Genomic DNA, 115,343 nt, shown 5'->3' on the forward strand with positions numbered 1-115,343 from the left:
GCAAATGACAAAAAATATTGCCGATAAAATCATAAATACAGGAGTGATATAGTGGAAGAGGACAACTTTAATTCCCGCCCTTATGCACTTACTGAGATTCTCTATAGGCAGTACCTGATAAAATAACAGGCTTTCCTTATTGTCAGACTGGCTTATAATCTTATAAATAACCGACGATGTCAGTCCGACCGAATAAAGAAGAGCAATAGTCCATCTGCCCTCTCTTATGGTTGTTATAAGCCCCTCAAAGTTGCCAACCCTCGGAAGCTGTGACAGCAATATTATCACAGGTAATATAATCATATTGGTAAGCTGCGGATAGATCTTTAGCTTTATATCTCTGTTTCTTGAAATCTGTATGAGTACGAGCTTCATAAAAGCATTTTCCTGTTTATCCTTTGACAGTACCTTACATATAAACGTAGAAAAAGCGGAGAGGGATTTATTCTCTTTTGCCGTCTCTGTCAGCTTGTCAAGTTCACCTTCAAACTCAGGCATTACTTTTTTATTGTATACAACTTCAAGCAGAATTATAGCTCCTACAGCCATTCCTGCAAGTATATAGTAGTATCCTGCCGATGTGGCTGCAAAAAACACAGCTAATATGGCAGCAAACCAGGCAGGTGGCAGAATAACAAAGAAAGGAGAGAAGGTCAGCTCTGCCTTTGCAAACTCAGCAAAGTTTATCACTCTTGGAACAATCTGATACGCAAGCACCATAGCTATCGTCATAAATATCTGAAAGCCGCTGAGTATATCTTTAAGCTTCTCTCCCGAAAATACCTTTAGCAACAAAAAATAGATGGTTCCTGCCAAATGGAGACAAAATACAGTAATAACCACGGACATTACCACAAATGACAAACCATATAAGGGTCCATGAAAAACAAAGGCTGCAATCATAGAAGGCAACATCATAGAAAATGCAATAGTTCCTATATAGTAGGCTATATGTATATTTTTGGCCGTGTTTATTTCATTATGCCCTATCGGGAGTGCTCCGTAAAATGATTTTTCTGTCGTATCCAAAAGTACCGCAGAATATTCGCTTATATATGCTGAAAACAACATAAAAATAAGCATAGAAAATCCCAGCATATTTGCTCCGAATATATTTGGCATAGACTGCATCGCCGCTATGAAAGCACCTATAAACATATAAACAAGGCAGGTTAAGAGCATTGACCTTCTGGGCTCTTTTTTTAATTTCTCTGCATTTTTCTGTGTGCCTATCGGTATCCTTCTGCTGTCCATGATAAGCTTTAATTTGAGCATTTCCCTGATTTGATTGTAGTTTAAGTCTTTACTTAAAAACGGCTTTACACATTTATCAACAATCTTTAATACAAGCGGTTCGCTATTTTTCACTTTCAATAGTCTCACCTCCAGTAAGGGTATCTACAAACTTGGCTGCTAGGTCATGACCTGAAGTAAAACCTGTAAGATTGTTGAAAATATCCTCCATGCTACTGCCGTTACTGTTATTTTTAAGCTCCTCAACTGTCGAATCTGCAATTACAGCCCCGTCTTTAAGGAGGATTACCCTGCTGCTCATCTGTTCAACCACTTCCATAATATGGGAGGAATAAAATATAGTCTTGCCCTGTCTTGTAAGAGTTTTAAGAACCTCCTTAAATACAGCCACACTGTTTGTATCCATTCCGTTTAGCGGCTCATCCAAAAATAAAACATCCGGATTATGTATCAAGCTTCCTATAATGGCAATCTTTTGCTTCATACCCTTGGAATAACCTGAAATACGGGTTGTAAGGGCTTCATTTATCTGAAATATCTCGGCTAACTCCTGCATCCTGTCACGCCAGTTACCAAGCTCATATACGGAAGAGAGGAAGGAAATATATTCTTCTCCGGTAAGGCTTTCATAAAGGGAAAGAACCTCCGGAACATAGCCTATCTTACGCTTGTAGCTTACAAGGTCTTCTTCGATATTCTTCCCAAATACTTCTATTGTACCCGAATAATTTCCCAAAATTCCAAGCATAAGTTTTACAGTGGTAGACTTACCGCTTCCGTTTGGACCGATGTAGCCAATAAGTTCGCCCCTGCCCGCTTCAAAACTTACATCATGAAGGACATGATGCTCTCCAAAACTCTTGTTTACATTTGTAAGTCTGAGTACTGTATCCATGTGTTTTCTCCCTCTGTGATTGTTTTTAGTATGTTAATATTTGTATGTGTAAAAAACTGTAGCAGCTATTGTAAAATATTTCCAAGAATAGAACTATTTTATCACATAACAATTTAATTATTAAGTAATAATTCATGAAATTTTCTTTACATTTTTTTCAGACCGGCATTATATGTATTGTTTTTTATTAATATAAATGATATACTATATATCACCAGCCGGATTGATACATATTATACAAAGCAAAAAAGTTGGAAGTATTGCGAAAGTTACTTAAATATCAATTCTTAAACAAGCCGGTTTAATATAACCATTATAATATAAGTTACAAGGAGGTTTTATCATGTTGTCAAGTTATCCTGCATGTTTTATTAAAGAAGAAAATGGGTATTCCATTATTTTTCCTGATTTAAACTATCTCGCTACCTATGGAGATACTTTAGATGAAGCTATTGTTATGGCCATTGATTGTCTTGCAAGCTACTTATACTGGTTGCAGATAGATAATGAGCCTGCTCCTACACCTTCACCTATAGACAAAATTGTTTTAGCAGATTTCTTTAAAGAATTAGAAATTGTAGACTGTTCTCTTACTGAAAGTTTTGTAAACTATGTAACTGTAGATGTTATGGAATATGCTAAAAAACATTTTGAGAAATCAGTTAAAAAAACTATCATTATTCCTAAATGGCTCAATGATAAGGCTGTTAGCATGGGTATAAGTTTTTCAAAAACCCTTCAGGAAGCATTAATGCAGAAAATTAATGCATAGTCTTTTCCAAAATTTTTCTCATACAAGCCTCAACTGAAGTTGTGTCCGCTTCTACGACTACATCTGCGTACTTTTCATAGAGCGGACAACGTTCTTCATAGAGGTCTTTTAAGGTTTGACCGTCTTTTAGGGCTACACCTCTGTCCTTTAGATTGCCAAGCCTTTTTTCTACCCTTTCATAAGGCAGCTTGAGATAAACTACAGTTGAGATTTCTTTTAAATGTGCCATAGCATTTTTGCAGTACACTGCACTGCCGCCGGTTGCTATAACCGATTTCTCACAGTCAAGCCCTGCATTTATTTCATCTTCCACCTGAAGGAAACCCTCTGTACCTTTTTCTGCTATAATTTCCGAAAGAAGTTTCCCTGTTTTCTCCTGTATCACAAGGTCACTGTCCACAAATCTGTAACCCATTACCTTTGCAAGTACTACTCCTACGGTGCTTTTCCCTGCTCCCGGCATACCTATTAATGTTATATTATTTTTCATATTTAACCGCAACTCCTAATTATTTTCTTTTAAGCACTTGTATATAGTCTCTATTTTATGCCTGTTATACGTTTGCCTGTGTTGGATTTCTTACTGTTATTCGGCTGTTTTTCCGCCAATTTATTCTTCTTCACACTTTGTCCGGCAGCCTTCTTTATCCTTACTTCTTTAGCGGTATTTTGCATTTTATTGTCGGTTTTGCCTTCTTTTCTGATTGAATACCCGAAACTCCCCAGTTCTTTTCCGAGTTCATAATATTTTCCATGTGAATAGGCTATAAGCTCAGACTTGGCAAGGTTGAACCTTCCTTTTTCATCCAAGAGCCTTCCATCCACCCTTATATTTACAACATCAGCTATAAAGAGACTGTGGCTTCCAAGCTCCATTATCTCCCTTACCTTACACTCTATATTTACAGGGCTTTCCGCAATGGCTACTGCCTTTATTTTCTCCGAATCCAGTTTTGTAAGCTTCATTTCCTTAAACTTATCCACATCTCTGCCCGACTTAACACCACAGTAGTCTGTCGCATAAGTAAGTTCCTTAGTAGTAATGTTTACCACAAATTCACCGGTTTCTTTTATAATATCATAAGAATAGCGTTCAGGTCTTATAGACACAGAAAGCATGGGCGGATTGGTACATATAGTACCCGCCCATGCAAGAGTTATAATATTGCTGTTTCCGGTTTTATCGGTAAGGCTTACCATAACCGCAGGCAGAGGGTAGAGCATATTTCCTGCCTTCCAGGATATTTTATCTGCTTTGTTTTTCTTATCTGAATTTATTTTTTTCTTTTTAACAGCCTGTTTCTTTTTTTCAACCATAAGTTTCCTTTTTAATACCTATTTCTGCAAATCATTTTTTATCTGGGTGGTAGATATTTCCGGTGTTCTCGGAAGGTAGACCACTTCACAATATTCTTTCAGGAAATCAAATTTTCCCTTCCAGTCATCACCCATAACAAAGGTATCTACCTTGTACAGTTTCACATCCTCTATCTTCTGCTCCCAGCTTTCCTCAGGAATAACAAGGTCTACATAGCGGATTGACTCTACAAGCTGCTTTCTCTGCTCATAAGAAAAATAGCATTTTTTCTGTTTCTCATTCCAGTTAAATTCGTCTGTAGAGATGGCAACTATGAGATAATCTCCATATTCCTTTGCTCTTCTTAAGATATTGACATGCCCATAGTGAAGCAAATCAAAAGTTCCGTATGTGATTACCCTCTTCATTTTCCTTCTCCTTCCGTAAGCTTTCTTACTGCCTCATAAAGCCTCTTGCCTGACTGGCGGTCACTTTGCACAAAGAAACTTTCATATCTGCCTTTATATTCCTCTTTAAGCCTGCAATCATTTTCTATATAACCGCAAAGTACATCTATAAGCTCATCAGCCGACTTGCATATCTCTCCGAAGCCTATGTTTTCATAGTCAAAATTGGTTATTCGCCAATAAGGAAGTACAGTATCCTGATAATATACCACAGGCTTTCTCATATAGGCAAAGTCATACTGCACACTGCTAAAATCAGTTACCATGAGATTGCTCTGTTTCATTATGGTTACATAGTCCATGTCTTCTGTCGGACTGAGCGCCTCTACTACATCTGTAGTCTCAAAATCCACAGTCTGAGCCTCAAATTTAGGATGGAAGAAGAGTTTTATCTTATAACCCTTCCTTCTTGCGACACTCAGCAGCTTTTCATCAGTCAGAACCTTATTGTAAAGCCGGTAAAAACTGCTTTCCTTAAACTTAGGATTGTATTCGGTTTTCCCGTTTGGTGCAGTCTTCCCGACCAGAGCCGGTCTCCAGGTAGGTGCAATCAGTATCTGATTTTTGCTGTCATCTACAAGGTCATCATATCTTGGATTGCCTGAAGGTATAATCTGCTCGTCCTTAAAGCAGTTATCCTCATTTGTATAAAGCTCTCTTTCATAATTAGAAGCCACCACTACTGCAGCCGCATTACTTCCCATCTGAGCATAAGAGGAACTTCTTGTTATAGGATAACCATGATACATTCTTATTATCTTAGGACTCAATAAATCCCTGAAGTATATCAACTTATCCTTTTTGAATCCCAGCTTTAAAAACGGCGGTATATGTGTCATAAATATTACTTCGGCAAACAAAGCATAGAATGCCCCTTCATCACTGCCCGGTTCCACTACCTTGTAGCCTTCTTTTATAAGACGCTCTCCATCTTTGGAATATTTTTCGATAAAATATACCTTCTCAATTCCGTCATCCTGAGTAACCGCATATTTTATCGCATATTCTCCGTTATCTCCCGCCTTATAACTCTTGTCATAATATACCCAGATACGCCTGTTTTTCATTTCCGGCAAGGCTTTCATATATGCCTTTCTCCATTTAAGCACAAGAGAAAGTTCTTCTTTATCCTTTGAGTCAGAAGGTGTTGCTTCAAATTTATCCTCTATATACTTAATATAAGCATCTTCTGCCCTTCCCCTTGCTTCATCATCTGCCTTGGTTATAAGGATGGCATTCTCCTTAAGTCTTGCAATATGTCCGGCAAAATACCAGTATTTAATCTCATTTTCATCCTCTAACTTGCTCTGCCAGTTATCTTCAAAGAAAAGCTTAGTCTCATAATCATCTCCAAAGATTGACAGATGCAGTGAAATTTCCTGTGCTTCTGCATTATTTAGCGGAATAAAACATTCATAAGCATCTCTTCTGAATATTTCTTTGTCAAAAAATGTAGTTATAGCTGCAAGTTCGGTAGTTTTTTCTGCCTTATGCTCTGAAATCTCCCCGTTATAATTATTTACAAATCTAAATTTACATTCATCCCAAGGTAAATAATCCGGCAGACTGAACTTTATAAACAGCCCCTGTTTACCCTGTTCTTTTCTATACTCCAAAGTATTAATCAGCGGACGTAACCCGCTTATTTCATTTACTATGCCGTATTTTGAATCTTTAAGCCTTATTACACCCTTACTGCCGAGCCTTGTGTACTCAAGTTCCAACTCTTTATCTGGATTTCTTAGCATAGCAAAATATCTTCTCAAATTTCTGTCCAATTTAAGTGCATTGGAACGCATAAAGAGAATCTCATCACTGACCAGCTCCATTCCTTTTCCGACTTCAGAAAGATACTCTTCCCTTTCTTCATCACTGTCAAATACAAGCTTTACATGTTCATTTTTATTTGAAAGAAATCTTGTACAGCTAAGGTATAAGAAGCCAAACTGTGCTATTTTGGATAACTTGCCATCATTTATAAGATTAGCCAGATATCCCTTTGTAGTTGAAAAATACCAGTCTTTGTTATGGCTCTGACCCATTTTAGGTGAACTTTCATCAAGTCCTCTGCCCGTAGTATATCTCATATTACTTACAACAAGACCCTTAGATGACTTCTCCAGGTATTTTGTTGCAAAGAGCTCAGCCTTACAATAGGCGAGCTCTTCATTAAAGCTAAGTAAATTGTTTTTAATTATATGTGTGCGGCACAATGTTCCGACTAAAATCGGAGCACTTTCCACTTCCTTTGATACATCATACTTATAAATGTCATCTTTAATCTTTTCAAAGTGAGCGAGCGGTTTCCCATTACGTGCAATTATTCTTCCCGAAGCATAACCTATACCGGGATTTTTTTTAAGCTCATCTCTTAATTTTACAAAATACTCATCTTCAAAGACAGCATTTGTATCATAAAAAGCTATAAACTCTGCTTTGGTTTTTTTTAACTCTCTATTTATCAGCTGAGGTTTCAAGTTGAGGTCAATCATCAGGATTTTAGAGTTTTCAAGCAGTTTTTTTGTTATTTCTTTTTTCTTTTTTCTATAAATGCTTTTCGAATAAGGTATGATTCCACCTTTTTTAATGGCAGTCAATACCTCTTTAATCTTCATTACAGAATCTCCTCCAATCTGCATTTACAAAGCTCAGGATCGTACCTCTTTCCACTCTCCGACCTTATTAATGCAATTATTTCGTCATTGGTAAGTACACCCACAATTTCCCTATGTCTTTTCAGAAAGTAAATATCATAAATCAGCTTAAATATCCTGATTGCAAGCGGTATCTCCTCACCTGCAGCACCATACTTTTTGCCTGTTCCATCCCAGTTTTCATTAATTAAATATAACTCTTCCGATGAAATTATATTATCTTCTGTTTTGCTTATAATATTTAAGATTACGGCAGTATTTTCAAGAAGTTTACCTGAAAATCTGAGAGTATGCATGTTTTTGCCTTTCATATCCCAGTCAATTCTTGGGGTTATAAGCTTTCCTATATTTATATACGAGATAAGCTTATCTAATTTCTTTTCTACATTAGTTTCCACAGCATATATTCCCTTAAATTTTTCCAGTAAAATTTTAAGGTTACTGCTCGTTACCTCTTCTTCGGGACACATTTCATATAACTTATCAACCATATTATCAAGGAAGATTTTTCTGTTTTTCTCTCTTGAAGCAGATTTATTCTCATACATCATTTCATCTGCTTTCTTAATTATTTCATCAAATCCGACTTTATCAAACAGAGTTTCCTTTACGGCATATCCTATAGAAGCCGATGGCTTTACGGAATCATATGTTTCAGCATCAAGTTTTCTGTTAATTCTATCCACTAAACTTTCTGCCGTCTTTTCATCTGTATTGGTTAAGAAAATTGCAAACTCATCTCCGCCTATTCTTGCCACTATATCATTGCTTCTGCAACAGCTCTTAAGTACTGATGAAATTTTAATAATAAGTTCATCACCTTTGGCATGTCCGAAAACATCATTTGCAAGTTTAAGACCGTTTACATCCGCCATAAGGTAACATACCGGGTAATTTTCAGGATTTGACAGCCGCTTCTTGATAACCTCATTAAAGTATTTCCTGTTTGCTACATTGGTAATCTCATCATATCTTGCTTTGTGAAGTATTTCCTTTTCACGTGTCTTTCTTAAACTTATATCTCTGGCAGACAGGTAGATATATTCATCAGTGGGAGTTTTGAGCTTTATCATAAAGGCTTCTATAAGTAAAGTCGCAAACTTTCTGGTAGCTATCTTTATTTCCGTGCTTATAGTTTCTCCCTTTTCAACTCTTGCAAAAAGCGTCTCTATCTGTACTCTTCCCTTATTCTCAAAAGGTCTTATCTCCACAACATGGGATGAAAATTTCATGCCGATTATTTCTTTCTTCCTACGATAACCAAGCATTTCCATACCCGCTTCATTAATATCAACTATCTTATTATTTTTAATAAGAAAAATAGCTTCGCTTGAATAATAAAACATTGTTTTAAAGTGTATTTCATTCTCTCTTAATTCTTCTAATCTTCTGCCAAGCTCAGCATTCATTTTATTGAACTTTTCTTCACTTTTATAGAGTTCGGTAACAAGTCTGTTACTGTTTCTTATTGATTCTATTATCTTGTAGGCTGATATTGCAAGTATCGGATATACAAACACCAATATAACCATTGGCAGTAAATATTTCTCCCATTTTTCTCCTACCATTATGAGAATACAGGCACTACCTCCTAAACCTGTCGCAAAAGCTATAAGAGAAAAACTTTTCGTGTTCATATTTCTTTTTCTTATTTTTAAATAACATAGAACCAACATTTCGAGGATAAAGGCCAATATTATCCCTATAACCGGGATTTCCGCGTTTCCCATCGGGTTTATAGACCTTATAACAACAGTTGCAAAAGCTGTAATAGTAACTGTCAGAGGTCCATATATAACCGAAAGATTTAATACTATCTCTCTTGAATCATATACAATTCCGTACTCTTTAAGCCCTATAGGCTCTGTATTGCTGTCCATATATATAAATAAACTAAATAGCAGACCTTGTACAAGCTGAATAATAAGGCTTTTCATAATTCTTTCATTTTTTGTTTCTTGTATAGCATCATCCGGCATAGATGTGCCCTTGGGTTTTGTGGCAGATATAAAATATTCCTCAAAAACTACCGAAACAAGCAAAAGTACTATAACAACCGCTAGTTTAGATATAAGTTTTACGACTTGTTCCATATAATATTCTTCTCCATATAAAAGGATAACATAACCTTTTATATATTTTCTACTTTAATCAGGTTTGTACTTCCCGAAACTCCGTTGGCAATTCCTCCTGTTATCACAAGTTTATCTCCCTTTTGAAGCTCAAGCGTATCCTGAGCTACCTTTTTTGCCGAATAGAACAGTACATCAGTTGATTCAAATCTTTCACACATCTTAGGAGTCACACCCCAGGAAAGTGCAAGCTTTCTCCAGGTCTTCTCATCTGTGGTAAGTCCGATTATATCCACAGGTCCTCTGAATCTTGATACAAGGCGGGCTGTAATACCCGAAATAGTGCAGACTACAATTGCCTTTGCATCTATATCTATAGCCATACCGCAGGTCGCATGTGAAATGGCATCAGGCTCATTTTTAATATAGAAATCACTGTTATAAAATCTCTTTTTATAATTAATGTTTTCTTCTGTATTTTCAGCAATTTTAGCCATGGTAGCTACTGCCTGTATAGGATAATGTCCTGCTGCCGTTTCTCCTGAAAGCATAATCGCAGAGGTTCCGTCATAAACCGCATTAGCTACATCGGAAGCTTCTGCCCTGGTAGGACGCGGATTATTTATCATTGACTCAAGCATCTCAGTTGCTGTAATTACCCTTCTTCCGAGAAGTCTGCACTTGGTTATGAGGTCTTTTTGGATAGCAGGAAGTCTTTCAAAAGGTATCTCCACTCCCATGTCTCCTCTTGCAACCATAATTCCGCTGCAAAGTTCACATATCTCCTCTATGTTATCATAACCTGACTGATTTTCAATTTTAGCAATAAGGCTGATGTCACTGCCACCGTTTGCATCCAGAAATTCGTGTACTGCCTCAAGATCCTCTTTTACAGATACAAATGAGCAGGCAATAAAGTCCAAATCATTTTCTATTGCAAAGAGCAAATCTTCTTTATCCTTGTCAGAAAGGTATTTCTGATGTATATGTTTTCCCGGAAAAGCCATACTCTTTCTGTCCGAAATAATACCGCCTATAATTACTTCACATTCTATCTCTTCTGCTGTGGTATTTACCACCCTTAACTCAATAAGCCCGTTATTTACGAGAACGGTATCGCCTATATTAAGCTCTTTTGCAAGGTTCTTATAGCTTACCGAAACCTTTGTGTTATCTCCTATTATCTCATTGGTGGTAAAGGTAAATTTATCACCTTCATGAAGCTCTGCTTTGCCGTTTTCAAATACACCTATTCTGTACTCAGGTCCCTTGGTGTCAAGCATGATTGCTATAGGAAGGTCTAACTCAGTACGTATCTTCTTAATTTTCTCAACTCTGGCTTTATGCTCCTCATGGCTGCCATGCGAAAAATTAAGTCTGGCTACATTCATTCCTGCCTTACAAAGTTCCCTAATCATATCTTCACTTTCACTTGCAGGTCCTATAGTACAAATTATCTTAGTCTTACGCATACCCTTCCTCTCTTTCTTTTATACACTAATATGAAGTACTGCAACCGCAATCGTAAAGTACACAATCAAAGATACTGCATCTACAATGGTTGTAATCAACGGGCTTGCCATAACCGCAGGGTCAAATCCTATCCTTTCAGCTATCAAAGGAAGCACACAACCGATAAATTTGGAAAATACTACAACTGCTATAAGAGTTACACAGATTACAAAAGCTACCGGAAGGGCAAGTTTGTCCACCAGAAGCAATTTTACAAAATTAGCAGATGAAAGGGTTATTCCACAAAGAGCCGCAACCCTTAGTTCTTTCCATATTACCTTAAATATCTCTTTAAACTCTATTTCTCCAAGCGAAAGTCCACGTATGACTGAAACACTTGACTGTGAACCTGCATTTCCGCCTGTATCCATAAGCATAGGGATGTAGGCTGTGAGAATTACATAGGAGGCAAGTGCCTCCTCATAGCTTGTTATAATTGCACCTGTAAATGTTGCAGATATCATAAGTAGAAGAAGCCAAGGCATCCTCTTCTTATAGGTCTCAAAGGTAGTCATCTTGAAATATGGCTTATCAGTAGGCAAAATCGCCGCCATCTTTTCAATATCCTCTGTAGCCTCTTCCTGCAAGATATCCACTACGTCATCCACAGTAATGATTCCAACCATTCTGTTTTCATTATCTACTACAGGCATCGCTGTAAATCCGTATTTCTGAATGGTAAGAGCGGCTTCTTCCTGGTCTGTCTGTGTATTTATGCTGATTACCTTGGTGTTCATAATGTCACCGATCAGCTCGTCTGGCTCCCTTAAAAGCAAATATCTGAGAGCTACTGTACCTTTTAAGATACGCTGATTGTCTACCACATAACAGATATTTACCGTTTCGGAGTCAAGTCCTCTGCGTCTTATCCTGACAATAGCATCCTCAACAGTCATCTGTTCTCTAAGATCTACAAACTCGACCGTCATTATACTTCCGGCACTGTCCTCAGGATAGCGAAGAAGGTGATTTATGTCTGCTCTTGTTTCAGGACTTGCATTTGCAAGCAGCTTTTTTACCACGTTGGCAGGCATTTCTTCCAAGAGGTCAACAGCATCATCCGCCATAAGATTTTCTATAATATGTGAAGCCTCAGTATCTGACAGGGATGAAATTATGTATTGCTGGTCATCGATTTCAAGATTGGCAAATACATCCGCTGCCATATCTTTCGGTAAAATTCTGAAAAGCTTTAACGATTCTTCATCCTCCATCTCATCCATTACAAAGGCGATGTCAACCACGTTCATGTCTTCCATCTTTTTTCTAAGGGCTCTGTATTCTTTATTTAGAAGCAGTTTTTCAAGTTCTTCCCTATAGTTTTCTTCTAAAATATCATCCACAACTTATGCCTCCTTCCGGTTATTCATATTGTTGGCGCATAATATAAATCTTTATACGGCAACATCTTGTATAAAGATTTATCCTTGCTGCTCCTGTGTCATTAGATGATGATTCCCTCAAGGTGGTCACATTCATGCTCAATTATCTCTGCAATATATCCACTGTAAAGTTTGATGTGTTTCTTAAAATCCTCATCAAAATATTCGAGAGTAATATTTCTGTGTCTGACAGCCTTTCTCTCTCCTTCAAGGCACATACAACCTTCCTCAGTCTCATAAGCCCCGCTCTTTTTAATTATCTTAGGATTAAGCATAACTGTCATTACATCGCTATTTTCAGGCTGTATGGCTATAACCGCCTTATTTATACCTATCATATTGGCTGACATACCTACACACTCATCTGCATATGCCTTTAAGGTGTCTTTTAAATCCTCTACTACAGCCATGTCATCTTTCGTAACAGGCTCCGACTTAAGTCTTAAAAAAAACTGATCTTTAACTAATTCCCTTACCATAAGTTCTCTGTCCTTTTTATTTTATTTAATACAGCATTAACAATTTTTTAATTCTTACTTAATTACTTCTTTTACAGCCTTAACAACATTTTCTACCGTAAATCCAAATTCCTTAAACAGCACATCGGCAGGTGCGGATGCCCCAAATCTGTCAAGGCAGACTGTCTTACCGTCAAGTCCCACATACTTGCCCCAGCCAAATTCTGAAAGTGCCTCAACTGCAACTCTTGCTCTTACAGTCTTTGGAAGTACCTTTTCTTTATATTCATCAGACTGTTTCTCAAATATATCCATACAAGGCATGGATACCACTCTTACATCCACTCCTTCTTTAGCCAGCATTTCCTTAGCCTCTATGGAAAGGCTTACCTCTGAACCGCTTGCAATAAGGATTGCATCCGGTGTCTCTTTAGAAGAATCAGCTATTACATAGCCACCTTTAAGCGCTTTTTTAGAAGAACCTGCAAGCTGAGGAAGATTCTGTCTTGTAAGCACAAGGGCAGTAGGTGTTTCCTCGGATGTAACCGCACTGTACCAGGCTGCAATAGTCTCTGTGGCATCAGCAGGGCGGAATACATTGAAGTTAGGCATAGCCCTAAACTCTGCAAGCTGTTCTATAGGTTCATGTGTAGGTCCGTCCTCTCCTACTCCGATAGAATCATGCGTAAGTACAAAAGTAAGAGGTATCTCCATAAGTGAAGCCAGTCTTGCCATAGGCTTTACATAATCGCTGAATACAAAGAAGGTAGATACATAGGCTTTAAGTCCATGTAGTACAAGACCGTTACCAATACCTGTCATTGCAAGCTCTCTTACGCCAAAATGTACATTTCTTCCTGCATAATTTTCTGCTGAATAATCTCCGGCTCCGTTTACATAGCTCTTGTTAGACGGAGCAAGGTCAGCAGAACCTCCGAAAAGTGTAGGTAGTTTTGCTGAAAGCTTATTTAATACCTTACCTGAAAGGTTTCTGGTTGCATCAGCCTTATCCTCATAGCTCCAGAAGTCCTCATCATCCAGTAAATTTAATGCCTTATTTTCATCCTTAAATTCATCCCAAAGTACCTTCATCTCAGGGAATTTCTCACAATATTCCTTAAAAAGACACTTCCACTCTTCTTCTTTCTTCGCAAGACTCTCTGCCTTTGCCTTATAGTTCTCATATACTTCTTCAGGCACAAAGAAAGGCTCTTCACTTGGCCAGCCGAGCTTTTTCTTCATAGCTATTATGTTATCTGCACCGAGAGGAGCACCATGTACATCTGCCGAGCCCTCCTTAGGCGAACTAAAGCCAATCTTGGTATTAATCTTAATAAATGAAGGCTGTTCTTTATTTGCCTTTGCTTCTTCTATTGCTTTACCTATTTCGGCAAGGTCATTACCGTCTTTAACCTCAAGCACCTGGAATCCCATAGCCTTAAATCTCGCCGGAACATCCTCTGTAAAGGCAATATCCGTATTTCCTTCTATGGAAATTTTATTTGAATCATAAAGCACAATGAGTTTATTTAATTTAAGTGTGCCTGCAAGAGAAAAGGCCTCATAATTGATACCTTCCATCATACAGCCGTCTCCGCCAAGTACATAGGTATAGTGGTCAACTATAGGGTATCCTTCCTTGTTAAACTTAGCCGCAAGATGCGTCTCAGCCATAGCCATACCCACTGCCATAGCCATACCCGCTCCGAGAGGGCCGGTTGAAGCTTCTACACCTGTAGTAACACCATACTCAGGATGTCCGGGAGTCTTAGAACCCCACTGGCGAAAATTCTTCATATCCTCAAGAGTAAGTCCGTATCCGAAAAGATGAAGCAATGAGTAAAGAAGGGTTGAGCCATGTCCGCCCGAAAGAATAAATCTGTCTCTGTTGTCCCAATAAGGATTCTTTGGGTTATGGTTCATGTGATTAGCCCAAAGCTCATAACCGATGGCCGCCGCTCCGAGCGGAAGTCCGGGATGTCCCGAATTTGCCTTCTGTACCGCATCTGCGGCCAATACTCTGATTGCGTTTACTGACATATTTTCAATATTATTACTCATTGTTTCCCTCCTAAAATATTATTGTTAAAGAGCTTTAGTTATCTTGTATCTTAATTTTATCTGTTGATAATTATATCCTCTGCATAAGGAAGTGTCTTAATCCAATCACAAAGTGTATGCCATTCTTGAAGCTTATGAGCCTTTCTCGCATAATAAATATTGGACAAGGTCTCATAGTTTAATGTACAGGTTCTGAGCTGGTTATAACTTGACGGAAGCATCTGTATAAGGTCATACCAGCAGGCCTTATCCTTAGTCTCCACAAATTTCTTTCTGACTTCTTCCATATAAGCTACAAAGTCAAGAAAATGTTTCTTTGTCTCCTCTGTCATATGGTCGGTTGAGAAATCTTCCTCTTCAAAAGCCTTGCTGTGTATCTTATGCATTGTGCTTGTAGAATTTGCTACAGTTGCTACCTTGTAGGTATCATACTCCTTCCACCAGTAAAGTGGTGCAGTTATATCAACCGATACAAATATCTGCCTGATAAACTTTCTATGGTCAGGTCCCGCCTTGGCAAGTCTCTTTGCAAGGTCAAGATCATTCGGTCCTAATACATAATTTCTGTCTTCATCATAATAACTGTCTGTCCTTGCCCATGAATTCATAGGGTTCCTTGCACCCCTCATAGCGTTTTCAAGGTTAAGTACAGAAGTTCTCTCTAATTTTATCATATTTATGCCGCCTTTATGCTTTCTATTTTAAGTTTTCACATGAAGCTAGTTTACCACATTCTCAGCATACTTATCAATAGTTAAACCATCTCTCAGCAAAAAACCTTGCTATAACCTGTTTTTTGCCTTATAATATAAAAAAATAATTGTTTCAAATTTATAGTTATATAAAAATCCCGCAAAAGAGGTATGAAATGAAAAAAAATAAAATAATTCCATTTTCACTACTTTTTATCACTCTTACTTTTTTAGAGCTTTTCTGCATAATAAAATATTCTGATGTTTTTTATTTTCCTTTGACAGTAGGTGCGACACTGCTCGGTTCTTCCTATTTATTATTGACTGAGATTACAAATACCGTAAAATCTTTTATAAAAGAAAGGGATGAAAAAGCAAACGAAATAAATGCAAACGAAGCTGCTTTGGCGGAAAAGGAAGAAGCTGTCAAACTTGCAAAGGCAACCTATGTGCTTGAAAAAAGAATTCTCAATCTTTTAGAAGAACGTATACTGATGCCGGAGGAGAACGTGGAGAATTTAAGCAGTCTTCAGGCTGAAGTAATTCGTGCGATTAAAACCTCTATAAAATATGATATAAAAAATATAAACCATATAGCTGATGTTATTACAGATAATTCGATGGCACAGGCTGACCTAGCTCAGATACTTTCCAAATTCGATGCTCTTGCACTTGAATTAAAGAGCAATCAGCTGACTATGAATGCTGTAAAAGAACAGCTTCAGACTATTACAGACATAGCAAGACAGATATCTAATAACAGAATACAGTACGCAAGCCCTGTTACACAGGTTTCAGATAGTATGGCAGCAAATAACGTATCTGTTTCTGAGAATACTGCCGGAGAATATACAAAACCTGTAAGTAAAGCAGTACCAAGTGAGACCGTAGCAGACATTGCTTCTTCCGGCACAGAAGCCGTATACAGTGAGGAAATAACTGTCGAACCTGCTCTTCGGGAAGATATACCAATAGTCGAAGATTCAGTTCCTGAAACCGAGGAAATTGTTCCTGAAACCACAGAAGCAGTCACAACTGCTGAATCTGATGAGGTTGCGGGGAGCACACCTGAATTTGTGGACACTATGACAAAAGATGAACCTGTTTCCGAAGAATCTGCTTCCGCTCCGGCTAACGACGATCCGAACAAACAGATGAGTCCTGAAGAAATTGCCGCTCTTTTTGCAGCTTCTTCTCCTGAGCCTGAACCTGTTGTACAAGAACCGGCTCCCGCTAATGACGATCCGAACAAGAAAATGAGCCCTGAAGACATTGCTGCTTTGTTTGCTTCTGCCAGCCTTGCACTCGAGCCCGAGCCAAGTACTCCGGTACCTAAAACCGCCATAGAAGCACTTTCAAAGCCTGCACCGGCAGTCACTCCGGTCTCAGACGATCCTAATAAAAAAATGAGCCCTGAAGATATTGCCGCCCTATTTGCTTCAGCAGGGCAGTAAAATAATCCGGAGATAAAATGAGATATATAGTTTTTGACCTTGAATGGAATCAAGGATATCCTTCAAAGGAAGAGTCTGAGAAGTCTCTTCCTTTTGAGATTATTGAAATTGGAGCAGTAAAGCTTGATGAACATTTTAAGATTATCGATTCTTTTCACAGAATAATAAAACCTGTTGTATATCCTGAATTATTCAAATATACAAAAGAGCTTATTCCGCTTACCGAAAAAGACCTGTCTAAGGGAACCGACTTTGTGACTGCCTGCAAGGAGTTCTTAAAATGGTGCCGCAAAGGAGACCGAAATTATTCATTTGCAACTTGGGGCACTCTTGACCTGCTTGAGCTCCAAAGAAATATGGCTTTTTTTGAAGTATATAACTGTTTTTCAAGACCACTGTACTACTACAATGTTCAATATTTGTTTAATATTTTTATGGAAAAATATGATGAAACAGTATTTTCACTTGAAAATGCGATTAAATATCTGGAGTTAGATGAAGATAAAGCCTTTCACAGCGCCATTTCAGATGCTGAGTATACCGCCGAAATTCTCCGGCATATAAGTGATATTAATATAAGACTGTATCCTTCGGTAGATACTTACAAATTTCCTCTCAACAAAAATCAGGAGGTAAGTATAATCTATCCGGATCACAAACTAAGCATCACGAGAGCTTACAGTTCTAAAGAAGCTCTGAGAAAAGCCTCTGAAAGTGAAGCCTTTTGCTGCCATATCTGCGGTAAAAAACTCCACCGGATAGTGCCTTGGTATACCTCTAATTCAAAGAATTACTATATAGTCGGAGAGTGTAAGATGCATGGTTACATCAAGGGAAAAAGACTTATTAAAAATCCCGATGACAGACATTATTTTGCCATCTCCACCCTGCGTTCTCTCTCAAAAGATCAGGCTATGACAATGCTTAAGAATTATAACAGTAGGAAGCAGAATCCATAACGAAAAGAATGATACATATTTCACACACAACGTTATAAGGCAAAATTAAAACCGGCTTACCATTTAAGCCGGTTTCTTTTATTTATCCCTCTTCTATGCTTTCTATATCTCCTGCGTGCCACCTGTGATGGCTTCCTGTATACAAATATATACCAAAGCAGTGCCAATATCATAAACACAGAAGCCGCAATCATGCCTATTGCCACAAAATTTATCCCTTTTTCCGCCTCTTCTACAGGCTCTGTTTCAGGTGTAGGTTGCGGTTTATTAAAAGGATAAGACTTTGAGCTTGTATATATAAGTTCCACATTTCCTATGCATTCACCCCCGTATTGATATTCAACATTTCCAATACAGTTAGCCCCCGCCTCTACAGCGGTAAGTTCATTTTCTGTAATCTTGGCAGTAACTCCGTTTATATCACATTTTTTGGGTACTGCAAGTGTCGCCGTTCCGGATACCGTAAACTCTGCCGATGGATCATTTTCCAAAATATGGGCATAAGTACCTCCGGCATTCTCACTTAAATTAAGGGGGATCTTATCTGCCTGTAACATTCTGAATCTCTTAAATGTATAGTCCGTAAGCTTTTTAGTGTTGGTATACTGTACATCTCTGCTTTCAGCATTCATTATTACGCAGACTACATCCATGGCTCCTTTTTTTACATAGGAAACCAGATTAAATTTAGCTTCTCTGGTGTAACCTGTTTTGCCGGCATAGCAATATTCATAAGCGTGTTCAGGACACTGCATCGGATTAAAAAGCTGATGGGTATTGGATAACGGACGTTTCTCCTTCATCAGGTTGGTTTTCGGTAGCACATATTTTCTGGTACTTGCGATTTCTTTAAAAGCATCTATCTTTATAGCTGCTCTTGCGATTTTTGCAAGGTCTGCCGGTGTGGTATAGTGATCATCTTCATAAAGCCCGCTCGGATTTCTGAAATGGGTATTGGTACAGCCAAGCTCGGCCGCCTTTTCATTCATCATATCGGCAAAGGCATCTATACTCCCTGCCGTGTGTATAGCAAGTGCATTGGCTACTTCATTGGCAGACGCAAGCATCAGCCCATACAGACACTCTCTCAATGTGAGTTTTTCACCCGGTGTAATCCCTATACTTGAGCTTCCTCTGTCTGCTGCATCAATAGCTTCTTTAGTAAATTCTACTTCTTCATCAAGCGACTTTGCATGCTCTATAGCAAGCATAGCTGTCATTATCTTAGTCGTACTCGCGGGGTACCACTTCTTGTTTCCGTTTTTTGAAACCAGAATCGTACCTGTTGCAAGATCCATAACCACAGCTTCTTTAGCTTTTATAGATGGGCATTCCGGCCAAAGTGCAGAATCGGCCGCAAAAACTGTATTTATTTTAAGAACTGAAAATAAAACCATTATCATCAAAAAAAATGCAAAACTTCTTTTTATATATAATTTTTTCATAATCTTCTCCCAAATTATCGTACAGAACATTCCCTTACATTTAACCATAGATATAAAGCTATTTCAAGGGCTAATAAAATAAGAAATTTTTCTTCCTTGACTTTCCCGCATATTTGTTGTAAAAACTCTTTAGCAATAAGCAAATAAAATAAGTTTATGTGAGGTCTGTATGAGATTAAGAAATGTACCCGGTTCCAGAGAAGATATAGCTAACAGTGAGTTTGTTATACAGGAGGCTGAAAAGCATAAAGGTGAGATTTCCTCATTTTTCCCTGTTAAACAGCCACTTTTTATAGAAATAGGCATGGGAAAGGGGCAGTTTATAACCACACTTGCAAAACTTCATCCCGAAATAAATTATATAGGAATTGAAAAATATTCAAGTGTACTTGTAAGAGCTATTGAGAAGCAGACAGAGCTGGTGCTTCCCAATCTCAAATTTATCCGCATGGATGCAGAAAATATAAATGAAGTTTTTGGTGAAAATGAGGTAGACGGAATTTATCTCAACTTTTCGGATCCCTGGCCAAAGGACAGACATGCGAAGAGAAGACTGACTTCAAGACAGTTTTTTGTAAGATATGAAAAACTGCTTAACCCTGAGGGTAAAATTCAATTTAAGACAGATAACTCAAACCTCTTTGACTTCTCTTTGGAAGAGGTTGAAGCCACAAATTTTAAGGCCACGGAAGTTTCCTATGACCTTCATAACAGCGAATGGAATGAGGGCAATATAATGACAGAGTACGAGGAAAGATTTTCTGCTAAGGGTAATCCTATAAAAAGGGTTGTGTTTATAAGGAGGTAAAAACTCTGATAGCAGTAAAACTCCGCTACAGCTTCAAACTGTAGCGGAGTTTTTGGAGAGATTTAGGTTTATTTCTGTGGATAAAATCCAGACGGAGCATCACTTAAATTAATAAAAATGTTCTTCTGCTGTGTATAAGCATCTAAAATACTTAAATCTGTCTCTCGTCCTATTCCTGATTTCTTGTAGCCTCCGAACGGAGCACCTGCAGGTATCTGATTGTAGGTATTTACCCACATACGGCCTGTCTCTACTCGTCTTGCCACATTAATTGCCTTAGTTATGTCCTTGGTAAAGATTCCGCCTCCGAGTCCATACTCTGAATCGTTTGCCATCTTAATTACATCTTCTGCATCTTTGAACTTGATAATTACAGCTACAGGTCCGAATATTTCTTCCCTGGCCACCCTCATATCATTGGTTACATCGGTGATAAGTGTAGGCTTAAAGAAGCATCCGTTTGCACAAGCACCTTCGGTATTCCTTTCACCTCCGATTGCAATTGTAGCACCTTCCGACTTAGCAATGTCAATATATGAACTTACCTTTTTAACCTGGTTTTCATTTATAGAAGCACCTATCTGAGTATTCAGACTCAGGGTATCTCCCTGTTCTACAGCTCCAAAAGCCTTCTTTGCGGCTTCTACAAATTTATCATAAATACCTTCCTGTACAAACACTCTCGAACCTGCACAGCAAACCTGACCCTGATTAAACAGAATACCGACCTGAAGACCGTCTATTGCCTGTTCCAGGTCACAGTCATCAAAGAATATATTTGCGGACTTACCGCCAAGTTCAAGCGTTGCAGGGATGAGTTTCTCTGCTGCCGCCTTCGCTACATTAAGCCCTACCTCTGTAGAACCTGTAAATGCAAGTTTTCTGAAGCCCGGATGGTCGAGGATATACTGACCGGACTTAGAACCCTTACCTGTAATAACATTTATTACTCCTGCAGGAACTACATCTCCGATAAGCTCCATAAGCACATTAACGCTGAGAGGAGTTTCAGATGAAGTTTTAAGCACTGTACAATCACCTGCAGCCAGTACCGGTGCAAGTTTCCATGCAGCCATAAGGAATGGGAAATTCCAAGGAACTATCTGTCCTACTACACCTATGGGCTCGCGAAGTACGAGGCTCAATGTCTCGCCCGGAAAATTCGGTGTATTTAAAACCCTTGCCGAATCACTATGAGTAAGTACAGCTCCCGCAAAGTAGCGGAAATGCTCTACTGCCCAAGGCACATCTATGTATGTAGTCTCTCTTATAGGTTTTCCGTTGTCAAGAGTTTCAACTTCCGCAAGCAGTGCTGAATTAGCCTCAATAATGTCTGCTATTTTATATAATATAGCCGCTCTTTCCTGAGGAGATACCTCTCTCCAAGCCGGAAATGCCGTCCATGCCGCATTAACTGCATCATCTACATCTTCTTTGGTAGCCTCTGCGCAGTACGCAAGATGCTCTCCCGTAGCCGGATTCTTTGTAGCAAAAGTTGCCCCATCCGAAGCATCTCTCCACTGTCCGTTGATATAAAGCCCATACTTTTCTTTGAGTTTAACATTCATGACCTTCACCGTTTACCTTTCTGTAAATTAAGTATTTAACTTTTATTTAATTTGTATTATACTGGACTCTGAATATTTTAAAATATCCAAAATTATAATATTTAAAGATACCAGTTTTATAGAAAGGCAAAACCATGTATAGATATAAACTTGTGGGGCAAAACGATAAACCTGTGTATGAACTGCTGTATGAATATATTAGAAATGATATATTAACCGGAAAGTTAGTATCCGGAGACAGGCTTCCATCAAAGAGAAATATGGCCTCTGATAACGGTATCAGCGTTACCACCGTAGTCAATGCATATAATCAGCTCCTTATGGAAGGCTATATTAAAAGCTTTGAAAAAAAGGGATATTTCGTCTCTGATATCTCCGCCCTTCCCAAAGTGAAAAAGAAAAATCTCTATGAAAATCCTTTATATGTTGAAGACAACTGGTTTGCTGACTTTGGTTCAAACAATATTCTGTTTAAAAACTTCCCTCATTTTACCTGGAAAAAGGTGGTAAGAGAAGTACTTTCAACTTATGAGACAGAGCTTATTATGCGCGGACACCCATTCGGAAATGAAGAACTTAAGTCCGAAATAGCTGATTATCTTTATAGAAATCGCGGAATTACCGTCTCACCGGAACTTATTGTAATAGGCGCAGGCATTGAATTTCTCTACAACCGCCTGATTAATGTTTTACCGTCCTCATCAACCTATGCCGTTGAAAACCCGGGATATAAGAAGATTCCGAAACTTTATAACTCTTTCTCTCTTAATTGGAAAAGTATAGATATGGATGATGAAGGCATAAATATGAGAGATTTAGAAACAGTCAATCCCAATATCGTACATGTATCCCCCGAACACCATTATCCTTTGGGAACATTTATGCCTTTGAAACGCAGGCAGGAGCTCTTAGCCTGGGGATGTGGGGCAGCTAACAGATATATAATTGAAGATGATTTTGACTGTGAATTCCGCTATGGTTCAAAACCTATGCCGGCTCTTAAAAGTCTTGATGTATGTGAAAAAGTTATATATATGAATACCTTTAGCAAAACCCTGTCTCCTGCAATAAGAATCAGCTACATGGTGCTTCCTGAAAAGCTTATGAGAAAATATATAGAAAGTACTTATTTTTTTACAAACTCAGCCTCTACTTTGGAGCAGCTTGCACTTGCTCTTTTTATAAAAAAAGGATATTTTGAAAGACATATACGAAGAATTAAGAAACTCTACAGGCAGGAAGGTGAGACACTCAGAGAAATATTGCTTACGAATAAAGATATTCCGATTATCTCACTTTCCGAAACCCAGAACGGTACACATATACTTGTAAAATTGCGGACAGAACTTTCTGATGATGAGGTCAGAGAAAAAACAGCCAAAAAAGGTGTGCAGGTAAATTTCTTATCAGATTTCTGTACTAAACTTGAAGCAAAATACGAGCACACCCTCATATTAAATTTTTCTGACCTTGACGAGGATACTCAGAAAGAAGCCATATCAAGGTTAGGCTCTGTTTTTACCGTGACTACTTAAATGTAACCACAGTAGCTCCGGTCCCGCCTTCATTGTACTCGCCTTCCCTGAAGCTCTTGACATATTTACATTTTTTAAGATAATCATGTACCATGCCTCTGAGTGCTCCGGTACCGCGTCCATGTATTATTCTGACCTGTGGAAGGTGGGCAAGGTAGGCATCATCTATGTACTTAGCAAGTTCCGCCCTTGCATCATCATAACGAAGTCCCACAATGTTTTTCTCGACACGCACATTCAGACTTTTACTCATCCCTATGCTGCCCCTGCCTGATGAAGACTTGTCTTTAACTATTTTTACAGAATTATCCTCCTCAACAAAGGCAAGGTCTTTTACATTTACATTTGACTTCATTATGCCCATTGTAACTGTAAGATTACCCTTTGAATCAGGAAGGGTGCTTACAGTACCCTTAATACCCATAGTAAGTACAAGCACCATATCTCCTATATGAAGCGGTTTGTTACCAACACGGTTTCTCTGACTTTCTTTGGCTTTGATTCCGCTACTCTTGGTTACGGCATCTATCTTCTCACGAAGCTTGCTTCTCTCTTCTTCCATCTCTCTGGCTGTAGCACCGCCAAGCCCCCATTTATTGTATTTTTTAATGGAAGCATCAGCCATTTCCTTAGCTTCTGAAAGTATCTTAGAAGCCTCACTCTTGGCATCTGCAAGCAGGCTTTCTCTTTTCTCCGCAAGCTTTTCTACATCTGTTTCAAGAGCCTGTTTTTCTTTTTCTATCTCAGCCCTTCTTTTCTTTATCCGCTCTTCCTCTTCTTCTATGAACTGACGGCTGCGGTTAAGCTCCGCTATTACATCTTCAAAACGCTTGTCATTGGTATCTATCCTGTTGGTGGCATCCTCTATTATCTCATCCGAAAGCCCCAGCTTCTTTGATATGGCAAAGGCATTACTCTTACCCGGTATTCCTATGAGGATACGGTAGGTAGGCATAAGTGTCTCAAGACTGAACTCCAGGCTTGCATTCACCACTCCGGGCGTTGTAAGTGCATAAACTTTCAGCTCACTGTAATGAGTGGTTGCCATTACCCTTGCATCCCTGTTTTGCAGATTTGCAAGAATTGCCATAGCAAGGGCCGCACCCTCTGTAGGGTCAGTTCCTGCTCCAAGCTCGTCAAAAAGCACAAGACTTTCTCTGTCAGCCTCTTTTAATATATTTACTATATTTACCATATGAGAGGAAAATGTAGAAAGACTCTGCTCTATACTCTGCTCATCTCCTATATCCGCATAGATTTCTCTAAAAATTCCAAGTTCGGACCTATCAAAAGCCGGTATATGAAGCCCTGCCTGTCCCATCAGAGTAATAAGTCCTACGGTTTTAAGCGAAACTGTCTTACCGCCTGTATTAGGTCCTGTTATCACCAAAAGCTCAAAGTCTTTGCCCAGATTAATATCTATAGGTACAACCTTTTTCTTATCTATCAGCGGATGTCTGCCCTTCTTGATATTTATTCTTCTGTCGAGGTTAAATACAGGCTCTGTTGCACTCATCTCCTTTGCAAGCTCCGCCTTTGCAAAGATAAAATCAAGTTCTGGAAGCACACCTACATCATATCTGAGCTCCTCCAAATGGCCTGCTGCCTCATTTGAAAGTGCCGCCAATACCTTTTCTATTTCTTTAGCTTCCTCGATAACCAGTTCGCTAAGCTCGTTATTGTATTTAACTACTACAGCAGGCTCTACAAACACAGTCGAACCTGTGGATGACTGGTCGTGAATAAGCCCGTTTACCTTGCTTCTGTGCTCATTTTTAACAGGCAGACAATATCTGCCGTTTCTCATAGTTACCTTGTTATTCTGCAACAGCCCCTTTTCGGAAGCCGAATTTACAAGACTGTCAAGCTGTTCCCTGATTTTTGCATTGGTAAACTCTATCTTCCTTCTTACATTTTTAAGTCCCGGGCTCGCATCATCAGCCATTTCCTCCTCAGAAATGATACAACGCTTAATTTCGTTATTATAAGGTGACAGCGGAGCCAGCAGCTCCAGCCTTTCAGAAAGGCTGTCCGGTTCTAACGAACTGTCCCTTTTGGCACCAAAGTTTTTCACACGAAGTGCTACATCAAGAGTTTTGCTTATATTTATAAGCTCTCCCATGCCAAGGGTAGAGCCCACTTCAAGCCTTACTAAAGAATCTCCTATTTCACTAAGTCCCGAAAATGAAATATGCCCTGACTGATATACTCTTGCAAGTGCATCCGCTGTTTCCTTCTGTGCCTTATTTATCTCATCAATATCCGCCATCGGAATAAGCCCGGATATTTTTTCTTTAGCCTTACTTGACGAGGCAAACTCACACAGTCTTTCCGTTATTTTGTCAAATTCCAATGTATGTAATACTTTTTTATTCATATATTTTTCCTTTTTTCTATACTGCCATCCATCTCTTGCTTTCTCTACATAGTAAAAATGTGTGTACTTGCACATACTTCGTGCGCGAGCGGTGCCGTAAGGCAAACTTCCCTGCCGCAAGCTTTGCATCCCTCAAAAAAAGAGCTGCCAATAGGCAGCCCTTTCCTGTTTACATAATCTGTCTAGAACTCGATAAACTTACTTTCTGCCTGTCCATTGATTACATAATAAGCCCTGCGCTCATTTGCATTAATATAAACCTTAACGGACTTAACATCATCAAGGCTGTTCCCTTCTGCAAGGTAGGCCTCTTTGGTCTTTTGAATCATTTCGTCTGAATTAATCTGTATACCGTTAAATTCAAAATAAGTCTCAAGTTCAATCCCCATAGCTGCTTCTTTCTTTGCATCTTTGTTTACAATCATACACCCTCCTTCTGGCAAAACTACAATTACTTTATATTGAAAGGCTATTCGCCTAACAACCGATTTAATTGCTCCATTTGAGACGATGTAAATCCCCTTTTAACTTCATTCCTTCAAAGTCCTGCTGTCTTAGTGCCTCATAGAGCATAATTGCAACCGAATTTGATAAGTTAAGCGATCTTATCTCACCTATCATTGGTATCCTAACCGAAGTATCCTCGTATTTTATCAGGATTTCCTCAGGAATCCCCGCACTTTCTTTACCAAACATAATGAAATCATTTTCTTCATATATAACTTCCGTATATGCTTTTTTCGCCTTTGTGGTAGCCATATATATTCTTGCATTCGGGTTTTTACTTACAAAATCATTGAAATCTTCATATACATAAAGTTCAAGATCCTTCCAATAGTCCATTCCCGCCCTTCTTACAGCCTTATCGGATATGTCAAAACCGAGCGGCCTAATCAGATGAAGTGCTGTCCCCGTAGCAACACAGGTTCTGCCTATGTTGCCGGTGTTGGCCGGTATCTCCGGCTCATGCAAAATTATATTCATAATTACTCACCGGTTATAGCTATATTAAAATTAATACATTTTCCATCTTCATATGAAAGCGGAATGCATAAATTCTTAGTAAATGAAGTATTAAAGCTCATTCCTCCCTTTCCTACCGTTGGCGGTGTAATATCTATTCCTATGCCCTGGCTTGAAAACAATGTAGCAGTATTGCCAAGCACCATATTTCCAAGCTCACAAATTGCACTATGTCCAATCTCATTCAGCTCCGGAAGCGGTCCCTGCATCATCATTTTCCCCGCTATGTCACAGGCCACATCATTGGTAAATTCTATAATTACCTGTCCTCTGACGTCACCTGTAATTCCTATCATTATTATCACCGAATCAGGTGAAAAGTTCATATCTTTAAGCCCCGGTCTGCCAATGACAGTATCAATCATACAAGTCTGCTTAAGTATAGTTGTCGCTGCTGCAAGGAAGGGATTGATGTATTCAACACTGAGTCCTGCCATTTTACTACCTCCGATAATATTATTTCGCCTGATACATAATTACTGAGATTATACTTGTATCATTATCTTAAATGTCTTTTTGCAAAATTTTCTATCCTTGACATCGCAATTCTTAAATTATCAATGGAATATGCATAGGAAATCCTGATAAAGCCCTCTCCGCACTCTCCAAAAGCTGTGCCCGGTACAACTGCAAGCTTTTCTTCTTCAAGCAGCTTCGTTGCAAATTCCTCACTTGTCATACCAAATTTTTTAATACAAGGAAAGATATAAAAGGCTCCAAACGGTTCGAAGCAGTCTATTCCTATTCTCTTAAGCTCTGATATCAGAAACCTTCTGCGTTGATTATAAGCCTCACGCATATTTTCAACATCAGTATCTCCGTTTTTAAGTGCTTCTATAGCCGCATACTGACTTGTAGTAGGAGCACACATTATCGCAAACTGATGAATCTTTAACATTTGACTTATAACTCTCTTAGGGCCTGCTGCATAGCCCATACGCCAGCCTGTCATTGCAAATGCCTTTGAAAAACCATTGATATAAACAGTTCTTTCCTTCATTCCCGGAAAAGCCGCTATGGAAACATGCTTTCCTTTGTAGGTAAGTTCGGCATATATCTCATCAGTAATTACAAAAATATCCTTTTCTGTAACAAAATCCACTATTGGCGCAAGCTCTTCCTCTGTCATAATTGCACCTGTCGGATTGTTCGGAAATGGCATTATTAAAATCTTGGTCTTATCCGTATAATATTCTTCAAGTTCAGCTCTTGTTAACTTAAACTCATTTTCTGCCTTAAGCGGTATGGATACAGGCTTTCCTCCCGCAAGATGGGTACAGGGAACATAAGATACATAACAAGGCTCAGGAATCAGTACCTCATCCCCTTCATCAAGCATTGCTCTGAGTGCTATATCTATCGCCTCACTGCCTCCGACAGTAATTATAACTTCACCGCCTGCATCATAATCCAGATTATATTTCCTTTTTACATATTCCGAAACATTTTCCTTAAGCTCTTTAAGTCCGGTATTTGAGGTATAATGTGTCTTACCGCGCTCAAGCGAATATATACCCTCTTCTCTTATATGCCAGGGTGTCTGAAAATCAGGTTCGCCCACACCAAGAGAAATTGCATCCTTCATTTCACTCACTATATCAAAGAACTTTCTTATACCGGACGGCTTTATCTCCTGTACTGCATTATTTAATATTTCCCTCAAGGTGTAATTAACTCCCTTTCATCTTTTTCTTCTTCAACATAACTCATTCCATGCTCTTTATACTTCTTTAGTACAAAATGTGTCTCAGTACTTATAACCGATTCAAGAGGAGAAAGCTTGCTATGTACAAATTTTGCAACCTCTCTCATGCTTTTACCCTCGACTATAACCATAAGGTCATAGTCCGCAGACATAAGATAGACATAGGACACTTCCTCAAACCTGTAAATGCGCTTTGCCATAAAGTCAAAGCCCTCATCTCTCTTAGGCGCAACCTTTACCTCTATAAGTGCGGTCACTGTCTCGGTATCATCTATCTTATCCCAGTCTACAAAGGTCGGATAACCACAGATTATTCTCTCAGCTTCTAATGTCTTAATTTCAGCAGTTATCTGCTCCGGAGAAACACCTAACATAGCCCCCAAATCCTCTGCGGACAACTTACTGTTTTTTTCAATGGCTCTCAGTATTTCAAGTCTTAACTTTTTATTTTCCATAGCAATTTCCTCTTTATAGCAAATATATTACTATAATACTATATTATCAGCTTTTCAACAAGTGCAAAATAGTCCAAATTAATTCAAATTCTTTTGCCAAATATTCAGGCCGGGAGAGTCTTTTGTTAACGGAAAATCAGAACTTATATCCGGGGGATTCTATATATCTTTCCTCATCCTCAAACATCACAACCCTTTTTTTGTTCTTTGTCACTTCCCCTATACAAACAGCATCTATTCCCGCACTTCTGAGAGCAAGTGTCAGCTCCTCACCCCTGTCTGTAGCAAGCAGATAGGCTCCTTCAGAGTTTAACTCAAGGGGATTCAGGTTAAAATGATTGGAGATTTCTATGGTTTCCTGTTCATAATTAATCCTGTCGGCGTATATGACAAGTCCTGCTTCTTCTCTCTCTCCGAGATTCCACAGCCCCGCCGTAAGACCTCCCGGTCCCAGAGGAAGCATAGCACTGACCTTATAAAACGGGGCAGTCTCTGTCTCTGCATACGGCAGCCTGTCAGCAGACTTATTAGACATTTTTTCTATATAGATGTCAGGGTAGATCTGCTTAAGGTCCTGCTTATTTTTATCAAATAATTCTATCATTCCCGATTTCCCTACACTTCCGGTAAGAATAATTCTCTGTCCTTCAAATATTCTTTGCCTCTGCCAGGGTGCATCAGAAGTTTTTTTCAGGCAACCCTTCCCCGATATAAATACAGTTTTTCCCGGTTCTGCACTTTCCCTTAAATAAACAGATACTTTTTTAATCTGAACTTCAATCTTATCCGCTAATTTTTTTAGAGAAGATGAAAACTTCCTAAGCTCAGCTTCTTCAAATCCTCCCGCAAAGACAATATCCGCTCTAAGTTCTGTAAGATTTCCGCCCGCACACATAATTTTTCTCAATATCTCATTAAGAGCCTTCTCCGTCAGCACAGGTTCTCCCTTAAAGCTTAGAACTTCTGATGCTTCTGCGACATATCCTGTTATCTGTTCTTCCCTATTTATAGAGACAGAGTAGGCATTCTTTTGGAACAAATGCCTACTCTCCTCCTTTAAATATAATTGCTTTATTACGCTTCTCTCATAAATATAATCAGGAACTTCTATCATCCTTCTATTTCCTCTTCCAAATCATCATCTATATTCGGATCCTCTGATTCAGCCGGAGCCTTTTTCTTCTTTTCTTCCTCTTTCTTCTTTTTCTCTTCTTCTTTTTTCTTCTTTTCTTCCTCTTTTTTCTTCTTCTCTTCCTCTTTTTTCTTCTTTTCCTCTTCAGCCTTCTTTTTAGCTGCTTCAATTTCATACTCGTGAGGCTTATATGTACTTGTATTTAATAGTATTCTATCTTTAAGTACTCCGTTCTCATAAACAAGTTTATAGAGCTGTGCCTTACTTCCGTTTCCTCTGGAAAGGACAACAGAGCTGAGCTCCACCTTTCTGTGCGCCATATCCCTGGTCTCATGTCCGTACACATTGAAGGTAATCTGTCCTCCGTTTGTTATTCCCTCCACATACACAGGATAAGCTGTAGTATTCTTAAATACGAAATCCTTCCAAGTACCTGCTATAGCCGCATCTCGTGCAAGTTCGACATAGTCTACCGTAAGTGAATGATTAAATCTCTGTACCACACCTAATTCTGAAAATAATACCGCATTGTAGAGAGTCGAAGATACCTGACAGATTCCTCCTCCCATATCCGGCACTACCTTACCGTCTACATAGGCAGTACCCATGCCATAACCATTCTGAACAGTATAAGGTGCCATCTTATTATTGGCAGAAAGAGTTTCTCCCGGCATTACAACAGAGCCGTTTATAAGTCTGCATCCGTTGGCTACATTCTGTCCCCTTCCACCGGATGGGTTATATCTTGTAGTGTAACTTCCAAGCAGGTCTGTTACCTTGCTGAGAGCCTCCTTATCATACTTAGGCTTCTTGGTCTCAAGTGCAAGCTCAACATTGGTTTCATCTTCAATCTTTCCGGGAAGTTCATTTAAATATCCCTCCACAACTGCCTTTGCGGAAGCGAAAGCTTCTTTTTGATTAAGGCTTCTTCCTTCCTTACCTCCGCTTACAATAAATTTACCTGCTTCCCTTCTGAGAGTTGCATTTTCGGGAACTACATCATATTTTTCAGCAATACTCTTTATGAATTGATCTACCTTCTTAGAATCATACTTAAATTCAATATTATACTCAGGTTTATTCTCTTTCGCAGACTTTATTGCCTTATATCTGTCAATTATATTGCCCTTTTCGCCTATCTGTACAATTTCATCCACAATATTATTGCTTTTTACCTTAACTCCCAGATCCTTAAAAGAGATAGATTCAGAGCCTTGCTCCTCACCGTTTTCAGTGACAGAAACTACAAGTTCTTTGCTTTTTACCCGATTTGTATAATCAGATAAAAGCTTCTCGGCCTCTTCTTCTGTCTTGCCCCCCATCTCAATTCCGTTTACGCTTATACCCTCGCAAATTACTCCTTCCTGCTTTGAACTAAGCGCCGAAACTGTGACAGCAAGCCCGGCAGTAGCCACTATTAAAACTACCAATACCGAATATACCGCAATTATTAACTTCTTTTTACGCATTTAATACCACCTCTCAATTATCTCCCCAGCATACTTGCAACCATTGGAATAAGCATTGATAATACTACTATAATTATAATAATTTTTGAGACCAGTTTCTGGTTTTTCCTATTATTAAAGTTCATAAGTCATCTCCCAATCCTATTTTTATACTTTTTATAAGTATTTTGACCGCTTTAGTTTATTATGATATAATAATTAAGTGTCAAAAATATGAAAATCAGAACAAAATTTGCCAATAATTATTATTTTCACAATCGGAGGTCAGTATGCCAATTTTCCTTTTATTTGTAATTCTCTTTGCAATGTGGATAAGATATGAAATCAAAAAAAATTCCCAAATTGAGTCTGATAATAAAACAAGTTTCATAGAAAGAGAACGACAGGCAAACTTTGCAAGAAGAGCAGATATTGCAAACCTTGACTATGTCTCTGTTCCTCTTGCCTCTCTTCCCTTTTCGGACAGCTATGATGAGGTGAAGTCTTCATATAAGCTGTCCTCCGACATAGATGCCGAGATAAAGAGCGAAATCCTGACCTGCGAAAAAAATGTAATAGCTTTAAGCCAAAAAAAGATTCTTAACCTTAACGGTTTAAGCAACACCGATATTAAAATGCAGTATGGGGTTGCAAATCTTCAAATCCTGATACAATATGATGAAAATTTTTCAAAACTCTCAAGAACCCTTGCCAAATGGGGCAAGCTTCTATTTGCTGCCGGAGAACTTACCGCCGCTGAAAAGGTTCTTTCTTATGCTGTTGCCTGCAAATCCGATATAGAAGATGTATTTATCACCCTTGCAAAAATATATCATCAAACCGGCAACGAGCTTGGCATAAGTGATCTGGTTAAGTCCTGTGACTGTTTCGATGAGCTTCGCAGGGAAAACATCATAAACCAAATCACATCTGTCTAATTATTCTATAACAACAACAGCCTACATACAATAGGATTTTTTGCTGAATTTTATATATGTTTTTGATATTTTTTATGTGATAAAATTAATAAAAGTCCGATTATCCCTTACAGGAAGGACAGACATCAGCAAGGAAGCACCTGTCACATTTCGGTGTTCCGGCAACACAAATTTCCCTTCCAAGTGCTATAACATCCAGGTTCCAGATTATCCAGACACTCTCAGGCAGCACTTCCATCAGCTCAAACTCCGCCTTTACCGGATCTTCTGTAGTGGTAATGCCCAGTTTCTTTGATATCCTCTTTACATGGGTGTCTACTACTATACTCGGTATATCAAAAATATTACCCCGCACTACGTTGGCTGTCTTCCTGCCGACACCCGGCAATACTATAAGTTTCTCAAGTTCTTTCGGCACCTCTCCGCCATACTCACTGAGCAGCATCCTTGCACAGGCAATAATGTTCTTTGCTTTATTATGATAAAACCCTGTAGAATATATATCCTTCTCCATTTCTTTAAGGTCTGCACCGGCAAAATCTTCCAGAGTTTTGTATTTCCTAAATAAATCCTTTGTTACTATATTTACTCTTGCATCCGTACATTGGGCACTGAGTATGGTGGCAAAAAGCAGTTGCCAGGCATTATTATGTTCCAGATAAGTACGGCTCTCCCCACCATACCTCTCTATAAGACGGCGGATTATCTCATCTATCCTCTCTCTTTCCTTTTTTGACAGTTTTTTCATATATTCATTCTCCGTTAAATTTAATTTTGCACAATCTAATATAACATAGATAGAATATATAGTCTATAGGGGTTATTGTAGTTTTCCCTTCATCTCCTTAAATTTCCTTTCGACATCACCTTCAAAACCAAGCAAAAATACTTTTCCACCCTTCTCAGTTATCTTTATAAAAGGCTTGTTATCCGGTCTTACGAGCAGTATCATATTCTCTTTTCCGCTCCTAAAGTTACCTTTTAAAATATCCTCAAAGGCTGTACCGTATACTCTTACCAAATCGTTTGGAAGCTCATTTATCAGTTCAATATTTTCAATTTCTGAGAACTTAATATTATATTCTGTAATTCCCTGACTTGCAGTTATTTCCTCTTTGCTTACCTGTATTTTGATAGGTTGTTCATAATAAATATGAAGTGCGGGACCTATAAACGGCAGAGCCAAAGTAAAAATCAGTATAAATCCCATTATTACCTTGCCTGATGTGCGGGCAAGATTCATTGTAGTATTCATTCCTACCCTCTCATTTACAATAAGCTTGCTGTCATTAGGATTGTAATATATCATTCCTCCAATCCATTTATCATCCTCATCTACAATTGCCCCGATTCCGCTTCCTTTTGTAAGCTTCTCCTGCATCTTCCTAATCTTTATTTCAATTGCCACAGCTTCTATGCAAATTGCCGTAGAAAGTCCCAGCACAAGAACCAATGCAAGAACCTGATTATTTATAAAAAGTAGTCCTGAATAGCTTAATACTGCTGTCATCCAGGATGCAATAAACCAGATTTTAGACCAGTTATAATGCCTGATCTGAGTCAGTACTCTCGTCAGATCTTTTTCTTCATTTACCGTTTCTGAGCGGTTTCTATAAAGATAGCGATACATAAACCAAAATATAATTATAGTTAATCCCGAAACAATATACAGCATATAAAAGGTTTTATCCCAAATCAAAGGCAGTAAACTTAAAATACATGGAATTATAAAAAGAAACGGAGAAAGCTGTTTAAACTGGGGAATGGTTGCAGTATCAACAGATATGCTACCTGTTGCATTATATACCCAGCCTTTTTCTCTTTTAATCTTTTTTAAGTCTCTGTTACAAAGATAAAAAGGTATTGCATATAGAAAAATAACAAGGTCTGTCCACACAAGCCAGTAGGTAAGCAATATCCAAAGTTTTGATATAAAAATTCCCGGAATAATTGCGAGCAAGAAGAGTAAAGTCAGGATTTTTACCTGCTTTTTATATTTATTAAGCCTTGAGATTACATCTGCATCACGCTTTCCTTCCTCCATAAATGTTACACCGACTGCTATATTTTTCTTAAACTTTGCATTATTTATAAGTAAATATCCCATAAGAGGAGCAATCCAACATATACTCGCCCACATAAGTATTTTATAAAACATTACAATCCCTCCTTATAGTATTCCTTGCAAAGGGTAAGCACTTCATCTAAGGACAGCTCTGAAAGCTGGAGTTCTGAAATGATTACTCTTAATTCCTTCAATGTTTCTTCTTTAACAGGACTCTCTTTAGCCTTATTACTGATTAGAGTTCCCTTCCTCCTGTCTGTTACTATATAACCTTCATTATTTAACATCTGATATGCCTTGCTCACAGTCATCATATTGATACCGCTTTCATCTGCAAGTGCTCTAATAGTCGGGAGCCTTTCCCCCGGACTAAGCTTCCCCTCCGCTATTCCAACAACAATCTGGTCACGCAGTTGCTGGTAAATAGGGGTTTTACTTTCAAAATCAAAGATTAAACGCATATCTTCCTCCTTTCCAAAGTAAAATTATTTATGAATTATTTATCTTATTTGAATTATAACATATAATGCAAATAAGTCAATCGTATTTTTCATCTTCAATTAAATAATCAGGAGTTTTTATTCTTTGTGGATATAAAATTCTTGGAACCTCTTGACAAAATTACTTCTATATAGTATCATTCCAAAAAAATAAATTTCTATATAGAACTATTTGGAGGATATATGAAAACAGAAGGCGGATATTTAATAGGGCGTATCAAATATTTAAGCGGAAGGCGGTTAAATAAACTTTTTTCGGAGTCAGGATTAAATGAGTTCAATGGAGAACAGGGGAAAATCCTCTATCAGCTTTGGAAAAAAGAAGGTATCAGCAGCAAAGATATAGCCTCAGAAACCGGGCTTGCAATCAATACTCTTACAAATATGCTTGATAAAATGGAAGCTTCCGGGCTTATTTTCCGGATACCCTGCGATAAAGACAAGAGAAAAAAATATATTTTTTTAACTCCAAAAGGAAAAGCTTTAGAGGATAAATCACAGGTTGCAGCCGAAAAAATGAGTGAGATTTTCTATACCGGCTTTAATCCTTATGAAATAGAAATATTTGAAAACTATCTAAGAAGAATAATTGCTAACTTGGAGGAAGAAGAAAATGGTAAATAATCTTGTAACGGAATTTACAGACAACTCTGCATTCTACCTGAAACTACTGTTTGAGCACATAGGAATTACCTTTGTTTCTGCTATAATTGCTATAATAATAGGTCTATCTGTAGGTATATGGATAAGCACGAAACCTAAACTTGCAAACTATGTTATCTCTATAGTAAATGTGGTTTATACCATCCCTTCCATAGCCCTGCTCGGATTTTTAATATCTTTTACGGGAATTGGCAATACTACAGCAATAATTGCCCTTATCATCTACGCCCTGCTTCCTATAGTAAGAAGTACTTATGTAGGAATAACAACCATTGATCCTAAAATCATCGAAGCCGGCAGAGCCATGGGCAGTAAAGAATTTCAAGTGCTATATAAAATTAAGCTCCCCTTGGCATTTCCTGTAATTTTTGTTTCCATAAGAAACATGGTTACCATGACTATAGCTCTAGCCGGTATAGCATCCTTTGTAGGTGCGGGCGGACTCGGAGTAGCCATTTACCGAGGTATTACCACCAATAATAGTGTACTTATTTTTATCGGAAGCCTGTTAATTGCCCTGCTTGCCTTAACAACAGACGGTATTTTGGGAATATTCGGCAAGTTGATTACTACCCACAAATTAAAAAAGTTTCGAGCTAAAACTGTTATAGCCGGAGTTTTGATTGTAGTTGTATTTTTTTCTGTAATAGGAATACGTGAAAGTCACAAAACTGATACTGTCAATATTGCTTCAAAGCCTACCTCTGAGGGCTATATCTTGGCAGAGATTACCGCAGCACTAATAAAAAGTGACACAAATCTAAACGTAAACATAACTCATGGAGTAGGCGGGGGAACTTCAAATATACATCCTGCCATAGTAAAAGGCGATTTCGATATGTATCCCGAATATACAGGTACTTCCTGGCAGATAGTTTTAAAAAGAAACGAGCCGTACACCGATGATGATTTTGATACATTAAATAAAGCTTATCAGGACGAATATAAGCTCACATGGAAAGGAATGTTCGGTTTTAACAACACCTATAGCTTGGGTATAAGAAGAGATTTAGCCGAAAAATATAAAATTAAAACCTTTAGTGATTTAGTAAAATATGCTAAAGACTTTACCTTTGGTGCAGAATATGACTTTTTTGAAAGAGAAGATGGCTTTAATGCTCTGTCAAAGGTCTATAATCTAAATTTCAAGAAAAATTCAGATATGGATAACGGACTTAAGTATCAGGCTTTATTTGATAAAAAGTTAGATGTAATGACTGTATTTACAACCGACGGGCAGCTCAATGACAAAAGGATAGTCGTACTTGAAGATGACCTTAACTTCTATCCTAAATATATGGCAGGTATGGTTGTAAGAGAGGAAGTACTTAATAAGCATCCTGAACTAAATACTGTACTTGACAAGCTGAACAATCTTATAGATGAAGGTACTATGGCAAAGCTAAACAACAGGGTTGAGACAGGAAAAGAAAATCCGAAGGATGTTGCAATCAGCTTCTTAGAAGAAAAGGGCTTTACGGAGGTAAAAAATGACTAAGTTAATTGAATATAAAAATATATGCAAATCCTATTCCGGCACTCCTATCCTTCATGACTTTAATCTTGAGATAAATGAAGGTGATTTCCTATGTGTTGTAGGAACTTCGGGCTCAGGAAAGACCACTATGATGAAAATGATTAACGGCTTATTAACCCCTGATGAAGGTGAGCTTCTTATATCAGGCAAGAATATAAAGGACGAGGATATTATTTCCCTCAGAAGAAAAATAGGCTATGCCATACAGGGAAACGGATTATTTCCGCATATGACTGTTGCCGAAAATATAGGCTATGTGCCAAAGCTTGAAGGTGCTGACGATAAGGCTATAGAGGGCATTGTCGATAAGATGCTCAAACTTGTGGGGCTTTCTGCTGATGTAAAAGGAAAATACCCTGACGAACTCTCAGGCGGACAGCAGCAAAGAGTAGGTCTTGCAAGGGCTTATGCCAATTCACCGCTTATTTTGCTGATGGACGAGCCTTTCGGTGCAGTTGACTCTATCACAAGATATCAGTTGCAAAAGGATTTAAAAGAAATCCATAAGGCTACAAATTGTACCATAGTTTTCATTACGCATGATATTCAGGAAGCTTTTAAGCTTGGAACTCATATTTTGGTAATGGATGAAGGCAAGATACAGCAGTACGGAACAACCGATGAGGTAAGGAATAATCCTGAGGGAGATTTTGTAAAGAAACTGATAGATATGACTAGATGATACAGAAAGTGGGTGCCAAAAACAGCACCCACTTTTATTTATTCTTTTAATCTGCCTATTCTCTTACTTATCAGCTTATTTATAAAAACAAGCAAGACTACCACGATAATAAAACTAAGCCAAATAAATACATGATAATAACTATTGCTAAGATATCCTCTCTCAGCAGCATCCATTTCAGGCGTTATCTTTGCTTTAGCTGCATTTAACAGATACTCCCCCAAAAACTGTCCTATCAATATACCGATTACATTACCGATTGTGATAGCATAGGAATACAAAGTCCCGCCAAACATTGTAAATAAAATTATAGCAACCCAGATATAGGCAAACTTATTATGTGTCAGCCAACCAAAGAAGTAGATATCTTTAAGCCTTATCGATATAAGATATGTTATTCCAAAAATAATTAGCTGGATACTTAGATGCTTTATTCTTTTAAGTATTATTTCTTTCATGTATGATTACTCCTCGTAAATTATTCAACCCATATTTTTATACCTTCAATATTACATGATGTGGGTGTCAAAAGGTAATAAATTCTTTTGCAAGCAAGCTTGCACAGAATTTTTATACTTTTTACACTTGTATCATTACATTAAAATTGTAACAAAAAGAAATTATTCTGTAAAATTTCTAAGTCCGCAAAATTAAATTGTGCTTGATTTTATTTTTGTTATATGCTACTATCTAGTTGTAAAAAATATCACAAATTGAAAGGAGAGTTTTATTATGGAAAAGACAATGAACATTTACTTATCAAATTTAGTACATTTTTATCACAAACTACAGAGCTATCACTGGTATGTACAGGGAAAGACCTTCTTTCAGGCACATGCTAAACTCGAAGAGTATTATAACTTTATTAACGGACAGATAGACGAGCTTGCTGAACTTATGCTTATGGATGGCAAAAAACCTGTTTCTACTATGAAGGGCTTTGCTGAATTGGCAACAATTAAAGATCCTGCAGGTGATTTTGTTCAGGATATGCACGCTGTATTTAGTGATGTACTTGCAGACTTTGAAACACTTCACGCTTGTGCAAGACTTCTTAAAGAAAAGGCTGATGCTGAAAATGATACTCTAGTAAGTGCAAAAATGGATGGTTTCCTTGAGGAATATGCAAAAATTCTTTGGATGCTGAGGAGTACTTTGGCATGATTTATTCCTAATTTGGAATTATTTCAGGTTTAATAAAATGGGCTGTCGCATTAAGTAAAAATACAACAAGATATAGCAAATTTGTCATTAAATTATCACTGTATTTTGTGTATCTAATTCTCAATGCGACCGCCCTTTTTCGCTTTTATCACCTGTCTATTTTATAAAATCAAATATACTCATCTGCTCTACTCTCCATTTTCTTTGGTCTGCCTGATGGATTACATCCCCCTCTAAACTCCTTCCTATCAGAAACGGTGAGTTTTTGTCATGCATGGCCATATTTCTTCTTACCGTATCATCACTGAAATTTGCGTAGCAATATTTACACCCATGTCCACAACTGTTATAGGCTCCTATATCTGCCGTGATAAGGCAGGCACATTCTTTCCTGCCCGGTTTCAGCTTAGGGGCATCAAGCCTTGCACCGAGTGCTGTTTCAAAGGTTTTAAGAGTGGCACAACCGCTGCAGTCTGCTCCGTATTTACTTAATTCATCGCCTTCCGCACAAGGCTTTATAATAAAACCGTATTTTCTTCCTATATCTGTAAAAGCCCTTCCAAGCTTTTCTCGGTCCGCCTTTGTCACAGCTTTAGCTTCGGGGAAATTCTTTTTCACCTTTTCAAATAAGTCTATGAAACTTATTACACAGGTTCCGGTGTAGCCCGAAAGCTCCTTTGCCATGATCTCAAATTCATATATATGTCTGTCTGTACTGTATTCCTCCGAAATGAAAATCGGATCATAACGCCAGCCCATACAATTACTTCCAAGCCTATCAGAAAGCTTCTTAAATCCTTCCATTACCTTCATTTTATCGGGAACTGCAGGCTCTATATCCCTGCCGTAAGGGGTTATGGTCACAAACCAGTACTGCCCGAACGGATTTAATATATCCATTTTATCAAGCATAGGCAGAGGGTTTTTGGTACAAAATGCAATCAAGTCTACTACATCAGGATTTATGTTATATCTGGTAACCGCCTGCGGATTGTAAGGGTTTCTTACAAGCACATAGCCCTCTTTCACCCTGTTTACAAACCACTCACTGTAGAATGCGGGGATATCGGTGCGCTGACCTGTTTGGAGTATCATTTTAGTATATACTCTCCACCATTGCCAAATTCAAAATGTCCGCCGTTTTCAGCACCTGCTTCAAAATTAAACTTGGCGATTCCGAGGTCTACCATATCCTGAATATATTCATCTGTAACCTCCGCCCTTACTTTGCCGTTTTCAAAATAAAAATGTGGTTTCTGAGTATTCTTGGCACTTGGAGCCATTCTTACAGCTTCCATTCCGTTTTTTACCCAGTCAGGCAATTCTACAGTTGTAGTAATTCTATCCTTCACAGACTTTTTCTTGTCATGAAAGCCTATCTTCATCAGTTTTTCCTTAATACCTAGTTTTTCAACTTTGCCAACCACAATTACATCAGGAATTGACACTCCTTCAGGCAGGGTAAACACGCTTCTGTCAAATGTTCCTCCTACCCAACAGGTTCCAAAGCCCATATCCACAAGGTCTAACATTATCCTTTCACCATAATATCCTACCTTTTCTCTAAAATTCTCAGATTCTGTCCGTCCTTTAAGTATGATAACAGACCTTACATTCTTAAAAAATCCATAGGTAAATTTTACATTTGAAAATGCTGACCTTGCATCTTCCACAAGCTCTGCCTCAAGCCCCGAGTCCTCGTTTAATTTCTTTACTAAATCTTCTATATGTGCTATTTCTTCAGGTGTAAATGCTTCTCCTGTAAAGGTTCTTCTTGAAATTCTTTCTTCTACAGCTTTACGCATAGACTTTCCCTCCTGTTTAATTTTGGATTAGTTGTATCACATTTTTACAGCTTATATTTAGTTCCCCTGCCATTTCCCGTTACTGAAATATAATTTTTTCTTATTAAGTTCTTTAGTAAGGTGGTTACCTTTGATTTGCCAAATGGTGTCATATCTGTAATTTCACTGATTGATTTAGGCATTGTTTTACTAAGCACTTCATATACTACCTTTTCATCCTCAGTAAGGTCTGAATTACCAATAACCGGTAATATAACCTTTATTGAATTGTCAAATATCTCAAATACAGGCTTTTTGTCACTATATTTATAAGCTTCCTGTATTCTCACAATTCCGGTTCCTAATATTTCTACAATATGAAGGCGATAAAATACATTGCCTAAAATAGGATTCCTTAATACAAATACATTTCCTTTAAGGTATTCCTCTTCTGAAATGCCGGTAGGTAAGCCTCCCGGAGATGATATTTCAATTCTGTCATCAAACATCATTACTCTAATATGTGCGTTTACATCCCATGTTCTATGTATTAATGCATTAGCAATTGTTTCTCTGAAAGCTTTTTCCGGAATTTTTTCTGCCTTTTTTCTCTCTATTCCCTGAATCTCTTCATACTGATAATAATCCCTATATATACGGACTGCTTTTTCCAACTCTTCCAGTACTGACTCATGTTCAAATGTTACGCGTTTCAATATTATGCTTATGCTCTCGCCAAATCTGGCTATATCAATTCCCGGAAATTCATTTTCATCCGCCAACAATGCTGCTGCCTGTTTATATCCATCTGAATCACTGTATAAATTCAAAGTTTTAAGAACATCCTTATTCAGTGATTTAATACCTATTTCCTGTTTTGCTCTTTTCTCCAATATTTTAAAAGAAAGTTCCTGGTTATCTGCAGGCAATTCCTCATAATTTATATTTTTCCCCTGTAAAATCAGTCTGGTCAGTTCCAATTCATCAACTTCAATAGTAGCTGTGTCATTTCTCCTATATGCCTTAGACTTATATGTATATGGCTTATTCCGGCCTGCTTCTACTGTAAGAATTACAGTTTTATCAGACTCCTGAACCACCAGTTCATACTGTGGTTGTGGGCGAATTGTATCATTAATTTTATTTTCTATATCAAGACAGGACTGTACCGGATTTTTAAGTCCTATCACTTTGCCATCATCAGCTACACCAAATCTAATCTGCCCACCTTCATAATTTGCAAAAGCACTGACTGTTTTTAAAAAAGTATTGGTTATATCTGATTTAAATTCTAATTTCTTTGTTTCTTTCATAACTGACCTCCAATATTTACGATTATATTTTAACTTAATTCAATCGTATTTTCAATCGTAAAAATTTACGACCGAATTTATAGCCGTTATAAATCGTAAATCAGCCAATTACTCCAATCGCTTTTTTATATCATTTACAGATACATCGCCTATTAATACCAGTGAAGCACTATAATCCTCATTACATAAAATTACTTCCTTATCCTTAGGAAAATAAGCCCTAAGCCATATAATAAATTTTGCAAAGTCTTGTAATCTATCACTCGAATTAAAATAATCTATTGCAAATGTACACCTGCTTTTATGCATGCTTAATTCAAACTGATATTTACCCGAATAATTTTCCCATCGAATATCATACAATCCGCCGCGAACTTCAGCAGTAACACCGGGATATCTTTCCTCAATATCTCCGTTAAATTTTACTGTATCAAAGTCATATTTCTCTTCACCATTCATAGAAATAAAATATGTAACAGACATCGATACCTCCTGTTTAATTTTTTACTTACCAAAACCGGAAGTTATATTATTCTTTTAACAATCCGCTTACTATTGTGTAATTGTGCATTTTTTCATTTAATCCGGTTACTTATCCTGAACCGTACTTATATATCCTGCGCCGGATAAACGATCAAATAAAAAACGCTTACTTAACAGCACTGATGCAATTGTAAATATCGCAAACAATATCAAGGCAAAAAAAGTAACTGCTAATAAACATAGGAAGAATAGAGAATCTGCGCCTTTGTTTAACTCATTCATGAGATACAACAGCCCTAAAGGAAGCAAACAAAAGTATTCTGTTAGTAATAATCCTCTTAAAATTGTACGAATCCACCTTGCATTTTCAAATACCAGGCCAAACTTTAGTAAAGCACTGCCTAATGTTTTGCCATTCAATAAAGGTATTAAGCTAAAGTATATGGCTAAAAACAGCGAAAACGGAAGTGATGTTCTTGATATGATATACGGAATATAAACAATCACAGTATCAATAATAAGCGATAGGCAAATACGAATTCCGGAAACCCGGGTACCTGCTTCTAAAGATTTCTCGTCAATTTCCTCTCTGGACGGAAGCAGCCACATTACAATCCTGCCAAGAGCGTATCCGACACAGCCTCCTGTCGTATTTTGAATAATATCGTCTATATCACATAACCGATACGGACCGGGATATATGAAGTAGAGACCTGACAATTGAGTTAACTCAAAGAATAAGCTTAAGAGAGCAGTCAAAAGCATTGTCTTCTTAAAGCTGCATTTAAAATAGTAGCGTAAGTACATTCCAAACGGAATTAACATCAATACATTGAAAGCAGGTACATAAAAGGTAGGATGCTTCAATGCCATAAGCCAAGTTGCAGGCGTAGATATATTTAGCGGATTTTCTTTTATAAAATCCATAACAAATGAAAACGGAACCAAATTCAACATTTCCTCATAGTCGCAGTGGATACTGTCTGCATCCGGCAGCGGTAAAATAACCAATAAATAGATTGTTAGTAAATACAAAATAAATGAATATAAAATCAAGGTACGTAATTTATTTACAGAACCATATTTTCTATAGTTAATAATCATGTATGGCAATGTAATAAGTAATGCCAAAACCGGAAAAAACAGCATTGCAGCTTTGATAGAATTTATATATCCCATTAGTTCTCCTTCATTTCACGAAAATACACCTTCTGTAGCAGAACGGAAGATGCTATTATATATTTTTCACCTTTTCTTGCCTTTGATATATCCACAAATAAAAACAGCAAGAAGAATCACAACAGAAATAGCCTGTACAGCAAGGAATGTTGCTCTTCCAATGTAATTAGGCTGAGATTCAAACAGGTTTGCTAACCAGCCAAACAAATAAATCGGAGTAGCTGCACTATACATCTGTGATAATCCTGCAATAAAAATATCCCTTGTTCCATCTGTTTCAAACAGAAACTGCCAAATATATAAAGCAAGAGAAATAAGCCCCGTTGTACTGCTGATAATTATTGATACCACAAAGCTCCAGTCCGTTTTGGCATATTGTTTGCCAAGCCAAAACCAAAAAATCATCACTCCAAGAGGAAGCACATAAAATAATAACATTCCGATTATAGGAGTCATAATTAAGCGGTTTATCAGCCATCCGATAACTATAGGAACCAAAGTCAGTAAAACTAATTTTGTTTTCTTCATAGTATATCCTCCCAATCCCTCCAACTCACATACGATGTTCCGCCAATATTCATACTTATATCAGATAAATAAAATACCACATTTTTTGCGGTTTCATCATCCAGTAACTCCAGATATTTTTTGGTGTTTGCAGACAGTTTTGGTTCCGGAGAAATTGAACTTTTTATCTCAATCGCAAAGGTGTTGTCCCAATCTGCAATCGTGTCCACCTCAAAACCTCTATTGTCTCTAAAAAATGTTAAATTTGGTTTTTTCGCCTGATTCAAGCGGTGTTTAAGCATTTCTGCAACAGCAAATGTCTCTACCGCAGCTCCCTTGTACCTGCTAAGAAGCAAATCCTCTTTTGAAGCCAACCTCAGAAGATGGCACATAAGCCCCGAATCAACAAAGTATAATTTGGGTGTTTTCACGATACTTTTCCCAAGATTGTTGGTATTTGGTTCAAGAAAATGAATAATAAAAGATGCTTCCAAAATAGAAAGCCAGCTTTTTACTGTTGGTGCAGAAACCCCAACATCTCTTGCAATACCGTCCATAGACAACATCTGTCCACTATGTATTGCACAGATTTGAACAAACTTTCTAAACAAAGCCACATTACCGGTGTTAATCTGATCTCTTACATCCAAATCCAGGTAGGTATCTATATAATTTTCATACCAATCTTCTCTGATAAAATTTCTATCTTCATCATAAAGTGGCGGATATTGCCCCGAAAAAATAACCTCATATGGGTTATCCGGTAGAATCCCTGCAGTCTTTAGCTCATTAATCGAAAATGGAAGTAACTTCAAAAATGCCGCTCTTCCCGCTAAACTGTCAGTTATGTTTTCTTTAAGCCTAAACTGACTTGAGCCTGTCAGTATAAACTTTCCGGGCTCACTCTTTTCCTTATCTACCTGCAATTTTATTGCATCAAAAATCTCAGGTACTTTTTGTGCCTCATCAATAACGGCTCCCTCCGAAAATGCCATAATAAAGTCATTTGGATTTGATTCAGCCATCTTACGCATAGTAATATCATCAAAAGTGACATATTTTTTATTTGAAAAAACAGTTTTCGCCAGAGTTGACTTTCCGCTTTGCCTTGGCCCTGTTATCCCAACAACCGGAAACTGTGATGCCAGTCTGATTAGGGATTTTTCTGCTTTTCTACTAATCATTTTTTCTCCCTTGCTGAAACTAAACAATTATTTTTGTAATAATCTAAAGTTTAGCATGCGTAAAATCTAAAGTCAATATATGTAAAAATCTAAAGTTTCATGTTGTAAAAATCCAAAGTTTAATATTTATCCCAAATTATTGACGAAACATCTTGTGAAATATCGTAATCAAACCACAGGTTTGAAATTACGATATTTTGCAGATGTTTGGTAATACCACCCCATAGTCACAGACCGAAAGCTGTTTATCCTACTATACTATGCAGAAAACTCCGCTAAGTATGTCAACCCTCAGTTGCAAAACTTTTCAAATATGGAAAGCCCTCCCTCCGAAATCATATTAAACCCATTCTTTTTTGCAATATGCTTTGTTATCTCCTGTGCTCCCGCACACTCAATAATCAGCCCGTTTATATTGTTTTCGTTAGCAAAATCAATAAGAGCCTTTGTAACTTCATCCGCTATACCTAAGTGCCAATAAGCTTTATTTATTATCCAGCCTATTTCATAACGCTTATCATCATACTTATGAAATATTATTTGTCCAATCACCCTGCCTGTCTTCTTTTCTTCCAATGCCCATACCAGAGGTTCTTCGCATAAGCCTGCTTCTTTTATAAATTTCTTTGTCTTTTCAAAGGTAAACACAGGCTCTATAAACCTCATTGTCTCTGCATCGGAAAACATAGCAAACAGTGCCTCAGCATCAGACTCTTTCATTTTTCTTATTATAAATCTTTTTGTTTCTATCCTCATATATTTTAAACTCTCTTACATTATTTGCAGTGACAATACATCTTAAAAATCCTTTACCTCGTCAAATATATCAATCATCCTGTTCTTATCAACCCCTAATTCATCCGGAATCAGGTCTAAAATTTCAGACAGGGCGGTGTAAATATCCTCTCTCTCAACTGTCTCAATGAAATATTTGCCTTTATCCATCTTATTAAAGCCCTCTGTATATGCTCTCACCAAGGCTTCGACATTTTTCGTAATTTCAGCCGATGAACTTTCTATAAGCTTTACTACCTCAGCTCTGGTCTTTCTATATAAGGCAGCCGCTTTCTTTGCATTAGCAGCAGAAATGTTTTCCTGCCCGTCCCATGAACGAAACGGATTATCCAGATTCTGTGCCAACCATTCAGGTTTTCTTGGCTTGGTAATCCAAAGGTCAAGGCCTTCTTCTTTACGTTTTTTATAGAGTTTTTTTGTGATTTTCGCTGCATCCTCAGGCAGGCTTGTCATCCAGAACATACGCAGTTCAGGCAGGCTCTCAGGCTTTGGAATATCCTCTGCGGTAAAACCGAATAAATCCATAGTTGTAAAAACTTCTAACTTATTAAACTCCGAGAGCTTATCAAAATTAACAAGATTGCCCGGTTTCCCCCATAATCTTAATTCCCTAAGGTTCGGATATTCGCCTAAAATCTCCCCTAAATCAAGTTCTTCTATATCGGTAAAATGCAATTTCCCTAAATCTTTCAGTCCACATAACTTAGGGAGAGGTTTAGAAGCTTGCAAACGCAGGTTAGTCCCATTCTCTTTAGTCTGTATTTTACAGCCTTCCATTACCTCACCTAATAAAATAAGTTCCTCCAAATCATCATTTAAGACAAGCTCTTTCACCCCTGTCATATCAATGGAAAGTTTATGTAAATGTGTGTCTGAAAAATCCGGTTTCGTTTGTTTATGATTATTAAGTAGCAATGTAGCCAAAAAAGGAGAAGTCCGCAAATATTCATATAAATTTTCATGCCATTTCTTTAAGGTCAGGTCAGATAAACAAGGAAAGACCTTTAATTCCATCGTATCTTCAAAAGGCCTCCATTCATCATTCAAATTATGTCTGGAAACACTGCTTTCCTCTCCTGCAAATATTACCTTTTCCTTGCTTTTATCAGCCGCCTTAAATGCATCTCTTTGTTCTTTAGGTATTTCCTGCCATTTAAGCTGTCTGTAGACTTCATAACCGTTTCCCCATCCCATGGTGTATGAGTTTGTACTTTCATCTGTAAGAGAAGTAACATTTCCTATAAAAATATAATTTGCCGGCACTGTTACATCAACATTATGTAGATGTAAATCCTTATTCCAGTACATAAAATCTTTATAAAGCGGCTTTATTGAAGATAATTTCTCCTCTTTAAGCGGCTGTTCTCCTGTCCAGTCTAACGAAAGAATCACAGCCTTTAGCTTCCCACCATCTTCTTCTATCTTTGTTATCTGACAAGCTGTATATTTTTTCAGATACCTATTATAAACACAGTACACATCTCCTGCTTTTGCTTGCATCATCAGTACTCTCCTATTATATTTGTTATATGATAAATTTTCTTCTGTTATTTTATTATCTCCATTTACACCTTTGTATAATCAAACTCTTCAAAATCAATCAACCGTATACCTTTCTTTTGATATGTAAACATTGGGAGTAACAGTTCTGAAATATGAAAATGCCTTATTACTATAGTATCATCCTGCGTGGATTTCTTCAATATTATATCTTTATATGCAAATTATTTACTATATTTTTCGTTAAGGAAAGCCCCCGGCAAAATACCGGAGGCTTAAACTAATATTTTTTATTTACTTCTTTTGTACATACTTTAAGCAGTCAAGAGTTACCGCTACAAGTATGATGATACCTTCAAATACGAACTGTAAGTTTGTGTCTATACCAAGGATGGTAAGTGAGTAAGTAAGTGCTGTAAAGATAAGTACACCCACAACTACACCTGAAATCTTACCGATACCACCGGTAAAGGAAATACCACCAACCACGCAGGCTGCAATAGCATCCATTTCCCAGCCCTGACCATAAGCCGCTGAGCCTGAACCAACCATTCTTGCACACTCAAGCCAGGCACCGAAACCGTAAAGAATACCTGCAAGTATAAATGCTCCCAAGGTAACTGCAAATACGGAAATACCGGATGCAGAAGCCGCCTCAGGGTTACCGCCTACAGCGTAAAGATTCTTTCCAAACGGAGTCTTGTTCCATATAAACCAAACTACGGCAATCGCTGCAACTGCCCAAAGAATAATGGTTGGGAAGCCGTTAAGCTTAGGAATTATTATGTCAGGAATATTTGACTCAATAGCACCAAATGACACACCCTTTGTAGCATAAGTAGCTAAACCGAAGATAACAAGCATGTTCGCCATTGTAGAAATGAACGGATGCATCTTAAATTTAGCAGTAAAGAAACCTGCTATGGATGTGAAGAAGGTACAAAGTATTATACAAACAACTAAGGCAAGTACAACTCTTGCTACTACAGGAAGCCCTGTAAAGTCGAATGCGTGTCCAAATACCTGACCTGTATTTACACCCTGGTGCATGATTATAGTCGCTACCGTCATACCCATACCTATCATACGACCGATAGAAAGGTCGGTACCTGTAAGAAGAATGAGTCCCGCAACACCGAGGGCAAGGAACATCTTTGGAGATGCCTGTTGTAATACGTTAAGTACGTTGTTGTAAGTAAGCAGGTGTGTCTGTGGTCCCTTTAACATAGGCGTAATTATACTAAGTCCTATGAATATCAGGATAATTGCGATGTACAGACCATTCTGCAAAAGATATTTCTTAATACTGAAACTGTACTTATAATTCTCTACCTTAATCTTATGATTCTGCATAAAGGTAAACTTAGACATTCTAAGTAAATCAATAAGATGGTACTTATGACTGAAAGCCTCCATCTTTCTATCCTTTATATCCTGAATGCGCTTCTCATACTCAAGCTTCGCATCAAAAAGACGATTTTTATATACATAGTTTTCATCTTTTATTTCCTGATGGTCAGTCAGTCCTGTAAGATTTGCCTTGTGTTCTGTTGCCAACTTGCTAAGTTTTGCCCGATATTCATCCTTAGCTTCTTTTTTTGCTTCGTTACAGCTTGCAACTAAAGGCTTGTAGTATTCTTTGTCAAAATGTGCAGCTATATAGCTTTCTGCTTCGCTTATGTATTTTGCAATCTGAGCCTTATTGGCATTCTCAACCATCTCAGCCTGTTTAAGCTCTGCCTGGAGTTCTGCAAGTTCTTTGTTTCTCTCATCCGTAGAAAGAGTTTTGTCTCTTTTTATGCTTTCTATCAAGCCTTGGAGAGAGATAACTTTATCAGTACCGTCAACTCTCAGTGCATCGATTTTTTCCTGAATCTTACCCACGTAATCGTCTATAGGCTTACGTAGCTTATTCTCTTCTTCCACTGTTAATATTTTACTCATAACCTTTTATCTCCCTCACTTATAGGTATTTTGCACTTAATCTAAGAAGCTCTTCCTGATTAGTTTCTTTGGTATTTACTATACCTGATAGTCTTCCGTTACTCATAACTCCGATACGATTAGTAATACCTAAGATTTCCGGCATTTCTGAAGAAACAACTATGACAGTTTTACCCTCTTTAGCCATCTTTATGATAAGCTCATAAATCTCATATTTTGCTCCAACGTCAATACCTCTGGTTGGCTCATCCATCATAAATACCTGTGGCTGACGCTCAAGCCATTTTCCAAAAATAACCTTCTGCTGGTTTCCTCCGGAAAGACTGGAAATAAGGTCTGCCGGTCCCATACACTTGGTACGCATTATCTTAATTTCCTTAGCAGTTGCCTTAACCATCTTCCGGTCTGAAAGAACAGCCCCTGACATATATCGGCTCAGGTTAGCTATGGTCGTATTAAAGGTCAAATCTCCCTTTAGGAACAGTCCGTTTGCCTTTCTTTCCTCAGTAATCATAGCAAAGCCGCTTTCCATAGCCTCTATCGCACTGTTAAAGTTCATCAGCTTATCCTTAAAATAAACCCTTCCCGAAGCTCTGGTTCTTACACCGAAGATAGTTTCAAGAAGCTCTGTTCTGCCGGCTCCAACCAGTCCATAAAGTCCGAATATCTCACCTTTTCTTACATCAAAGCTTATATCCTGAAGCTGAGGCCTAAACTTTGTGGAAAGGTTCTTAATAGAAAGTATAGGTTCTCCCGGCTCATTATCTACAGGCGGAAAACGATTCTCAAGAACTCGTCCTACCATTGCGGTAATAAGCTCATTCATATTAGTTTCTTTTGATGGTTTGGTCATAACGAGGTCACCATCTCTGAGTACAGAAATTTCATCACAGATTTCAAATATTTCATCCATCTTATGAGAAATGTAAATGAGAGCGATACCCTTTTCTTTAAGCATTCTCATCATTTCAAACAATTTATTTACTTCCTGAATATTCAGCGAAGAAGTAGGCTCGTCAAGTACAATTACCTTTGAATTATAAGAGATGGCCTTTGCAATTTCACACATCTGACGCTGTGAAACTGACATTTTACCCATAGGCTGAGTCAGGTTTATAGTCATACCTAATTTACGAAAGAGCTCGGAAGCTTCTTTTCTCATTCTTGCTTCATCTACTATTCCTAACGAATTTACAGGGCATCTGCCTAAAAATAAGTTGTCTACCACACTTCTTTCCAGACATTGGTTAAGTTCCTGATGAACCATTGCTATTCCATTTTCAAGCGCATCCTTAGGTCCTGAAAAATTAACTTCTTTTCCATCTAAAATAACTACTCCATCATCCTTCTGGTAAGTACCGAAGAGGCACTTCATCATTGTAGACTTACCTGCACCGTTTTCGCCCATAAGTCCCATAACAGTGCCGCGTTTTACATCTAAATTAATATGCTGTAAAACCCTGTTTCTACCAAAAGACTTACTCAGGCCACGTATCGATAAGATAGTCTCATTGTTTTTTTCTTCCATATTCATACCCCTGTTATATCTTATTCCAATACTTTTTTCTCATCTTCAAATCTTTCACCTCTTTTGTACCTTAATTAAAAGTACAAAACTGTTATCCCAAAAACAAATTTACTGGGGCTTTCTAAAAACTACCAAAAATCCTAAAGGTATTTCCGGTAATCAGAAAAGGCGGCGGCAAAAGCCGCCACCTGATACTTTCACACTTTAATATCTGTTCTTACAATTATTACTTAAGAAGAGCGGTATAAGAAGCTGCATTATCTGTCTTAACCATGTTGATTGCAAATGCATCATACTCACCAGGGTTACCAAGTCTGTTTGTGATATTTGACTCTGTCTGTCCATCACCTGCGATGTACTCAACATTAAGGTTAAGGAGCTTGTCATACTTCTGAAGAAGTGGCTGATATGTAGCACCTAAGAAGTTATCAGCTGAGTTGTAGATATTGAGCCATACCTTCTTCTCCGGATTCTTAGCTGCATCAAGCTGCTTAGCAACAGGAGCAAAAGGAACTGTAGCATCAAGGAAATCCTTGTAGTTATCAGCAGTTACAGCAAGGTTCAATGCATAGTAAGATCTCTGTTCTGCATTATATACATAGTCCTCACCCTCTTTAAGTACGTTTCCTGCTTCATCAGCAGTAGAAATACCTGTATTTACATCTACACCGTCAAGCGCATTACGAAGTACACGAAGTGTTAAATAAGCCTGAACGTCTGCATGCTGGCTGATAGTTCCGCCGTAGCCATCAGCTATAGCTGCAACCGCATCGCTGTTTGCATCATAACCGAAGGTAGGAACCTTGTTCTCTTTTGACCAGGCATTGAACATTGCCATACCCATACCGTCGTTGTTAGAAGCTACGATATCTATCTGATCACCAAAAGAAGCTGACCAGGTACCAACTGCATTACCTGCTGTAGGAGCATCCCAGGTAGCACCTGCTGCTGTCTTCATTTCCTGAGAAGCAAGCTCACGAACCTTATATTTCTTTCCGCCTACCTCAAGCTCTCCGTCTTTAACTACTGTAGCTTTACCATCTGTATTTGTTCCAACAGGATCACTTACAACAGAACCATCTTTGTCAACTGCTGTTCCAAGTGCGCTACGAACACCTCTTGTACGTGCAATAGAGTCATTGTGACCAACATCACCGATAGCAAGTACATATCCGATTACGCCATCACCGTTACGGTCAATCTTATCTGCATTCTTCTCGATATAATCTTTAATCATCTTACCCTGTAGCTCAGCACCCTGCATAGCGTCGAAACCTACATAATAGGTATTCTCATTGAAATTAAGTGCTGCCATATCAAGCTCACCAGTAGTACTGTTAGATGGCTGACGGTTAAACCATACTAAAGGCTTCTTTGCATTCTCAACTTCTCCTGCAGGCTGTACTGCCGATGATGTCTTTGAAGCGGAAGCTGTTGATGTAGTGCTCTTTGCAGCACTTGAAGTCTTTGTGCTTGAAGCAGGCTTTGAACCGCCGCCGCAAGCTGATAATGAAATTGCTGTAGCAGCAACTAACATAAGTGATAATGCTCTCTTTTTCATAGTAAATATTTCCTCCTTTTTTAATAAACCCTGTCTGAATAATGGTTTAATCATTTACAATGACGAGTATATCAAACTTAAGGAGGTTAATATATAGAATTTTTTTCTGTCTTTATAAGATTTTTTTAGCTATTTTTTACAACGGAATAATATTTTTTTTGTATATTCATATTAATTAAGGCTTATATCTCCTATTCTTCAGCCGGTTAGTGAGTAATTTTTGACAGACTCTCTACCGTCACAATATACTGACTTACATTATAATATTTTCCGTTCACTGCTTTATCTTTGATATCCTTCGGCAGTTCCCTCCCTGTCGCCTTGGCTATCGCAAACTCAATTATAGCTCTTGCGTACTCAGGCTTATCACTGGATACACTTCCAAAAAGCTCTCCTTTTTTTATTGCTTCAAGTGCCGGAGCTGTCGCATCAACACCTACAATTTTAACATTTTTAAGAGATTTTTCATTCTTTATTATATCTATTGCACCAAGCGCCATATCATCATTGTTTGACAATACAAGCTCTATTTCATCTCCGTACTTTTTAACCCAGCCTTCCATAAGGGCTGCTGCCTGATTTCTATCCCAGTTAGCTATGTCTCCGGCAAGTTTTTTTATAGGAACTCCGCCATCTTTCAAAGTTTTAACAGACCACTCGGTTCTCACTATTGAATCCTGGTGGCTGGCTTCACCCTCCAAAAGTATATAGCTTACCTCTCCGTCTCCGTCCAGGTCTAACACCGAGCTATCCTTTTTGTAAGCATCCACCAGAATCTTACCTTCAAGTATAGCGGATTCCTTTGGAGGAGCACCTACATAACAGAATTTATCCGAACGTTTCATATCATCCTCCACCGGCTCCCTGTTAAAAAATACAACAGGAATGTCTGCTGCCAAAGCCTTATCTATAATCACAGAGGCATCTGCACGTTCTACCGGATTAATACAAATCACATCGTAGTTCAAGGAAATGAAACGGTCTACCTGTTTATTCTGCGTAAGCTGGCTTCCTCCCGCATCCACTATTTCCATATTGAGTTTTATTCCGTTTCCCTTTTCATAATACTTTACGTAATTTTCCATTTCCTTTTTAATGCTTGATATGAAGGTATCATTGAAACGGTAAAGGCTTACCCCTATTCTTATGGTTTGTCTGTCTGTCAGCCCTTCTTTGCTTTTGCTAAATATTATGAAGGCAAAAATTGCCGCTATTATTACAATACCTGTTAAAAAGGCAGGAATTATTTTTTTCTTCATCGTTATCTCCTTAGCCGTTTATCGGATAAAGCTTTTTTATATAATCTTCATCTTTTAAATCCCCGGCTGTAATATAAAATACTTCTATTTCATCCTTCTTATAACCACTTTTATCTGTGAGCATTTTTAAAAGCTTTTCTACCATGAAATATCCCATATCATACTCATTCCAAGCTACCATTCCTGATATTTCACCATCTTCAAGCTTGCCAAGCAGATAGTCTGTCGTCCCAACGGCATAGATTTTAGTGTGTAAGTTATTGTCATCATTATATTTAACCAGTCTTACAGTGCTTTCCTTATCCAGGGTAATAAATACAGTTTGTTTTTTGTTAAGGGCCTTAAGCTGTTTTTCCAACTTAGGTCCTTCACCTTCTGCAAGGTTTAACTTATAACCCATAGCTTCCAGCTTTAACTTTAACTCTTTAGCAATACTGTCTTCATTCAAAAAATCTTCTGCAATTATGCATACCTCATTATTCACACTTTCATTAGCCCTTATGTTTTCTGATATAAGTTTAACAATATCGTTGTAATTTAATGAAACACTTGCCTTACCTTTTTCATCCTTCATACTGCCGGCAATGAGTACCGGAATTTCAGGGTGATTTTTTCTAATCTCTTCCGCAATTTCTCTTTTCCATCTATTTCCTATAATTATGGCTTTTGCCCCAGCCTCTATCTCTTCTTTGGCCAGTTCCAGCTTTTCTTCCATAGTTATATTATCCGCAATCGCAGGAAAACTCATATCTACATTATACTCATAAGCAGCCTCATCCATACCTTTTTTCACATTTTCCAGATTTTCTCCCGAAATCCCGTCTATAAGTATTGATATGGAATAAACCTTTGCTTCATTTTCTTTGATTATAAGATCTGTACCTGAGAGAATGTACAGGAAGACAAGGATAGCTGCATATATGAACCAGAAAATTATTGTTTTTTTGTTCATAGGATCTCCTCTCACAAGAGTTTGGGTATAGTATAACATGTAGTTTGCCTGTGAACCACTACTATTTATCTCAACCGTTCATAGTTTTTTCTTACTTACAAGTCTAAAACTTTATATTTTTATATATTTTCTTACTTATAAGTTAGAAACTTGATTTTAGTATTGTTTTATAGTATTCTAAAAGCATAATTCTGATAAGGAGCAGCTTATGAAAAATTTAATTAAAAGACCGTTATACCTTAATGAACTTATAGAAAATAAAGATGTGGATTTGATAAAAATAATTACCGGCATAAGAAGATGCGGAAAATCATCGCTTATGGAACTTTTTTGCCAATACCTTTTAGAGACCGGCATAGATAAAAGCAGAATAATCCACATGAATTTAGAATCTCTGAAATATAACGACCTATCAGACTATCTTTCATTTTACAATTATGTAAGTGATAAAATTGAAAATCCCGGAAAAACCTATTTGCTTTTTGATGAACTTCAAGTTGTATCCGGGTGGGAAAAAGCTATCGAATCTTTTAGGGTAGATTATGATGTTGATATATATATTACCGGCTCCAACGCCTATTTACTGTCTACTGAATTTGCCACACTGCTTTCCGGAAGATATGTTGAAATAAAAATGCTTCCCTTATCTTTTAGTGAATTTTTAGATTTTTATAATTTTGACGATAAAACAGGACTTGAAGAAAAGTTTATTTACTACCTCAAATTTGGCGGTATGCCTGTACTTCGTGAGTATAACTTTAATGAGCTGAGAATCAATCAGGCTCTTGAGGGCATATACTCTACTGTAATCTTAAAAGATATTTTACAAAGGCATAATCAAAGTGACCAACTTTCACTGGATAAAATAGCACATTTTCTTTCCTCAAATATTGGAAGCATAACCTCCCCGAATAAGATCGGAAATATCCTTTCAAGTGAAGGTGACATTGATAAAGGTAAAATCAAAAATATAGCCGGAAAAACTGTTGATAAATATATTTCAATGCTAAATAATGCCTTTATTTTTTATAGAGTAGGACGATATGATATAAAAGGAAAGCAGCTTTTAAAAACATTAGATAAAAACTATATAGTAGATATGGGATTTAGAAACATGTTGTTAGGATACAGAGATGCTGACAGAGGGCATATTTTAGAAAACATCGTATTTCTTGAACTTATAAGAAGACACTATAGAGTATATATAGGGAAAATCGGTGATACCGAGGTAGATTTTCTTGCTGAAAAACCTAACGAAAAACTGTATATTCAGGTTACTGAGAGCCTTGCTTCACCAAAAACAAGAGAAAGAGAGCTTCGCCCTTTGCTAAGTATAAATGACAACTATGAGAAAATTATACTAACCTCCGAGCGAAATTTCATTACTTCCGAAAACGGTATTAAAATAATAAATGTAATTGACTGGTTAACGGGCAATTAACTTTAATATAAAGTTTTAGACTTTTAAGTCTAAAACTTTATATTTTAATAAACTTTCTGAGCTATAAGTCCAAAACTTAATTCTATATATTTTCTTCCTCATACTTCTTTGCAGGTAAATGAATAATAATAGTAGTCCCTACATCAGGCTCGGAGTCTATTTTAAGTCCATAATCCTCACCAAAATAAAGTTTTATCCTCTCATTTACATTCTTAACTCCTATGCCTGAACCTCTGCCGTTGCCTGAATTACTTTTGCCCTCAAGCACCATAGCCACCTTTTCCTCTGTCATACCGAGGCCGTTGTCAGTTACTGACAAATAAAGCTCATCAGCTTCACGCCAGGCTTTAATTTTGATAAGTCCGTCCCCATCCATAAATTCCATGCCATGATAAATTGCATTTTCCACAAGGGGCTGGAGCATCAGTTTCAATGAAGAAAGCTCCAATACATCTTCCGCTATGTCAAACTCATAGTCAAACTTGTTCTTAAAACGCATATGCTGAATCATAAGATAGTTTTTTACATGGTCTATTTCAGCCTTTACCGTAACTATGTTTTTGCCCTTTCCCAGTGAAAGCCTGAAAAATCTCGCAAGGGCAGTAACAGTATGCACCGCTTCGGATTGCTTTTCATTTTCTATCTGCCAGACTATAACATCAAGGGTATTGTAGAGAAAATGAGGATTTATCTGCGCCTGTAGGGAATCAAACTCACTTTTTCTTTTCTCCTCATGCTCGGTGACAATATCCTGCATCAACCCCTTTATCCTGTATTTCATATCCTGTACGGACTTTCCGAGATGCTGGATTTCATAGGAGCCTCCCATGTATATGTCTGCATCCAGATTACCCTCTTCAAGCTTTTTTACAGACTTCTCAAGTTCTCTGATCGGATCTGTAACCCTGAAAGAAATATATGAATTTATAAATACTACTATGAAAACAATGAGAAAAATTACAAATACAATAAACAATCTGGTTTTGATGGTATTTAGTGAAATTCCGGTTCCCTTTATAACTCCGACCAGCTTCCAGCCTGTATATCCTACCGTCTTTATTACTACAGTACGGGCTGTATTATTAAATTCTTCTTCTATACTTCCGTCACTGTATGTTGCCGCAACCAGATTATTTTCCTTAACCCTACCTGAGGCAATAAGCTCAAATTTCGGATGCCAGATTATCTCTCCTGTTGAATCTATAAGGTAGATGTAGCCGCCATTTCCAAGTGAAACCTCGTCAAGTACACTGTCAAGCCCCTGATATACCATATCAATAAGCAAAACTGCCTGTTCTGTACTTCCTCCGTTAGTGATTTCAACGGCTCTTGACATGCTTATTACCCACCTGTATCCATTGTTCCCTTTTTCAAAAAGCTTTTGTACGTGCGGACGGGTAAAATGTATATTTTCAGTTTTATTCAGGGCATTTACAAACCATTCCTCTTCCCCCACATCAAAATTTTTTCTGAATCTTGCCGCAGGTACTACGCTTATAGGCTCGCCTTCCTTAGAAATCAAGGCGATATTTAACACCTGATCCTTGTTATTGTTGTAAAGGAAAGTCATTTCTTCATTGATTGATTCTTCAGAAAGGTTTACATTTTTAACAATTCCATAATATATCGTGTCCGAAAGCTGGGAAGAAAGCCTTGAATAGATTGATATTACTATCAAAAGCACCGCTATAAGCGAGGTTATTGTAAAATAATTCAAACTTAGTTTGGGGGGGGATAGTCAATAAGTACAAAAACACAATAATTTAACCAACATCTATATAATAAACCAAAGGCTCCACCTTTTCAGATGAAGCCTTTAATCATTTTAATCTAACACTATTTTGTTAAAAACCTTTATACTTTTTCTTCTTGCCCGTGACAAGCACATAATCTTCAAGTCCTTTAAGTTTGAACTTAACTGTACCGTTTTTGCTTATTTTTGTCTCAAGTACTGTTCTATATCCGTCTTTGTCTTGTTTTAACAAATAAGCAAATAAGCCTGCATTTTTCCTGCCTATATTCATTTCTAAGGTAGCTGCTATCTTTACATTTTTAGCAAAGCTTAAATTTCCTATGTATTTAAGACCTTTTATTGCTGAAACCTTACCGGCAATATCCTTATTTTTGCCCATTGATACTGTAAAATTAACTTCGCTTCCTTTTACTTTCTTTATGTCTTTGCCGTTTATTATCCACTTAATCTTATTATCCATATTCAGGATAAGACTCTTTTTATTGGTTTTTACAAAATTAAGTATGTCAGCAGGGATAATTCCCGCATTTCCAACTCGGACAGTGAGTGAGGATGCAATTTTAAGATATTTTTTTGCCGCATTCCAATTAAGTTTTCTTGTCTGAGCATTGTCTGTACCGGCAATTCTTCCTGTTTTTTCAGTCTTTTCTTCCTTAGGTTTTTCTTTTTTTACATTTTCTTTTTCAGTTGTTTTAGGAACTCCTTCAAACACAGCAGAACCTGATGAGCCGCCTGCTCCGCCGTTATTTCTTCTTAGGATAGTTCCATCTTTTCTGACTATGTAAAAATTCTCACCCGGCTCTACACTACTGTTATCAGTGATTACACTCACCTGTCCATAAGCATTTTTATTAAACGCCGTACTGTGTATATAGCTTACAGTCGGTGGCGGTGTAACTGTAGTTAACATATTTTCTGCAAATGTAAGCTCTTCTATTCTCTCTAAACCATGTTTTCTTTCCTCAGGCTTTGGCATTATTTTTACTTCTTTAAGTCTGTTATTCATAAATGCAGCCTTGCCTATTTCTTCAATTTCTCCGTAAATAAGAAGTTCCGAGAGTTTATTGCCTGCAAACGCATAATCTCCGATATGTCCTGTATACTTTCCAAGTAAAAGGCTTTCAAGTTCATTATTTTCAAATGCTCTTTTTTGTATTATGTGAGCAAGTTCAGGCAGTTTTACTTCTTTTAGCTTATTATTCCTAAAAGCATATTCTCCTACTGTTCTAAGTGCGGCACGGTTTACATCCTCATTCTTAAAACTGAATCCCTCTAAACCTGTTTCCATAAATGCACCTGAACCTATGGTTTTTATGCTGTCAGGAAGAGTGACCTCCAAAAGCTTAGTTCCATAGAAAGCAAAATCTCCTATTTCTTCAAGCCCTACTCCATTGCCTACAGAGTTCGGTATGGTTACCTTCTCATCTTTTCCTACATACCTGAGAAGTTTTTTACCTTTTGTGATAAACTCTGAACTTCCGCTATATTTTTCCGCCTTTAGCTTTCCTATAAGCATATCATTTATGGATAAAGTTATTTCAGCATTTTCAGTCGGCTCTTTATCTAATGAAAGTCTGAATAATCCGTCCTCATTACTGTCTACCTTATAGGTTTTATCGGATATTTTAATGTTTATCACCGTATTTGGAAGTGAAAAGCCTACTATTTCCTTATCGGTTGTAAGAATCGGCAATCTAAGTCCGGGTTCTTTTTTGTAATAATAAAAACTTAAATTGTTTTCTTTCTCTAAAGTAAGTGTTGCATTATCCTTTGTTATGTACTCAGTTCCGGTTTTATCCTTTATTATAGGAATGTCTATCTTTCTTTGCATACCTATCTTAAAGAATCTGTCTGCCTCTATATTTCTTCTATAAGACTGCGGTTTGTCATCTCCGTAAATCAAGCCTATTTTAAGTACATTTTCCGTATCCTTTGCATCAATCATATTTACCGTTACTTTGGCAGGATTGATAAGATACTCTCCATTTTTTGAGGTAAGGGCGGTATTTAGAGATGTATATACTTTTGCATAATCAAATTCGGCAGGATTTATAGGTGTACCAAATGCCCCATCTGCTATTTTAGTGAGGTTAGGGGCGGTAATTTCTATCTGCTTATTTCCTGCAAAAGCATTTTTCTCAATACTTTCCACATTATCCATTCCTGTTATAACAAGCGGATTTCCTGCACTTTCAAAAACACTTTCAGATATGGTTTTTACCCCTCCGAACATGGTTACTTTAAGACTTGTATTTTCAAGCCCCGACTTATACTGCCCTTTAAAAGCTCCGTTTTCAATAGTTTTAAGACTCTTAGGCAAAAGAACTTCAGTTAAATTATTATTTATAAATGCTTCTTTTCCTATCTGCTCTATTCCCTCTGAAATTGTCAGCTTTCTTATCTTCCTTATTATATCCTTAGAAGTACCGTCAAATGCCCTCTCACCTATTTTTTTAACGGGAATGTTCTTTATAAAAGCCGGTACTTCCACCTGTGTACTTCTGCCTGTATAAGCTGTAATTGTGCCTGTTGCGGCATCAAAGGTAAATACCTCTTCTCCTTCTGTTATTTTTATATCATTTTCATCTTTTGAACTGCCCTCTGTGATATCTGATTCAGGATTAACTTCTGCATTTTCGTCATAAAGCCAGGTTGTTTTCATAGCATAAGCACCCTTTGCAGGCATTACCGTAGTTTTTATGAAGCTTCCGTCATAAATGAAAGACCTTTTGATAGCTTTTTCTGAAGCATTTATATCATAAAAAACTCCCATGCTTTCATCCACATTTTTCTCATATCGGGTAGCTACATATACAGGATCATCAGTTCTTATTGCATATTCTGATACATCAATCTTATTCCATTCATTAGGCTTCGGATCTTTTACCTGCTTAAAAGGAATCAATTCATAAAGTCTGCCATGCTTATTATAGCCAAGCACTGCAACCTGAATGTGGCTGCCGCTATATATCTTGTTATTTACAAGGAAAATCTCTATTTCTTTAAGCATTCCTCCCTTGTAGCCTGACTGAAATCTGACCGCATTTCCTTTCATACTGCCTATGAAATGAGTTGTCTGATAACCTTTTGCAGGATCTGCAAATATCTTAAATCCATAATCTTTCTTTTCTTCTTTTTTTCTGTTTATGGCTATAAGCTTTAAATCTTCTGTTTTATTTTCCTTATCTGCTTCTACAACCGCCTTTATCTCAGAAGAAATATAATTATTCTTAAATGCTCTTAAAGTATATTCTCCTGTGTATATTTCAGGAAACTTAAAACTTCCGTCTGCACCTGTCTGAACAGGAAGTATTTCATCCTCTCCTACTACCCTTACAAAAGCCTCTGCTACAGGAGAGCCGTTTTCATCAACCACTCTTCCGCCCAGTGTAGCTTTTTTAGCCTCTTTAAGCAGAAAATCTTCATTAAAGTTTTTAGTGTTTGAAATATCTATCTTTTTTTCAATAGGCTCATAACCTTTTGCAGTAATTTTCAATGTGTAATGATTACCGGCTGCGTTAACAGAATGCGGAATTTTAAAACTTCCGTCCCTAAGGTCAGCATAAGTGTATTTTCCTGTTTCAAGTATCATAATCTTAGCCAAAACAGGTACTCCTGTTATGTTTACAGGTTCTCCTGAATTAACCCCAAAAAGAGTTGACTTCACATTCATTGTCTGTATGCGGACATTGTCTGTTTTCTTCTTTAACAGGGCTGTTTCTTCAAAATGCTTTCTTTCAGGCTCAACCGATACATTATCTATATACCAGCCAAGTTCATAATCACTGATTATTCCTCCGCCTGTCTTAAAATGAAATCTGATTTTTACTTTTTTACCTTCATATTCTGAAAGACTCTTCTTTAAGGTCTGCCACTCATTCTGTTTCCTTGCATTTTGAATTACATCAGAGCCGAACAAGGTCTGCCATTCATTCTTTTCGGTATCGCTTATTTCTATATCACACTTATTTGGTGAAACAGTATTAAGCGTAGAAAAAGAGTCAATATAAATATAATCTCCGCTTTCTACCGTAAACTCAGGCATATTAAGACAGGTGTCCTGATTTCTACTGAATATTCCCTGAATCTTGGTTCCCCACATACCTGTAAGGACCGCCTTACCTTCCCTGTCCATTCCGTCCCATACACTTCTCATATTAAAACCGCTTGGCATTGGATTCGGACGTTTGGGTATGCCCCATTCCCAATCACTTGGGATATTATTTAAGCTCTCTGTGCTAAATCCGTTAGCATCAGTGTCAAAGCTATATTTATATTTGATTTTATCTGTTCCTATAATCGCAGTAAGTTCTTTTGAGTTTTCTCCTTCATTACCAAATACACTTACAGCTCTGACTCTATAAGTATATGTCTTGCCCGCTTCCACACTGTCATCATAATAATTAACTCTCCAGTGTGTCTTGCCTGTGCCGTTGTTTATAAATTCTCTGATTAATTCATTTTTATTAAGCTCTTTAATCCTTGCAAATTCACCGTTTTCCGTCTTTCTTTCTATTATATAACTTTCTATGTCCGTTTCCTCAAGCATCCTGAAGCTAAGCTTAAAGCCTTTAGCACCGTACTCTCCTTTAAGTTCTGTGACCTTTGGAGGTTTTTTAGCCGTACCGTAATCAAGCTTTATATTATCTAAATACCAGCCACAACCCTGATCTGCGTCATGTCCATGAAAATAAAACCTTATAAGCAAAGGTGCAGACTGACCTTTGTATTTACTTAAATCATAACTGTTATTTTCCCATTTACGCTGATCCAGTGTAATATCCGGACGAAGTTCAACATTATGAATTAAATCCCATTTTTTACCGTCTGTTGAAGCTTCTATCTTAGCAACCGTAATGCCGGTAAATCCCTTATATTCATCAAGCGTAAGTGCTATTTTCTTTTCAGAAACCGTACTTAGGTCTAACGGCGGAAGATAGAGATAACTGCTTATATTCTTCTCAAATACTGAACGCCCTGCATCTATTCCTACATAGGCAGTACTGCCGTTTTGCATAGGTGGTTCTCCTGCAGATGGTTTATTTGTTACCTTCCACCTGTTTTCAAGGATAAAGCCGTCTGCCCCACTCTCAAAATCCCAGCTCCATGGCAGGGTAATACCCCCTTTAACTGCTACCGTTTTTTCCGCTTCTGTTTCATTATCAGCAAAATCTACTGCTTTTATTTTTATATTCAAACCGCCTGCTTTAAGGGATGCACCCGGTATTGCAATTCCGTATACTCCCGACTTTCTGTCACCTGACTCAAGAAGCATATCATTTTCTTTAAACTCGGTTTCATCCGCTGATTTATACAATAATTTTGCACTTTTTACCGCTATGTCATCATCTATTTTAGCACTTACCTTATAGTCTCTGCCTGCATAAGCACTATCCTGTGAAGTTACGGTGATTTCAGCTTTTCTTTCATCCTTGCCCGACTTAAATACATGCCCTGTTATGCTGCCCATTTCCCTGCCCTTCATAACCGCTATAGCATCATAGGCATTTACCAGACCGTTACCATAAGCCATATTTGGAGCCTTGTCAAACTTAATATCGGTAAGAGGCTCGGCTGTTTTTATCATCAGTTCTTCTATTTCCTCTGGTGTTAAACTTTTATCTGCCGACTTTATAAGTGCCGCAACTCCTGCTACATGTGGAGCTGCCATACTCGTGCCGTTCCAAGACACATAGTTTCCGCTTGCATCTACGGAACGCACCTGTACTCCGGGTGCTACTACATCAGGTTTTATTTTATCCTTTATGGATTCAAATGCAGAAGGTCCTTTTTTTGAAAATGTTCCAAGTTTTTTATTTATATCATTTGCACCTACTGCAAATACATTTGGCATATTTCCCGGATTGGCTATAGTTCCAAGTCCCGGCACAGGCTCTCCTGCTGCCTGATTGCCTGCTGCAAATACTGCCAAAATGCCATTGTCTCGCCAAGTCTTTGCAACTTCTAAAAACCACTCGTTATTATCGGCATCACCGCCCCAAGAGTTATTGATAATATCAGGCTTCTTATCAAGCATCCACTGTGCCGCCGCAAGCAAATCCGCTGTAGCGCCGCCTTTATCACCGATAGCCCTCGCACTTATAAACTTAGCGCCCGGTGCAACTCCTATCTGATTAAGATTGTCACCCTCTCTTCCACAGATAGTACCTGCCACATGGCTTCCATGGTCATTTACAGGACTTGCCGCAGGCTCCATAAGTCCATCTACAAAGTCTTTATAATACTGTGTATCAAAGGTATCTGTTTCTTTGTTATATCCTTTATAAGCGTTCTTCAATGCCGGCAATTTGTAGTTTACACCTGTATCTATAATACCTACAGTTATTCCTGCACCTGATACATTAAACTCTTCCCATACCTTATCTGCATGTACCTGGCTGACTCCCCATTCTATCTCTCTTTCATCAGGTACAAATATTACAGATTTTCTGCTCTGTCCTTTTACATTTTTAATGGGTTTAATCTCATAAATCCTGCCATTGTTGGTTATGCTTTTTACAGTTGGAAGCTTTATTATTTCGCGCAGGATTTCATCATCAGTTACAACCGCATGTACTCCGTTTGCAATATAAAAAGATTCTACTTCAAGTACTCTGCCTTCAATTCTTCCCCTGTTAAGTATGGATAAAACTTCTGTCTGAGAGTCTGCTGCAATATCTTTTAACTCCATAGCCACGGTATTTATACCTACAGGCTCACACTTAATAAGGACATCATATTTATCTTTTTTATCCTTTAATAATTCCTCAAGTTTCTGAAACTTATCCGAGTTATATGTTTCTTCCGCTTTTACTTCTTTAGTCATCGGAAATGATAATGACATAACTAATGACAATATCAAAAAATAAGCCAGAAAACTTTTTAACTTTTTAAATTTATTTATTTTTTTCATTTTACTTTCCTTATGGCATTGTTATTATTTTTACTTCACTTGCTCCTAAGCCCTCTATCTCTATGGTAAGATAAAACTTTTTATTAACTTTAATTCCGTTGTAATCTGAAGGAATTCTCAACTCTAAAGAAGGTGAGTTCCATTTTTTCAGAAGCTGTGTTCCATGTTTGTTTACGGAAAATTCTGCACCGTCCGAGCTGTTATTATATCTGCCGGTAATTTTTAATTTATCAAGTACATCATCTCTGTTAAGGACAACACCGTCTTTTCCGGTTAAAAGTATCTTTATATTTTTCCCTTCTGCATATTGGAATATTACAAAACCGTCCTGTGTAGTGCCGTCCTCACTTTCTATCGCTATTGCAGTAAATTTTGCATTTTCCGTATTAGGTTTATTTTTCTTGCCTTTCAGATATTTTATGGTCAGATTTGGCAGTTTATTTGTGCCAACCGTTACAGAAAGTACCAGTTCCGTATCTTGGCTGAATTCATCTCCTGCCACTTCCCCGCTGAACACTTTATCTGTAAAAATAACTATTTTACCTGCATTAAACTCATAAGCAGTTTCATCTAAGCGGGTTTCAACATTATCTTTAATTCTGCTTATTTTTATATCATTATTATGGCTTTGCCAGTTCTCTATTGTTATTTCAGGCTTTTCTTCATAATAGTATTCTGTCTTATTTGTTTTAAGCGACATAGGCAACTGCTTTGGAACTACAGTGATATTGGCATAGAACTTAACCTTTTTACCACTTGTATCTTCTTTTTCTATATCCTCAGGTAAGTCAAATTCCGCTTCACTCTGCCTTGGCACTCCCGGAGTTGTTGCTGTCCTTGTACCTACAAAGCCCCAGCTCTTTATCGCAATATCCCTTATACTATTATCAGAGAGTTCCACCGTAAATGAAGCAGGCAATTTTCCGTCAGTAACTAATTCCTTTACCTTATTTATCCAGCCTGTTCCCACTTCTACAGTTATTTCAGGTATCTGTGTAATTATCTTAACCACCCTTTTTTTAGCCGGATTAAAATTAGGATCAGGTGCATATTGTATGGTTATTGTACCCGGTACTCTTTCTTCGTTTATTGTAACTTTCACATCAAGTTCTATATTTTTATCAAAATTCTTTACCGTACTTTCAAAAATTCCGTCAGTAATAAGTGTTATCTTATCGCCTGCAACCGTATACTGTTTAGGCGAAGAAATTTCTTTTGATGTTTCAAAACCTTTAGCTGCCTCAACCTTTATTGTTTTCACATCTTTTGGCATATTTTTAACTGTAATTACGGGATTATCCTTGTAATAATATGTTTTATTTTCAAATTCAAGTTTTGGTTTTAATACTGCCTGTGGCTTTACATTTACAGCTATAGTACAGGTTGGCATTTCTCCGACAACTCCGTCAGGAAGATTATATATAGCTGTAGTACTTGTCTTACCTGCCTTATATGTATTGCAATAGCTCCATTTTACTCCATTAATGGTAAATTTGGTGTTATCACTAAGTGTAGCTGAAAGTGTCTTTGGAAGTTGATTTTCTTCTATCTTCTTCCAGTCAGCTCCGTATTCAACCGTTATTTCCTTTATATCAGCCTCTACACTTATAATAGTTTTTATCTGCTTTTTCTTTATTTCTACTGTAGTTTTAACTTCTTTTTTAGCTCCCGTTACCCCTGAAGGTAAGTCATATTCTGCTTCAATTTCATATCTTGCAGGTTTGTTAAAGTCAATCTTTTCAAGACCTTTCCAAGACTTTATTGTAATTTTTACCTTTGTTTCATCACTTAGGATTGCTGTAAATAACTTAGGCAGTTTAGCATTTACTTCTTCCTTCTTACTTCCCTCTGTTAGGGATATATCAGGAATTTTCTCCACAGATTTTATCAGCTTTTCTGTTTTCTTAGGCTCATTTGCGCCGCCTGAAGAACCGCCGCCAAATCCGCCTCCTACACCTCCACCAAAACCTGAATTCCCTGAATTTGCAGGTTTTTCCGTATCAGGCTTTTTTTCTTTAATTTCTTCTTTTTTCTTTGCATTATCATTATGGTTGTCTGCAATTTTCTTCTCTGTATTTTCATTAACTGTATTTTCTGCACTGTCAGTTAAATCAAGGTTCATATTGCCTATCTTTTTACAACCCTTGAAGCTGTCGCCCTTTACCTTTGTTTTACTGCTTTTAACAGTTAAATCGGTGAGATTTTTACAATTAGCAAAAGCTTTACTCCCTATGCTCTTCACGCTTTCGGGTATTATTATTTTCTCTAAAGAACTGCAGTTTTCAAAAGCCTTGTTTTCAACTTTTTTAATACCTTTTGGTAACTTAATACCTTGTAAATTCCGGCAATTAGAGAATGCTTCTTTACCTATGGTTTTAACCGTGGAAGGCATGATTACCTTTTCTATACCAATATTGCCATAAAAAGCTTTAGCTCCTATCTTCTTCACGCCTTTAGGTATTCTTACCGTTTTTTCATTTCCGGTGTATTTTATAAGTACAGCCTTTTTTATTATAAAATTATTACCTGCCGCCTTTAATGAGGATGGCGTGAATAACGAAATTAACATTAGTATAATCATCAAAATACTAATGTTTCTCTTTTTATTTGTTAACATAATTCTCTCCTTTTCTTTTGTTAGTAACAACTAACTTTAGTATCTTTTGAAGAATTTGTCAACTGTTTTATTATGTTTTACTTTTACAATATTTTACACTATTTCCCACATTCTATCCAAACATTTATCAAAAAACATCTTATAACTTAAACAAAACCTGTTTTCATATTCTCCTGTTTTCTCATTAAGCACTCTGTTTCTCATACATCCTCCTCTGCATATCTGAATATATGGACAGACTTTGCAGGATTCCGGCAGAGGAATGGAGCGTTCTATAAACTTACTCTTAATTCTGTTCTCATTTATCACATCAAGATTATCTGTGTTAAAATTGCCTAATTTATACTCATCAAGCGCATAAAAATCACAGGGGTAGACACTTCCGTCTGCCTCTACAGTATTTTGTATTCCGCAAACTCCACGCTGTTCACAAGCTTCCGGCATATAGCCCATAAGAATCCCGACATAGTTTTCAAATCTTCTTATATAGGGCTGTCTGCCCTTCTTCCAGTCATCAAACCAAAGGTCAAAGAGTTTAATAAGAAATTCTCCGTAAGCCTCTGCGGTAAGGGCAAATTCTCCTTGTTTATTATCTTTCGTAAATGCTTCAAGACAGGGAATATACTGCTGATATTTAAAACCTTTTTCGGCATAATCCCTGTAAATTTCCTCAATATTCTTTGCAACATCAGCAGTTACCACTGTCAAAATATTGTATTCCACCCCAAACTTATCAAAGAGCTTGGCAGTTTCATAGGTCTTTTCGTATGCTGATTTTCCTGTCAAATGTCTGTATTTGTCATGTATACATTTTGTTCCGTCTATTGAAAGTCCGACAAGGAAATTATTCTCCTTAAAAAATCGGCACCATTCCTCATTAATAAGCGTTCCGTTTGTCTGGAAAGCATTATTTATCCTTACATTGTTTTTATTATATTTCTTTTGAAGCTCTACGGCCTTCTTAAAAAAATCAAGTCCCCTGAGTGACGGCTCACCACCCTGAAACGCATAGCTTGCCATACCGGAAGCCCTGAGTAAAGTCTTTCTTATTAAATTTTTAAGGGTTTCCTCCGTCATAAAACCAAAGGATGCATCTGTGCGGTTTTCCATCTCATCCTTGTAAAAACAATAATCACAATGCATATTGCAAAGTCCTGAAGCGGGTTTTATAAGTACACTGATAGCGGGCATATTATCTCCTATACTACTTCCTCAATTTTTCACAAAGCAGCACAAAATCTTCTGCATCTCTCAAATTGATAGTTCTGTGATACCTCGTGAATATAGTTTAGTCCAAATTATTCACGAAACATCCTGTGGAATATCGTAATCAAGTCTTAGGCTAGAAATTACGATATTTTACAGATGTTTGGTAACATAACCTATAGTCTCAGACCAAAAATATTCTATACTACTTAACTATGAAGAATAATGATTCTGTGACCTATGTCGTATATAATTGGGTTTAACTATTCCCATTATAAGTATTTATATCCATTATTTCAATTATCTTTTGACACACATATCATCTTATAGAGAAAGGACTAATATCCCATATCTTGCCATTTAGAATATTAGTCCTTAAAATCATTCTTTAATTATTATCTTTGCTTTTCCCTCACCAGCTTCTTCTATCTTCTCTATTAGCTTTTCCGCCAGTTTTTTTCTTATTCCCAGAGTAGATTTATCATTTACAAGGTTATTTAACTCATAAGGATCATTTCTTAAATCATAGAAAAATTCTTCCTCATATACATCGCTTCTATCCTCATCCCAGCCGTTACTTTCAGGGGCATATACACTGTAGAGGTAGTCTTTGCTTCTTATACATCTTCCAAGTCTGCTTTCACTGATCTGGGCATATACTACCTTGTTCTCATCTGTTTCTTTGTCTATCAGAGTTTCTAAGTTCTCACCTATCATAGCTTCACCCACATCAACTCCTGCCATAGCCAAGATAGTCTTTGGTATGGAAGATGTAGAAACCACTTCCTCTACAACTTTTCCACCCTTAAATCCTCCTCCTGCTATGATTAAAGGCACCTTAAGCGCAGAACTGTGACAGGTTCTCTTGTAGTCATCCGAGCCCTTTAAGTAAGTTTCCCTGTTTCTGGTTTTAAAATGTGAGCCATGGTCTGATGAATAGATTATTATCGTGTTATCGTATAAACCTTTTTCTTTTAATTTTTCAACCAATTTTCCGAAATTATCATCTATGCTCTTACAGCAGCCCAAATAATCAGGATACATCTGCCTTGCATCTCCGCCCAGAACCTCTAAATCCTTTGGCAGTTTGCAATCCTTAAATCTCTCTTTTGAACCATCAGGTCCCTCATAATCTGCCCTGTCATTCTGGTGGTGCGGCTCAATATGAGATACCGTAAGGAAAAATGGTTTTGCTCCGTCATATTTATCTATAAATTCCAACGCAAAATCATTAATTCTATCAACTCTGTAGCCCTTAAATTCAAGCTTATTCATATTTTCATCAAATACATAACCATCGTAGCCATGTGAGGTAGCCTCAAGTACATCTGACACTCTCCAGAAACCATTATATCCACCACGTCTCTCCAATGGTATGGCACTGGTTTCATAGTCAGGATTGGCAGGTACACTGTAGCTTGCCCTATCACTTGCCAGATGCCATTTACCTACATAGGCATTTTCATATCCTGCTTCTTCCATATAATTAGCCAAAGTTTTGATATCCCTTGGAAGAGACTGTCCATTCCTAAAACAGCCTATATCCGTTGGATACTTTCCGCTCTGAAATATAGCTCTGCAAGGCCCGCATACCGGCTGTGCGGTAAATGCCTCTCTAAACAGCACTCCCTCACCTGCCAACCTGTCTAAGTTCGGACTTATATCAAGCTCCTGTCCGTAAACCCCCATTGTATCAGCTCTCTGCTGATCTGAAAAAAAGAAAATTATGTTTGGCCTCTCCATATTTACCTCCAATTTTAACCCCAAACCGCCATTTATCCGGCAAAATTTTTAATCTTCAATTATTTTCTTGATTTTATCAGATTATTGGCTTTAGATATTTTATGATACAAATATCAAAAGTATAAAAATTCGATGCAAGCTTGCTTGCAAAAGATTTTGTCATCTTTTGACACCCACATCATTTTATGCTTTAGCTACATGGCTGTCAAGATTTCATTATAATTCTTTTTCTCAAACATAAATAAGACCTCACTCTTATGAATGAAGTCTTAATATTCCCACTATACTGTTATCTCAATCTGATTTCCCTCTATACCTAAAATACAGCTCTCATAATAACCATCTCCGGTAGTTCTTGGTCCGCTTAAAACCTCATAACCGTCATTTCTGAGATTTTCCGTAAGTTCATCCACCTTCTCCTTACTTCCTACCGAAAATGCAAGGTGAATATATCCTGTACGGATTATTCCCTTACTAACATCTTCCATCTGAGGTTTATTCATAATTTCAAGCCTTGTACCATCTTCAAAGCTTATAAAATAAGAGCGGAAATCAGTATTTTTGTTATAATAAAACTCGTTCGCCCGACCTCCAAAGTATTTTACAAAAAAAAACTTTGCAGCCTCAAGGTCATTTACATACATTGCCACATGTTCTATTTTCATATCAACTAACCTTTTCTTTCTTTAATAAACGATAAGCCACCTCAAGCATTGAAAAATTTATTAAAGCAAATATAAGTATGTAAACAGGCATAATTTCTATACCGACTTTTTGCTGCAATATTCCAAACACCATAGGCATGAAGGTACTTCCTACATAGGCTGATGCCATTTGCAGACCTATAGCCGCTGCACTGTATTTCTTTCCAAAATTAGCAGGAGCCATGTGTTGGATAGCGGGATATACCGGTCCCATACCCGTACCTATGATAACAAAACCTGCTACCGCAATCCGATAATCTACATCAGGTAAAAACACCATAATTATTCCAAGTAATTCTATAAAAATTCCGATACGAATAAGTTTTCTGTCTCCAAGCTTATTTGAAATAAAGCCTGAAATCAGTCTTCCAAGCATCAGCCCTCCAAAAATCAATGCGCCAAAGGATGCAATGGTATCAGCAGAAAGTCCTTCCTTTGTGCCTGCAAAATAGCTTGGAGTCCATAAAAAACAGGTAGCTTCACCTGCGCAATAGGCATAAAATGAAATCAAGGTGAAAATGATTGCCGGTACCTTAAGTGCTTCCCTTATGCCTGCACTATTACTATGGTCTTCTTCCTCATCTTTGCCGTTTGCCTTCCAAAGAGGGAGTGAAAATATACATACAAGTAAAATTAATATCTGAATATAAGAAGTCCATCTGTAACCTTCATTCCATCTTGCATATTTAAGTGCAAGCGCCATAATATAAGGGCTTATAACCGCACCTACTCCATAAAAACAATGTAAGAAATTCATTACTGAACCTGAATAATTATTTGCAACATAATGGTTTACAGAAGCATCTATGGTTCCGGCTCCGAGTCCGTATGGAACCGCGAACAAAAATAACATCCAGTATTCTCCACAGACAGAAAAACCTAACAGGCCGATTATTGTCAAACCAATCGACACTATGGTAATCCATTTTGTATGAAACCTCTTTATCATTCTCGGACTCAAAAGAGCTGAAATTATTGTCATAAATGATATTGTCATAGATACGTAGCCTGCATAAGATGAAGGCACCGAGAAATTAACCTGCATTTCCGGCCAGCCTGAGCCAAGCAGTGAGTCCGGCAGTCCGAGACTGATGAAAATTAGGTAGATAACCACTAAGAGTAATGAAGCCATTAAATTTCCTCCACATTTATTTAGTTCAAATTATTCACAAAACATATTTGAAATATTTTTGCAAGGATTGCGGGATGTGAAGCAAAAGCAATCCTGTATTATTGGGAGTCAAATAGTTTTGACATCCACATCACTTTATAGTATGTATATAAAAATTCTGTGATTTATATCAGAGTAATTTGACTATAATATTCTTGACCTCTTAGGATTATATCGTATAATACTAATAAACAGATAGCATTTTATCGCCAAAATCTGCAGATATTATAGTATTATTTCGTCAAGAATAAGGAGAAATATTTATGGCATTATCATACTCGGTTGATAAGACAGACAGTAGCGGAAGGGAACTTCTTACCTATGGAACCTCGGACTTTCCCATAGCATTTTTTGATGATGACCTGACAAAGGTCAAGGTTCCCTGGCACTGGCATGATGAACTTGAAATTATAATAATAACAGAAGGTTCTGTCTCTGTACAAATAGCAAACAGCAGTTTTGTATTAAATAAAGGAGAGGGATATTTTTTAAATAGTGGAATTCTTCACTCTGCAAAGCTCTTATCTCCCAAGGGACATCAGCGTGCTCTGATATTTTCCCCTGAAATTGCAGCTCATAACGAGGACATAGTATGGAAAACCTATATAAAACCAATATTTAAAAAACAGGCTTTGCCCTTTATAAAGCTAAGTCCCGGCATTTCATGGCAGAACAGCATTCTACGGCTGTCTAACGATGTCTGGCTTACCGGTGCTTATGAGAAAACCGACTATCCAATCACAGTCCGTCATAACCTGACCAAGGTTTTCAGTCTTATTAAAAGTAATATAGACTTAATTGAAAATGAGACAGAGTTCACCCATAAAACCAAGCAGGATGAACTCCGTATCAAAAAGATATTGTTTTTTATTGAAAATAATTATTCCACAACGATTACGATAGCTGACATTGCAAAGAGCGGAGATATAAGTATAAGTTCCTGTCTTCGTTTGTTTAAACAGATATTAAAAACAACTCCAATACAATATCTGATTAAATACCGTCTTCAAAAAGCAGTTGAGGAATTTGACAGCCTTGAAGGCAGAAGCATAGGCGATATTGCTTATTCCTGCGGTTTTTCCGATGCGACCTATTTTAACAGATGTTTCAAAAAGGAGTTTGGCTGTACCCCTACAGAATATATGGCAAAGAAAAGCGCATAGAAGTTAATGATTCTCCTATGCGCATTATTCCTAATTATTGGGGTTGCTCAATTTATTGCCAAGGATCATCGGATTTTGGTGCGCGTATGTCCACAAGAACAAACTGCTCCCACAGAAACCACTGATTACCCTTTTTACGCAGCTTAATCTGGCGCGGACTGTCTGCTCCTCCTGATTTCAGATGCATTACCGCATAATTTTGATTCTGGTAAGAATAAGGATTGTCACTTATTGTTAATGTAAATGGTTCGTCAGGTGTATAGTCGTTGTCAGGCTTTGCCCCGGCAAAATAAGAGAATGGCACATGGGTTCTTCCTGTTATTCTCTCCTTAAGGAACTGAAGTTCAGCGTTCGACAAAGGCTGTGGTCCCTTGAGCCAGTTCAACATTTCCTTTCCGACTTCCTCATCTTTTGAATAAGCACATAACGCGCATAATGTGAGTGCCGCGGTTTTAAACGGAGTATCAAGAGTGGCTTCGGGAAGCTCTTTAAGTTCATCCAGACTCTCAGGCAAACTCTGAAAAGTAAAAGTTTCACTTTTATTTCCGCTATTGTTTATGTCAGAATTAGTAACGGCTTTCTTTTTGTTTTTTCCTGTTTTGGATTTTCTTTTTTTAGATTTTCTTTTTTTGGATTTTTCTTTTCGACTTGTGTTTACTTTAGCAAGCTCCATACGACCGCCATCCTCAGCTGTATAATTCATAACCGGCGCTTTATAACCGTTTACATCTGTCTCATTCTTCCCCTCTTTCACTGCCCCCAGCACATAATCTCCTGCATCAGACTTATTTCCGCTACCTACAGAAAATGATAAAATCATAATCATAGCTAACATAAAAGCAATTATTTTTTTCATTTTGTAACCCTTCCTTTCTGCTCTGTAATATTTTTAATATTTAGTATAGCAAAAAATCAGCAAAAATCATATGGTCATCGTGAGTATTTTGTGGCTTTAGACATAAAATACTCACAATGATTAGGCAAGCTGCACAATTTACCTGTACTTAAATTGTGCAGTTTGCCTAAGAGTGATTAATCAATTTAATTTCAGTGTGGGATTAATTCATTAAGCAGACCTGTACAGCCCTCCAGCACATCTCTGTAAGTTGCATCAAAATCACCTGTATACCATGGGTCTGCTATATCTCCCGATTTACCTGCAAAAGACAGGAGCTTGTTTATCTTATTTTTAGGATCTCCTTTTAAGATTCTGTCGAGGTCTCTGATGTTATTTGTATCCATGGCTATTATATAGTCAAATTTCCCATAGTCTGCCTTGGTTATCTGGGTAGATGTATGAGGCAGGACAGGAACTCCGACTTTCCTCAGCTTCTTCACCGTACCATAGTGGGTAGATTCTCCGAGCGCATCTGTGCTGGTGGCTTTTGAGTCTATAAAGAAGCTGCCTGTAAGACCTGCTTTGTTAACGAGGTCCTGGAATACGAAATGTGCCATGGTGCTGCGGCAGATGTTGCCATGGCAAATAAAAAGTATTTTTGTCATAAAATTTTCCTCCTAAAATGCAGTAAATCGCCTTGTTTTGCTTGGGTTTATCTTGTACTTTGTCATATTCTTCTTAAAATAAATATGATTTATAAACAGAATGTCATATACGCCGGTATACACACTATTCTATCTTTCATTACAAGATTTCTTGGATGAATAATATAACTCTCACCTATTCTCGATTTATATTTTTCATTAAACCTATCCAGTGAAGCTGTAGTGTATTTTTTCCCTGACTTTACTTCTATCGGATACATTTTATATTTCAGCTTACTATTGTTGGATATAATGAAATCATCAAGCTTGTTCAGGTATTTTATCGCTTTTGTTTCTCTGCAACCATTTTTCCAATCCAATAATTTGTTATAAATTTTTCTTTTTAAATCATCTGGTTCTCCTCATCAGCCACAATATACCTCAATTTGCACACTTTTGATTATACGCGGAATTAATTTATGATATTTCTTTGATTATGCGCATATTATACCAATGTTTTTCGATTATACGCAAGATAATATTATATGATTTTATGATTATACGCAGCTATCTTATGCCATCCACTTGCCACTACCAGGATGGATTAGGGGCTTTCAGTCTTTAGAGACTCGTACCCCAGGAAACACGAAAAACAGGCGGTATTTTGCTTTACCACCTGCCATAAATTCATATGAAAATGCACTTATCTTTGGTTGAAGAATTTGCGAGTTATCAGGCATAATAATATCTAATTCCTTGATTTGCTTAACTTGTTGATAAAGCGATGTTGAGTAGGTTTAGAAACTGGGATTTAAATTATATCTATTTATCGTAAAATAGTTGAGGTTTCATTCCATCCTTCTTGCACAGAAACAATACTTTTTCTGCAATTTTAATTTTTTCATTATTGTTTAAGTTTCTATCTGAATCCATACGTTTTATACTGTCTACATATATAGCATAATCATATTCATCATATTCATCTCCCATACATAATTCCGAATCCACAAAATATTTTATTCCTTTTTTATCATGATATTCAAGACCAGCTCTCCCTAAAAGTACGATATAATCTTGCATATTTCTCTCCCAATAAATTCAAATTTGTTATTATATAATTAGAAAATTAACCGGTCAATAAGATCATAAGTTAACTCTCAACTTTGTCTGGCGCAAAACATCATACTCGTCGTAAGTAAATCTCGAAAACTCTGATTTTGACTTATTTCATTGTTTATTCGTTCTTTCTAACAATAATATCCACTTAGTCTTATTTCATGCAATTTATGATAACTGTAATCATCATTTCCATCTCTTCCGGTTTTGATTCGGCAATCATAATTGTGAGGGCTACAAGTGTATGGTCATCAATTGTTTTCTTACCATCAACAAATAGTACTCCATTCTTATCCAGAAAATACAAAAACATTGTTGCAGCAATTCTTTTATTTCCATCCAAGAAACTATGATTCTTGGTTACAAAATATAATAAATGTGCTGCCTTCTCCTCTAGAGTCGGATATAAATCCTGTCCGGCAAAAGACTGATAAATATTACCGATACTTCCTTCAAAGGAGCCGTCTTTTTCTTTTCCAAAAATGTCTGATTCATCACCAAATCTCATACTTGCAATTATCTCCATACATTCTTCATATGTAAGCACATATGTTGCTGCATTACCTTTTGGTCTGGACATATTCTGGTGATCATAAGCATCCAGCAAATCCAGAGCAGTACTGTATCTTTCAATAACTGAAAGAACTTGCTTACTATCCAATGAATTCTGTGTACGCTTCATAATCTGTATTACCTCACCAAGCTGTGCGATACGATTATTATTCACCGCATATCCCCTCAATATATACTGTCTTAACACAGAGTTTGCCCACTTACGAAATTCCACGCCACGTTTAGATTTAACACGATATCCGACAGAGATAATAACATCAAGGTTGTAAAAATCTGTCATATGTGTTTGCGTTTTGCCCTCAATAGCTCCATGTTTAGTGGTTGTCGCAAATTTTGCGACAACCACTTGATTATCCAATTCTTCACTCAATGCATTTTTGATATGTTTGCCAATAGTCTTTATATCTCGATCAAACAGCTCAGCCATTTGATTTCTACTCAGCCAAACCATCTCTTGATTCACCGGCACTGATAATGTTACTGCCCTGTCTTCTGTTTCAAACAGAATAAGTTCATTGTCTTTATTACTATTGTCTTTCATTCTCATCATCCTCCCCACTTACAATTTTCTCAACTCCCTTTTCTTTCATCAACTCCTGCATGCGAATATAATATTCCAAAAATCTAAATACATACGGCGGAGCATTTCTATGGCCTAACTCCCATTCTGTCACTGTTCTATAAGGAATATCAAATTGTTCACAAAACTCTTTTCTATTAAGCCCTGTGGATTCCCGCAATTCTTTCATCCTATTCTGAAATGTCTTTTCTTCCATAGCTACCTCCTTTACTCATTGAGTAAATTATATCACATTTCATAATTAAATAAAAGGGTATGCAATTATACACACCCTTTTTCATCTTACTGAATCCTGTGATATTTCAAATTCTACTTAGTTACCCACATTCCATCCCTTTTTGAGCCTTTTCTTTCCAATAACCCATGTTCTTGAAGTTTTGAGCATATTTTTTTGACTCCTCCCAAACTTAGGCCGGTAGCATCAGCTACCTCTTGTAAATTACTTACTATATTAGATGACATATATTCATAAACATGTTTCTGATTATCTGTCAGGTTATTTTTCACTTTTTCCTTGTTTACACGGTTTATAATCTCTTCACGCTCAAATTCCAAAGGAATAGTAACCTTAAGCATTCCATCTGCAAATGAAAATGCACTCCGTCCATATTTGTCAAAATTCTCTGACACGTTTTCTACCTTCTACATTATCAATACTCCTAAGGTTTGGATTAAGCTTATCGATTATGTTGTGTATCTTCATATCTGTAAGTCGCACATTTACCTCATAGGTAGCGTAAACTCTAAACGCTAACGGTGTACATTCACTTCTGTTAAGTTGATTTACTCTTTCTCTGACATCATCAGCATATCCTATCTTTACATACTCTGGAAAAGATGGATTTGTTAAGATATAAACGACGCCTTTCTTTTCACTCATAGAACGTACCTCACAATTTACTCAATCTTTTATTTTATTCTCGTTATACCTCAAAAAAAAACATAACCATTATTGCAATGGTATTAATGCATCAATCTAACATAAAATTATATCACGGATACTGTAATTTTACTATTCCCTACTTCGTTTACATAAATCGGGTAAGATGTAAATAATTATTTTATCTACTGACCTCCCACACCATCGTGCATACCGTTTGGTACTCGGCGATTCTTTAGTTTTCACATATTTTCATATCTGAAAATATGTGATGGTGTCGTTTCTTTCAGCAATCTTCTGATGGTCGGACACTTCTGCATACTCTTTTGCGTTCCGCAGATACCATTTGCAGACAGTCCTCGATATGAAGTTGTCTGTCCTTAAATCCATCATTGGTTACATTCATTTACTAACACCTCCTAAAGTTCAGTCCTTCCCATTATGTTTGCAACCGTAATGGTACTATGACTTCTGCTGACTTCTTGCCATTCATTGTTACTATGGCTTCTTACCCTGTTTCCACCACTGACAAAACCTCCCTAGGTACCACACGTTTCTTTCTCTCCACCTATCTACCACATTTACCACAGCTAATTCCGAGTAGTTATTGGACTTCAGTTTGTCAGGCAACCTTATCCTTAGCCATAGCCTGATGTGATTTCTATTTGTCAGACTGGAGATTTGCCATCCGACTTTCTTCAGATTCCACCTCACAATGGACACCCTTGTCCTCGGCGCATCCTTCCCACTACTAGGGCGGATTAGGGACTTTCACCCTTTAGAAACATGCACCTCAAGGCGTACAAAGAAAAGGCAGACGGCATTTCAACTTGCCACCTGCCATACCTTGAAGCGAAAAAATATCAATTTAATTAACTTAGTCCTAAAATACATTTTACTGTATTATACATTTCGATTTCTGACTTTGTTCCATCATTAACGATACAAGTAATACCATTGACTTCACAAGTTGCCTTTACACGATTTGCAAACATAATATCTCTCTGCATCAAATTATCAAACGCTAATGCTTTATCAGTGCGGTCTTTCAAAACATATGGAACCCATTCACGTAGTTTATAATGTGATATTTGAAATTCTGGCGACGGAACTATGCACATGTAGTTGCAATTCTTGTTTTTCATGATATCAGGGGTAAATGCAGCTCCCTCTGCGATGACAACATCAGCATCTACATCATTAATCTTTTGAAATACAGATTCTGATATTTCTTCATAGAATAGAAATTCTTCATCGCATTGCTCTTTTGGAGTTCGCAGCCAATTCTCATCTGCCGTCATATGTCTAACCTTATTGCAAATCGGAAGCCCTTTCTTTACTGCTAAAGAAGTAAAATCATCCAAATAATCATCTGCCTTAAAATAAAAAGCTCCACACTCTTTGGATATTCGTTCTGCAACTGTGCTTTTACCGCTACAAGGAGAACCACCAATAAATAATATCTTTTTATCCATTTTTTTATCTCCCTATTTCCCTTTTTCCCTGCAATCAGAATTAACCTTTGAAAAAGAAATGCTCTTCCTAACTCTTAACATCTGATCAAAAACAATATGTTTTCTCTTCTTTTTTCCCATTTGAAACCTCTATAAAATAACGTTTTAGATTTCAAGCGCTGTCCAAATATCCATAAAAAATCTCCTTTTTTATTTCTTTTATTCACTGAAAAATCGGAATTTACCACGGAGTAACACTCCATCCAATATATCATTTATCATAGCATAACACCCGTGTTTTTTCTACCGAAAAATAACCCCGACAGCAACATTGCCACCGGGGTAAACACCCTTATTTTTTATTAAATCGCCTCGAACATTTTCCTGTCTACCAGCTTTTCTCCGGCTACCTTTTCAACTTCCTTCTTTGCTGCATTAAGTTCTTCAAGCCTTACCATCTCATCCTTTGAATCATCAAAGCTAAGATGGGTATCCTCATTCATCGGATGTTTTCTTATTTTCTAACTGAAGATTAAACATTTCCTTCTGTGTTTCAATCTCAGCTCGTAATTCTTCTTCTGTTGGAAGATATAACTTATATTTCGATGCAAATAATTGCTCGTTTCCATGAAGAATTGAATACTTGGCTATATCTTCATCCGTATCTGCACATAGCACAATACCAAGAGTTGGATTATCTCCTTCCTCACGTTTGAGATCATCATACATTCGAATATACATATCCATCTGCCCTACATCCTGATGCGTAATCTTAGTTGTCTTTAAATCAATCAGAACAAAGCATTTAAGAATATAGTTATAGAAAACAAGATCAATATAATAATCCTCTTTTTCTGTATGAATATGCTGCTGTCTTGCTACAAAAGCGTAGCCTTTTTCAAGTTCCATTAAAAACTTTTGGAGATTATTGATAATACATTGCTCTAGGTCAGACTCCAGATAAGACGTATCCTCTTTCATACCCAGAAATTCAGCAATAACAGGATTCTTAATGAATTCAAGCTTTGTCTGATATTCGGAAGTCAATTCCTTCATCTCAGTTTCTACTGCTGCTTTATCCTGTATTTTAAGTATTCTATAGTAGTATTGCGAAGATATATTCCTTTGTAATGTACGTACACTCCAGACCTGTTCAAATGCTTCTTTTTCATACCATTTCCTTGCTTCAGAATCTTCTACTTGTAGCAATACTCTATAGTGCGTCCATGATAACAATCCAGATTGTGGATTCACTGAGTCCACAATCTTCGGGTACATCTGATAGAATCGTGCAAACTTATACAGAGAACTCTTATCAAATCCTTTTCCATATTCCTTAGTCAATTCTTCAGACAGTGATACAATTATCTCTTTTCCATATCGCTCCGCACGCTTTCCTTCCAGTTCTTCTTCAACAATTCTCTTACCAAGAAGCCAATTTCTGTGAACAAGTGTTAAATTAACCTTAGAGTATGCAACTTTCTGAGCAGTTTCAATAATATTACAAGCATCTTCAAAAACACTACCTGTTTTTACATATTTCAATAATTCGTTTGCCATAAATAACTCCATTTTGTGTCACCACAAGTAACATAAATACAATTATTCAATATATTCCTTATGCACAATCTCATTTCCCCGTATACTCAAAAATTCTGCCTATCTTTTAATCCACTTAATTTAATTATAGTACTTAGTGATTATACTTTCAATCCATTTTGGCTTTAGAAAAAATACTTATCTTTGGTTAAGATTTGCTGGTTATCAAACATCATACTATCCAATTCCTTGCTTTGCTTAAATTTTGGATAAAGCAATAGTGAGAAGGTTTACAATCTGGGATTTGGCTGAGCGATTAAGCCGAAATCTCGCCACTGTTAATCACATGATTCGCCCATTCTCTTATGACTGCGTTCGTGCGATCTGTGATAGCATCATGGTAAAGACGATATCCCTCTGCATCATTTTCTTTTAGATATGCCACCGCTTTTTTGCTACCAAAATAGAACAAATCTCTAAGCAGGAAATAATCTGTTATACTCTCCCATAGAAATGCTAAAGCTCTGTAGTTTCCTTCATCGTCATTCTTCTCAACCCGGTGCATTGTTTTTTTGATCCAACTTATAATGAATTTTTTCTCATCGGAAGAAATAACAGAATGTTCTTCCACATATTTCCTTACTCGTGTCTTTAAATCTGCAGCGATTTCATCTGTGTCCATAACAATATTGCCGTCATAGACTGTAAGAAAAGTATCCGGATCCTCACCGATTGCTTCGTCTTTTGTGAAAATAAAGCAATCCAACAGAATTCCATCAATAACGGTATCGTCATGACTATTGTCTTTTTTGTTAACAATGATCATGCAGTCATAATCACTGTATGAATCATTCATACCACAACTAAACGAACCATAGGTAACAATTGCCAATGGGTTATATTTTTCTTTCAGATAATCAATTATCTTCTTCATTAACTACTCCTTAAATTTGTCAGTTTTCTTTGCTCTTTTTATTATCCCACAGTCTATATACAGCATAGATAACCCAAATAAACCATGACCACGACCATGCATGAAGTGTAAGGCTAATATCCAGATATACGATTGCCACTGCTATTGCAATATACCACTGCTTCATATACAACGCCTCCATAAATTCTAAGCTGTAAACATTAAGGCCTATAAAAATATGGTCCACAATCGTCCTCGTGTGTCTTCATATATATCCATGACCAATCGAATGAAACTACATATATTTCGTCAAACTTATCTATATATTTCGAATCCATTTCTTTTTCAAGAAGTTTAAGAGAAGGATTAGTTTCCCACAAGTCAAAATACTTAGCTCCAGATTTATCAAGTTCATCAAATATTTTTCTTGCGTTATCTCTTGTAAAATACTTATCTGCATCAACAATATTCCAAGAAAAAATATGCCAAAGAAAATTACCTCCTCCTACAACTCTTTTTTTCAAAAGTGATTTTGATATGTTATTTGCAAAATGTAATAGCCATTCTTTTTCAAAATCCATAGTACCTCCCCTAAAATTCAAATTAGTATAGCGAAAACTTTTAAATACCTTTTACCATTTTTATATTGTTATATCGTGTTCCATTCTCCAAAATAAAAGCATTAGGAGTTTCTCCCACTTTGATGAATCCAATTTTCTCATAAAGAATCCTGCCTCTTTCATTGCCTGAGAAATAATCCAGTTCAAGTTGGGAAAGCCCCCATTCCTTAGCATAGTCTTCAAGACATATAAGCAGCTTTTTTCCTATTCCTAAGTTCCAGAATTCTTTCAGCACAGAAACAGCGACATTCCCTCGATGGCACATTTTCTTTTTACTCAGCCTTGTAAGCGTGCCATTTGCAATCAGTCTTCCATCCATTTCGACAACAAGCATAAGAATATTATCAGATTCATTAAAGCCTTTTATTATTTTTTCTTCCTCTTCTGCAGACATGGTTATTTCTTCCGGATAAGAATACAAAAAATCAGATTCTCCCATAACAGTTTTCAAATATTCAACAGTTTCTGCAGCATCCTTTACTTGAATCTCTCGAATTTTGCAAATTCTGCCATCTTTTAGTTCAAAATTTATTGGTGTGTATTTCATATTTATAATCTCACTTCCATCTATTTATTTTAGTATAATGCCAAATCATTTCTGTTTCGATGTGTTTGTATTGTTTTTGTGGTAATTTACCTCATCCCATCATAATGTGTCCACATACGCGCCATCTTCACTATTCCTTCATATACTACATCATCTTCATAAGTCTCCTGAAAATAAACTTCGTAAACTAACCTATGCTGTATATTTATTCTTCTTGAATAGAAACCACTTAGATTACCAACTAGCCTCTCATATGGTGGCGGTTCTTTGAATGGATCATTTGCTATGATATTCAGAAGCTCTTTTGCTTTTCCATCAAGCCTTGCACCCTTTAACAGTTTTTTATCCTTATCTGCCTGTTTACTAAACTTAATTAAATACATCTACCACTCCTCTTCCGGATTATAAGATGTACACTCAGAAACATCTTCTTCTCTGGAGTCCAAAATACTTTGTGCCATACTCGGTATGGAATTAAGATACAAAGTTTCCTGAATCGCCAGCCAATCATCTTCTGATACTAATACTGCATTTTTCCCTCTATTATTTGTTATTGTTATAGGCTCAGAGTATTCATTGACATCTGAAACTGTCTTATATAAGTTAGCTCTTGCCTTTGTTATACTAATTGAAGTCATGACATCATCTCCTTTCGCCTTAAATATAGCGTACTTTTTAGCGTACGTCAAGCTATAGTCAATTACAATGTTCATTTATTAATATACAGTAATTGAATTTTTGCATTCATTTGAATGTTACATTAGAATTTAGCGCATAGAGCAAGCCGCCTGATATATCATTTATCATCACATAACATCTGCATGATTACTATCAAAAATGACCACAACAGCATATTGCTACCGAGGTCATCATCCTTATTTTTTATTAAATTGCCTTGAACATTTACTGACTTACAGGCTTTTCTCCGGTTACCTTTTTAACTTCTTTCCTTGCTGCATTAAGTTCTTCAAGCCTTACCATCTCGTCCTTGGCATCATCAAAGCCAAGGTGAGTGTAAACATTCATTGTGACGGAAATGTCAGAATGCCCCATAAGGTACTAAAGGGTCTTGGGGTTCATCCTTGCCTTTGCCTAAATTCATTCGACAACCTCCCTGCTCTATAATTATAAAGTCTACCTTAAAGTCTACTCAAAGTCTACTTTGCAATTTTAACTTTTGAATTTATTAATTTTGCCATTAATCTCGTACTTTGGCCAATAAAGAAATGAAGCCCGTCTTCGAAGCTTCTCCCCTGGCATAACTTTTCATTTTTATCGTAGACAGTCCAAATGTTATTTATTTAACATTTTCAAAAACAGATGGCATTTTACTTTGCTTAATTTGTTTATACTCTCAACTTTGTCTGGCGCAAAACATCATCCTCGTCGTAAGTAAATCTCGAAAACTCTGATTTTGACTTATTTCATTGTTTATTCGTTCTTTCTAACAATAATATCCACTTAGTCTTATTTCATGCAATTCATGATAACTGTAATCATCATTTCCATCTCATCCGGTTTTGATTCAGCAATCATAATTGTGAGGGCTACAAGTGTATGGTCATCAATTGTTTTCTCACCACCAACAAATAGTACTCCATTTCTATCTAGAAAATACAAAAACATTGTTGCAGCAATTCTTTTATTTCCATCCAAGAAACTATGATTCTTGGTTACAAAATATAATAAATGTGCTGCCTTCTCCTCAAGAGTCGGATATAAATCCTGTCCGGCAAAAGACTGATAAATATTACCGATACTTCCTTCAAAGGAGCCGTCTTTTTCTTTTCCAAAAATGTCTGATTCATCACCAAATCTCATACTTGCAATTATCTCCATACATTCTTCATATGTAAGCACATATGTTGCTGCATTACCTTTTGGTCTGGACATATTCTGGTGATCATAAGCATCCAACAAATCTAGAGCAGTACTGTATCTTTCAATAACTGAAAGAACTTGCTTACTATCCAATGAATTCTGTGTACGCTTCATAATCTGTATTACCTCACCAAGCTGTGCGATACGATTATTATTCACCGCATATCCCCTCAATATATACTGTCTTAACACTGAGTTTGCCCACTTACGAAATTCCACACCACGCTTAGATTTAACACGATATCCGACAGAGATAATAACATCAAGGTTATAATACTCAATAAATCTTTCAACCTCTCTACTCCCCTCATTTTGAACTGTCGCAAATTTTGCGACAGTTGAATTATCCAATTCTTCACTCAATGCATTATTGATATGTTTGCCAATAGTCTTTATATCTCGATCAAACAGCTCAGCCATTTGATTTCTACTCAGCCAAACCATCTCTTGATTCACCGGCACTGATAATGTTACAGCCCTGTCTTCCGTTTCAAATAAAATAAGTTCATTGTCTTTGTTACTATTGTCTTTCATTCTCAGCACCCTCCTCGCTCACAATTTTCTCAACTCCCTTTTCTTTCATCAACTCCTGCATGCGAATATAATATTCCAAAAATCTAAATACATATGGTGGGGCATTTCTATGCCCTAACTCCCATTCTGTCACTGTTCTATAAGGAATATCAAATTGTTCACAAAACTCTTTTCTATTAAGCCCTGTGGATTCCCGCAATTCTTTCATCCTATTCTGAAATGTCTTTTCTTCCATAGCCACCTCCTTTACTCATTGAGTAAATTATATCACATTTCATAATTAAATAAAAGGGTATGCAATTATACACACCCTTTTTCATCTTAAGGAAACCTGTGATTTATCTCATTCCATCCCTTTTGGAGCCTTTTCTTTCCAACGACAACCTCACTGCTCTATAATTATAAAGTCTACCATAAAGTATACTCAAAGTCTACTTTACAATTTTAACTTTTGAATTTATTAACCTTACTATTAATCTCATACTTTGACCAATAAATAAAAGAAGCCCCTATCCGAAGCTTCTCCTCCCCTTCATAACTATTCATTTTTATCATGGACAGTCCAATGGTCAATTAATTAGCAATTTCAAAAACAGGTGTAAAATAGGGGCACAAATCACTCTCTTACACTCTCAAAACCTTGATTTTAAGGCATTTTCAGAGAAAAATACGATTTTGCCGTAGCAGATGAATAGGACTTTTATGGGTGTCATCATTTACCTCCTATTGCTCTAAAACATCCTATTTTATAAGGATTTACAAGATTATTGTGAAATGCTCAGAAATGACGTAACACAGAAAATCAGAGCAATATTTAGCAAGTTATTACTGAAGCTTAGTAGTAAAAATATTAATTGAGTTTCCGCAAACGTCTCCGCAAACTGTATTGAAGTATTTTTGTTATCAAATTTTGCTGCAACCACTTGATTATCCAATTCTTTCATCCCAGTTAAGCCATCACCGATCTCGTGTCGACGACACACTATAATACCCTGAGACACTGTTCTGGAAAGTTAGTCGGATCATTCAAAAGATACTCACTGGCAAAGTTGAATTTAGTGAAATTTAGCGATTCAGCCATTCCTTTATCAGCGTAAACACCTTTTCTTTATCTTTATCAGGTATTGATCGGTTTTTATTTACGGTATAATGATGACCAAACTCGTTATCAATATATGTGTTTCCGTTAAGCATCACCGGTTTATCATATCTTGGCCTAACATGAATATGAAGATGAGGGTTAGGATCTGAATCTTTATAGAAGCTATTCATCAAACAACTCCAATTACTTAAGGTTGCTCCTAAAGCAGTCTTAATACAGGTCTCTACTTTATAAACAAGCTTGTGAAGCTCTTCCCATTCATCATCTGTTAGTTCTGACAATGAACCGCAGTGACGCTTTAAAACCAAAATACATCGTCCGATATAATCCTGTTCATCGGCAAGAAAAATAGACTAAAATGTACTTTCGTACACCAGAAACTGTTTATCTTTCTCAGATAGATTGCACCAACTACAATTTTCCATTTTTCTTACCTCCAAATTCAAATTTGCTATTAAATTTCCATGAACATTTTCTGGCTTATCGGCTTTTCCTCGGCCACCGTTTCAACTTCTTTTCATTTACTCACATTGATAATAGCAATATCGCAAGACATTCGTCCTCTTACAATCTCAAATGTAACATCATCATATCCCATTTCTTCAAAAAATCTCTTATAGGATGCCTCATCAAATCTATTGCTAAAATTTGCCCCTATTTTCTCTAATAACTTAACTGCCAGCTTATTAGTTCTTTTATCGCCTTCTATGTATGTTGGAATTATAAGTTTACCACCATCTTTACATACACGAGTTAATTCCCTTAAGGCAGCTTCCGGTTCCGGCAATAAATGAATTACATTACCCGCTACAACCGCATCAAATGAGCAATCTTTCGCTTTTAATGAGGTAATATCAGCTTTCTTAATAATTACATTATCAAATCGACTAAGCTTCTTTTTTGCCTGCTTTAGCATTCCTGTAGAATAATCTGTTGCATACAGTTTACTGCACTTTGGGGCAATGTATATGCTTATCGCACCTGTTCCGCAAGCACACTCAAGGACTGTATCTTTTTGATTTATATATTTTGCTACACTTATTCCTGTTTCCCTATATACTTTTTTATTATAGATATTTTCAAACAGATCATATAATCCTGCAACTTTATCCCAGAACATAACTCCTCCTTTGCTACAATCTGCAATTCCTTCACAACCTTTTTTCTCACAATCCGAAACATCCTTCATTTGATTTCCATTGTTTTACGTAGAAAGCAATCAAACTCATCCAGAATATCTGTCATCAAGCCTTTATCAATTCGATTTCTGCATTCTTCAATCAAAACTGCAGGTATTCCATAAAAAGCTTCTGCAATACTACCTGTAATAGCTGCCAATGTGTCAGTATCTCCACCAAGTGATACCGCATTACGGATTGCATCTTCAAAATCTTCAGCTTCCAAAAAGGCAATAATTGCCTCCGGTACAGTCCTCTGACAGGTTTCATCCATATGATATTCCGGTCTGATTTCATCAAGGGTTCTATCCAGATTATAATCAAATTCCTTCTCAATATACGATTTGATTTCATCTTTTGAGGAACCATTTCTTGCCATAAAAATAGCACTCGCTGTTGCTTCTGCACCCTTAATCCCTTCCGGATGATTATGTGTAACATTCGCTGTAGCATTTGCTACCTCTCTGGTTCTTTCAATAGACTCATAAAGCCATCCTGCAGCCGATACTCTCATGGCAGAACCATTTCCGTAGCTGTCATATGGTTTTGGATTACTTTCCCTAAGCCAGTAACCGAACCTTCCGCCATATCCTGCATCCGGATACCGTCTCCCCCATTCCTTCATATTAACTGCAACAGCCTCTTCAATATCCTTTACCTTCGCATCAACTCCGACAGCAAGCAATGCCTCTCCCACTGCAATGGTCATAACTGTGTCATCCGTAAATCCGCAGCCTTTGCTAAATAAATCAAATTTCTTTGTTTTATCTCCTCTGTCAAACTCAAACGGACTTCCAATAATATCCCCTAAAATTGCTCCGTACATATATACCTCCAGTCTCATAATTGCACAATCAATATCTCTTTTCTTGTTACCATCACGAGTATAATATATAAGCATCTAAATTTGGTCGCTCATCAGGCGACAATTTTTAAACAACAGAAAATATAAAGACTATTCGATTGGCCAGCTGCCATATATAACTTATAAAAATAGAATTTTACAATGCATTCTTCGGACAATTCTTCTCTAATTATCACCTTGCCCCCTCTCCATCAGTGATAACACTATCTATAGGTTTTGTAAAGTTTTTAGATTAAATTCCAAAAACAATTATTATTTAGCTGTTTTTTTGGTTTCTTTTCCAAAAAATATCTTTCTAAGAATCAAGTTCTAAATATCTTCACATATCCAAGTTAATAATAATAGACCATAACTATTCACGTCATATTTACTAAAGATTTGTTATCTAAAATAAGATATCATATTTCCCTCAGATATAGGTCTCATTCCAAATGACTTGTAGAACTGATTATCTCTTTCATCTTCTATATCTGTATTTACCTGAAACATCCTTACATTAGCGTACTTATCCCAGGCCTTCTTAAACAATATTGTGCCTATTTTTCTACAAATGGAATTATTTTTCTTCCGGATATCTCAATCCCCATTCACTTCGAAATTTTGTCATCAATTCCATAACATCACAGGTATAATTTAAGCACATATGATTACTTTTACCTTTAATTGCATCTTCCATGTCTGCAAATTCATATGCAAGCGCATCTTCATTTTTGCCTGCCTTTATAACTTCCACTTTTCCTGTTTCAGCATCTGTAATAGTAGCTTCCCAAGCTCTGGGGTATTCCATTATTTCGATATAACCCTTTTCACAACTAACCATTCCTCTTTTTGGCTGTTTAGAATGAAGCGACAACATAACAGTAGCCATCTGGTTTTCATCATTTTTTAATAGAAGGCTTGCTGTCTCGTCTACACCGGTTGGTGCCAAATTAACCTGTGACATGATTGTTGTTGGATTTGAGTCCATAAACCACCTTATAAATGATAAGGCATACACACCTATATCAAGCATTGCTCCACCGGCAAGATTTTTACTAAAGAATCTATTATTCATATCATATTCTTTAATACTTCCAAAATTCATTGTTATCAAATTCACTTTCCCAAGTCTTCCGGAAGATAATATTTTCTTAAGCTCCTTATATATTGGCATATGATATATTGTCATTGCCTCACCGATAATAACACCCTTTTGATTTGCCAAAGAAATTGCTTCATTTAATTCATTAATATTTAATGTAATTGACTTTTCTACTAACAAATGCTTGCCATTTTCAATTGCTTTTTTCATGTATTGAATGTGTGTATTATGAGGGGTTGCAATGTAAATAACATCAACTTTAGGATCCTCAAAAACATCCATCATATTGTCATATACTTTTTCTATTCCGTATTTTTTGGCAAAATCCACACCTTTTTCATAAGTTCTGTTAGCAACAGAATAAATCATTTTCCCATTTTTGCTAAGTGCTTGAGCCATTTCATTCGCAATGACTCCGGTACCAAGTACAGCCCATTTAATATCTCTCATCTTTATCATCCTCCTCGTTTTCCCTGCAGATAATGTAAAATGTTAGCCTAAAAAATTGGAATTTAACCGGGAACACTTCACCTGATATATCATTTATCATAACATAATAGCCGTGCTTTTTCTATCAAAAAAACAACCCCGGCAGCAACATTGCCACCGAGGTCATCATTCTTATTTCTTATATATTAGATTTCTTTGAACATCTTTTGAGTAACCGGCTTTCCCCCGGTTATCTTTGCCACTTCTTTATTTGCCGCCTCCTGAAGTTCCAATTAAAATCTCTAATATTCTGTAATTATTTTTATTGATACTGCACAATTGTTTTTGCGAAATATCACAACAAAAATCCATTACCTTTTGTAGTCATAAATTTGTGTTCGAATTTGTCATGTGATAATCCTATTAAAGATTGAAGGAAAAAGTATCAACAGCTTATTGTTTAGCGTTGACATCTTCCGTTTCGTATACCATACTAACATCTTTACGCCTGCCCCAAATCAGGATCCAACTGGCAAGCATGGCGATAGCACCTCCAATTGTAAGACACAGGCGGTAATCAAGTATCTCTCCAAGAAACCCCATAAGTAGGGCAAAAACACCGGATCCGGCAGTAATAAGTACACCTTCGAAAGCATTGATGCGAGACCTTAGCCTTTCAGGAATATAACTTTGTACGGCTGCACTTCGCATAATTGCACTGTTGCTACCCAGAAATCCACAAATTCCCCTGTTAAGCAACATAAGCGGATAGGGAAGCCAGAGCAAACACATATCCATGGTTTCATAAACCTGATAAACAAAAAACGCAAAACCGTACTTCTTCTTGTCAGGAATATTGATTCGATATTGCAGTGCACTACCGATTGTCCGCCCTGCAAATTCTACAACAGAAAATGCTGAATACATGGTAACAGTGAAGCCCGGAAAAGTACGGAAAAAAGCTACAAGAATAGGAGAAAAGCCGCGGGCTACTCCATTGGTAACTGCCATATATTCGTAGATACCGCGAAGGCCGCGTTCTTCCTTCAAATACTGCACTGCCTCCCGTATATCACTGGTCCATTCCCCCACAGAATATGGAGTACGATTATGTCGTTCTGTTTCATCCAATTGGATAAAGCTCTCAGTAAGAGTGGCAACCAATGACAGCCCACTCTGTGCAATCAGAATCCATGCAACTCCGAGTGTGTCCAGGAGAACCGCAGCCAGTGGTGTCATGATGACTTTCAGAACCGGATAAAGCATGGATGACACAGCATAGCCCTTTTGCTTAGCTCCTTCCGGAATCAATTCCGGGTAGATGCTGGTGAAAGCCAACTCATCCACCGCCCCCAGGCAAGCTAACAGCAAAGACACTGCCAGATAACCGATATAGGAAAAATCAAAGAACAGTAACCACAATCCCATTCCGGCTAACGCAAAAGCATTCGCGGCATCGCCCGCTACCAGAAAAGTTTTGCGCGGTAATCTATCCATAAACGGAGCAATTACAACCGGGAGTAATAGGTGTGGAATAAGCTGGATTGCCACAATCAAAGCCGATGCCAATGTACTGCCGGTTTCATCAAATACCAGAAAAGCTAATGCAAAACCGCCTGCGATTGCACCAACTGTACCAATAGTTGATGCAATAATCACTAAGCTAAAATTCCGAGTCCATAGTTTTGTTGTTTTCATATTTATCACCTCTACAAATAGTGTAGCATTTCTATTAGACAAAGATAAGCCCGTATATTTGGGAAAATTATTCCAAATATACGGGCTTAATTCCTCTTTATACTGTCTTTCCGGGAAATTCCTCCATCAATTCACACGCCTTCTTATACTGTCTGGTCGCCTTATACCATTCTAACACCCAGGGCAGGTGAAAGATTGCATAGCCGGAAGGCAGCTCTCTTTGAAGACGATGAAAGCATTCCAAAAGTAGTGAGCCATATTCATCATGAGTAAGATAATCCGGAAAATCCAATCGATAGCGAACAAGGCTAAGTAACTGCAACGCCAGAGAATGATTTATCTCGTCAGCATCCATGGTTTCTGCCTGATTCAATGCGGCTAGAGCTTCCTCCCGCCTCCCGGTTTTTTCACAGCAGATTGCCAATTTGTGCAGTGACATCAGTGTGGGCTTTTCCAACTTAGAAAACCATTTATAAGCTTCCTCATAGCGTCCGATTTCAATCCATGATGATGCTGTGTTATATCCGATAAAGTATAGAGTTCTCTGATCTTGTAAACCCTCTGCCAGTCGTTTCACAACCTGATAATGACGTTCCATATTTGGGATATCCTGCTGGCTACCATAGGCATTGCCAAGGAAAATTTTTGCATCCAGCATAATCTTTACCCTACCTTCTCTGCTTGCCAAATCATAGGCCGTCTGAAGCGCATCCACTGACGATGAATAGTGTCCAACCTTGTAGTCAGCAATTCCTAACTTCAAATAGGTATATGCATTGGGCGTTAGCCGTACTGCCTCGTTCTCTTGTCCCTGTAATATTCGCTGCATAGCCAGTTGACGTGTATCCATACAGGCCTCTATTGCCTTATCTAACGGAGTTTTGGAAGAAAGCAAGGTCAAATCCAGCCAAGCAGGAGTAGCCCTATAGTATTCTATATCCTTTGTCTGCAACAAATCATTTAGCTGATCAAGCCTACCGTCAAGCAAAAATTCCCAACCTTGTTCTGCCAGTTCAGCAGCTTCTTGTTCGATTTCTTTATCACACTTTAGCTCAAGTCTTGCCAGGAGAAGCCTCAAAACTTCCTCTGATGGCTCTGCTTTGCCGGTTTCAATTTTAGACAAATATGATACTGTGCAAATCCCCTTGCACAATCCCGCCTGACTCCAATTTCTCCTAAGCCTTTCACGATAAATGATATACCCTTGATAATTCATGTAATTATATACACCTCACTTTAGCAGACTGATTATTTCGGTCTTCCCATTTCGACTCCAATTTAACGCCGGTACAACGGATTCTGCGCATGCTTCATAAGCTGTATTACCTCGCCAAAATGTGCAATACGATTATTATTTACTGCATATCAATCTGAATATATCTTCCTGAAAATGCTATTCAATTATACTTTTATCTGGTCTTGTTTCCATTATTGGACATCTGCCACACATTACGCTTAGCATTACAGTGCGTCTTTCGGGCAAGCCTTCTTACATTCGAAACAAAGAATACACTCGGTTCCGTTTTTTCGTTTTCTTGAATTATCTGTCATATCAACATCCATCGGGCAAACTCTTTTGCATTTTCCACAAGATATACATTTTTCTTTGTCGCACTTAACTCTGACTATAGAAAAATAACTCATAGGCTTAAGAAAGACAGTAATTGGGCAGATATATTTGCAAAAAGCTCTGTTATCTTTAAAAGCAAAAGCAAGTATTATTCCGGTCAGGTAGTACAAAACATTTCCCACAATAAATGCAAATAACATTATTCTCTCAATATTGCCAACCTTTGCTAAGAACAATGCAGAAACAAATATTAGTGATATCGCAAATGTAATATATCTTATCCAACCAATTTTTCTTCTTGGTTTCTCCGGCACTTTATAAGGCAAAAAATCCAATACCATTGCAGTCCAGCAAGCATAACCACACCATCCTCTGCCAAAGATTAATGGACCAAAGATTTTTGCTACCGCATAATGAATTGTTGCTGCTTCAAATACACTGGCGAAGAGATAATACCAAAACCCTTCAATTTGCATATTTTCATTACTTATCAGTCCTAAATATACCAGCATATAAAGCCCGACCAGAAGTTGAGTAATACATCTTCCGTATTTATTCTTTGCAATCATCAGCGATAATCCTAAAGCTATAGAAAAACCGATATAACTAAAATTGAATAAATAAAATAAATTATCTTTTGATAACCATAATGAAATTGCTACTGTTTCAAAAATGCAAAGCATTATAATCGGAAATAGATACTTTTTCATAATACCAAACCTCTCAACAGACAATAAATTTAGTTTGTCACTGCAAAAGAGTTCCTTAACATCATTTATGTACAACTCAACACCTATTTGATTTCCCTTTTGTATTTGAGTAACTCCCATCTGGCAGGCTGAATGCCGATATAATTCAACCTTGTATGAGTGCAAGATAATTCTTTTCTTTACATATTATGTGGCATAACAGCAAAGTATTTGCTTTGGCTTACATAAAATCGGAAACTACTTACCCGGCAAGTCCTTAATTAAAGGTTGTATGGTTTGATAGATTTGAGACACAATGCTACCATCATAATATATTCTCATCAAATTATTATTGACTTGTTGCCTGCTTCTTCCTGAAAGAATCGCATCCACAATATCTTCTTTGCATTCAGTATATATCTTGCTCTTAAAATATCTGCCCAAAAAAGACCTTACCTGAGCCTCTCTCTTTGAGTCTTGCTTTCTATCTCCGACAAACTCACGAAGAATTTTCTTAACATCCGAATATACCTCTTCATAACAATTAGGGAAGTTAGCTCGAATATCATTGTGTAAACCACTCAGCATACGCTCCTCATTACAATGGGCAATTACATATTTGCAAATTTTATTAGCATCTCTAATGGTATAATCATAATCATCTGTAAGTGCATGCTGAATATACAAATTCAACTTGCTTCTATCGCTTCCGGATAATGTATATGACAATCCTGTACTAATCACACTATTGATTGTTTGCGCCTGCTTTCCGTTGGTAATAGCCGTAGTAGTTGTTGTCATCTTGTTTGTAGTTTTGACCGTTGACGTAATCTTTCCCGGCAACTTTTCTTTACGGGAAATATTAGGGTAACCTTTTTCTTTCCAAAATTTAACGATATTATCGTAATCCTTGTCTTTGCTGACAATCACATAACTGCTTTCCTTTCCATTCACACCCAATAAATAGCCTAAGTAGGAAACCAAATGCATATCCAATGATTGCTTACGGGCAGGAACCAAGTGAGATTTGATGTCCCCATTCAGCCAAAATATGTCCTGTCTAATATTTGTTGCATTCTGTGTAGAGAAAACATGCACATGGTCGTCCTTAGCCAAGTTCTCAATATTAGAAATTCCATCATTATGAACATTTTCAAAATCAATTAAATAATACGTTCCCATCTATTCACATCCTTTTTAAGGCAAATATATTTCGAAATATATTATACATTCTTAGCTTATTTTTTTCCACAAAAATAACGTTACAACTAAAAAACATTTTTTCACTCTTAACTACCTATTCAATCCTAACAGCCAATCTCTCACATTTATTATTTTGATACCTTCAATATCTCTTGATGGGTCATCATCCAATGTAAGTATTACTTTGGGATAATCATCCTGAAGCATTTGAAGCGGTCTTATTTCTCTGGCTAATGTAGTTTCATCTCTTACAGTCAATGCAACCTGATAATAATGATTGCCATCCTGATTCTGTGCAACAAAATCTACTTCAAATGAATCTGCTTTTCCTACATATACATCATAGTCCCTCCGAAGCAGTTCAAGATAAACTATGTTTTCAAGAATATACCCCGCATCCATACCGCGTTTACCAAGAAGCATATATCGAAGTCCGATATCAATCACATAATATTTATCCAATGTCTTGAGATATTGTTTTCCTTTTATATCATACCTTTTTGCCTGATAAATAATATAGGACTCCTTAAGAGCGGTAAGATATTTTTCTATTGTTTTAGAGTCAATCTTTCTGACATCGGAAGACATTGTATCAGCTATTTTTTTTGTAGAAAGCGGATTACCGATGTTGTCAAAGATAAATTTCAAAACACTTTGAAGCATCATTGAATCTGTTACCTGTTTTCGATTCATAATATCTTTAATTACAATCGTGTTATAGATACTTTCCAAATAATCTCTGATTATATTAGGATTGGAATCCAGTTCTAATACATAAGGAAATGAACTTGATGACAAGTAATCAGTGTATTTTGTTATTCTGTCTTCAAAGCCATCCTTGGCAATACAATATTCCTTAAATGACAAGGGAAGCATTTCAATCTGAATATATCTTCCCGATATAAGTGTAGCTATTTCGCTTGAAAGCATATAGGCATTGGAACCGGTCACATACAAATCTACATCAGGATTTAACTGAAGACTATTCAATACTTTGGGAAACTTATATACACTTTGAATTTCATCCAGGAAAACATAGGTCTTAACATTTTTCTTCAAGCGTTCTTTAATATATTTATGGAGGCTTTTATAATCGGTTAAGTCCTCATACTCCAAATCTTCAAAATTAATCAAAATTATCTGAGATTTCTTAACACCGTGTTCTATCAGCCAGTCCCTAAACTGAAGTAATAATGTTGATTTTCCACATCTTCTGATTCCTGTTACAATCTTAATAATATTCTTATTCTTAAGTACCTTTAGTTTATTCAGGTATTCTTCTCTAATTATCATTCTGCACCCCCTTACAACAATGATAACACTACTCATATGTTTTGTAAAGTTTTTGAGTTTTATGCCAAAAACAATTATTTTTTAGTTGTTTTTAGGATTATATTCCAAAAAGTATTTATCATTTTTCCCTCTCTTCTCCCAAGGCTTTTCATCTTCCCCTGCCTTAAAATTATAAACAGGCTTTATAATATCTACTATATCCACCGCCTCGTTAATAACATCCAGAATATCATCAAGGGATTTATACACCATAGGTGCTTCATCAAGGGTGTTCTCATTTACGGAAGTTGTATATATGCCTTCCATGGAAGCCCTGTATTCTTCCAAACTTAAGTTTTCCTTTGCCTTTCCTCTGGACATAATACGTCCTGCCCCATGAGGCGCTGAATAATTCCATTCAGGGTTGCCTTTGCCCACAGCGATTACCGAGCCGTCTCTCATATTTATAGGTATAAGTACCCTCTCGCCTTTATGGGCTGCTATTGCACCTTTACGAAGAATCATCTCATTCGTATCTATGTAGTTATGGATTGTATGAAATCCTTCTTCTTTAGACATACCTGTCCTTTCCAGTATAGTTTCTGCCATTATTTCCCTATTTTTGCAGGCAAATCTCTGGCATATTTCTACATCATGCAAATAGTCTCCAAGAAAAGAACCGTACAACCAGCAAAGGTCTTCAGGAACATCAGGAGTCTTGGCAGTGTATTCTTTAGCCAGTTCCTTTAATGCATCCTGTATCTCTGCCCGTCTGCCCGCTTCTTTATATGTACGGATAATTTCCTCTCTTCTTATAAAATAATCCTCTTTTCCTGCATGAAGATCTATTGCAAGCTGCTGATAAATTTCCGCAACCTGCTTTCCAAGGTTCCTGCTTCCTGAGTGGATTACCAGATAATGTGTACCATCTGCTGCCTTATCTATCTCTATAAAATGGTTTCCTCCCCCAAGCGTACCTAAGGAGCGTGCCAGTCTCTTTGTATCCTTTAGCGCACGATAGCATTTCAGTTCCTGTATATCAAATCTCTCCTTACGCCCATCCCATACGTTCCTGCCGGATGGAATATAGTGGCAGGCCTCATCTATTTTCTCAAAGTCAAGGCTCTTGTCGGCAAGTTTTACGGTATACATCCCGCAACCAATGTCTACGCCCACAATATTAGGGCAGGCCTTATCCGTAACTGTCATTGTAGTTCCTATTGTACAGCCCTTACCTGCGTGTACATCAGGCATTATTCTTACCTTGTTTCCGGCAGTCAGTTCATAGTCACACATCCTTTTAATCTGTTCTATAGCCACATCTTCAACAACCTTTGCATAACAGATTGCAGTATTCATTTTTCCTTTAATCTCTAACATAATCTCAGTCCTTTCTAACCCCCAATTATTCACAGCATAGGTACAGACCTCTTATTCTACATAGTACAGCAGGATAAGCAGTTTTCGGTCTGCGACTATGGGGTGATGTTATCAAACATCTTGTTAATAATCGTAATTTCACGCCTTCTGCTTGATTACTATATTTCACAAGATGCTTTGTGAATCATTTAGGCTAAATAATATTTCAGTGGATATAAGTTATCTTATTTACAATATCATTTTACCTTTTCAAAAATGATTATTCACGGAAAAAAAGTTGCGAACACCTACTGCTCACAACTTTTCTGGCTGATTAGTCTATGTTTTATCAAATTTATAAAATGCTCCGGTGCTGTGGCTTTAACCAAAGGTCCGAATGAAAGAACTCTGATTACTACTTCTGTCTCATCCTCTTTATCATAATGAATCGTAATGGCATATCTGTTTTTATCAATTCTTTCTGCTGTTTTTTTAAAGTGTGCAAAATGAAGAAGTACTCTCTCAAGTACATTTCTGCTATCTGTCAGTTCAAGGACAACTCTGCGAGGCAGAGCCTTATTATGTTTCATACTCTTTATTCCCGGTGGATTGTCACACCTCCTGCAGCTTATTATCCTTCCTAGATTGATTGTCAGACCAAATTTCTCTCCCGCACCAATCAGTCTGAATTTATCATCTTTTTCTGAGTACTCCAGATACTTAGGCAATATAGTCCGATTTGCGGCTTCTCCCCTTCTGTTTTTTACATCTATACTGAGTGGATACTGCTGTTTTATTGCATCAAGAATAAGTCTGAAGTTGGCAATATAATCCTCATCCGAATAATTGTCACCATCATTACAACTGTCAAACACAAATATATCCTCAGGACGAAATAATGGCTCTACATCAGTAAAATCTATATCTATATCGCCAAATAATCTGATTCTTTGATCACAGGCAACTGCCTTTAACCACTGCTTCTGTAAAAGAGACAAGGGCAAAGACGGATTGTTTTTTATCGGTGTCATTCCATCCTTAGTTATTAACTGCCATCTCTCACTTTTTATTGCTTCCGGAATTACTGCTTTACTTTCACCAAAGGCCTGTTTTTCAATGATTTCCCTTATTTCCGCCTCCGAAACAGGATGTCTTACCGCCTTTTTAATCACAGCAGCCACAGTATTATAATATGCACCGTAAACTTCGGAAAAAATCATTTACTCATCACCTCCGATTCCATATAATGCATACATATCATTTATATCTTTCCTGAATTGCTCTTCGAGGATTTTATCTGAAAAATGAATCTCCGTTATTCTTCCTATAAATGTCCTGATCCACGGAATCAATTCCCCGGAATCAAACACTGTCATCGAAAATCTGGCAGTATTACTGTCAATATGCTCTACCGTTCCGAAGCGTTTCTCTCTTTCTAATCGATTAATGATATACTGTTCGTCATCCTTATAATGAATGGTAAAAGAGACCTCTTCCATTCTGGCACCTGATGTGCTTTGAGTACTTACACCCCACATATGGGGAAGCATTCCTGCGAGCTTCTCACGGAGTTCATCAAATCTCTCACTTACATTTTCGGCCTTTACGGAGATGATATTGTCCGTCCTAAAGGAATTAATCCTGTTAAACTTGGACGAATATGCCATCAGATAGCTTCTACCGCTCTGTACGCTTATCAAGAGCTTCAGCGGCACTACCTGGGTTTTAGTAGTTTTATTCTTATTTCTGCTTATCATCTCAAGGCTTACGCTTCGTTTCTCTCTTAAGGCATTAAAAATTAAGTAAATGACCTCACTGTCCATAGCCCCTGTGATATAATGGTGCTTGAATGCAAATCTGCTTTCGTGGGCTTCTGCTTTATCAAGCAGGAAGGAGCCAATCACCCCACAGGGCAACACCTCTGAAAAGAAATCAAGCATATCCGGATTCGGTAAGTCAAAATCATCTGCTCTCCTGTAATACATCGCTCTTCCTTTTCTTTCCGTAATTATTAGGCCTTGCATAGCATATTCTTTCAGTTTCTTTCTGATTGTAGATTCATCAAACATTCTGGGCTTTACAAACTTTGCCAAGTATCTGTCTATCTCCGTTATTATTTCATCTATTGTAAGACTTACTTCAGAGTTACAAAGAATGTCAAAAAGTATGAAATGAAGAGTAATGTCCCCATCCGTAAAGCTTTTTGCCTTCCAAGCCTTAAATAAAGGATTATGGTAAGATTCTCGGCTGTCTATGGAAATGAACACATTTTTACCGGCGGGAGTATGACGAAATCGCATATATTCTCCAAGCCAGCTCTCAAGTCGGCGGCGTTCATCATCGTAAGAGCGGGTGCTTTTTCCGGTAAACTCATCCCTGCTTTTGAATCCGTAAACATAAAATTCCCTCATATAGTCACGTATTTTGTTAAAGTTCTTTAATAGCTCGCTATATGCCATAATCCCTCCTATAAAACCACATAAGTGCTAAGACAGCCTCCGCACTGTAGCCTAGCATATGGCGGTTTGCTATCTATGTCTTAAAAGCCAAAAATGATTTTTATCATCCTCAGACTTCTCAATATTGCAGGTAAAGTTGCTCTCCTTATCAGTATTTCTTGCAATCAATATTCCAAGCAGGGTATTTGCAAAAGCCATAGTAGAAGCCTCTTTGGACTCATTTATACGAAAATACAGGGCATATTCCAGTTTATCTTTAATGTCATTAAATTCATCAAGAAAATCTTTGGCATTGTCCCAGCCATGTTTTTCATAGACAACCTCATAGTCAGGATTATTAAGTAAGTTGAGATACTCTTTCCCTTCTGCTGCCTCTTCCCCTCTTTGAAATTCTTCATAGTCAAACTTACCTGTGTCTGAAACAATGATATTATCAAAAAAATTATTCACACTACCAATGATATCTTCATACTCTAATGCATCAATTCCAAATTCCTCTGATGGATCATAGTCCTGCATTGTCTCTGTAATTCTTTTTCTTGCTTCATTGATTTTTTCCCTAATATTATTCATTTCAGTCTGATATGACCTTTGGATGTCTTTGATTTCCTGCAATCTTTTTTCTTCTTCAGCTATCTTTTTTTCGAAAGCCTGATAGATTACAAGATTATCCTTATCAAGGAGCCCTTTTATCTCATCTATTGTAAATCCTGCTTTTTGCAGATTTTTTATTTTAACAAAAGCAAGAGCCTGTTCCTCCTCATAAAATCTGTATCCTGACCACTTATCAACTTTAACCGGTTTCAGTAGATTTACATGATCATAGTAACGAAGTGTCTGAGGGTTACAGCCACAGAGACAGGCAAATTCCTTAATCGTCATATCATGTACCTCCTTTCTGAAATGGTTATATCATTGCAGTTCGCTGTAAGGTCAATACCTATTTTAACAAATCCGATATTAATCACTTACAATTCCAGACGCATATAAATATAGCTGTCTTCAATGCTGTCCGATAATCCAAATCCCAGCTTTTTCCAGAACTTACATGCAGCCAAATGACGTTCATGTACCGGAACAGATATCCTTTTTGCACCATAGCTTTTACTTAAATAATCAATACAGATTTTTGCAGCTTTTGTACCTATTCCGGCTCCCCGATACATATCATCAATCAAAAAATTAATTATTTGATAATTTTCTTCTCCGATATACATAGAAACAAACCCTATTATGTTACTACCAAGATAGATTGCAAAAGGTTTCATGTCTTTATAATAAAGCCATGCTTCGGCTAGCGAATACTCTACCGTATCGACAAATTGGCTGTCCGGAACACTTGCTTTTAATTGCAAACACTGTTGAAAATTTTCTTCCGTAATTCCCTTTATCAAAATATCACAGGCAGCAGGAGAAAGCTTTATTCCGTTTGAAAGTTCTGATACAGTTTTATCATCTTCACTATTATTAACCATTGATTGATATTTAGATTCTCAATATCTCTTTATTCCTATATTCTCTTCGTTATACTTCATTCCACGTTTTTCCGAGTTTGATTCAAAAAGTTCTTTCATTCCTATTTAATCTCCCCAATAAATCTTCCATACTTTTTTCAATATTAGCAACATCAACAAAAAATAAAGATACTGTTACACCATCACCGCTATCAAACTTGATTGTACCGCAGTCTCTCATTGCATCATTTACCGGATACAATAACCATATCTCTGACGTACCATACTTTTTTGAATACCCATACATCTGATACATATCAGCCTGAGAAATTCCGTAATTGGTTCCTTTATCATTCACCAAACTCTTCCATTTTGTATCAAGAATAATTACACTTTTATTTTCATCATTTTTTGTAACCACGAGATCCGGTCTAAGTGCAAATCTTTTATGATTTTCTCCATTTAATGAATTAAACAAATAATGACCTTTATCCTGAGCAGACACTTCCCATCCTATTCTACTAAATACTTTTTTCATAAATTTTGCTACATAGGCTTCAAATACTTTTTCCATTGGAAACATCAAAGCTCTGGCTGATTCTGTTCCCGAAAATGTAGTAAAACTTTTATTTTTAAGAAATACCTTTGACCACTTAATTAGCATTTCATATTCTTTTGTACTCCTATCAGTAACTATCTTAGAAAAATCCTTGTCATAGTTTATCGAAGATTCAACTAGCTCAAATGCTGTGAGCAGTTGCCTTATTTCCTTTGAATTTTCTACACTGGTAGTTAATTTTTGTAGTTTTAATAGTGTAGATTTGATTAGTTTATTTTCTGCCCGATTCACCTGATACTCATCAAATCCTACATAAAATCGCTCCTTATGAGTCAGATTGTGTTTTATATGTTCATTCACAATGAGCTTTCCTTTATATACCATAAGATTATCTTCTTGCCCTACATATGATGATTTTATTCCGTGCTTTACAAGCTGTCTGACTTCCTGAATATACATATTAATGAATATTTCGTATAGGTTCATGCGATCCATTTTAAGGTTTGCATTTGTAAATACTTTACTGGGAAAATCCTTCATACTACGAAGCATTCTCATAAATACCCGCTTCGTCTCATCTTTTTCGCCCTTAGCAAATTCTATCTTTGGAAGAACCTGTATCTGATAATTATTCTTCACTTGAATAAGCCCAACATAATTTTTGAAAGTTACTGTCTCTCCAATATTTCTCCTGTATCCGATTTTAATAAAATCCAGTATGTCAGACTCTTCTTCACCATAATCAAAGGCATGGATGAACTCAATCAAACCAGAAAAGATGCTTTTATCCATACATCTATATTGATCCTTAAAATCTTTATTGCCGATAATAGTTTCAAATTCTCGCACTTCTAAGAGTTCACCCATGTTCTCACAATCTCCCTTAACCCATAATTTCAATATAACTCATAATGTTATTAAAGGCAAACTCCTGGATTCGATGCGAATAATCCGGAATATCAATATCTGATGTATCACCTCTAAAAATTGCATTTGATTTTGTTTCCGTTGCAAGAATAAATTTATGACTATCATTCTCTTTTCCGTTATCTCCCAAAACGAGCATAATCTTACTATAATCTTCATAGAAATATTCCTGAAGTAAAGGAATAACTGATTTCTTGAAAATATCAGCTAATTTAGCTACTGTGGGTTCAGCTTTGAGTCCTGTAAAGAACGCATGCCCAATAGTGTGTTCTCTATCAAACAAATACTCAATACGTTTATTTATACATTCCAGCATAGATGCCACATCCAGTTCTATGCCTGCTTCATTAACCCTATCTGCACCAATTTTTCTAAGTACATTTGCATCCGGCATTTTTTCAATAAATCGGAAGCGACGACGCAGAGCTGTATCCATAAGCGCAATTGATCTATCAGCAGTATTCATTGTGCCTATAATATAAACATTATCAGGCACTCCAAATGGTTTCTTAGAATATGGTAAAATAGCCTCCATTGCTTCTAAAGCACCCTTCCTCTTCGTAGACTCAATCAAGGTAATCAGCTCGCCAAAAATCTTAGAAATATTACCACGATTTATTTCATCAATAATAAATACATACGGCCTAGTCTCATCTTCAACTTCAGCATCAGAATTTGTCGGGATTTTACTTAATAGTTCACTTACATTGACTCGATTTAATTCATACACAGATTTTCTATCAAGTCTTGTTCCACCATTAAGTTCAATAATATCAATGTCCTTTCCCTTATAAATCCATTTGACTTTACGCTTTCTTGGATAACCTTCTACCGAATTGTCTATTTCTGGTTCCCCATAAACTATTCCTACACCATCAACATCACTAGCTGTTGAGTGAGCAACAACAAGGTCACCTATTTCCATTTCATCTTGAAAATTCAGTAAGATTCGGCGCTCTATATCATTTAGATTTTCAGTTTCTTCTGTTATTTTGTCCGGCCATTTATCCCAGCCAATCCTAATAGTTCCTTCATCAAAACAAATCTGCTTTAAGTTCGGTTTTTCATTGCCACCAAGAATTACACTCCAGATACGAGCACCATCTCTAATTTTTATTCCGGCAGTTTCAACCTTCTTCTGTCCTGCTCGATCACAAAATTCTTTGAATATTCCATCCTTTATTGTATACTCAATATCATTTGAATCACTATCTGTTTTAGGCTTAATGCCTTCTATAAACTCTTCATAACCGTATGACTGATGGAAGGTTGTAAATGCAATTCTTTTTTCTTTGTTTTTTAATTCTCTGTAACGCTCTAACACATTTTCATAAGGCATAGCCTCAACTTCTGCAAGGCTCTTTTCATCGCAAATTGCTACAGCATATATTGCAGTATTATATGTTTTTCCTGTTCCGGGAGGTCCATATAAAATTAAATTTTTATCAAACTCAACTTCATTCATTCCATCATCACCACCTTTATATTTACCCTGAGAAGGTCTGTGTTCCATTTTCTCAATACCTAATACATAATCATAAAATGGAATTAGCTCTTCTATTCCTTCCAACATAGACTGCTCAATTTTATCATTCGTAAGTGTTTCATCAAAATCAACCACTCTACAAAGCTGAACTTTCTTATATGTACCATCTGCAATCTTTGCTTTAATTGTATCCACATCTTCTTCTAACATAACCGGATGTCCAAATTTATTACTTCCTGACATATAAACCAACTTACTCTCAGCTTTCATCGGCAACTCAAGGTATCTATGATAATTTACTACTGCTTCCTCATCTGAACCATCATTCTTAAGTTCTAAACCAAATCGATATCTTGGTCTATTTGTCACATCAGACATATCAACAAACAAGGATATACTTTCCGGTCTGTTTCCATATGAACTGTATTTCATCTGAGCCCATAAATAAGTTCTCGTTCTAGTGTTTGAACCATCGAGCCATGAAATTGGTTCACATTTATTCAACCCATATTTTTCTTTACAAAGCCTAGCCATCTTTTTCATTTCATTTACTGCATTTCGACCTTTTTCCCTTACAGCCAATAATCGTTCTTTCTCTAATTGTGTAATTCCGGGCGCTTCCGGATTTGAATACTGAATTCCACGATTATTTTTCAAATAGTCTAATACACCCAAATAATCTATGTTAGTGTATTCCTTTGATTTTCCAAGATCCAAAAAACCTTTTTTAAATCGATCGGTATACTCGCGGTTCATAAACTCAAATATTCTTGTTGTATCTGCTAGCTTTTGTATTACTTGATATTGTCTACCTTCGTTAATGACGTTGGTTATTGGACACTCTTTAACCCCTGAAAATTCACCCATGTATGAGACTCGGCGCAATCCATTTTCATCAACCAAATAATTAGCTTTTGAATCCTCTGTATTAGCAGTCGCAGATGATAACACAGTTGAAATATCTATCTCCTCTTCCGTAATTTGTTTTGCCAAATCCAATATGGTTGACGCCTCAAAACAAACATCCCGCAAATTAAACTTACTTTTTTTCCTTGAGGTTGCTTTGGTAGCCAATGCGGCTGCTGCAATCCACACCGCATCAATTGCACTAATCGCCATAATGTCGCCTCCTAAAAATTATACTTATCTTATTGAACAATCATTTCACTATGTCATTTATCATAACATAATTCCACTTCTATCCCAACAAATTTCTCCTATCAGGCATAATATCTATTCCTTCCCTACAAAAAAACTCGCTATAATTATCTGTTTCAAATATCTCCATAAGTTCTCTCATATTCCATATCAGATTTGCAGTTGGAATATCCCTTCTGTCAAGCCAAAATACACGCCCTTCATCAGAATTTTTTATCTTTCCGGTGTATTGATTAGTCTTATACAGTAATACTAAATATCTAGTCCCGTCTTTTAATATCCAATCTTTATAACCACAAGGCTGTGGGTTAGAAATTGTAAGACCTGTTTCTTCTTTTACCTCTCTTATTACCGAATCCCTCAAAGATTCACCATCTTCAACATGGCCTCCCGGAAATACCAAGCCTTTCTCATAACCTGTTCCAACCTTTTCCTGTACAAGCACCCTCTCCTCATCATATATAAGGCAAAGGTTCGTAAGTTCTATTTTTACTTTTCTTTCCATAATATCCTGCCTTTCTCTGAACATGATTATATATCATGTTCAGAATTATTTTTCAATACATTAGAACTCCCTGCCAACTTGAATATCGGCAGGGAGTTCTAATGCTATTTAATTATATTATTTTTCTTTTCTAAAGCAAGGGAACCAATCCAAGCAATACTGCTCATCAGCCTGATTTTCCATGCGTTCCTTAGCAGTTCCACAGCTTCCTACGGTTGGCACGATAACATCATCACCCGGGCGCCAGTCAGCAGGTGTTGTACTGTTGTCTGCATCTGCCTTTTGAAGCGCAAATATAATTCTCTTAATCTCATCAAAGTTTCTTCCTGTTGAAAAAGTAAAGGTAACATTGATATTCTCTACTCCCCTATCATCATACTTATAATTTCATCATTAGTCTCTTTCATTCCTTCTTTTCCAAGTCTTCCTACATTCTTAATAGTAGACTCCACATCATCTGTAACAATGCCATCTCCACCCTTAAAACGCTGTCCTTCTTTACTCATATTAAATCCCATAATTCCTGCATCAACTGAGGCAGCTATTTTGGCTGCACAGGAAGCTTTGGCACCATCACATATAATTCCCGATGTTATTGCCAAAGCATTAATAATAGTATCTTCTACCTCTGAAAGTGTGGCTCCTTGCAAATATGCGATTCCCGCCCCGCTACCTACACCTGCACTAACAGCTCCGCAATATGCTGAAAGAGTACCAATAAAGCTCTTCTGATGAATAGCTGTAAGATTTGATAATGCCAAAGCCCTATACAGCTTGTCTTCAGAGCATTTTAATTCATTGGCATAAACGATTACCGGAACAGAAACCGTTATCCCCTGATTGCCACTTCCTGAATTGATTACCACCGGCAGCTCACAACCACTCATTCTCGCATCAGAACCTGCTGCTGCCATAGCTTTTGCTTTCGTTTTAACATCCTCTTCATACATTCTAAGTAGAATCTTGCCTATATTGGCACCGTAATCATGCTCCATTCCTTCTCGTGCTATAGCAAAATTACACTCTGCCTGATTTTTTAGTATAGGCTTGATATCTTCAATATCTACCGTCTGGATAAATTCCCATATATCTTCCATGTTAAGTAACTGCCTATCATCACGATACTTATCACCACTTATTTCTTCTTTTTTAGAAAATAATATTTCCCCATCTTTTTCTATTAATATTACATTAGTATGTGTATTTACAATATGAACCTTTACATACGATTCTTTATTTTCAGCTCTTATAATAATCTCAAAAAGTTCTGAGTCTTTTAAATGCTCTACATTTATTTCTGAATTTTCAGAATATTTTTTAATTTCAGCTTTTTCACTCTCAGAAACTTCTGATATAACTTCCAACTCTTTTTCAGCATCACCTGCTATTATACCTGCTGCCACTGCAGCTTTAATACCCTTCAAACCACCTGTGTTTGGAATAACTACTGACTTTACATTTTTAATTATACTGCCACTTACTTGTACATTCATCCTATCTGGAATTAACCCCAGAAATTTTCTCACAAGTGAGCCTGCGTATGCAAGCGATATAGGCTCTGTGCAGCCCATTGCCGCCTTTAATTCTTCTTTAAGAATATCTGTATATGCCTTATATATCTTGCTATCTTTCTCCATTTTATTACCCAAACTCCTCAAATTTATATTTTTTAATTTTTCTGTAAAGAGTGCTTCTAGAATAACCTAATATCCTGCAAATATCCTTCTTAGACATTCCTTTAACCAATAGCTCTTTTAATCTGTATTTCTCTATCTCCTTGTTAGTAAAACTTATAGCTTCTTCATCTGAATTTTTAATTTTATCTTTCCCATCTTTCACAAAAACTTCAATTAATGTTTCCAGCATTCCTAAATCATACTCTTTTCTTTTATTCCAAAGTTCCTCAAAAAAATCTTCTGTTTTATCTGTATGAGTTTTACCATATATACGATTATAGTATTTTATTCCACTTTCAAAAAATCTTGAAAATAACAGTTTATTATTGTAAACAGTTTCGACATTTTTTAATGTTATCTTACTTATCTGTTCATATAGAGCCCTACTGAATAAGCCCTCTCGTACAAGTTCACTCAGATTTTCAGTTGTACAAAATATACTTCTTACACTTGGTTCGGATTTTTTGTTCAATTTTATCATAGAATATTCATTCTTCAAATATTCCGCTAATTTGTTCTGAATGTGCAGTAGCATTTTTTCCGGCTGTACAATAACAATAGTGCCTTTATCCATACTCCAAAGCAAGCCATGCTCATCAAACAAAAATGAATCCATCAAATCTCTATATACATTTTGCATATATATTACCTTCATATTCTGAAGCCTTCTGTCAGAATAATTTATTATTGCTTTTGCAATCAATTCGTTTATCGCATTGTCATCACTCTCAATTAAAATAGAGGTATTCCCCTGTGATATTTCTTTGGCTTTATCTGTTATTTCTTTTCCTATATATTTTGACAGCCATGAAAAAGTAACAAGAGTTCCGCTTGCAAACAGAACTGAATCACTCTGTATACTTCTGTAAGACCTGAAGCAACATAAAAATTCGTCAGTAATTGATGCATTTGAAAGTATCGGTTCACAAGTTAATGTTCCATAAAAATATACCCTGTTATACTCGATAGAAATTTTTATATTCTCTATTTTCCTACCTTTTCTTATTATTCTTTGTAATTCAGGATAGATATCACACACATTAGTGACATCTCCCTGTTTCTCAAAAATTGTCTGAAAAGCCTTATTTTTATATATTATGTTCCCAAAACGGTCAGTATATGCCAATGCATCCTGCATTATATTTATTATGGTTTCGATTTGATTTACTTTAGCTTTAAGTGACTTTCTAACATTATGCTCATGAATTCTTTTTGCTATAAGGCTTGCCATGTTCTCCATAAATGTGACTGTCGAGTCTATTTTCTCAAACATTTTTTTACATTTACTTTTTTGAAGTATTAGTGCTAATACACCCAGAACTTCTTTGTCATATATAATGGGGATGCCTATAAAGCCTCTCATCTTACATTCTTTGAATGCTTTACATTTTTTACAGCTTGGTACGCCTGCCTTATTACTAATACATACCTTATTGCCACTTGTAAGAACAACAGAGATGAGAGAACCATAATTTATTTTATTATAAAGCGAGAAATAGTTAAATTTTCTCCCTATTATTACCATATGTGTATCAACAATAATGACATCAGTATCTAATACATCTGATATAACCTCAGCAAATTTATCTAAATATAATTTGCTTCCTATGGTTCTCTCCTCCTTTCAACTCTATCGGTTTTTATACTCAGCTGCTGTTTTTCTAATAAATTCAAGTCTTTCAGGTTTAATATCTTCACTTACGGTACAGTCTGCTCCAAGTGCAACTCCTTTTGTCCCTGTCTCATCGAGTATCCTATATATTTCTTTTTTCAATTCATCTTCATTTGCTTCATAAAGAATACTGCCCGGAGCATTATCAAATCCGCCTAACACTGGCTTTCCCTTAAATATTTTTTTCCCCTCTGCAAGTGAAATATTTTCAGAATATATAGCCCAGTTAAAAACTTTCACCGGGTAATCTGCATACCATTCAAGATTATTGGTGTATTTAGCATAACCACAAATATGCAGCATTACATTATCCGTGAATGTATTTATATAATTAAGAACTTCCAAATCAAGCGGTTCAACCAGCTCTTTGTGTACTTCCTTTGTAAAACTCTTATCCTGTACACATTGTACACTATAATATATGCCATCAATAGAGGTTTCTTCAAATAATCTTTTAACAAGCACTTTAATATCTTCTGCAATATTTTTTGCTGCTTGAGTCATAACATCCTTATCTTTTTTAAATAGTCCGGTAAACTTCTTAAAATCTTCGTCATATTCTTCAAAACGAAGCCTTATGTACTGTAAAGGGGAAAATATATTATAATATTTATATACATTATCCCCTGCATAGTCTGCGACTTCTTTAACATACTCAACTTGTCTGTTTATCCAGTTATGATTAGCCCCTACAGACTTTACTTCTCTTAATTCATCTAAAGTTGTAATTACTTTACTGCACACAGAAGGATGCCCAAAAAATCCATCTGACATTATTTTCAGTAAATCCGGCTTTACCTCGTCTATATATTTCTTCTGCTTAGTTAATATTTCGTCATATATTTCCTTTACATCACCGTTATAATGATTATGAAATGAAACAAAATGATGCCAGAAAGCAGTTACAACCCTATCTGATTCTTCGTTATTTAAAAATGCCTCTACCACTTTTTTTCTATCATCCATAAACGCCTCCTATTTTTCATTCAATTCTTTATTTGCTATATCTGAAATCCACCTGATACGTCCATCATCTATTCTATTTGGTATCGAACAGTCAGCCCCCAGAATATAGCCTTTATAACCGCTCTCTCTTATAAGTTTTTTAGCAAAGGCTTCAACTTCCTCTTTTGACCCTGTATCTATCAGAGTATCCGGATTATTGTCAAAACCACCTAATATACACTTTCCCTTAAACAGTTTCCTGCCCTCACTAAGCGATACTCCTTCTGTAAATACTGCCCAGTTATAAGCTTTACTCTTATAATCAATATAAAATTTCAGATCGTTTTTATGATGGGCATATCCACAAATATGAAGTATATTATAATCGCTCAGGCGATTTGCCAGCTCTAGCAGCTCTATTTCTGTAGGTCTGATATACCTGTCATATACTTCCTTTGTATACATAGTACTTTGTATATTCTGTACACAATAATATATACCATCTAAACTTGTTTCTTTGAATAATTTCTTAAGTAAAATCATAAGATCTTTTTGTATTTCCATCCCTGCTTTGTAAAGTTCCTCAGGAAAATTTTCAGCTAGGTATACAAATCTTTCAAAATCTAAATCATAAAACTCAAGTCTTATTCTTATTACCTGCACCGGTGCAAACACATTGTAAAAAGTCATAACCTCTTTCCCAAACAAATCAGTTAGCTTTTTAACATGCTTTACCTGCTCTGTAATCCATGGATGATCCTCTCCAATGCTTTTTATTCTTAAAAGATCTTCTCCTGTTTTTAGCTCATTATCCATAACAGGCGGATAACCCATAAATCCCTCATTCATCAACTTCATCATATCGGGATTTACCGTTTCATAATACTTTTTATGACCCAGAACAGCTCTATCTCTGATATCTTCGTTTTCAAGCCCTTGAAACTGCTCCGTCCCTAAAATGAAGTGATGCCAAAATCCTATTGGTATTCTATCTGTTTCCTGACCGTCAAATGCTGCCTTTAACAACTCTCTTTTTGACTGTAACATTTATTTACCTCAGCCTATATTATTCTCTCTTTCGCGATATTCATCAGCTCTGATATCTGGTATGACATAGTAACTGCTCCGGGATCCAGATGTCCAATCCCTTTATCTGCCTGATATGTAGCTCTTCCTTTTACTGCTTCCATATTCGATGTACTATCAGCTCCATCTTTAGCAGCTTTCTTTACTCTGTCACAAAGTTCCTCATCTGAGACTCCTGTTTCAAGACAATTTTTATATTCTTCAACCGCAGGATACAGACTGTCTATCATTGTTTTAAATCCCGGCTTTGCCTGTCCTCTGGACATTATCGCATCCAACATAGCCTCAAGGATTTCATATAATCCATTATTATCAAGATATTCTTTATCAACACTTACCTTCGCCGCTGCAATATATGCACTTCCATAAAGTACACCTGAAGAACCTCCTATTACAGCCATCATTATTTTCCCTATTTCCTTCAGTTCATCACTTATACTTAGCGATTCAAGTACGGTCTTTACTTCAACGAGCTTTTTAAAACCCATATTTAAGTTAGACCAATGATCTCCGTCACCCGTAGCTAAATCTAAGTCTGTAACATAGTCTCCGTTATCATATATAACTTTATATGCTCTTTCTATATATTCGGCATAATCTTTTGATGTTAATCTGAATGCCATTTTAATCCTTCCCCTTTCAATCTATTTTTAATGCCGGAGTATCACAAGAAGCATCAAGCAGTGATCTCAATTTATCATTCAGCTTCATAAGAGTTAATGAGCAACCGGTCATATCAAGTGAAGTAGTATAGTTTCCTACAAGTGTCTTATGTACCTTTATGCCTTTTTCTTTAAGCAATATTTGTACTTCACGATTTAATATATAAAGCTCCATAAGAGGGGTTCCGCCGAGTCCGTTTACAAGAATAGCTACCTCACTGTTGTCATAATCATAGTCACTCAGAATTTTATCCAAAAGGATTTCCGCCACCTCTTTGGCTGTTTTAATCTTAGTTTTTTCAATTCCGGGTTCTCCATGTATGCCCATACCTATTTCAATCTCGTCATCTTCTAAAACAAATCCCGGTTTCCCGACTGCCGGAAGTATACATGGTGTCATGGCCATACCCATACTCCTTATATTAGAAACAGCTTCTCTTGCCACTCCCGCTACTTCACTTAAAGATGCACCTGTTTCTGCCATAGCTCCTGCTATTTTATGCACAAAGACAGTTCCCGCTATTCCCCTTCTACCTGTAGAATATGTACTGTCTTGTACTGCTACATCATCTTTTACTACCACACTTTCAATCTGTATTCCTTCCAGTTCTGCCATATCTGCTGCAAGTCCAAAGTTCATAATATCACCTGAATAATTTTTTATTACAAATAATATTCCTTTCCCCTTATTAACCCTGTTTACCGCTGCTTCTATTCTGTCAGGACTAGGTGATGAAAATATATTCCCTGATACTGCTGCATCAAGCATCCCTCTCCCTACAAAACCTGCATGTAAAGGTTCATGACCGGCTCCTCCACCCGAAATAACTCCTACCTTGTCTTTTACAGTTTTTCTTACTATTACTTCTTTTTCAGGTATGTAATCTAAGGTATCACAATATGCCATCTGCATACCTTCAAGTGATTCTTTGACCACATCCTCCGGATTATTTATAATTTTTTTCATATATTCTTCTCCTTTCAACTCATACCGAGGTAAGCCTTTTTAACTCTTGGGTCCTTTGATATATCTTTTGCCGGACCACTCATGGTTACCAAACCATTCTCAATAACATAAGCCCTGTCTGATGCCATAAGTGCCATATTGGCGTTCTGTTCAATGAGCAGAATAGTTACGCCTTGTTTGTTTATTTCCTTTATCATCTCAAATATCATTGCTACGTAATTTGGAGCCAAACCAAGCGAAGGTTCATCTAGAAAGAGCAATTCAGGACTTGACATGAGTGCGCGTCCTACAGCCAACATCTGCTGCTCACCTCCGGAAAGAGTCCCCGCCTGCTGTCTTGCCCTCTCTTTTAACCTTGGAAATAAATCATACACTCTCTCATAGTCAGATTTAATTTTAGCTTTTTCTTTTACCGTATAGGCTCCTATTCTCAAATTTTCTTCCACAGTAAGCTCAGGAAAAACCTCTCGCCCTTCAGGAGAAATGCTTGCTTTCATCTTAGTTAAGTTATAAGATGGCATATTAGTTATTTCCTGATCATTTAAAAATACCTGTCCGCTACTTGGTTTCACTACCCCCGTTACAGTATTAAGCAACGTAGTTTTGCCGGCACCGTTACTTCCGATGAGTGATACTATTTCTCCCTTTTCAACTTCCATATCTATACCCTTTAAGGCATGAATGGCACCATAATAGGTATTAAGCTTCTGAACTTTCAGTACCACTGTACTCACCTCCCAAATATGCTTCTATTACCTTTGGATTATTTGCTATTTCTTCCGGAATACCATTAGCAATCGGTTTCCCATGGTCAATTACATATATCCTGTCAGACACATTCATAACCACACTCATATCATGCTCTATCATAAGTATAGTATATCCCATACTCCTTAATTCTTGTATAAATCTCATAAGCTCAGCAGATTCCTTAGGATTCATTCCTGCTGCCGGTTCATCAAGAAGTATAAGCTTTGCTCCGGTAGCAATAGCTCTTGTTATCTCAAGTTTTCTCTGCTCTCCATACGGCAGATTCGAAGCATAGTCATTTCTTCTGTAATCAAGTCCTATCAATTTAAGTAACCTTATTGCCTGAACGACCTTAACATCTTCTTCATTCCTAAACTTTTTTGTTCTGAAAATAGACCCAAAAAATCCATACTTTGTTTTTATATGTGCACCTATCATTACATTTTCTATTACTCTTAAATCACTGAACAGTCGTATATTTTGGAAGGTTCTTGATATTCCTGCATTTACTATATGAAGCGGAGACTTATTTTGTATTTCTTCTCCATTAAATACTATACTTCCCTCATCCACTTCATACACTCCGGTTAACATATTAAAAACTGTAGTTTTCCCGGCACCGTTAGGGCCAATTATACTTATTATCTCACCCCTGTTTATTTCAAGACTTACTCCGTCCACTGCAACAATACCGCCAAATCGCTTTGTTATATTTTTTACCTCAAGTATTTTCGCCTGTGTCCTCATACATTACCTCTTCCATTTTTTTCAATTCAGCTTCAGCGTTCTTTGATATTC

The 115,343-nt window shown here is 36.9% G+C and carries 106 protein-coding genes and 1 pseudogene (2 of these 107 cut by a window edge); 12 read left to right on the forward strand and 95 right to left on the reverse strand.

What is annotated here, in order from left to right; all coding sequences use genetic code 11:
• Both GCWU000282_RS09370 and GCWU000282_RS09375 read right to left on the reverse strand, forming a co-directional pair.
• Positions 1-1,368: the 5' portion of a hypothetical protein gene (locus GCWU000282_RS09370; RefSeq protein WP_023354859.1), read on the reverse strand. 303 nt of this gene lie to the left of the window's left edge; only the first 1,368 of its 1,671 coding nucleotides appear in the window; the start codon lies at positions 1,366-1,368; its stop codon lies off the left edge, out of view.
• The gene (locus GCWU000282_RS09375) at positions 1,358-2,149 is read right to left on the reverse strand and encodes an ABC transporter ATP-binding protein (protein ID WP_023354860.1); all 792 of its coding nucleotides are present in this window, start codon (positions 2,147-2,149) and stop codon (positions 1,358-1,360) included. The genes GCWU000282_RS09370 and GCWU000282_RS09375 overlap by 11 nt, the downstream gene beginning before the upstream one ends.
• A 343-nt stretch (positions 2,150-2,492) precedes the next feature.
• Here GCWU000282_RS09375 and GCWU000282_RS09380 point away from each other — a divergent pair, with 343 nt between their 5' ends.
• Positions 2,493-2,921 (forward strand): type II toxin-antitoxin system HicB family antitoxin, encoded by a 429-nt coding sequence (locus GCWU000282_RS09380; RefSeq protein ID WP_023354861.1) that lies wholly within the window; start codon positions 2,493-2,495, stop codon positions 2,919-2,921.
• Here GCWU000282_RS09380 and GCWU000282_RS09385 read toward each other — a convergent pair.
• From GCWU000282_RS09385 to GCWU000282_RS09430, 10 genes are all read right to left on the reverse strand, one after another.
• A complete protein-coding gene (locus tag GCWU000282_RS09385) occupies positions 2,911-3,411 on the reverse strand; it encodes a shikimate kinase (RefSeq protein ID WP_023354862.1) in 501 nt (166 codons plus the stop codon). The genes GCWU000282_RS09380 and GCWU000282_RS09385 overlap by 11 nt on opposite strands.
• 50 nt (positions 3,412-3,461) lie before the next feature.
• Positions 3,462-4,145: a flavin reductase family protein gene (locus GCWU000282_RS09390; protein WP_051384178.1), complete on the reverse strand. Its 684-nt coding sequence runs from the start codon at positions 4,143-4,145 to the stop codon at positions 3,462-3,464.
• Positions 4,146-4,256: 111 nt separating this feature from the next.
• Positions 4,257-4,646 (reverse strand): glycerol-3-phosphate cytidylyltransferase, encoded by a 390-nt coding sequence (gene tagD / locus GCWU000282_RS09395; RefSeq protein WP_023354864.1) that lies wholly within the window; start codon positions 4,644-4,646, stop codon positions 4,257-4,259.
• Complete coding sequence (locus tag GCWU000282_RS09400; RefSeq protein WP_035040172.1) at positions 4,643-7,300, reverse strand: CDP-glycerol glycerophosphotransferase family protein; 2,658 nt, start codon at positions 7,298-7,300, stop codon at positions 4,643-4,645. Before GCWU000282_RS09400 ends, tagD begins: the two co-directional genes overlap by 4 nt.
• The gene (locus tag GCWU000282_RS09405; RefSeq protein WP_023354866.1) at positions 7,300-9,432 is read right to left on the reverse strand and encodes a diguanylate cyclase domain-containing protein; all 2,133 of its coding nucleotides are present in this window, start codon (positions 9,430-9,432) and stop codon (positions 7,300-7,302) included. The genes GCWU000282_RS09400 and GCWU000282_RS09405 overlap by 1 nt, the downstream gene beginning before the upstream one ends.
• A gap of 38 nt (positions 9,433-9,470) precedes the next feature.
• On the reverse strand, positions 9,471-10,883 hold the full coding sequence (gene pyk / locus GCWU000282_RS09410) for a pyruvate kinase (protein WP_023354867.1): 1,413 nt from the start codon (positions 10,881-10,883) through the stop codon (positions 9,471-9,473).
• A gap of 18 nt (positions 10,884-10,901) precedes the next feature.
• A complete protein-coding gene (mgtE, locus tag GCWU000282_RS09415) occupies positions 10,902-12,266 on the reverse strand; it encodes a magnesium transporter (RefSeq protein ID WP_023354868.1) in 1,365 nt (454 codons plus the stop codon).
• Between the two features lie 101 nt (positions 12,267-12,367).
• A complete protein-coding gene (locus tag GCWU000282_RS09420; protein ID WP_023354869.1) occupies positions 12,368-12,784 on the reverse strand; it encodes a peptide deformylase in 417 nt (138 codons plus the stop codon).
• 54 nt (positions 12,785-12,838) lie between these two features.
• Positions 12,839-14,824, reverse strand: a complete 1,986-nt coding sequence (gene tkt, locus GCWU000282_RS09425) for a transketolase (RefSeq protein ID WP_023354870.1) — start codon at positions 14,822-14,824, stop codon at positions 12,839-12,841.
• A gap of 56 nt (positions 14,825-14,880) precedes the next feature.
• Positions 14,881-15,498, reverse strand: coding sequence for a hypothetical protein (locus GCWU000282_RS09430; protein WP_023354871.1), 618 nt, complete (start codon positions 15,496-15,498; stop codon positions 14,881-14,883).
• 194 nt (positions 15,499-15,692) lie between these two features.
• Here GCWU000282_RS09430 and GCWU000282_RS09435 point away from each other — a divergent pair, with 194 nt between their 5' ends.
• Together GCWU000282_RS09435 and GCWU000282_RS09440 are read left to right on the forward strand one after the other, a co-directional pair.
• Positions 15,693-16,970 carry a hypothetical protein gene (locus GCWU000282_RS09435; RefSeq protein ID WP_023354872.1) on the forward strand — a complete coding sequence of 426 codons (1,278 nt, stop codon included), beginning with the start codon at positions 15,693-15,695 and terminating at the stop codon, positions 16,968-16,970.
• A gap of 17 nt (positions 16,971-16,987) precedes the next feature.
• Complete coding sequence (locus tag GCWU000282_RS09440; RefSeq protein ID WP_023354873.1) at positions 16,988-17,929, forward strand: 3'-5' exonuclease; 942 nt, start codon at positions 16,988-16,990, stop codon at positions 17,927-17,929.
• Positions 17,930-17,985: 56 nt separating this feature from the next.
• Here GCWU000282_RS09440 and GCWU000282_RS09445 read toward each other — a convergent pair whose 3' ends face one another.
• Entirely contained in the window at positions 17,986-19,374 is a 1,389-nt protein-coding gene (locus GCWU000282_RS09445; protein WP_051384167.1) for a D-alanyl-D-alanine carboxypeptidase family protein, read from the reverse strand.
• A 169-nt stretch (positions 19,375-19,543) separates the two neighbouring features.
• On the opposite strand from GCWU000282_RS09445, the gene trmB reads away from it, so the two are divergent.
• Positions 19,544-20,182 (forward strand): tRNA (guanosine(46)-N7)-methyltransferase TrmB, encoded by a 639-nt coding sequence (gene trmB / locus GCWU000282_RS09450; RefSeq protein WP_023354875.1) that lies wholly within the window; start codon positions 19,544-19,546, stop codon positions 20,180-20,182.
• Positions 20,183-20,250: 68 nt separating this feature from the next.
• Here the strand turns inward: trmB and GCWU000282_RS09455 are convergent, their stop codons facing one another.
• Positions 20,251-21,750, reverse strand: a complete 1,500-nt coding sequence (locus GCWU000282_RS09455; RefSeq protein WP_023354876.1) for an aldehyde dehydrogenase family protein — start codon at positions 21,748-21,750, stop codon at positions 20,251-20,253.
• Between the two features lie 134 nt (positions 21,751-21,884).
• Between GCWU000282_RS09455 and pdxR the strand changes: the two genes are divergently transcribed.
• Positions 21,885-23,285: a MocR-like pyridoxine biosynthesis transcription factor PdxR gene (gene pdxR / locus GCWU000282_RS09460; RefSeq protein ID WP_023354877.1), complete on the forward strand. Its 1,401-nt coding sequence runs from the start codon at positions 21,885-21,887 to the stop codon at positions 23,283-23,285.
• Here the strand turns inward: pdxR and GCWU000282_RS09465 are convergent.
• The 8 genes from GCWU000282_RS09465 to GCWU000282_RS09500 all read right to left on the reverse strand — a co-directional run bounded on the left by GCWU000282_RS09465 (position 23,278) and on the right by GCWU000282_RS09500 (position 31,446).
• On the reverse strand, positions 23,278-25,662 hold the full coding sequence (locus GCWU000282_RS09465; RefSeq protein ID WP_035040430.1) for an endonuclease MutS2: 2,385 nt from the start codon (positions 25,660-25,662) through the stop codon (positions 23,278-23,280). The genes pdxR and GCWU000282_RS09465 overlap by 8 nt on opposite strands.
• Before the next feature lie 182 nt (positions 25,663-25,844).
• Positions 25,845-26,087: a DUF6465 family protein gene (locus tag GCWU000282_RS09470; protein ID WP_023354879.1), complete on the reverse strand. Its 243-nt coding sequence runs from the start codon at positions 26,085-26,087 to the stop codon at positions 25,845-25,847.
• A 64-nt stretch (positions 26,088-26,151) separates the two neighbouring features.
• Positions 26,152-26,646, reverse strand: coding sequence for a tRNA (cytidine(34)-2'-O)-methyltransferase (locus tag GCWU000282_RS09475; protein WP_023354880.1), 495 nt, complete (start codon positions 26,644-26,646; stop codon positions 26,152-26,154).
• A 2-nt stretch (positions 26,647-26,648) separates the two neighbouring features.
• A complete protein-coding gene (locus GCWU000282_RS09480) occupies positions 26,649-27,122 on the reverse strand; it encodes a chemotaxis protein CheX (protein WP_023354881.1) in 474 nt (157 codons plus the stop codon).
• A 62-nt stretch (positions 27,123-27,184) separates the two neighbouring features.
• Positions 27,185-28,348 (reverse strand): aminotransferase class I/II-fold pyridoxal phosphate-dependent enzyme, encoded by a 1,164-nt coding sequence (locus GCWU000282_RS09485; protein WP_023354882.1) that lies wholly within the window; start codon positions 28,346-28,348, stop codon positions 27,185-27,187.
• Positions 28,345-28,845: an Lrp/AsnC family transcriptional regulator gene (locus GCWU000282_RS09490; RefSeq protein ID WP_023354883.1), complete on the reverse strand. Its 501-nt coding sequence runs from the start codon at positions 28,843-28,845 to the stop codon at positions 28,345-28,347. Before GCWU000282_RS09490 ends, GCWU000282_RS09485 begins: the two co-directional genes overlap by 4 nt.
• 136 nt (positions 28,846-28,981) lie before the next feature.
• Positions 28,982-29,884, reverse strand: coding sequence for an AIR synthase-related protein (locus GCWU000282_RS09495; protein ID WP_169730268.1), 903 nt, complete (start codon positions 29,882-29,884; stop codon positions 28,982-28,984).
• Positions 29,885-29,955: 71 nt separating this feature from the next.
• Positions 29,956-31,446, reverse strand: a complete 1,491-nt coding sequence (locus GCWU000282_RS09500) for a VanW family protein (RefSeq protein ID WP_023354885.1) — start codon at positions 31,444-31,446, stop codon at positions 29,956-29,958.
• 269 nt (positions 31,447-31,715) lie between these two features.
• On the opposite strand from GCWU000282_RS09500, the gene GCWU000282_RS09505 reads away from it, so the two are divergent.
• The gene (locus GCWU000282_RS09505) at positions 31,716-32,363 is read left to right on the forward strand and encodes a hypothetical protein (RefSeq protein WP_023354886.1); all 648 of its coding nucleotides are present in this window, start codon (positions 31,716-31,718) and stop codon (positions 32,361-32,363) included.
• 100 nt (positions 32,364-32,463) lie between these two features.
• Here the strand turns inward: GCWU000282_RS09505 and nth are convergent, their stop codons facing one another.
• From nth to GCWU000282_RS09520, 3 genes are all read right to left on the reverse strand, one after another.
• Positions 32,464-33,111 (reverse strand): endonuclease III, encoded by a 648-nt coding sequence (gene nth, locus GCWU000282_RS09510; protein WP_023354887.1) that lies wholly within the window; start codon positions 33,109-33,111, stop codon positions 32,464-32,466.
• Between the two features lie 72 nt (positions 33,112-33,183).
• Entirely contained in the window at positions 33,184-34,521 is a 1,338-nt protein-coding gene (locus GCWU000282_RS09515; protein ID WP_023354888.1) for a hypothetical protein, read from the reverse strand.
• A complete protein-coding gene (locus GCWU000282_RS09520; protein WP_023354889.1) occupies positions 34,521-34,889 on the reverse strand; it encodes a GntR family transcriptional regulator in 369 nt (122 codons plus the stop codon). Before GCWU000282_RS09520 ends, GCWU000282_RS09515 begins: the two co-directional genes overlap by 1 nt.
• Positions 34,890-35,111: 222 nt before the next feature.
• On the opposite strand from GCWU000282_RS09520, the gene GCWU000282_RS09525 reads away from it, so the two are divergent.
• From GCWU000282_RS09525 to GCWU000282_RS09535, 3 genes are read left to right on the forward strand one after another with little or no spacing between them, the layout of a single operon-like run.
• On the forward strand, positions 35,112-35,552 hold the full coding sequence (locus GCWU000282_RS09525; protein WP_023354890.1) for a MarR family winged helix-turn-helix transcriptional regulator: 441 nt from the start codon (positions 35,112-35,114) through the stop codon (positions 35,550-35,552).
• Complete coding sequence (locus GCWU000282_RS09530; RefSeq protein WP_023354891.1) at positions 35,542-37,089, forward strand: ABC transporter permease/substrate-binding protein; 1,548 nt, start codon at positions 35,542-35,544, stop codon at positions 37,087-37,089. The genes GCWU000282_RS09525 and GCWU000282_RS09530 overlap by 11 nt, the downstream gene beginning before the upstream one ends.
• Positions 37,082-37,810 carry an ATP-binding cassette domain-containing protein gene (locus GCWU000282_RS09535; RefSeq protein WP_023354892.1) on the forward strand — a complete coding sequence of 243 codons (729 nt, stop codon included), beginning with the start codon at positions 37,082-37,084 and terminating at the stop codon, positions 37,808-37,810. Before GCWU000282_RS09530 ends, GCWU000282_RS09535 begins: the two co-directional genes overlap by 8 nt.
• Positions 37,811-37,848: 38 nt before the next feature.
• Here GCWU000282_RS09535 and GCWU000282_RS09540 read toward each other — a convergent pair whose 3' ends face one another.
• Positions 37,849-38,268, reverse strand: coding sequence for a hypothetical protein (locus tag GCWU000282_RS09540; RefSeq protein ID WP_023354893.1), 420 nt, complete (start codon positions 38,266-38,268; stop codon positions 37,849-37,851).
• Positions 38,269-38,542: 274 nt separating this feature from the next.
• Here GCWU000282_RS09540 and GCWU000282_RS09545 point away from each other — a divergent pair, with 274 nt between their 5' ends.
• On the forward strand, positions 38,543-38,974 hold the full coding sequence (locus tag GCWU000282_RS09545) for a Dps family protein (protein WP_023354894.1): 432 nt from the start codon (positions 38,543-38,545) through the stop codon (positions 38,972-38,974).
• Between the two features lie 156 nt (positions 38,975-39,130).
• Here GCWU000282_RS09545 and GCWU000282_RS09550 read toward each other — a convergent pair whose 3' ends face one another.
• The 14 genes from GCWU000282_RS09550 to GCWU000282_RS09615 all read right to left on the reverse strand — a co-directional run bounded on the left by GCWU000282_RS09550 (position 39,131) and on the right by GCWU000282_RS09615 (position 54,963).
• Positions 39,131-40,069, reverse strand: a complete 939-nt coding sequence (locus GCWU000282_RS09550) for a DUF1848 domain-containing protein (protein ID WP_023354895.1) — start codon at positions 40,067-40,069, stop codon at positions 39,131-39,133.
• Positions 40,066-40,779 (reverse strand): nitroreductase family protein, encoded by a 714-nt coding sequence (locus GCWU000282_RS09555; RefSeq protein WP_023354896.1) that lies wholly within the window; start codon positions 40,777-40,779, stop codon positions 40,066-40,068. The genes GCWU000282_RS09550 and GCWU000282_RS09555 overlap by 4 nt, the downstream gene beginning before the upstream one ends.
• A 44-nt stretch (positions 40,780-40,823) precedes the next feature.
• On the reverse strand, positions 40,824-42,071 hold the full coding sequence (locus GCWU000282_RS09560) for an RNA-binding domain-containing protein (RefSeq protein ID WP_023354897.1): 1,248 nt from the start codon (positions 42,069-42,071) through the stop codon (positions 40,824-40,826).
• Between the two features lie 108 nt (positions 42,072-42,179).
• On the reverse strand, positions 42,180-42,554 hold the full coding sequence (locus GCWU000282_RS09565) for a hypothetical protein (protein WP_035040180.1): 375 nt from the start codon (positions 42,552-42,554) through the stop codon (positions 42,180-42,182).
• Between the two features lie 105 nt (positions 42,555-42,659).
• Positions 42,660-43,733: a VanZ family protein gene (locus GCWU000282_RS09570; RefSeq protein ID WP_023354899.1), complete on the reverse strand. Its 1,074-nt coding sequence runs from the start codon at positions 43,731-43,733 to the stop codon at positions 42,660-42,662.
• Between the two features lie 66 nt (positions 43,734-43,799).
• On the reverse strand, positions 43,800-44,261 hold the full coding sequence (locus GCWU000282_RS09575; protein WP_023354900.1) for a hypothetical protein: 462 nt from the start codon (positions 44,259-44,261) through the stop codon (positions 43,800-43,802).
• Positions 44,258-45,424, reverse strand: a complete 1,167-nt coding sequence (locus GCWU000282_RS09580) for an ATP-binding protein (protein ID WP_023354901.1) — start codon at positions 45,422-45,424, stop codon at positions 44,258-44,260. Before GCWU000282_RS09580 ends, GCWU000282_RS09575 begins: the two co-directional genes overlap by 4 nt.
• A gap of 291 nt (positions 45,425-45,715) precedes the next feature.
• Positions 45,716-46,180, reverse strand: a complete 465-nt coding sequence (locus tag GCWU000282_RS09585; RefSeq protein WP_023354902.1) for a GNAT family N-acetyltransferase — start codon at positions 46,178-46,180, stop codon at positions 45,716-45,718.
• 42 nt (positions 46,181-46,222) lie between these two features.
• Positions 46,223-47,722 carry a hypothetical protein gene (locus tag GCWU000282_RS09590; RefSeq protein WP_023354903.1) on the reverse strand — a complete coding sequence of 500 codons (1,500 nt, stop codon included), beginning with the start codon at positions 47,720-47,722 and terminating at the stop codon, positions 46,223-46,225.
• A 291-nt stretch (positions 47,723-48,013) separates the two neighbouring features.
• On the reverse strand, positions 48,014-49,663 hold the full coding sequence (locus GCWU000282_RS09595; protein WP_023354905.1) for an ABC transporter permease subunit: 1,650 nt from the start codon (positions 49,661-49,663) through the stop codon (positions 48,014-48,016).
• A 19-nt stretch (positions 49,664-49,682) separates the two neighbouring features.
• Positions 49,683-51,191: a sugar ABC transporter ATP-binding protein gene (locus GCWU000282_RS09600; RefSeq protein ID WP_035040183.1), complete on the reverse strand. Its 1,509-nt coding sequence runs from the start codon at positions 51,189-51,191 to the stop codon at positions 49,683-49,685.
• Between the two features lie 226 nt (positions 51,192-51,417).
• On the reverse strand, positions 51,418-52,752 hold the full coding sequence (locus GCWU000282_RS09605) for a substrate-binding domain-containing protein (protein WP_035040186.1): 1,335 nt from the start codon (positions 52,750-52,752) through the stop codon (positions 51,418-51,420).
• Positions 52,753-52,958: 206 nt separating this feature from the next.
• Entirely contained in the window at positions 52,959-54,011 is a 1,053-nt protein-coding gene (locus GCWU000282_RS09610) for a galactose ABC transporter substrate-binding protein (protein WP_023354909.1), read from the reverse strand.
• A 10-nt stretch (positions 54,012-54,021) separates the two neighbouring features.
• Complete coding sequence (locus GCWU000282_RS09615; RefSeq protein WP_035040188.1) at positions 54,022-54,963, reverse strand: type 1 periplasmic-binding domain-containing protein; 942 nt, start codon at positions 54,961-54,963, stop codon at positions 54,022-54,024.
• Between the two features lie 208 nt (positions 54,964-55,171).
• On the opposite strand from GCWU000282_RS09615, the gene GCWU000282_RS09620 reads away from it, so the two are divergent.
• Complete coding sequence (locus tag GCWU000282_RS09620) at positions 55,172-56,404, forward strand: ATP-binding protein (protein ID WP_023354911.1); 1,233 nt, start codon at positions 55,172-55,174, stop codon at positions 56,402-56,404.
• Between the two features lie 82 nt (positions 56,405-56,486).
• Here GCWU000282_RS09620 and GCWU000282_RS09625 read toward each other — a convergent pair whose 3' ends face one another.
• The 7 genes from GCWU000282_RS09625 to GCWU000282_RS09655 all read right to left on the reverse strand — a co-directional run bounded on the left by GCWU000282_RS09625 (position 56,487) and on the right by GCWU000282_RS09655 (position 72,472).
• A complete protein-coding gene (locus GCWU000282_RS09625; RefSeq protein ID WP_051384168.1) occupies positions 56,487-58,121 on the reverse strand; it encodes a sensor histidine kinase in 1,635 nt (544 codons plus the stop codon).
• Positions 58,122-58,248: 127 nt separating this feature from the next.
• Positions 58,249-65,070 carry a S8 family serine peptidase gene (locus GCWU000282_RS09630; RefSeq protein WP_023354913.1) on the reverse strand — a complete coding sequence of 2,274 codons (6,822 nt, stop codon included), beginning with the start codon at positions 65,068-65,070 and terminating at the stop codon, positions 58,249-58,251.
• 10 nt (positions 65,071-65,080) lie between these two features.
• Entirely contained in the window at positions 65,081-67,687 is a 2,607-nt protein-coding gene (locus GCWU000282_RS09635; RefSeq protein ID WP_023354914.1) for a leucine-rich repeat domain-containing protein, read from the reverse strand.
• A 93-nt stretch (positions 67,688-67,780) separates the two neighbouring features.
• Complete coding sequence (locus tag GCWU000282_RS09640; RefSeq protein ID WP_023354915.1) at positions 67,781-68,878, reverse strand: anaerobic sulfatase maturase; 1,098 nt, start codon at positions 68,876-68,878, stop codon at positions 67,781-67,783.
• Between the two features lie 396 nt (positions 68,879-69,274).
• Positions 69,275-70,636: a sulfatase-like hydrolase/transferase gene (locus tag GCWU000282_RS09645; RefSeq protein WP_023354916.1), complete on the reverse strand. Its 1,362-nt coding sequence runs from the start codon at positions 70,634-70,636 to the stop codon at positions 69,275-69,277.
• Positions 70,637-70,917: 281 nt separating this feature from the next.
• A complete protein-coding gene (locus GCWU000282_RS09650) occupies positions 70,918-71,301 on the reverse strand; it encodes a VOC family protein (RefSeq protein ID WP_023354917.1) in 384 nt (127 codons plus the stop codon).
• Between the two features lies 1 nt (position 71,302).
• The gene (locus GCWU000282_RS09655; RefSeq protein ID WP_023354918.1) at positions 71,303-72,472 is read right to left on the reverse strand and encodes an MFS transporter; all 1,170 of its coding nucleotides are present in this window, start codon (positions 72,470-72,472) and stop codon (positions 71,303-71,305) included.
• Between the two features lie 302 nt (positions 72,473-72,774).
• On the opposite strand from GCWU000282_RS09655, the gene GCWU000282_RS09660 reads away from it, so the two are divergent.
• Entirely contained in the window at positions 72,775-73,674 is a 900-nt protein-coding gene (locus GCWU000282_RS09660) for a helix-turn-helix domain-containing protein (protein WP_023354919.1), read from the forward strand.
• A 52-nt stretch (positions 73,675-73,726) separates the two neighbouring features.
• Here GCWU000282_RS09660 and GCWU000282_RS17100 read toward each other — a convergent pair whose 3' ends face one another.
• The 48 genes and pseudogenes from GCWU000282_RS17100 to GCWU000282_RS09880 form a co-directional block, all read right to left on the reverse strand.
• Positions 73,727-74,530, reverse strand: a complete 804-nt coding sequence (locus tag GCWU000282_RS17100) for a DUF6935 domain-containing protein (protein WP_023354920.1) — start codon at positions 74,528-74,530, stop codon at positions 73,727-73,729.
• A 191-nt stretch (positions 74,531-74,721) separates the two neighbouring features.
• The gene (locus GCWU000282_RS09670) at positions 74,722-75,177 is read right to left on the reverse strand and encodes a low molecular weight protein-tyrosine-phosphatase (protein WP_035040191.1); all 456 of its coding nucleotides are present in this window, start codon (positions 75,175-75,177) and stop codon (positions 74,722-74,724) included.
• An 89-nt stretch (positions 75,178-75,266) separates the two neighbouring features.
• Positions 75,267-75,479 (reverse strand): annotated as a pseudogene (locus GCWU000282_RS17635) (ATP-binding protein); the annotation flags it as partial.
• Positions 75,480-75,978: 499 nt separating this feature from the next.
• Positions 75,979-76,236: a hypothetical protein gene (locus GCWU000282_RS09675; protein ID WP_023354923.1), complete on the reverse strand. Its 258-nt coding sequence runs from the start codon at positions 76,234-76,236 to the stop codon at positions 75,979-75,981.
• Between the two features lie 190 nt (positions 76,237-76,426).
• A complete protein-coding gene (gene rhuM / locus GCWU000282_RS09680; protein ID WP_023354924.1) occupies positions 76,427-77,386 on the reverse strand; it encodes a virulence protein RhuM/Fic/DOC family protein in 960 nt (319 codons plus the stop codon).
• Positions 77,373-77,621: a helix-turn-helix domain-containing protein gene (locus GCWU000282_RS09685; RefSeq protein WP_023354925.1), complete on the reverse strand. Its 249-nt coding sequence runs from the start codon at positions 77,619-77,621 to the stop codon at positions 77,373-77,375. The genes rhuM (GCWU000282_RS09680) and GCWU000282_RS09685 overlap by 14 nt, the downstream gene beginning before the upstream one ends.
• A 113-nt stretch (positions 77,622-77,734) precedes the next feature.
• Positions 77,735-78,055, reverse strand: coding sequence for a MarR family transcriptional regulator (locus tag GCWU000282_RS09690; protein ID WP_023354926.1), 321 nt, complete (start codon positions 78,053-78,055; stop codon positions 77,735-77,737).
• Complete coding sequence (locus GCWU000282_RS09695) at positions 78,039-78,305, reverse strand: GIY-YIG nuclease family protein (protein ID WP_023354927.1); 267 nt, start codon at positions 78,303-78,305, stop codon at positions 78,039-78,041. Before GCWU000282_RS09695 ends, GCWU000282_RS09690 begins: the two co-directional genes overlap by 17 nt.
• An 872-nt stretch (positions 78,306-79,177) precedes the next feature.
• Positions 79,178-79,780: a P-loop NTPase family protein gene (locus GCWU000282_RS09700; protein WP_023354929.1), complete on the reverse strand. Its 603-nt coding sequence runs from the start codon at positions 79,778-79,780 to the stop codon at positions 79,178-79,180.
• A gap of 341 nt (positions 79,781-80,121) precedes the next feature.
• Positions 80,122-80,262 carry a hypothetical protein gene (locus GCWU000282_RS16640; RefSeq protein ID WP_023354930.1) on the reverse strand — a complete coding sequence of 47 codons (141 nt, stop codon included), beginning with the start codon at positions 80,260-80,262 and terminating at the stop codon, positions 80,122-80,124.
• Entirely contained in the window at positions 80,255-81,319 is a 1,065-nt protein-coding gene (locus tag GCWU000282_RS09705) for a PDDEXK nuclease domain-containing protein (protein ID WP_035040193.1), read from the reverse strand. The genes GCWU000282_RS16640 and GCWU000282_RS09705 overlap by 8 nt, the downstream gene beginning before the upstream one ends.
• Positions 81,320-81,614: 295 nt before the next feature.
• Entirely contained in the window at positions 81,615-82,232 is a 618-nt protein-coding gene (locus tag GCWU000282_RS09710) for a nucleotidyltransferase domain-containing protein (RefSeq protein ID WP_023354932.1), read from the reverse strand.
• Positions 82,233-82,251: 19 nt separating this feature from the next.
• The gene (locus GCWU000282_RS09715; protein WP_169730266.1) at positions 82,252-82,398 is read right to left on the reverse strand and encodes a WxxxWxxW domain-containing protein; all 147 of its coding nucleotides are present in this window, start codon (positions 82,396-82,398) and stop codon (positions 82,252-82,254) included.
• A gap of 34 nt (positions 82,399-82,432) precedes the next feature.
• Positions 82,433-82,792 (reverse strand): DUF4275 family protein, encoded by a 360-nt coding sequence (locus tag GCWU000282_RS09720; RefSeq protein ID WP_023354934.1) that lies wholly within the window; start codon positions 82,790-82,792, stop codon positions 82,433-82,435.
• 40 nt (positions 82,793-82,832) lie between these two features.
• Positions 82,833-83,378, reverse strand: a complete 546-nt coding sequence (locus GCWU000282_RS09725) for a GNAT family N-acetyltransferase (protein WP_023354935.1) — start codon at positions 83,376-83,378, stop codon at positions 82,833-82,835.
• An 86-nt stretch (positions 83,379-83,464) separates the two neighbouring features.
• Positions 83,465-83,761, reverse strand: coding sequence for a Txe/YoeB family addiction module toxin (locus tag GCWU000282_RS09730; RefSeq protein ID WP_023354936.1), 297 nt, complete (start codon positions 83,759-83,761; stop codon positions 83,465-83,467).
• On the reverse strand, positions 83,762-84,016 hold the full coding sequence (locus GCWU000282_RS09735; protein ID WP_035040196.1) for a type II toxin-antitoxin system Phd/YefM family antitoxin: 255 nt from the start codon (positions 84,014-84,016) through the stop codon (positions 83,762-83,764).
• Positions 84,017-84,281: 265 nt separating this feature from the next.
• Positions 84,282-84,404 carry a hypothetical protein gene (locus GCWU000282_RS17270; protein ID WP_278246413.1) on the reverse strand — a complete coding sequence of 41 codons (123 nt, stop codon included), beginning with the start codon at positions 84,402-84,404 and terminating at the stop codon, positions 84,282-84,284.
• A gap of 441 nt (positions 84,405-84,845) precedes the next feature.
• Positions 84,846-85,793, reverse strand: a complete 948-nt coding sequence (rhuM, locus tag GCWU000282_RS09740; protein ID WP_023354939.1) for a RhuM family protein — start codon at positions 85,791-85,793, stop codon at positions 84,846-84,848.
• Complete coding sequence (locus GCWU000282_RS09745; RefSeq protein WP_023354940.1) at positions 85,780-86,028, reverse strand: helix-turn-helix domain-containing protein; 249 nt, start codon at positions 86,026-86,028, stop codon at positions 85,780-85,782. Before GCWU000282_RS09745 ends, rhuM (GCWU000282_RS09740) begins: the two co-directional genes overlap by 14 nt.
• An 830-nt stretch (positions 86,029-86,858) precedes the next feature.
• Positions 86,859-87,203 (reverse strand): HIT family protein, encoded by a 345-nt coding sequence (locus GCWU000282_RS09750; protein ID WP_242828944.1) that lies wholly within the window; start codon positions 87,201-87,203, stop codon positions 86,859-86,861.
• 209 nt (positions 87,204-87,412) lie between these two features.
• Positions 87,413-88,084 (reverse strand): class I SAM-dependent methyltransferase, encoded by a 672-nt coding sequence (locus tag GCWU000282_RS09755; RefSeq protein WP_023354943.1) that lies wholly within the window; start codon positions 88,082-88,084, stop codon positions 87,413-87,415.
• Positions 88,081-88,899 (reverse strand): ADP-ribosylglycohydrolase family protein, encoded by an 819-nt coding sequence (locus GCWU000282_RS09760; protein ID WP_035040197.1) that lies wholly within the window; start codon positions 88,897-88,899, stop codon positions 88,081-88,083. The genes GCWU000282_RS09755 and GCWU000282_RS09760 overlap by 4 nt, the downstream gene beginning before the upstream one ends.
• Before the next feature lie 420 nt (positions 88,900-89,319).
• Complete coding sequence (locus GCWU000282_RS16645) at positions 89,320-89,466, reverse strand: hypothetical protein (RefSeq protein ID WP_023354945.1); 147 nt, start codon at positions 89,464-89,466, stop codon at positions 89,320-89,322.
• Positions 89,467-89,494: 28 nt separating this feature from the next.
• Positions 89,495-90,469, reverse strand: coding sequence for a Gfo/Idh/MocA family protein (locus GCWU000282_RS09770; RefSeq protein ID WP_035040198.1), 975 nt, complete (start codon positions 90,467-90,469; stop codon positions 89,495-89,497).
• Positions 90,470-90,901: 432 nt separating this feature from the next.
• Positions 90,902-92,146, reverse strand: a complete 1,245-nt coding sequence (locus GCWU000282_RS09775) for an MFS transporter (RefSeq protein WP_023354947.1) — start codon at positions 92,144-92,146, stop codon at positions 90,902-90,904.
• 97 nt (positions 92,147-92,243) lie between these two features.
• Positions 92,244-93,362 carry a helix-turn-helix domain-containing protein gene (locus tag GCWU000282_RS09780; protein WP_023354948.1) on the reverse strand — a complete coding sequence of 373 codons (1,119 nt, stop codon included), beginning with the start codon at positions 93,360-93,362 and terminating at the stop codon, positions 92,244-92,246.
• Between the two features lie 245 nt (positions 93,363-93,607).
• Positions 93,608-94,426, reverse strand: coding sequence for a 4Fe-4S binding protein (locus tag GCWU000282_RS09785; protein WP_035040200.1), 819 nt, complete (start codon positions 94,424-94,426; stop codon positions 93,608-93,610).
• Between the two features lie 237 nt (positions 94,427-94,663).
• Positions 94,664-95,587 carry a PIN domain-containing protein gene (locus GCWU000282_RS15950; RefSeq protein ID WP_023354950.1) on the reverse strand — a complete coding sequence of 308 codons (924 nt, stop codon included), beginning with the start codon at positions 95,585-95,587 and terminating at the stop codon, positions 94,664-94,666.
• A gap of 111 nt (positions 95,588-95,698) precedes the next feature.
• Positions 95,699-96,901, reverse strand: coding sequence for an ATP-binding protein (locus GCWU000282_RS09795; RefSeq protein ID WP_023354951.1), 1,203 nt, complete (start codon positions 96,899-96,901; stop codon positions 95,699-95,701).
• 81 nt (positions 96,902-96,982) lie between these two features.
• Positions 96,983-98,260, reverse strand: a complete 1,278-nt coding sequence (locus GCWU000282_RS09800; protein ID WP_035040448.1) for an RNA-splicing ligase RtcB — start codon at positions 98,258-98,260, stop codon at positions 96,983-96,985.
• A gap of 287 nt (positions 98,261-98,547) precedes the next feature.
• Positions 98,548-99,459 carry a WYL domain-containing protein gene (locus tag GCWU000282_RS09805; protein ID WP_023354953.1) on the reverse strand — a complete coding sequence of 304 codons (912 nt, stop codon included), beginning with the start codon at positions 99,457-99,459 and terminating at the stop codon, positions 98,548-98,550.
• A complete protein-coding gene (locus GCWU000282_RS09810) occupies positions 99,460-100,698 on the reverse strand; it encodes a helix-turn-helix transcriptional regulator (protein ID WP_023354954.1) in 1,239 nt (412 codons plus the stop codon).
• A gap of 69 nt (positions 100,699-100,767) precedes the next feature.
• Positions 100,768-101,580 (reverse strand): MerR family transcriptional regulator, encoded by an 813-nt coding sequence (locus GCWU000282_RS09815; protein WP_023354955.1) that lies wholly within the window; start codon positions 101,578-101,580, stop codon positions 100,768-100,770.
• Between the two features lie 86 nt (positions 101,581-101,666).
• Positions 101,667-102,173, reverse strand: a complete 507-nt coding sequence (locus GCWU000282_RS09820) for a GNAT family N-acetyltransferase (RefSeq protein ID WP_023354956.1) — start codon at positions 102,171-102,173, stop codon at positions 101,667-101,669.
• 82 nt (positions 102,174-102,255) lie between these two features.
• Positions 102,256-103,611 (reverse strand): McrC family protein, encoded by a 1,356-nt coding sequence (locus GCWU000282_RS09825; protein ID WP_023354957.1) that lies wholly within the window; start codon positions 103,609-103,611, stop codon positions 102,256-102,258.
• On the reverse strand, positions 103,595-106,243 hold the full coding sequence (locus GCWU000282_RS17275; protein ID WP_023354958.1) for an AAA family ATPase: 2,649 nt from the start codon (positions 106,241-106,243) through the stop codon (positions 103,595-103,597). Before GCWU000282_RS17275 ends, GCWU000282_RS09825 begins: the two co-directional genes overlap by 17 nt.
• Positions 106,244-106,322: 79 nt before the next feature.
• Positions 106,323-106,787, reverse strand: a complete 465-nt coding sequence (locus tag GCWU000282_RS09835) for an 8-oxo-dGTP diphosphatase (protein ID WP_207637280.1) — start codon at positions 106,785-106,787, stop codon at positions 106,323-106,325.
• A 117-nt stretch (positions 106,788-106,904) separates the two neighbouring features.
• Complete coding sequence (locus tag GCWU000282_RS17525) at positions 106,905-107,141, reverse strand: hypothetical protein (protein WP_334291343.1); 237 nt, start codon at positions 107,139-107,141, stop codon at positions 106,905-106,907.
• 5 nt (positions 107,142-107,146) lie between these two features.
• Complete coding sequence (locus GCWU000282_RS09840; protein WP_023354960.1) at positions 107,147-108,424, reverse strand: L-cysteine desulfidase family protein; 1,278 nt, start codon at positions 108,422-108,424, stop codon at positions 107,147-107,149.
• Positions 108,425-108,428: 4 nt separating this feature from the next.
• Positions 108,429-110,072 (reverse strand): sigma 54-interacting transcriptional regulator, encoded by a 1,644-nt coding sequence (locus GCWU000282_RS09845; protein WP_035040206.1) that lies wholly within the window; start codon positions 110,070-110,072, stop codon positions 108,429-108,431.
• 21 nt (positions 110,073-110,093) lie between these two features.
• The gene (locus tag GCWU000282_RS09850) at positions 110,094-111,101 is read right to left on the reverse strand and encodes a uroporphyrinogen decarboxylase/cobalamine-independent methonine synthase family protein (protein ID WP_023354962.1); all 1,008 of its coding nucleotides are present in this window, start codon (positions 111,099-111,101) and stop codon (positions 110,094-110,096) included.
• Between the two features lie 9 nt (positions 111,102-111,110).
• On the reverse strand, positions 111,111-112,127 hold the full coding sequence (locus GCWU000282_RS09855; protein ID WP_023354963.1) for a uroporphyrinogen decarboxylase family protein: 1,017 nt from the start codon (positions 112,125-112,127) through the stop codon (positions 111,111-111,113).
• A gap of 14 nt (positions 112,128-112,141) precedes the next feature.
• Positions 112,142-112,789, reverse strand: coding sequence for a dihydroxyacetone kinase subunit DhaL (gene dhaL, locus GCWU000282_RS09860; protein WP_023354964.1), 648 nt, complete (start codon positions 112,787-112,789; stop codon positions 112,142-112,144).
• Between the two features lie 16 nt (positions 112,790-112,805).
• Complete coding sequence (gene dhaK, locus GCWU000282_RS09865) at positions 112,806-113,795, reverse strand: dihydroxyacetone kinase subunit DhaK (RefSeq protein ID WP_035040209.1); 990 nt, start codon at positions 113,793-113,795, stop codon at positions 112,806-112,808.
• 14 nt (positions 113,796-113,809) lie between these two features.
• Positions 113,810-114,520, reverse strand: coding sequence for an ABC transporter ATP-binding protein (locus GCWU000282_RS09870; RefSeq protein WP_023354966.1), 711 nt, complete (start codon positions 114,518-114,520; stop codon positions 113,810-113,812).
• Complete coding sequence (locus GCWU000282_RS09875; RefSeq protein WP_023354967.1) at positions 114,495-115,292, reverse strand: ABC transporter ATP-binding protein; 798 nt, start codon at positions 115,290-115,292, stop codon at positions 114,495-114,497. Before GCWU000282_RS09875 ends, GCWU000282_RS09870 begins: the two co-directional genes overlap by 26 nt.
• On the reverse strand, positions 115,267-115,343 hold the 3' portion of the coding sequence (locus tag GCWU000282_RS09880; RefSeq protein ID WP_023354968.1) for a branched-chain amino acid ABC transporter permease. The gene runs 982 nt beyond the window's last position; 77 of the gene's 1,059 nt are visible here — the last part of the coding sequence; the start codon falls outside the window, past its right edge; it ends in the stop codon at positions 115,267-115,269. Before GCWU000282_RS09880 ends, GCWU000282_RS09875 begins: the two co-directional genes overlap by 26 nt.

It is taken from the genome of Catonella morbi ATCC 51271 (assembly GCF_000160035.2).
In the GTDB taxonomy this organism is placed as follows: domain Bacteria; phylum Bacillota; class Clostridia; order Lachnospirales; family Lachnospiraceae; genus Catonella; species Catonella morbi.

Bases quoted from the DNA above. Each gene is read 5' to 3' on its own strand.
- trmB (WP_023354875.1), top strand. From the start codon at position 19,544: ATGAGATTAAGAAATGTACCCGGTTCCAGAGAAGATATAGCTAACAGT.
- GCWU000282_RS09575 (WP_023354900.1), bottom strand. From the start codon at position 44,261: ATGAAGAAAACAAAATTAGTTTTACTGACTTTGGTTCCTATAGTTATC.
- rhuM (WP_023354939.1), bottom strand. From the start codon at position 85,793: ATGAAAGACAATAGTAACAAAGACAATGAACTTATTTTATTTGAAACG.
- GCWU000282_RS09760 (WP_035040197.1), bottom strand. From the start codon at position 88,899: ATGTACGGAGCAATTTTAGGGGATATTATTGGAAGTCCGTTTGAGTTT.
- GCWU000282_RS09420 (WP_023354869.1), bottom strand. From the start codon at position 12,784: ATGGTAAGGGAATTAGTTAAAGATCAGTTTTTTTTAAGACTTAAGTCG.
- GCWU000282_RS09570 (WP_023354899.1), bottom strand. From the start codon at position 43,733: ATGGGATATATAAATTCTATCAAAGCTGCAATGCTGTTTTTTCCGGTT.
- GCWU000282_RS09470 (WP_023354879.1), bottom strand. From the start codon at position 26,087: ATGATTGTAAACAAAGATGCAAAGAAAGAAGCAGCTATGGGGATTGAA.
- pdxR (WP_023354877.1), top strand. From the start codon at position 21,885: ATGTATAGATATAAACTTGTGGGGCAAAACGATAAACCTGTGTATGAA.
- GCWU000282_RS09530 (WP_023354891.1), top strand. From the start codon at position 35,542: ATGGTAAATAATCTTGTAACGGAATTTACAGACAACTCTGCATTCTAC.
- GCWU000282_RS09375 (WP_023354860.1), bottom strand. From the start codon at position 2,149: ATGGATACAGTACTCAGACTTACAAATGTAAACAAGAGTTTTGGAGAG.
- dhaL (WP_023354964.1), bottom strand. From the start codon at position 112,789: ATGGCATTCAGATTAACATCAAAAGATTATGCCGAATATATAGAAAGA.
- GCWU000282_RS09645 (WP_023354916.1), bottom strand. From the start codon at position 70,636: ATGGAGAGGCCAAACATAATTTTCTTTTTTTCAGATCAGCAGAGAGCT.
- GCWU000282_RS09775 (WP_023354947.1), bottom strand. From the start codon at position 92,146: ATGAAAACAACAAAACTATGGACTCGGAATTTTAGCTTAGTGATTATT.
- GCWU000282_RS09610 (WP_023354909.1), bottom strand. From the start codon at position 54,011: ATGAAGAAAAAAATAATTCCTGCCTTTTTAACAGGTATTGTAATAATA.
- GCWU000282_RS09685 (WP_023354925.1), bottom strand. From the start codon at position 77,621: ATGGAAGAAAAGACATTTCAGAATAGGATGAAAGAATTGCGGGAATCC.
- GCWU000282_RS09850 (WP_023354962.1), bottom strand. From the start codon at position 111,101: ATGGATGATAGAAAAAAAGTGGTAGAGGCATTTTTAAATAACGAAGAA.
- GCWU000282_RS09380 (WP_023354861.1), top strand. From the start codon at position 2,493: ATGTTGTCAAGTTATCCTGCATGTTTTATTAAAGAAGAAAATGGGTAT.
- GCWU000282_RS16640 (WP_023354930.1), bottom strand. From the start codon at position 80,262: ATGAATGAGGATACCCATCTTAGCTTTGATGATTCAAAGGATGAGATG.
- GCWU000282_RS09820 (WP_023354956.1), bottom strand. From the start codon at position 102,173: ATGGTTAATAATAGTGAAGATGATAAAACTGTATCAGAACTTTCAAAC.
- GCWU000282_RS09755 (WP_023354943.1), bottom strand. From the start codon at position 88,084: ATGAAGGATGTTTCGGATTGTGAGAAAAAAGGTTGTGAAGGAATTGCA.
- GCWU000282_RS09810 (WP_023354954.1), bottom strand. From the start codon at position 100,698: ATGGCATATAGCGAGCTATTAAAGAACTTTAACAAAATACGTGACTAT.
- GCWU000282_RS09540 (WP_023354893.1), bottom strand. From the start codon at position 38,268: ATGAAAGAAATAATACTTAAAAGAATAAAGCATCTAAGTATCCAGCTA.
- GCWU000282_RS09745 (WP_023354940.1), bottom strand. From the start codon at position 86,028: ATGGAAGAAAAGACATTTCAGAATAGGATGAAAGAATTGCGGGAATCC.
- GCWU000282_RS09780 (WP_023354948.1), bottom strand. From the start codon at position 93,362: ATGAATTATCAAGGGTATATCATTTATCGTGAAAGGCTTAGGAGAAAT.
- GCWU000282_RS09725 (WP_023354935.1), bottom strand. From the start codon at position 83,378: ATGAAATACACACCAATAAATTTTGAACTAAAAGATGGCAGAATTTGC.
- GCWU000282_RS09595 (WP_023354905.1), bottom strand. From the start codon at position 49,663: ATGAGTAAAATATTAACAGTGGAAGAAGAGAATAAGCTACGTAAGCCT.
- GCWU000282_RS09815 (WP_023354955.1), bottom strand. From the start codon at position 101,580: ATGACGATTAAGGAATTTGCCTGTCTCTGTGGCTGTAACCCTCAGACA.
- GCWU000282_RS17275 (WP_023354958.1), bottom strand. From the start codon at position 106,243: ATGGCGATTAGTGCAATTGATGCGGTGTGGATTGCAGCAGCCGCATTG.
- GCWU000282_RS09770 (WP_035040198.1), bottom strand. From the start codon at position 90,469: ATGAGAGATATTAAATGGGCTGTACTTGGTACCGGAGTCATTGCGAAT.
- GCWU000282_RS09650 (WP_023354917.1), bottom strand. From the start codon at position 71,301: ATGAAAATAGAACATGTGGCAATGTATGTAAATGACCTTGAGGCTGCA.
- GCWU000282_RS09635 (WP_023354914.1), bottom strand. From the start codon at position 67,687: ATGTTAACAAATAAAAAGAGAAACATTAGTATTTTGATGATTATACTA.
- GCWU000282_RS09580 (WP_023354901.1), bottom strand. From the start codon at position 45,424: ATGATTAGTAGAAAAGCAGAAAAATCCCTAATCAGACTGGCATCACAG.
- GCWU000282_RS09700 (WP_023354929.1), bottom strand. From the start codon at position 79,780: ATGGATAAAAAGATATTATTTATTGGTGGTTCTCCTTGTAGCGGTAAA.
- GCWU000282_RS09835 (WP_207637280.1), bottom strand. From the start codon at position 106,787: ATGGAAAGAAAAGTAAAAATAGAACTTACGAACCTTTGCCTTATATAT.
- dhaK (WP_035040209.1), bottom strand. From the start codon at position 113,795: ATGAAAAAAATTATAAATAATCCGGAGGATGTGGTCAAAGAATCACTT.
- GCWU000282_RS09785 (WP_035040200.1), bottom strand. From the start codon at position 94,426: ATGAAAAAGTATCTATTTCCGATTATAATGCTTTGCATTTTTGAAACA.
- GCWU000282_RS09525 (WP_023354890.1), top strand. From the start codon at position 35,112: ATGAAAACAGAAGGCGGATATTTAATAGGGCGTATCAAATATTTAAGC.
- GCWU000282_RS09400 (WP_035040172.1), bottom strand. From the start codon at position 7,300: ATGAAGATTAAAGAGGTATTGACTGCCATTAAAAAAGGTGGAATCATA.
- GCWU000282_RS17100 (WP_023354920.1), bottom strand. From the start codon at position 74,530: ATGAAAAAAATAATTGCTTTTATGTTAGCTATGATTATGATTTTATCA.
- GCWU000282_RS09405 (WP_023354866.1), bottom strand. From the start codon at position 9,432: ATGGAACAAGTCGTAAAACTTATATCTAAACTAGCGGTTGTTATAGTA.
- GCWU000282_RS09535 (WP_023354892.1), top strand. From the start codon at position 37,082: ATGACTAAGTTAATTGAATATAAAAATATATGCAAATCCTATTCCGGC.
- GCWU000282_RS09440 (WP_023354873.1), top strand. From the start codon at position 16,988: ATGAGATATATAGTTTTTGACCTTGAATGGAATCAAGGATATCCTTCA.
- pyk (WP_023354867.1), bottom strand. From the start codon at position 10,883: ATGCGTAAGACTAAGATAATTTGTACTATAGGACCTGCAAGTGAAAGT.
- GCWU000282_RS09730 (WP_023354936.1), bottom strand. From the start codon at position 83,761: ATGTATTTAATTAAGTTTAGTAAACAGGCAGATAAGGATAAAAAACTG.
- GCWU000282_RS09480 (WP_023354881.1), bottom strand. From the start codon at position 27,122: ATGGCAGGACTCAGTGTTGAATACATCAATCCCTTCCTTGCAGCAGCG.
- GCWU000282_RS09500 (WP_023354885.1), bottom strand. From the start codon at position 31,446: ATGCGTAAAAAGAAGTTAATAATTGCGGTATATTCGGTATTGGTAGTT.
- GCWU000282_RS09875 (WP_023354967.1), bottom strand. From the start codon at position 115,292: ATGAGGACACAGGCGAAAATACTTGAGGTAAAAAATATAACAAAGCGA.
- GCWU000282_RS09615 (WP_035040188.1), bottom strand. From the start codon at position 54,963: ATGAACAAAAAAACAATAATTTTCTGGTTCATATATGCAGCTATCCTT.
- GCWU000282_RS09840 (WP_023354960.1), bottom strand. From the start codon at position 108,424: ATGGAGAAAGATAGCAAGATATATAAGGCATATACAGATATTCTTAAA.
- GCWU000282_RS09720 (WP_023354934.1), bottom strand. From the start codon at position 82,792: ATGGATTTTGAAAAAGAATGGCTATTACATTTTGCAAATAACATATCA.
- GCWU000282_RS09805 (WP_023354953.1), bottom strand. From the start codon at position 99,459: ATGATTTTTTCCGAAGTTTACGGTGCATATTATAATACTGTGGCTGCT.
- GCWU000282_RS09560 (WP_023354897.1), bottom strand. From the start codon at position 42,071: ATGAAAGAAACAAAGAAATTAGAATTTAAATCAGATATAACCAATACT.
- GCWU000282_RS09550 (WP_023354895.1), bottom strand. From the start codon at position 40,069: ATGATACTCCAAACAGGTCAGCGCACCGATATCCCCGCATTCTACAGT.
- rhuM (WP_023354924.1), bottom strand. From the start codon at position 77,386: ATGAAAGACAATAGTAATAAAGACAATGAACTTATTCTGTTTGAAACA.
- GCWU000282_RS09855 (WP_023354963.1), bottom strand. From the start codon at position 112,127: ATGTTACAGTCAAAAAGAGAGTTGTTAAAGGCAGCATTTGACGGTCAG.
- GCWU000282_RS09505 (WP_023354886.1), top strand. From the start codon at position 31,716: ATGCCAATTTTCCTTTTATTTGTAATTCTCTTTGCAATGTGGATAAGA.
- GCWU000282_RS09705 (WP_035040193.1), bottom strand. From the start codon at position 81,319: ATGGCAAACGAATTATTGAAATATGTAAAAACAGGTAGTGTTTTTGAA.
- GCWU000282_RS09710 (WP_023354932.1), bottom strand. From the start codon at position 82,232: ATGAAGAAGATAATTGATTATCTGAAAGAAAAATATAACCCATTGGCA.
- GCWU000282_RS09735 (WP_035040196.1), bottom strand. From the start codon at position 84,016: ATGACTTCAATTAGTATAACAAAGGCAAGAGCTAACTTATATAAGACA.
- GCWU000282_RS09590 (WP_023354903.1), bottom strand. From the start codon at position 47,722: ATGATGCAAGCAAAAGCAGGAGATGTGTACTGTGTTTATAATAGGTAT.
- GCWU000282_RS09490 (WP_023354883.1), bottom strand. From the start codon at position 28,845: ATGGAAAATAAAAAGTTAAGACTTGAAATACTGAGAGCCATTGAAAAA.
- GCWU000282_RS09545 (WP_023354894.1), top strand. From the start codon at position 38,543: ATGGAAAAGACAATGAACATTTACTTATCAAATTTAGTACATTTTTAT.
- GCWU000282_RS09695 (WP_023354927.1), bottom strand. From the start codon at position 78,305: ATGAGTGAAAAGAAAGGCGTCGTTTATATCTTAACAAATCCATCTTTT.
- GCWU000282_RS09555 (WP_023354896.1), bottom strand. From the start codon at position 40,779: ATGCGTAAAGCTGTAGAAGAAAGAATTTCAAGAAGAACCTTTACAGGA.
- GCWU000282_RS09455 (WP_023354876.1), bottom strand. From the start codon at position 21,750: ATGAATGTTAAACTCAAAGAAAAGTATGGGCTTTATATCAACGGACAG.
- GCWU000282_RS09605 (WP_035040186.1), bottom strand. From the start codon at position 52,752: ATGAAAAAGAGAGCATTATCACTTATGTTAGTTGCTGCTACAGCAATT.
- tkt (WP_023354870.1), bottom strand. From the start codon at position 14,824: ATGAGTAATAATATTGAAAATATGTCAGTAAACGCAATCAGAGTATTG.
- GCWU000282_RS09515 (WP_023354888.1), bottom strand. From the start codon at position 34,521: ATGTTTTATAAAATACTTATGTGGGCGAGTATATGTTGGATTGCTCCT.
- GCWU000282_RS09435 (WP_023354872.1), top strand. From the start codon at position 15,693: ATGAAAAAAAATAAAATAATTCCATTTTCACTACTTTTTATCACTCTT.
- GCWU000282_RS09520 (WP_023354889.1), bottom strand. From the start codon at position 34,889: ATGCGTTTAATCTTTGATTTTGAAAGTAAAACCCCTATTTACCAGCAA.
- GCWU000282_RS09565 (WP_035040180.1), bottom strand. From the start codon at position 42,554: ATGTCTGTTACATATTTTATTTCTATGAATGGTGAAGAGAAATATGAC.
- GCWU000282_RS15950 (WP_023354950.1), bottom strand. From the start codon at position 95,587: ATGGGAACGTATTATTTAATTGATTTTGAAAATGTTCATAATGATGGA.
- GCWU000282_RS09800 (WP_035040448.1), bottom strand. From the start codon at position 98,260: ATGTTAGAGATTAAAGGAAAAATGAATACTGCAATCTGTTATGCAAAG.
- GCWU000282_RS09630 (WP_023354913.1), bottom strand. From the start codon at position 65,070: ATGAAAAAAATAAATAAATTTAAAAAGTTAAAAAGTTTTCTGGCTTAT.
- GCWU000282_RS09465 (WP_035040430.1), bottom strand. From the start codon at position 25,662: ATGAATAAAAAAGTATTACATACATTGGAATTTGACAAAATAACGGAA.
- GCWU000282_RS09430 (WP_023354871.1), bottom strand. From the start codon at position 15,498: ATGATAAAATTAGAGAGAACTTCTGTACTTAACCTTGAAAACGCTATG.
- GCWU000282_RS09620 (WP_023354911.1), top strand. From the start codon at position 55,172: ATGAAAAATTTAATTAAAAGACCGTTATACCTTAATGAACTTATAGAA.
- GCWU000282_RS09600 (WP_035040183.1), bottom strand. From the start codon at position 51,191: ATGGAAGAAAAAAACAATGAGACTATCTTATCGATACGTGGCCTGAGT.
- tagD (WP_023354864.1), bottom strand. From the start codon at position 4,646: ATGAAGAGGGTAATCACATACGGAACTTTTGATTTGCTTCACTATGGG.
- GCWU000282_RS09660 (WP_023354919.1), top strand. From the start codon at position 72,775: ATGGCATTATCATACTCGGTTGATAAGACAGACAGTAGCGGAAGGGAA.
- GCWU000282_RS09675 (WP_023354923.1), bottom strand. From the start codon at position 76,236: ATGCAAGATTATATCGTACTTTTAGGGAGAGCTGGTCTTGAATATCAT.
- GCWU000282_RS09640 (WP_023354915.1), bottom strand. From the start codon at position 68,878: ATGCCCGCTATCAGTGTACTTATAAAACCCGCTTCAGGACTTTGCAAT.
- GCWU000282_RS09585 (WP_023354902.1), bottom strand. From the start codon at position 46,180: ATGAGGATAGAAACAAAAAGATTTATAATAAGAAAAATGAAAGAGTCT.
- nth (WP_023354887.1), bottom strand. From the start codon at position 33,111: ATGAAAAAACTGTCAAAAAAGGAAAGAGAGAGGATAGATGAGATAATC.
- GCWU000282_RS09445 (WP_051384167.1), bottom strand. From the start codon at position 19,374: ATGAAAAAATTATATATAAAAAGAAGTTTTGCATTTTTTTTGATGATA.
- GCWU000282_RS09475 (WP_023354880.1), bottom strand. From the start codon at position 26,646: ATGAATATAATTTTGCATGAGCCGGAGATACCGGCCAACACCGGCAAC.
- GCWU000282_RS09655 (WP_023354918.1), bottom strand. From the start codon at position 72,472: ATGGCTTCATTACTCTTAGTGGTTATCTACCTAATTTTCATCAGTCTC.
- GCWU000282_RS09390 (WP_051384178.1), bottom strand. From the start codon at position 4,145: ATGCTCTACCCTCTGCCTGCGGTTATGGTAAGCCTTACCGATAAAACC.
- GCWU000282_RS09670 (WP_035040191.1), bottom strand. From the start codon at position 75,177: ATGACAAAAATACTTTTTATTTGCCATGGCAACATCTGCCGCAGCACC.
- GCWU000282_RS09715 (WP_169730266.1), bottom strand. From the start codon at position 82,398: ATGAAGCAGTGGTATATTGCAATAGCAGTGGCAATCGTATATCTGGAT.
- GCWU000282_RS17270 (WP_278246413.1), bottom strand. From the start codon at position 84,404: ATGAATGTTTACACTCACCTTGGCTTTGATGATGCCAAGGACGAGATG.
- GCWU000282_RS09385 (WP_023354862.1), bottom strand. From the start codon at position 3,411: ATGAAAAATAATATAACATTAATAGGTATGCCGGGAGCAGGGAAAAGC.
- GCWU000282_RS09795 (WP_023354951.1), bottom strand. From the start codon at position 96,901: ATGATAATTAGAGAAGAATACCTGAATAAACTAAAGGTACTTAAGAAT.